General features: G+C 42.5%; 115 protein-coding genes and 2 pseudogenes (1 of these 117 running past the window's edge). 114 read left to right on the plus strand and 3 right to left on the minus strand.

The window, feature by feature from the left end:
- Positions 1 to 79: 79 nt before the first annotated feature.
- Entirely contained in the window at positions 80 to 565 is a 486-nt protein-coding gene (locus Q5C82_RS03815; protein WP_003220807.1) for an Ig-like domain-containing protein, read from the minus strand.
- A 178-nt stretch (positions 566 to 743) separates the two neighbouring features.
- Here Q5C82_RS03815 and Q5C82_RS03820 point away from each other — a divergent pair, with 178 nt between their 5' ends.
- The 109 genes and pseudogenes from Q5C82_RS03820 (at position 744) to Q5C82_RS04360 (ending at position 110402) form a co-directional block, all read left to right on the plus strand.
- A complete protein-coding gene (locus Q5C82_RS03820; protein WP_003220809.1) occupies positions 744 to 1076 on the plus strand; it encodes a putative DNA-binding protein in 333 nt (110 codons plus the stop codon).
- 13 nt (positions 1077 to 1089) lie between these two features.
- A complete protein-coding gene (gene ffh / locus Q5C82_RS03825) occupies positions 1090 to 2430 on the plus strand; it encodes a signal recognition particle protein (RefSeq protein ID WP_003220811.1) in 1341 nt (446 codons plus the stop codon).
- Positions 2431 to 2535: 105 nt separating this feature from the next.
- Positions 2536 to 2808, plus strand: coding sequence for a 30S ribosomal protein S16 (rpsP, locus tag Q5C82_RS03830; RefSeq protein ID WP_003220815.1), 273 nt, complete (start codon positions 2536 to 2538; stop codon positions 2806 to 2808).
- Positions 2808 to 3053 carry a KH domain-containing protein gene (locus Q5C82_RS03835; protein ID WP_003220817.1) on the plus strand — a complete coding sequence of 82 codons (246 nt, stop codon included), beginning with the start codon at positions 2808 to 2810 and terminating at the stop codon, positions 3051 to 3053. The genes rpsP and Q5C82_RS03835 overlap by 1 nt, the downstream gene beginning before the upstream one ends.
- A 121-nt stretch (positions 3054 to 3174) precedes the next feature.
- Positions 3175 to 3561, plus strand: coding sequence for a YlqD family protein (locus Q5C82_RS03840; RefSeq protein WP_003220819.1), 387 nt, complete (start codon positions 3175 to 3177; stop codon positions 3559 to 3561).
- Positions 3562 to 3565: 4 nt separating this feature from the next.
- Positions 3566 to 4090, plus strand: coding sequence for a ribosome maturation factor RimM (gene rimM, locus Q5C82_RS03845; protein ID WP_003220821.1), 525 nt, complete (start codon positions 3566 to 3568; stop codon positions 4088 to 4090).
- Positions 4087 to 4818 carry a tRNA (guanosine(37)-N1)-methyltransferase TrmD gene (trmD, locus tag Q5C82_RS03850; protein WP_003220823.1) on the plus strand — a complete coding sequence of 244 codons (732 nt, stop codon included), beginning with the start codon at positions 4087 to 4089 and terminating at the stop codon, positions 4816 to 4818. Before rimM ends, trmD begins: the two co-directional genes overlap by 4 nt.
- Before the next feature lie 139 nt (positions 4819 to 4957).
- Positions 4958 to 5305, plus strand: a complete 348-nt coding sequence (gene rplS, locus Q5C82_RS03855; RefSeq protein ID WP_003220825.1) for a 50S ribosomal protein L19 — start codon at positions 4958 to 4960, stop codon at positions 5303 to 5305.
- 144 nt (positions 5306 to 5449) lie between these two features.
- Positions 5450 to 6298, plus strand: coding sequence for a ribosome biogenesis GTPase YlqF (ylqF, locus tag Q5C82_RS03860; RefSeq protein ID WP_003220827.1), 849 nt, complete (start codon positions 5450 to 5452; stop codon positions 6296 to 6298).
- A 70-nt stretch (positions 6299 to 6368) separates the two neighbouring features.
- On the plus strand, positions 6369 to 7136 hold the full coding sequence (gene rnhB / locus Q5C82_RS03865; protein WP_003220829.1) for a ribonuclease HII: 768 nt from the start codon (positions 6369 to 6371) through the stop codon (positions 7134 to 7136).
- Positions 7137 to 7164: 28 nt separating this feature from the next.
- Positions 7165 to 8895 (plus strand): hypothetical protein, encoded by a 1731-nt coding sequence (locus Q5C82_RS03870; protein ID WP_003220832.1) that lies wholly within the window; start codon positions 7165 to 7167, stop codon positions 8893 to 8895.
- The gene (locus Q5C82_RS03875; protein ID WP_003220834.1) at positions 8892 to 9173 is read left to right on the plus strand and encodes a FlhB-like flagellar biosynthesis protein; all 282 of its coding nucleotides are present in this window, start codon (positions 8892 to 8894) and stop codon (positions 9171 to 9173) included. Before Q5C82_RS03870 ends, Q5C82_RS03875 begins: the two co-directional genes overlap by 4 nt.
- A gap of 173 nt (positions 9174 to 9346) precedes the next feature.
- The gene (gene sucC / locus Q5C82_RS03880) at positions 9347 to 10504 is read left to right on the plus strand and encodes an ADP-forming succinate--CoA ligase subunit beta (RefSeq protein ID WP_003220835.1); all 1158 of its coding nucleotides are present in this window, start codon (positions 9347 to 9349) and stop codon (positions 10502 to 10504) included.
- A gap of 28 nt (positions 10505 to 10532) precedes the next feature.
- Positions 10533 to 11435, plus strand: a complete 903-nt coding sequence (sucD, locus tag Q5C82_RS03885) for a succinate--CoA ligase subunit alpha (protein ID WP_003220837.1) — start codon at positions 10533 to 10535, stop codon at positions 11433 to 11435.
- A gap of 60 nt (positions 11436 to 11495) precedes the next feature.
- Entirely contained in the window at positions 11496 to 12389 is an 894-nt protein-coding gene (gene dprA, locus Q5C82_RS03890; RefSeq protein ID WP_003220839.1) for a DNA-processing protein DprA, read from the plus strand.
- A 186-nt stretch (positions 12390 to 12575) separates the two neighbouring features.
- Positions 12576 to 14651, plus strand: a complete 2076-nt coding sequence (gene topA, locus Q5C82_RS03895; RefSeq protein ID WP_003220843.1) for a type I DNA topoisomerase — start codon at positions 12576 to 12578, stop codon at positions 14649 to 14651.
- 75 nt (positions 14652 to 14726) lie between these two features.
- On the plus strand, positions 14727 to 16034 hold the full coding sequence (gene trmFO, locus Q5C82_RS03900) for an FADH(2)-oxidizing methylenetetrahydrofolate--tRNA-(uracil(54)-C(5))-methyltransferase TrmFO (RefSeq protein ID WP_003220844.1): 1308 nt from the start codon (positions 14727 to 14729) through the stop codon (positions 16032 to 16034).
- A gap of 67 nt (positions 16035 to 16101) precedes the next feature.
- Positions 16102 to 17016 (plus strand): tyrosine recombinase XerC, encoded by a 915-nt coding sequence (gene xerC / locus Q5C82_RS03905; RefSeq protein WP_003220846.1) that lies wholly within the window; start codon positions 16102 to 16104, stop codon positions 17014 to 17016.
- A gap of 12 nt (positions 17017 to 17028) precedes the next feature.
- Positions 17029 to 17574 carry an ATP-dependent protease subunit ClpQ gene (gene clpQ, locus Q5C82_RS03910; protein ID WP_003220848.1) on the plus strand — a complete coding sequence of 182 codons (546 nt, stop codon included), beginning with the start codon at positions 17029 to 17031 and terminating at the stop codon, positions 17572 to 17574.
- A gap of 16 nt (positions 17575 to 17590) precedes the next feature.
- A pseudogene (gene hslU / locus Q5C82_RS03915) lies at positions 17591 to 18983 on the plus strand (HslU--HslV peptidase ATPase subunit).
- 39 nt (positions 18984 to 19022) lie between these two features.
- Positions 19023 to 19802, plus strand: coding sequence for a GTP-sensing pleiotropic transcriptional regulator CodY (gene codY / locus Q5C82_RS03920; protein ID WP_003220850.1), 780 nt, complete (start codon positions 19023 to 19025; stop codon positions 19800 to 19802).
- A gap of 380 nt (positions 19803 to 20182) precedes the next feature.
- A complete protein-coding gene (gene flgB / locus Q5C82_RS03925) occupies positions 20183 to 20572 on the plus strand; it encodes a flagellar basal body rod protein FlgB (RefSeq protein ID WP_003220852.1) in 390 nt (129 codons plus the stop codon).
- Positions 20572 to 21024, plus strand: a complete 453-nt coding sequence (gene flgC, locus Q5C82_RS03930; RefSeq protein WP_003220854.1) for a flagellar basal body rod protein FlgC — start codon at positions 20572 to 20574, stop codon at positions 21022 to 21024. The genes flgB and flgC overlap by 1 nt, the downstream gene beginning before the upstream one ends.
- Positions 21025 to 21035: 11 nt before the next feature.
- On the plus strand, positions 21036 to 21356 hold the full coding sequence (fliE, locus tag Q5C82_RS03935) for a flagellar hook-basal body complex protein FliE (protein WP_003238544.1): 321 nt from the start codon (positions 21036 to 21038) through the stop codon (positions 21354 to 21356).
- A gap of 45 nt (positions 21357 to 21401) precedes the next feature.
- Positions 21402 to 23012 (plus strand): flagellar basal-body MS-ring/collar protein FliF, encoded by a 1611-nt coding sequence (fliF, locus tag Q5C82_RS03940; RefSeq protein WP_079996358.1) that lies wholly within the window; start codon positions 21402 to 21404, stop codon positions 23010 to 23012.
- 12 nt (positions 23013 to 23024) lie between these two features.
- Complete coding sequence (fliG, locus tag Q5C82_RS03945; RefSeq protein ID WP_003220860.1) at positions 23025 to 24041, plus strand: flagellar motor switch protein FliG; 1017 nt, start codon at positions 23025 to 23027, stop codon at positions 24039 to 24041.
- Positions 24034 to 24786 (plus strand): flagellar assembly protein FliH, encoded by a 753-nt coding sequence (fliH, locus tag Q5C82_RS03950; RefSeq protein WP_003220862.1) that lies wholly within the window; start codon positions 24034 to 24036, stop codon positions 24784 to 24786. The genes fliG and fliH overlap by 8 nt, the downstream gene beginning before the upstream one ends.
- Entirely contained in the window at positions 24783 to 26099 is a 1317-nt protein-coding gene (gene fliI, locus Q5C82_RS03955; protein WP_003220864.1) for a flagellar protein export ATPase FliI, read from the plus strand. The genes fliH and fliI overlap by 4 nt, the downstream gene beginning before the upstream one ends.
- A 2-nt stretch (positions 26100 to 26101) precedes the next feature.
- Positions 26102 to 26545 (plus strand): flagellar export protein FliJ, encoded by a 444-nt coding sequence (fliJ, locus tag Q5C82_RS03960; protein WP_003220866.1) that lies wholly within the window; start codon positions 26102 to 26104, stop codon positions 26543 to 26545.
- A gap of 11 nt (positions 26546 to 26556) precedes the next feature.
- Complete coding sequence (locus Q5C82_RS03965) at positions 26557 to 27171, plus strand: MotE family protein (protein WP_003220869.1); 615 nt, start codon at positions 26557 to 26559, stop codon at positions 27169 to 27171.
- A gap of 11 nt (positions 27172 to 27182) precedes the next feature.
- Complete coding sequence (locus Q5C82_RS03970; protein ID WP_003220871.1) at positions 27183 to 28646, plus strand: flagellar hook-length control protein FliK; 1464 nt, start codon at positions 27183 to 27185, stop codon at positions 28644 to 28646.
- Positions 28643 to 29065 carry a flagellar hook assembly protein FlgD gene (gene flgD / locus Q5C82_RS03975; protein ID WP_003220873.1) on the plus strand — a complete coding sequence of 141 codons (423 nt, stop codon included), beginning with the start codon at positions 28643 to 28645 and terminating at the stop codon, positions 29063 to 29065. The genes Q5C82_RS03970 and flgD overlap by 4 nt, the downstream gene beginning before the upstream one ends.
- 21 nt (positions 29066 to 29086) lie before the next feature.
- The gene (gene flgG, locus Q5C82_RS03980; RefSeq protein ID WP_003220874.1) at positions 29087 to 29881 is read left to right on the plus strand and encodes a flagellar basal body rod protein FlgG; all 795 of its coding nucleotides are present in this window, start codon (positions 29087 to 29089) and stop codon (positions 29879 to 29881) included.
- Between the two features lie 39 nt (positions 29882 to 29920).
- A complete protein-coding gene (gene swrD / locus Q5C82_RS03985) occupies positions 29921 to 30136 on the plus strand; it encodes a swarming motility protein SwrD (RefSeq protein WP_003220876.1) in 216 nt (71 codons plus the stop codon).
- Positions 30133 to 30558: a flagellar basal body-associated protein FliL gene (fliL, locus tag Q5C82_RS03990; RefSeq protein ID WP_003220878.1), complete on the plus strand. Its 426-nt coding sequence runs from the start codon at positions 30133 to 30135 to the stop codon at positions 30556 to 30558. The genes swrD and fliL overlap by 4 nt, the downstream gene beginning before the upstream one ends.
- 33 nt (positions 30559 to 30591) lie before the next feature.
- Positions 30592 to 31590: a flagellar motor switch protein FliM gene (gene fliM, locus Q5C82_RS03995; RefSeq protein ID WP_003220879.1), complete on the plus strand. Its 999-nt coding sequence runs from the start codon at positions 30592 to 30594 to the stop codon at positions 31588 to 31590.
- Positions 31580 to 32719 (plus strand): flagellar motor switch phosphatase FliY, encoded by a 1140-nt coding sequence (fliY, locus tag Q5C82_RS04000; protein WP_003220881.1) that lies wholly within the window; start codon positions 31580 to 31582, stop codon positions 32717 to 32719. The genes fliM and fliY overlap by 11 nt, the downstream gene beginning before the upstream one ends.
- 25 nt (positions 32720 to 32744) lie before the next feature.
- Positions 32745 to 33107 (plus strand): chemotaxis protein CheY, encoded by a 363-nt coding sequence (gene cheY, locus Q5C82_RS04005; RefSeq protein WP_003220882.1) that lies wholly within the window; start codon positions 32745 to 32747, stop codon positions 33105 to 33107.
- Positions 33108 to 33121: 14 nt separating this feature from the next.
- A complete protein-coding gene (gene fliZ / locus Q5C82_RS04010) occupies positions 33122 to 33781 on the plus strand; it encodes a flagella biosynthesis regulatory protein FliZ (RefSeq protein ID WP_003220884.1) in 660 nt (219 codons plus the stop codon).
- Entirely contained in the window at positions 33774 to 34439 is a 666-nt protein-coding gene (fliP, locus tag Q5C82_RS04015) for a flagellar type III secretion system pore protein FliP (protein ID WP_003220886.1), read from the plus strand. Before fliZ ends, fliP begins: the two co-directional genes overlap by 8 nt.
- A 14-nt stretch (positions 34440 to 34453) precedes the next feature.
- Positions 34454 to 34723: a flagellar biosynthesis protein FliQ gene (fliQ, locus tag Q5C82_RS04020; RefSeq protein WP_003220888.1), complete on the plus strand. Its 270-nt coding sequence runs from the start codon at positions 34454 to 34456 to the stop codon at positions 34721 to 34723.
- Between the two features lie 7 nt (positions 34724 to 34730).
- On the plus strand, positions 34731 to 35510 hold the full coding sequence (gene fliR, locus Q5C82_RS04025; protein WP_003220890.1) for a flagellar biosynthetic protein FliR: 780 nt from the start codon (positions 34731 to 34733) through the stop codon (positions 35508 to 35510).
- Positions 35510 to 36592: a flagellar biosynthesis protein FlhB gene (gene flhB / locus Q5C82_RS04030; RefSeq protein ID WP_003220892.1), complete on the plus strand. Its 1083-nt coding sequence runs from the start codon at positions 35510 to 35512 to the stop codon at positions 36590 to 36592. Before fliR ends, flhB begins: the two co-directional genes overlap by 1 nt.
- Before the next feature lie 32 nt (positions 36593 to 36624).
- Positions 36625 to 38658 (plus strand): flagellar biosynthesis protein FlhA, encoded by a 2034-nt coding sequence (gene flhA / locus Q5C82_RS04035; RefSeq protein ID WP_003220895.1) that lies wholly within the window; start codon positions 36625 to 36627, stop codon positions 38656 to 38658.
- Complete coding sequence (flhF, locus tag Q5C82_RS04040) at positions 38658 to 39758, plus strand: flagellar biosynthesis protein FlhF (RefSeq protein WP_003220897.1); 1101 nt, start codon at positions 38658 to 38660, stop codon at positions 39756 to 39758. Before flhA ends, flhF begins: the two co-directional genes overlap by 1 nt.
- Positions 39749 to 40645, plus strand: a complete 897-nt coding sequence (flhG, locus tag Q5C82_RS04045) for a flagellum location/number ATPase FlhG (protein ID WP_079996359.1) — start codon at positions 39749 to 39751, stop codon at positions 40643 to 40645. Before flhF ends, flhG begins: the two co-directional genes overlap by 10 nt.
- Before the next feature lies 1 nt (position 40646).
- Complete coding sequence (gene cheB / locus Q5C82_RS04050; protein WP_003220901.1) at positions 40647 to 41717, plus strand: protein-glutamate O-methylesterase CheB; 1071 nt, start codon at positions 40647 to 40649, stop codon at positions 41715 to 41717.
- A 5-nt stretch (positions 41718 to 41722) separates the two neighbouring features.
- Positions 41723 to 43738, plus strand: a complete 2016-nt coding sequence (gene cheA / locus Q5C82_RS04055) for a chemotaxis protein CheA (RefSeq protein ID WP_003220903.1) — start codon at positions 41723 to 41725, stop codon at positions 43736 to 43738.
- Between the two features lie 21 nt (positions 43739 to 43759).
- Complete coding sequence (gene cheW / locus Q5C82_RS04060) at positions 43760 to 44230, plus strand: chemotaxis protein CheW (protein WP_003220905.1); 471 nt, start codon at positions 43760 to 43762, stop codon at positions 44228 to 44230.
- A gap of 18 nt (positions 44231 to 44248) precedes the next feature.
- Positions 44249 to 44878, plus strand: a complete 630-nt coding sequence (gene cheC / locus Q5C82_RS04065; protein ID WP_003220907.1) for a CheY-P phosphatase CheC — start codon at positions 44249 to 44251, stop codon at positions 44876 to 44878.
- Positions 44875 to 45375 carry a chemoreceptor glutamine deamidase CheD gene (cheD, locus tag Q5C82_RS04070; RefSeq protein ID WP_003220909.1) on the plus strand — a complete coding sequence of 167 codons (501 nt, stop codon included), beginning with the start codon at positions 44875 to 44877 and terminating at the stop codon, positions 45373 to 45375. The genes cheC and cheD overlap by 4 nt, the downstream gene beginning before the upstream one ends.
- Positions 45376 to 45397: 22 nt before the next feature.
- The gene (gene sigD, locus Q5C82_RS04075) at positions 45398 to 46162 is read left to right on the plus strand and encodes an RNA polymerase sigma-28 factor SigD (RefSeq protein ID WP_003220911.1); all 765 of its coding nucleotides are present in this window, start codon (positions 45398 to 45400) and stop codon (positions 46160 to 46162) included.
- A gap of 28 nt (positions 46163 to 46190) precedes the next feature.
- Positions 46191 to 46694, plus strand: coding sequence for a hypothetical protein (locus tag Q5C82_RS04080; protein WP_003220913.1), 504 nt, complete (start codon positions 46191 to 46193; stop codon positions 46692 to 46694).
- A gap of 143 nt (positions 46695 to 46837) precedes the next feature.
- Positions 46838 to 47578, plus strand: a complete 741-nt coding sequence (gene rpsB / locus Q5C82_RS04085) for a 30S ribosomal protein S2 (protein WP_003220918.1) — start codon at positions 46838 to 46840, stop codon at positions 47576 to 47578.
- 101 nt (positions 47579 to 47679) lie between these two features.
- Positions 47680 to 48561, plus strand: a complete 882-nt coding sequence (gene tsf / locus Q5C82_RS04090) for a translation elongation factor Ts (RefSeq protein ID WP_003220921.1) — start codon at positions 47680 to 47682, stop codon at positions 48559 to 48561.
- Positions 48562 to 48706: 145 nt separating this feature from the next.
- Positions 48707 to 49429 carry a UMP kinase gene (pyrH, locus tag Q5C82_RS04095; protein ID WP_003220923.1) on the plus strand — a complete coding sequence of 241 codons (723 nt, stop codon included), beginning with the start codon at positions 48707 to 48709 and terminating at the stop codon, positions 49427 to 49429.
- A 1-nt stretch (position 49430) separates the two neighbouring features.
- Positions 49431 to 49988 carry a ribosome recycling factor gene (gene frr, locus Q5C82_RS04100; RefSeq protein WP_003220926.1) on the plus strand — a complete coding sequence of 186 codons (558 nt, stop codon included), beginning with the start codon at positions 49431 to 49433 and terminating at the stop codon, positions 49986 to 49988.
- A 130-nt stretch (positions 49989 to 50118) separates the two neighbouring features.
- Positions 50119 to 50901, plus strand: a complete 783-nt coding sequence (locus Q5C82_RS04105) for an isoprenyl transferase (RefSeq protein WP_003220927.1) — start codon at positions 50119 to 50121, stop codon at positions 50899 to 50901.
- 3 nt (positions 50902 to 50904) lie between these two features.
- On the plus strand, positions 50905 to 51714 hold the full coding sequence (cdsA, locus tag Q5C82_RS04110) for a phosphatidate cytidylyltransferase (RefSeq protein WP_079996360.1): 810 nt from the start codon (positions 50905 to 50907) through the stop codon (positions 51712 to 51714).
- Between the two features lie 61 nt (positions 51715 to 51775).
- Positions 51776 to 52927 carry a 1-deoxy-D-xylulose-5-phosphate reductoisomerase gene (dxr, locus tag Q5C82_RS04115; protein ID WP_003220931.1) on the plus strand — a complete coding sequence of 384 codons (1152 nt, stop codon included), beginning with the start codon at positions 51776 to 51778 and terminating at the stop codon, positions 52925 to 52927.
- A 6-nt stretch (positions 52928 to 52933) separates the two neighbouring features.
- Positions 52934 to 54202, plus strand: coding sequence for an RIP metalloprotease RseP (gene rseP, locus Q5C82_RS04120; RefSeq protein ID WP_079996361.1), 1269 nt, complete (start codon positions 52934 to 52936; stop codon positions 54200 to 54202).
- A gap of 32 nt (positions 54203 to 54234) precedes the next feature.
- Positions 54235 to 55929, plus strand: a complete 1695-nt coding sequence (proS, locus tag Q5C82_RS04125; RefSeq protein ID WP_003220935.1) for a proline--tRNA ligase — start codon at positions 54235 to 54237, stop codon at positions 55927 to 55929.
- 108 nt (positions 55930 to 56037) lie between these two features.
- Positions 56038 to 60351 carry a PolC-type DNA polymerase III gene (locus tag Q5C82_RS04130; protein WP_003220937.1) on the plus strand — a complete coding sequence of 1438 codons (4314 nt, stop codon included), beginning with the start codon at positions 56038 to 56040 and terminating at the stop codon, positions 60349 to 60351.
- Positions 60352 to 60680: 329 nt separating this feature from the next.
- Positions 60681 to 61151 (plus strand): ribosome maturation factor RimP, encoded by a 471-nt coding sequence (rimP, locus tag Q5C82_RS04135; RefSeq protein WP_003220940.1) that lies wholly within the window; start codon positions 60681 to 60683, stop codon positions 61149 to 61151.
- Between the two features lie 34 nt (positions 61152 to 61185).
- Positions 61186 to 62304 carry a transcription termination factor NusA gene (nusA, locus tag Q5C82_RS04140; RefSeq protein ID WP_003220941.1) on the plus strand — a complete coding sequence of 373 codons (1119 nt, stop codon included), beginning with the start codon at positions 61186 to 61188 and terminating at the stop codon, positions 62302 to 62304.
- A 13-nt stretch (positions 62305 to 62317) separates the two neighbouring features.
- Positions 62318 to 62593: a glucose-induced regulator RulR gene (gene rulR, locus Q5C82_RS04145; RefSeq protein WP_003220944.1), complete on the plus strand. Its 276-nt coding sequence runs from the start codon at positions 62318 to 62320 to the stop codon at positions 62591 to 62593.
- Between the two features lies 1 nt (position 62594).
- The gene (locus Q5C82_RS04150; RefSeq protein ID WP_003220946.1) at positions 62595 to 62897 is read left to right on the plus strand and encodes a YlxQ family RNA-binding protein; all 303 of its coding nucleotides are present in this window, start codon (positions 62595 to 62597) and stop codon (positions 62895 to 62897) included.
- Positions 62898 to 62916: 19 nt separating this feature from the next.
- Entirely contained in the window at positions 62917 to 65064 is a 2148-nt protein-coding gene (infB, locus tag Q5C82_RS04155) for a translation initiation factor IF-2 (protein WP_003220948.1), read from the plus strand.
- Positions 65061 to 65339 carry a DUF503 domain-containing protein gene (locus Q5C82_RS04160; protein ID WP_003220950.1) on the plus strand — a complete coding sequence of 93 codons (279 nt, stop codon included), beginning with the start codon at positions 65061 to 65063 and terminating at the stop codon, positions 65337 to 65339. Before infB ends, Q5C82_RS04160 begins: the two co-directional genes overlap by 4 nt.
- Positions 65340 to 65355: 16 nt before the next feature.
- The gene (gene rbfA, locus Q5C82_RS04165; protein ID WP_003220952.1) at positions 65356 to 65709 is read left to right on the plus strand and encodes a 30S ribosome-binding factor RbfA; all 354 of its coding nucleotides are present in this window, start codon (positions 65356 to 65358) and stop codon (positions 65707 to 65709) included.
- A gap of 82 nt (positions 65710 to 65791) precedes the next feature.
- Entirely contained in the window at positions 65792 to 66721 is a 930-nt protein-coding gene (gene truB / locus Q5C82_RS04170; protein WP_003220954.1) for a tRNA pseudouridine(55) synthase TruB, read from the plus strand.
- A gap of 18 nt (positions 66722 to 66739) precedes the next feature.
- Positions 66740 to 67690 (plus strand): bifunctional riboflavin kinase/FAD synthetase, encoded by a 951-nt coding sequence (gene ribF / locus Q5C82_RS04175; protein WP_003220956.1) that lies wholly within the window; start codon positions 66740 to 66742, stop codon positions 67688 to 67690.
- Positions 67691 to 67846: 156 nt separating this feature from the next.
- Entirely contained in the window at positions 67847 to 68116 is a 270-nt protein-coding gene (rpsO, locus tag Q5C82_RS04180) for a 30S ribosomal protein S15 (protein ID WP_003220957.1), read from the plus strand.
- Positions 68117 to 68288: 172 nt separating this feature from the next.
- Positions 68289 to 70406, plus strand: coding sequence for a polyribonucleotide nucleotidyltransferase (gene pnp, locus Q5C82_RS04185; RefSeq protein ID WP_003220961.1), 2118 nt, complete (start codon positions 68289 to 68291; stop codon positions 70404 to 70406).
- Positions 70407 to 70523: 117 nt separating this feature from the next.
- The gene (locus tag Q5C82_RS04190) at positions 70524 to 71483 is read left to right on the plus strand and encodes a polysaccharide deacetylase family protein (protein ID WP_003220962.1); all 960 of its coding nucleotides are present in this window, start codon (positions 70524 to 70526) and stop codon (positions 71481 to 71483) included.
- Between the two features lie 39 nt (positions 71484 to 71522).
- Positions 71523 to 72752, plus strand: a complete 1230-nt coding sequence (locus Q5C82_RS04195) for a pitrilysin family protein (RefSeq protein ID WP_003220964.1) — start codon at positions 71523 to 71525, stop codon at positions 72750 to 72752.
- Positions 72753 to 72830: 78 nt separating this feature from the next.
- Positions 72831 to 73088, plus strand: coding sequence for a YlmC/YmxH family sporulation protein (locus Q5C82_RS04200; RefSeq protein ID WP_003220966.1), 258 nt, complete (start codon positions 72831 to 72833; stop codon positions 73086 to 73088).
- 192 nt (positions 73089 to 73280) lie between these two features.
- Positions 73281 to 74174, plus strand: a complete 894-nt coding sequence (gene dpaA / locus Q5C82_RS04205) for a dipicolinic acid synthetase subunit A (protein ID WP_003220968.1) — start codon at positions 73281 to 73283, stop codon at positions 74172 to 74174.
- Positions 74175 to 74176: 2 nt separating this feature from the next.
- Positions 74177 to 74779, plus strand: coding sequence for a dipicolinate synthase subunit B (gene dpaB / locus Q5C82_RS04210; protein ID WP_003220970.1), 603 nt, complete (start codon positions 74177 to 74179; stop codon positions 74777 to 74779).
- Between the two features lie 125 nt (positions 74780 to 74904).
- Positions 74905 to 75945 (plus strand): aspartate-semialdehyde dehydrogenase, encoded by a 1041-nt coding sequence (gene asd, locus Q5C82_RS04215; RefSeq protein ID WP_003220972.1) that lies wholly within the window; start codon positions 74905 to 74907, stop codon positions 75943 to 75945.
- 91 nt (positions 75946 to 76036) lie between these two features.
- Positions 76037 to 77251: an aspartate kinase gene (gene dapG, locus Q5C82_RS04220; protein WP_003220974.1), complete on the plus strand. Its 1215-nt coding sequence runs from the start codon at positions 76037 to 76039 to the stop codon at positions 77249 to 77251.
- A 30-nt stretch (positions 77252 to 77281) separates the two neighbouring features.
- The gene (gene dapA, locus Q5C82_RS04225) at positions 77282 to 78154 is read left to right on the plus strand and encodes a 4-hydroxy-tetrahydrodipicolinate synthase (protein ID WP_003220976.1); all 873 of its coding nucleotides are present in this window, start codon (positions 77282 to 77284) and stop codon (positions 78152 to 78154) included.
- A gap of 178 nt (positions 78155 to 78332) precedes the next feature.
- The gene (gene rnjB / locus Q5C82_RS04230; RefSeq protein ID WP_003220978.1) at positions 78333 to 80000 is read left to right on the plus strand and encodes a ribonuclease J2; all 1668 of its coding nucleotides are present in this window, start codon (positions 78333 to 78335) and stop codon (positions 79998 to 80000) included.
- Between the two features lie 116 nt (positions 80001 to 80116).
- Positions 80117 to 80854, plus strand: coding sequence for a translocation-enhancing protein TepA (gene tepA, locus Q5C82_RS04235; protein WP_003220980.1), 738 nt, complete (start codon positions 80117 to 80119; stop codon positions 80852 to 80854).
- The gene (tepJ, locus tag Q5C82_RS04240) at positions 80851 to 81063 is read left to right on the plus strand and encodes a TepA modulator TepJ (RefSeq protein ID WP_003220982.1); all 213 of its coding nucleotides are present in this window, start codon (positions 80851 to 80853) and stop codon (positions 81061 to 81063) included. Before tepA ends, tepJ begins: the two co-directional genes overlap by 4 nt.
- A 129-nt stretch (positions 81064 to 81192) precedes the next feature.
- On the plus strand, positions 81193 to 83556 hold the full coding sequence (gene spoIIIE, locus Q5C82_RS04245) for a DNA translocase SpoIIIE (RefSeq protein ID WP_003220984.1): 2364 nt from the start codon (positions 81193 to 81195) through the stop codon (positions 83554 to 83556).
- Positions 83557 to 83699: 143 nt separating this feature from the next.
- Positions 83700 to 84425, plus strand: a complete 726-nt coding sequence (locus tag Q5C82_RS04250; RefSeq protein WP_003220986.1) for a GntR family transcriptional regulator — start codon at positions 83700 to 83702, stop codon at positions 84423 to 84425.
- A 137-nt stretch (positions 84426 to 84562) separates the two neighbouring features.
- A complete protein-coding gene (gene bcbE, locus Q5C82_RS04255) occupies positions 84563 to 85774 on the plus strand; it encodes a bacillibactin exporter BcbE (protein WP_003220989.1) in 1212 nt (403 codons plus the stop codon).
- Between the two features lie 251 nt (positions 85775 to 86025).
- Positions 86026 to 87306, plus strand: a complete 1281-nt coding sequence (locus Q5C82_RS04260; protein ID WP_003220991.1) for a pitrilysin family protein — start codon at positions 86026 to 86028, stop codon at positions 87304 to 87306.
- On the plus strand, positions 87303 to 88589 hold the full coding sequence (locus Q5C82_RS04265; protein ID WP_003220993.1) for a pitrilysin family protein: 1287 nt from the start codon (positions 87303 to 87305) through the stop codon (positions 88587 to 88589). The genes Q5C82_RS04260 and Q5C82_RS04265 overlap by 4 nt, the downstream gene beginning before the upstream one ends.
- Before the next feature lie 52 nt (positions 88590 to 88641).
- On the plus strand, positions 88642 to 89370 hold the full coding sequence (gene efpI, locus Q5C82_RS04270) for an EF-P-5 aminopentanone reductase (RefSeq protein ID WP_003220995.1): 729 nt from the start codon (positions 88642 to 88644) through the stop codon (positions 89368 to 89370).
- An 80-nt stretch (positions 89371 to 89450) separates the two neighbouring features.
- Positions 89451 to 89708, plus strand: a complete 258-nt coding sequence (locus Q5C82_RS04275; RefSeq protein WP_003220996.1) for a DUF3243 domain-containing protein — start codon at positions 89451 to 89453, stop codon at positions 89706 to 89708.
- A gap of 129 nt (positions 89709 to 89837) precedes the next feature.
- A complete protein-coding gene (locus Q5C82_RS04280) occupies positions 89838 to 90629 on the plus strand; it encodes a YmfK family protein (RefSeq protein ID WP_003220998.1) in 792 nt (263 codons plus the stop codon).
- Between the two features lie 66 nt (positions 90630 to 90695).
- Positions 90696 to 91562, plus strand: a complete 867-nt coding sequence (gene rodZ / locus Q5C82_RS04285; RefSeq protein ID WP_202892724.1) for a cell shape determination protein RodZ — start codon at positions 90696 to 90698, stop codon at positions 91560 to 91562.
- 50 nt (positions 91563 to 91612) lie between these two features.
- Positions 91613 to 92194, plus strand: a complete 582-nt coding sequence (gene pgsA / locus Q5C82_RS04290; protein WP_003221002.1) for a CDP-diacylglycerol--glycerol-3-phosphate 3-phosphatidyltransferase — start codon at positions 91613 to 91615, stop codon at positions 92192 to 92194.
- A 17-nt stretch (positions 92195 to 92211) separates the two neighbouring features.
- Positions 92212 to 93462, plus strand: coding sequence for a competence/damage-inducible protein A (locus Q5C82_RS04295; protein WP_003221005.1), 1251 nt, complete (start codon positions 92212 to 92214; stop codon positions 93460 to 93462).
- Positions 93463 to 93634: 172 nt separating this feature from the next.
- Positions 93635 to 94681 carry a recombinase RecA gene (recA, locus tag Q5C82_RS04300; protein ID WP_003221008.1) on the plus strand — a complete coding sequence of 349 codons (1047 nt, stop codon included), beginning with the start codon at positions 93635 to 93637 and terminating at the stop codon, positions 94679 to 94681.
- A 169-nt stretch (positions 94682 to 94850) separates the two neighbouring features.
- Positions 94851 to 96026 (plus strand): serine hydrolase, encoded by a 1176-nt coding sequence (locus tag Q5C82_RS04305; protein WP_003221009.1) that lies wholly within the window; start codon positions 94851 to 94853, stop codon positions 96024 to 96026.
- 275 nt (positions 96027 to 96301) lie between these two features.
- Positions 96302 to 97864 (plus strand): ribonuclease Y, encoded by a 1563-nt coding sequence (rny, locus tag Q5C82_RS04310; protein ID WP_003221010.1) that lies wholly within the window; start codon positions 96302 to 96304, stop codon positions 97862 to 97864.
- Between the two features lie 69 nt (positions 97865 to 97933).
- On the plus strand, positions 97934 to 98728 hold the full coding sequence (gene ymdB / locus Q5C82_RS04315) for a 2',3'-cyclic-nucleotide 2'-phosphodiesterase (RefSeq protein WP_003221012.1): 795 nt from the start codon (positions 97934 to 97936) through the stop codon (positions 98726 to 98728).
- 198 nt (positions 98729 to 98926) lie between these two features.
- Entirely contained in the window at positions 98927 to 99187 is a 261-nt protein-coding gene (gene spoVS / locus Q5C82_RS04320) for a stage V sporulation protein SpoVS (protein ID WP_003154135.1), read from the plus strand.
- 265 nt (positions 99188 to 99452) lie between these two features.
- A complete protein-coding gene (gene tdh / locus Q5C82_RS04325) occupies positions 99453 to 100496 on the plus strand; it encodes an L-threonine 3-dehydrogenase (RefSeq protein WP_003221014.1) in 1044 nt (347 codons plus the stop codon).
- 13 nt (positions 100497 to 100509) lie between these two features.
- On the plus strand, positions 100510 to 101688 hold the full coding sequence (locus Q5C82_RS04330; protein ID WP_003221016.1) for a glycine C-acetyltransferase: 1179 nt from the start codon (positions 100510 to 100512) through the stop codon (positions 101686 to 101688).
- Positions 101689 to 101832: 144 nt separating this feature from the next.
- Entirely contained in the window at positions 101833 to 103362 is a 1530-nt protein-coding gene (miaB, locus tag Q5C82_RS04335; protein ID WP_003221018.1) for a tRNA (N6-isopentenyl adenosine(37)-C2)-methylthiotransferase MiaB, read from the plus strand.
- Between the two features lies 1 nt (position 103363).
- The gene (ricA, locus tag Q5C82_RS04340) at positions 103364 to 103795 is read left to right on the plus strand and encodes a regulatory iron-sulfur-containing complex subunit RicA (protein WP_003221020.1); all 432 of its coding nucleotides are present in this window, start codon (positions 103364 to 103366) and stop codon (positions 103793 to 103795) included.
- A 259-nt stretch (positions 103796 to 104054) separates the two neighbouring features.
- Positions 104055 to 104600 carry an outer spore coat protein CotE gene (cotE, locus tag Q5C82_RS04345; protein ID WP_003221022.1) on the plus strand — a complete coding sequence of 182 codons (546 nt, stop codon included), beginning with the start codon at positions 104055 to 104057 and terminating at the stop codon, positions 104598 to 104600.
- 132 nt (positions 104601 to 104732) lie between these two features.
- Positions 104733 to 107309: a DNA mismatch repair protein MutS gene (gene mutS, locus Q5C82_RS04350; RefSeq protein WP_003221024.1), complete on the plus strand. Its 2577-nt coding sequence runs from the start codon at positions 104733 to 104735 to the stop codon at positions 107307 to 107309.
- 16 nt (positions 107310 to 107325) lie between these two features.
- Positions 107326 to 109212, plus strand: coding sequence for a DNA mismatch repair endonuclease MutL (gene mutL, locus Q5C82_RS04355; protein WP_003221026.1), 1887 nt, complete (start codon positions 107326 to 107328; stop codon positions 109210 to 109212).
- Positions 109213 to 109649: 437 nt separating this feature from the next.
- The gene (locus Q5C82_RS04360) at positions 109650 to 110402 is read left to right on the plus strand and encodes a CPBP family intramembrane glutamic endopeptidase (protein WP_003221028.1); all 753 of its coding nucleotides are present in this window, start codon (positions 109650 to 109652) and stop codon (positions 110400 to 110402) included.
- A gap of 16 nt (positions 110403 to 110418) precedes the next feature.
- Here the strand turns inward: Q5C82_RS04360 and Q5C82_RS04365 are convergent, their stop codons facing one another.
- Both Q5C82_RS04365 and Q5C82_RS04370 read right to left on the minus strand, forming a co-directional pair.
- Positions 110419 to 110874, minus strand: coding sequence for a regulatory YrvL family protein (locus Q5C82_RS04365; protein ID WP_003221031.1), 456 nt, complete (start codon positions 110872 to 110874; stop codon positions 110419 to 110421).
- Between the two features lie 145 nt (positions 110875 to 111019).
- The gene (locus Q5C82_RS04370) at positions 111020 to 111577 is read right to left on the minus strand and encodes a hypothetical protein (protein WP_003221032.1); all 558 of its coding nucleotides are present in this window, start codon (positions 111575 to 111577) and stop codon (positions 111020 to 111022) included.
- 120 nt (positions 111578 to 111697) lie between these two features.
- On the opposite strand from Q5C82_RS04370, the gene Q5C82_RS04375 reads away from it, so the two are divergent.
- The 5 genes and pseudogenes from Q5C82_RS04375 to Q5C82_RS04395 all read left to right on the plus strand — a co-directional run.
- Complete coding sequence (locus Q5C82_RS04375; protein ID WP_003221034.1) at positions 111698 to 112315, plus strand: TetR/AcrR family transcriptional regulator; 618 nt, start codon at positions 111698 to 111700, stop codon at positions 112313 to 112315.
- Positions 112316 to 112503: 188 nt separating this feature from the next.
- Positions 112504 to 113181 (plus strand): MBL fold metallo-hydrolase, encoded by a 678-nt coding sequence (locus tag Q5C82_RS04380; protein WP_003221036.1) that lies wholly within the window; start codon positions 112504 to 112506, stop codon positions 113179 to 113181.
- Positions 113182 to 113287: 106 nt separating this feature from the next.
- Positions 113288 to 113562 (plus strand): annotated as a pseudogene (locus tag Q5C82_RS04385) (hypothetical protein).
- On the plus strand, positions 113559 to 114425 hold the full coding sequence (fabD, locus tag Q5C82_RS04390; RefSeq protein WP_003221038.1) for an ACP S-malonyltransferase: 867 nt from the start codon (positions 113559 to 113561) through the stop codon (positions 114423 to 114425). The pseudogene Q5C82_RS04385 and the gene fabD overlap by 4 nt, the downstream one beginning before the upstream one ends.
- A gap of 504 nt (positions 114426 to 114929) precedes the next feature.
- Positions 114930 to 115343: the start of an acyltransferase domain-containing protein gene (locus Q5C82_RS04395; RefSeq protein WP_003221041.1), read on the plus strand. Its footprint extends 561 nt past the window's final position; the window shows 414 of its 975 coding nt (coding positions 1–414); it begins with the start codon at positions 114930 to 114932; the stop codon falls past the right edge of the window.

Genomic DNA, 115343 nt, shown 5'->3' on the forward strand with positions numbered 1-115343 from the left:
GCAATTGGCTGTTTAAAAGGTGTTTTGATCCCTGTCTCGAAAACGGGGGTCAGTCTCTATTTTGGGGCCTTTTTCTTTTTTATCTTCTCACTTGATAGGCGAAATGATAAAGGCTGTTATCTGTGGATACCAATCTCGAATCTTCTGAATAAACTCTGAACGGGATGATGTCATAGTAATGAACGGAAACTGATGTGTAATACGTGTAATACCCTGCAGCTGGCCCCAAATACATTGGAACCTCAAATGTTCCATGTGCATCGGTTATTCCTGAAGCTGTTTTTGTTGTATTTCCGACCTTCGTATCTGCTTCAAACCTTACTGGCGCGTTTGGCACCGGCTGTCCGTTTTGGTCGAGTAATTTGCCGTTTATTGTAATATTGTACTTGACTCGCCAAAATTGACCTTGTCCGTAATTGATTTTACCGTAAACTCCTCCATCTGTGCTGATATTTGTGATTGAAGCCTTATAAGGCACCTCAGCAGCGTCTGCCTGCTGTGCCGGGAAAATGATTGTAAATATGGTTGCCAAACACAGCATAAACAATAAACCGATTTTTTTCATAAGATATCCTCCTTTAAAATAGGGTCCATATACAATATCGGAATAAAATGGATGGTATTTAGCGTATTTTGGAAAAGGCAATCGATCCTTTGACAAGATAAAAACTTGACAGTCTCGATAAAACCGTGTAAACTAAGTTATCGTAAAGGGATTTGACTTAACAAAGGGGAGAGCTCAAATGTCACTCGAAAAGACAACGAGAATGAACTATCTGTTTGATTTTTATCAGTCGTTGTTGACGTCAAAACAGAAGAGCTATATGTCGCTTTATTATTTGGACGATTTCTCCCTAGGCGAAATAGCCGAAGAATATGAGGTTTCAAGACAAGCTGTTTATGATAACATCAAACGAACAGAAGCGATGCTTGAACAATATGAAGAAAAGCTGCTCCTTTTGAAAAAGTTTCAGGAGCGTAAAGAGATGTTTAATAAGCTGAAGGAGCTTGCTTCCGGATCAAAAGAAGAGGAAGAAATTACAGCTCTGATTGAAACGCTTGAGAAATTAGATTAGGAGGCGGCAAACTATGGCATTTGAAGGATTAGCCGACCGACTGCAGCAGACGATTTCTAAAATCCGCGGAAAAGGGAAAGTCAGCGAACAAGATGTAAAAGATATGATGCGTGAGGTTCGTCTTGCGCTCCTTGAGGCTGACGTTAACTTTAAAGTAGTCAAGGATTTTGTCAAAAAAGTAAGTGAACGCGCTGTAGGCCAAGACGTCATGAAAAGTCTGACGCCCGGCCAGCAGGTCATTAAAGTTGTTAAAGAGGAACTGACTGAGCTGATGGGCGGCGAAGAGAGCAAAATCGCCGTCGCAAAAAAGCCGCCGACTGTTATTATGATGGTCGGTCTCCAAGGTGCCGGTAAAACGACAACAAGCGGTAAGCTGGCGAATCTGCTGCGCAAAAAGCATAATCGCAAACCGATGCTTGTTGCTGCCGATATTTACCGTCCAGCCGCTATTAAGCAGCTGGAAACGCTCGGCAAACAGCTTGACATGCCTGTTTTCTCTCTTGGTGATCAGGTTAGTCCTGTAGAAATAGCGAAACAAGCTATTGAAAAAGCCAAGGAAGAACATTATGACTATGTCATTTTGGATACGGCTGGCCGTTTGCATATTGACCATGAACTGATGGATGAACTGACTAACGTGAAAGAAATCGCGAATCCGGAAGAAATCTTCCTGGTCGTCGATTCAATGACCGGTCAGGACGCTGTGAATGTTGCCAAAAGCTTTAATGAACAGCTCGGTTTAACCGGTGTTGTGTTAACTAAGCTTGATGGAGACACACGCGGCGGTGCTGCGCTTTCTATTCGTGCGGTCACAAACACGCCGATTAAGTTCGCTGGTTTAGGCGAAAAGCTTGATGCATTAGAACCGTTCCATCCTGAACGCATGGCATCTAGGATTCTCGGTATGGGCGACGTGCTGACATTGATTGAAAAAGCACAGGCCAGCGTCGATGAAGACAAAGCCAAAGAGCTGGAACAAAAAATGAGAACGATGAGCTTCACATTGGACGATTTTCTGGAGCAGCTCGGGCAGGTCAGAAACATGGGGCCGCTTGATGAGCTTCTGCAAATGATGCCGGGTGCAGGTAAAATGAAAGGCCTAAAAAACATCCAAGTTGATGAAAAGCAGCTGAATCATGTGGAAGCGATCATCAAATCAATGACTGTTCTTGAAAAAGAACAGCCGGATATCATCAATGCCAGCCGGAGGAAGCGGATTGCGAAAGGAAGCGGGACATCCGTACAGGAGGTCAACCGTCTGCTTAAGCAGTTTGACGAAATGAAAAAAATGATGAAGCAGATGACAAACATGTCTAAAGGTAAGAAAAAAGGGTTTAAGCTACCTTTTATGTAATCGGTTATACATGATAAAACCGTTGTTAAGAAAAAACACTTTACAAACACTTTTATCATTGTTAATATACTATCTTGTTGAAATATTTTCGGAGGTGCTAGTAAAATGGCAGTAAAAATTCGTTTAAAACGTATGGGAGCAAAAAAATCTCCTTTCTATCGTATTGTTGTAGCAGATTCTCGTTCACCGCGTGACGGCCGTTTCATCGAAACAGTCGGAACTTACAACCCGGTTGCAAAACCAGCGGAAGTAAAAATCGACGAAGAGCTTGCTCTTAAATGGCTTCAAACTGGAGCGAAACCATCTGATACAGTTCGCAACTTGTTCTCTAGCCAAGGAATCATGGAAAAATTCCACAACGCTAAACAAGGCAAGTAATGACTGATCAACACTTGGAAGATTTGATTGTCCGAATTGTGACGCCGCTTGTTGATCATCCAGATGACATTCGCGTCATAAGAGAAGAAACCGATCAAAAGATTGCGCTGCGCTTATCTGTCCATAAGTCAGATACCGGTAAAGTTATCGGAAAGCAAGGCCGGACTGCAAAAGCGATTCGAACAGCTGTATTTGCAGCTGGCGCACAGTCTTCTAAGAAAGTTCAATTTGAGATATTTGACTAAAAGGGAGAGGGCCGGCACCTCCCCTTTTTTTACACGCAAAAAAAGGGTAAACTGATAGAAGCTTAGGCAAAATAGAAAAAGCCTGAGCCAAAAAAGTTTTAAAAGCGGGGAGCTTGGTGCGATGCAAATTATTCACCGTGTAGCCGTTATGCAAGTCTTAACCGAGCGCAGCAAGGAAAAGCTTTTAGCTTCTTTTGCCGAAAAGAAACAAATGCTTGAACGAGAATGCAGCCAGCTCTATTTTCAGCTTAGAAAACATGAGAAAGAACAGCAAAACCCAGAAATGATTGAACAATTTAAAAAGGCAATAGAAAAGCGAAAAGATAATATAAAAATAATCGATTTTCAAATTGCTCAAGTACATACGTTGCCGCTTGGCAGTGAAATGAAAGAAAAGGAAGTCGATGCGCTGCTGACGATTGAAGCCGGGGATGACTGGCATGAGAAAACAGCAGCAAATACCATCGTCATAAAAGACGGAAAAGTAATTGAAATTCGCCAGAGGTGATCATATGACAAAGCGATGGTTTAATGTAGGTAAAATCGTAAACACCCACGGAATCAAAGGCGAAGTGCGGGTGATTTCGAAAACAGATTTTGCCGAAGAACGGTATAAGCCGGGCAACACGCTGTATTTGTTTATGGACGGCAGTAACGAACCAGTGGAAGTAACAGTAAACACGCACAGGCTGCATAAGCAATTTCATCTGCTGCAGTTTAAAGAAAGACAAAGCCTGAATGAAGTAGAGAAACTGAAAAACGCAATCATTAAAGTGCCTGAAGAAGATTTAGGAGAGCTGAATGAGGGAGAATTTTATTTCCATGAAATCATTGGGTGCGAAGTATTTACCGAAGACGGTGAACTCATCGGAAAGGTCAAAGAAATTTTGACGCCTGGAGCTAATGACGTTTGGGTTATCGGGCGAAAAGGGAAAAAAGACGCACTCATTCCTTACATTGAATCAGTGGTCAAATATATCGATGTCAGCGAAAAGAAAATTGAGATTGAACTCATGGAAGGATTAATAGACGAATGAGAATCGACTTTTTGACGCTGTTTCCCGAAATGTTTGAAGGTGTGCTTGGCTCATCAATTCTTCAAAAAGCCCAAGACAAAGATGCGGTGCAGTTTCAGGTCGTGAATTTCCGGGAGTATTCTGATAACAAGCACAATACTGTTGATGATTATCCTTATGGCGGCGGCGCAGGCATGGTTCTGAAGCCTCAGCCTGTTTTTGACGCGGTCGAGGATCTGACATCAAAGGCAGCTGCTGCTCCGCGTATTATTCTCGTCTGTCCGCAAGGTGAGCGTTTTACCCAAAAAAAAGCCGAGCAGTTAGCAAAGGAAGAGCATTTGCTGTTTATTTGCGGCCACTATGAAGGCTATGATGAACGCATTCGCGAACATCTGGTGACAGATGAAATATCCATTGGCGATTTTGTTCTGACGGGCGGTGAGCTTCCCGCAATGATGATTGCAGACAGTGTGGTCAGACTGCTCCCGGGTGTGCTGGGCAAAGAGGCTTCCCATATTGAGGATTCATTCAGCACCGGCCTTTTAGAACACCCGCATTATACAAGACCGGCAGATTACAAAGGTTTAAAAGTGCCTGAAACACTTCTATCAGGAAACCATGCAAAAATCAAAGAATGGCGGAATAAAGAGTCGATCAGAAGGACCTATGTAAGACGTCCGGATCTTTTGAAAGACTACCCGCTTACAGAACAGCAAAGAAAATGGATTTCTGAATGGGAAAAAGAATAGATTTTATTGCATAGGCTATGAAATTGTGATAAGATACTACTTGTGGCTTAAGCGGGCTCATCCGCTGCAAGCTTGAAAACGATGTTCCGCTGTGCCGGGTTTTGTGGCCAAGAGCATCTGTTGGAAGGAGTTGAAAACGATGCAAAAACTAATTGAAGATATCACAAAAGAACAGCTTCGTACTGATCTTCCTGCGTTCCGTCCTGGTGACACTTTACGTGTACACGTTAAAGTTGTTGAGGGTAACCGTGAGCGTATCCAGATCTTTGAAGGTGTTGTGATTAAGCGTCGTGGTGGTGGAATCAGCGAAACGTTCACAGTTCGTAAGATTTCTTACGGTGTTGGCGTTGAACGTACTTTCCCTGTACACACACCAAAAATCGCGAAAATCGAAGTTGTACGTTACGGTAAAGTACGCCGTGCTAAGCTTTACTACCTGCGTGAACTTCGCGGAAAAGCGGCTCGTATTAAAGAGATCAGACGATAATGATAACGAACGAAAAGAGCTTGTTACCTGTAACAAGCTCTTTTTTTATACAGAATTTGAAAATGCCGGACAGGCATCGTAAAATACATAAAGGACAACAAAGAATTATACATACTGAAGAGATAAAGGCGGTGTTCGTTTCACATGACAATTCAATGGTTCCCGGGCCATATGGCAAAAGCAAGAAGGGAAGTAACCGAAAAATTAAAATTAATCGATATAGTATACGAATTGGTAGATGCCAGAATTCCAATGTCATCAAGAAACCCAATGATTGAAGATATTCTAAAAAATAAACCGCGAATTATGCTGTTAAACAAGGCTGACAAAGCGGATGCGGCAGTTACACAGCAGTGGAAAGAGCACTTTGAGAACCAGGGGATCCGCTCCTTGTCCATTAATTCTGTAAACGGACAAGGCTTAAATCAAATTGTCCCGGCATCAAAAGAGATCCTTCAAGAAAAATTTGACCGGATGAGGGCAAAAGGTGTGAAGCCGAGAGCAATTCGCGCTTTGATTATCGGCATTCCAAACGTTGGGAAATCAACGCTTATCAACCGGCTGGCAAAGAAAAATATAGCAAAAACGGGAGACAGACCTGGTATTACGACATCTCAGCAGTGGGTCAAAGTCGGGAAAGAATTAGAGCTATTGGATACACCGGGGATTTTATGGCCTAAATTTGAGGATGAGCTTGTCGGCTTGAGGCTGGCTGTCACCGGGGCTATTAAAGACTCGATTATCAATCTGCAGGACGTGGCTGTGTTTGGTCTTCGTTTTCTCGAAGAACACTATCCTGAACGGCTAAAAGAGCGTTACGCCCTTGATGAGATCCCAGAGGACATTGCAGAGCTATTTGATGCAATAGGTGAAAAGCGCGGCTGTCTCATGAGCGGAGGGCTCATTAACTACGATAAGACGACTGAAGTCATTATTCGCGATATCCGCACTGAAAAGTTCGGCCGGCTGTCATTTGAACAGCCGACTATGTAAAGGCGCGCAGAAATGCGGGTCTTTATTTTTTCGTGACCGAACCGATACATACAGTAAGGGAGAAGAGAAAGTGAATACATTAACCGTAAAGGACATTAAAGACCGTTTGCAGGAAGTGAAGGATGAGCAAGACCCATTTCTTGCCCAATGCGAAAACGACCCGAGAAAAAGCGTTCAAACGCTTGTAGAGCAATGGATTAAAAAGCAGGCGAAAGAAAAAGCGCTGAAAGAACAATGGGTGAATATGACTTCCTATGAAAGACTGGCAAGAAACAAAGGATTTCGCTTGATTGCAGGTGTAGATGAGGTCGGCCGGGGGCCATTGGCAGGACCCGTTGTCGCCAGCGCAGTCATCCTTCCAGAGGAATGTGAAATACTTGGGCTGACAGACTCCAAAAAGCTCTCAGAAAAAAAGCGTGACGAATATTACGAGCTTATTATGAAAGAAGCACTGGCAGTCGGAATAGGAATTGTAGAAGCCTCTGTCATTGATGAAGTCAATATATATGAAGCTTCAAAGATGGCAATGGTGAAAGCGATACACGATTTGTCAGATACACCTGATTATTTGCTTGTTGACGCAATGACGCTACCGGTCGGCATAGACCAGTCGTCAATTATAAAAGGCGATGCTAAAAGCGTGTCTATTGCAGCAGGTGCGTGTATCGCGAAAGTGACGAGAGACCGGATGATGAGCGCTTATGCCGAAACATACCCTATATACGGCTTTGAAAAAAATAAAGGCTATGGGACAAAAGAGCATCTCGAAGCTCTCGCAGCACACGGCCCAACTGAATTGCACCGCAAAACTTTCGCTCCTGTTCAATCTTTCAGATAAACCGATGGACAAGGAGGCACCTCTTTAAATGAATATACGAAATGATGTGCAAAAGGCGCTGCAGCACCTTTTTGGAAATACAGCAGTCCCACAGGAAACATCAAATGTTAGCGAAGCGCTAAACGGGGAGAAGCGTCTCCTTTTAGGAAAAGTGCTTCGTTTATTAGGAGATCAGCATGCGCTGATTCAAGTCGGCAACCAAACTGTCCAGGGAAAACTTGAAACTCAGCTTCGTCCTCAGGCGTACTATTGGTTTTCCTACGAAAAAACAACAGCAGAACAGACAGGCCGTCTTCAGGTCGTTCAAAGCTTTGACCAAAATCCCAAATCCATTCAGGATGCAGCTGGCAAACTTTTAAATGCCATTTCAGTAAAACCTTCAAACGCCGCTCTCATGATGACTGGAGCGATGCTGAAGAGCAAAACACCTGTAACAGAAAATGATATCAAAACAGCTGTCCGCTGGATGGAGACGCTGCCTGCGCCAGATACAAAAAAAGCGATTGAAACTGTTCTATTCGCTTTAAAGCGTGAGCTTCCCATTCACCCCGAGGTTTTGAGCGGTGTTCACGCTGTGAAATCGCCTGTTCCGCTGCATCAGCATGTATCCCGTCTGCTTCAGGCAATCAACCAAAACCCTCAGCAGAGCCAAATGACGGCAAAGCTAAAAGAAGCAGTTACAGCACTTTTTAATAGTGAAATTGATGTCCATGCAGAACGTCTGATTGATAAGCTTATCTCGCTAACGGACAATACCAAAGCACCTTCTCCAGGCAACACAGCTGGAAACAGGGAGCTTAGCGCACTATCTGGTTCCTCCGGTAAGGCTGGCTTATCGCTCGTAAACGACATAGCGGAACAGAGTAGCATACAAGGAGAGTCTGGCAAAACAGCAGCAGACATTCCAATCAAAGAAGCCCGTCAGCTGCTGACAAAGCTGACGGAATCTGCTGAAAAAAACAGTCTTCACATTGTGAAAGAAGCAGCAAATTGGATTAAAGCGGCTGCTTCATCGGGTGATAGTAACTCACCTGCAGCTTCAGCTGTTTTTCAGGCGGCACAAGTCACAGATCGGGAAGCCGAAGTCTTTTTAAAGGCTGTTCAGCAGGCGGCACCTAATTTGGCGGACAAGGCAGATGTTCTTTCTTTCTTATCCAAAGTGAAAACGGCAATCGGCGCAAGGGACGAGCTTGCATTCATTAAAGCGTTAGAACAAGGAAGCGCAGTCACACCTGACGAAATACAATCCATCAAGCTGGCTCTTCATGCCGCAAGAGCGTCGCATGAGGTATCTGAACCTGTCAAACAGGAAGCCGATCAGCTTTTTCATAAATTAAACGGCCAGCTTTTCATGCAGCAGGACCATCCGTCATACAGCCAAATTGTAATGTCATTTCCGCTGTTTTCGAAGTCAGGGGTTCAGGACATGACGGTTCTGTTTAAAGGAAAGAAGGAAGCGGATGGAAAGCTTGATCCTTCTCATTGCCGCCTTTTGTTTTTGCTGCAGCTGGATACGTTAAAAGAAACCGTCGTTGATTGTTTGGTACAGCAAAAAGTTATGACTATTACAATTGAGACTGATTTCGAGCTTCAGGCTGCGATCGATCCGATGGTGCCTGCGCTGAAACAGAATCTGAAGGAAATGGGATACAGCCTTTCAGGTGTCAACGCTAAAAAAAGGATTCACTTCGAAAAGAAGGCTGCAATCGATCAATATATAACAAGCATCAGTGATCAGGAAGTGGATGTGAAAGTATGAAAGAGCAGACGCCGATCAGAAAAGCTGTGGCTCTCCATTATGACGAACAAAAAGACAAGGCGCCAAAAGTGATTGCGACAGGAAAGGGCCATGTAGCCGACAACATTATCAAAGAAGCGAAAAAGGCAGGGGTCCCGATTCAAGAAGATCGGACTCTTGTCGAATTAATGCGCCATTTGACTGTAGATGATCAAATCCCGGAAGCTCTTTATGAAACAGTAGCCGAGATTTTTTCGTTCATTTACAGATTGGACGAAAGCGTAAAAAATAAAAAGTAGCTAAAATATTCCCCATCCTCCGTTTGAAATTTATGTTTTTAATAAAATAAAAGTTTGAATGTTTAGAAGGATTTTAAGATTTTGCATCGAACTCTAGACAATTCTTCCAGTATTATTATAGAATGAAAGCGCAGTCTATTTTAGTTTTGTTACATAAGTTAGGAGGATGGGAAATGAATATCCATGAGTACCAGGGAAAAGAAGTCCTCAGAAAATATGGGGTATCTGTTCCTGAAGGTAAAGTGGCTTTTACAGCAGAAGAAGCAGTTGAGAAAGCAAAGAACTTATCCAGCTCGGTTTATGTCGTAAAGGCTCAAATTCATGCTGGCGGTCGAGGCAAAGCTGGTGGGGTAAAAATAGCAAAATCATTAGATGAAGTGAAAGCGTATGCCGAAGAACTATTAGGGAAGACCCTAGTTACACATCAAACGGGTCCGGACGGCCAAGTAATAAAACGCTTACTTATTGAAGAAGGCTGCGATATTAAAAAAGAATACTACGTGGGGCTTGTGCTTGATCGCGCCACTTCTAGAATCGTTCTGATGGCTTCTGAAGAAGGCGGAACGGAAATCGAAGAAGTAGCGGAGAAAACACCGGAAAAAATCAAGAAAGTTGTCATTGATCCGGCTGTCGGCCTCCAAGGCTATCAAGCTAGAGAAATCGCATTCGCTATTAATATTCCAAAGGAGCTTGTGGGAAAAGCTGCTAAATTTATGCTTGGACTATATAAAGCGTTTGTTGAGAAAGACTGCTCAATCGCCGAAATCAATCCGCTCGTTGTTACTGGCGATGGAAATGTGATGGCGCTTGATGCGAAATTGAATTTCGACAGCAACGCGTTGTACAGACAAAAGGACATTATGGAATACAGAGATTTGGATGAAGAAGATCCGAAAGAAATCGAAGCGTCCAAATATGACTTAAGCTACATTTCTCTTGATGGAAATATTGGCTGTATGGTAAACGGCGCGGGACTTGCAATGTCCACAATGGATATTATCAAGCATTATGGAGGAGAACCGGCCAACTTCCTTGATGTGGGCGGCGGTGCAACTGCAGAAAAAGTCACGGAAGCATTTAAAATCATTCTTTCTGATCAAAACGTTAAAGGGATTTTTGTCAACATTTTCGGCGGCATTATGAAATGTGATGTCATCGCAGAAGGGGTTGTTGAAGCGACAAGACAAGTCGGTTTAACATTGCCGCTTGTCGTCCGTCTTGAAGGTACAAACGTGGATCTAGGGAAGAAAATCCTTAGTGAATCAGGATTAAATATTACATCTGCGGAATCAATGGCTGACGGCGCGCAGAAAATCGTATCCTTAGTTTAGGAAAGAATGAAAGGCAGGGGACCAGATAATGAGTGTTTTTATTAATAAAGATACAAGAGTTATTGTACAAGGGATTACAGGTTCTACCGCTTTATTTCATACGAAGCAGATGCTCGAATACGGCACAAATATCGTAGGCGGTGTAACACCTGGAAAAGGCGGAACTGAAGCGGAAGGTGTTCCTGTATTTAATACAGTGGCTGAAGCAGTTCAAACGACTGGTGCTAACGCGTCTGTTATATATGTGCCGGCACCGTTCGCAGCTGATGCCATTATGGAAGCGGTAGATGCGGAGCTTGATCTCGTGATTTGTATCACAGAGCATATTCCGGTTTTAGATATGGTGAAGGTCAAACGCTTCATGGAAGGCAAGAAAACGAGACTGATAGGGCCCAACTGCCCTGGTGTCATCACGCCTGAAGAATGTAAAATCGGCATTATGCCTGGATATATCCATAAAAAGGGTCATGTAGGCGTTGTATCACGTTCAGGAACATTAACATACGAAGCGGTGCACCAGCTGTCAGAAGCAGGTGTAGGACAATCTACAGCTGTTGGAATCGGCGGCGACCCTGTAAATGGAACAAACTTTATTGATGCTTTAAAAGCGTTTAACGAAGATCCTGACACACACGCTGTCATCATGATTGGCGAAATCGGCGGTACTGCCGAAGAGGAAGCGGCAGAGTGGGTAAAAGCCAACATGACAAAACCGGTAGTCGGTTTTATCGGCGGGAAAACAGCACCTCCAGGGAAGCGCATGGGGCATGCAGGCGCCATTATTTCCGGTGGAAAAGGGACAGCTGATGAAAAAATCAAAACGCTTAATGCATGCGGAATCGAAGTTGCAGAGACACCTTCTGTAATGGGCGAAACCTTAATTAAGGTGCTGAAAGAGAAGAACTTGTTCGAAACTTGCAAAACGCATTAATAAAGAAGGGGCAGCCGTCAAGGCTGTTCCTGCTTTTTCTGTCAAAAGGAGGTCAATATATTGGATCAGGCCGCTGCCTGTTTAATGATTTGCAGAATCAATCAATTATTATCCCCATCCCTTCTATTAAAATGGTGGAAAGCTGATCCGTCTATGTCGCTGACTTCACCCGTGTTAGAAACTGTTACTCGAGGTAAAATAAAGGCAGCTGCATTAAAAAATAAAATAGAAGAACAATATCCAAAGCTTCAGCGTGTACTTGCTGCTTACCATGAGCAAGGAATTAACCCCATCCCGATTTCTTCAAAGCAATATCCTTTCTGGCTGAAAACCATTTATGATCCCCCCGCCGTCCTGTTTGCAAAGGGTGATTTGACCCTTCTTTCTAAAGGGAGGAAAATTGGAATTGTAGGGACAAGAAATCCAACAGCTTATGGGATACAAATTGTCAATCATCTTACAAAAGAGCTTTGCCGTAAAAATTGGGTGATTGTCAGCGGACTGGCGTCTGGGATAGACGGAATGTCCCATGCTGCAAGTATTAAGGCGAAGGGGCGGACAATCGGCGTCATTGCGGGCGGATTTCAACACATATATCCCCGGGAAAACCTTCAGTTAGCAGATCATATGGCTAAACACCATATCCTTCTGTCAGAGCACCCACCTGAAACCAAACCCCAAAAATGGCATTTCCCTATGAGAAACCGTATCATTAGCGGATTAAGTGAAGGCGTTATTGTCGTGCAGGGCAAAGAAAAAAGTGGTTCGCTGATTACTGCATATCAAGCACTGGAACAAGGAAGAGAAGTATTTGCCGTACCCGGCTCATTATTTGATCCGTACGCAGGAGGTCCTATAAAACTGATCCAGCAGGGGGCTAAAGCCATATGGTCAGCAGAGGATATTTTCGAGGAGCTTCCTGAGAGAAACGTTCAATATACGGAACCCTTTTGAATTATCGTTTGACAAACGGCATTGTAATATTTAATAATAGTGAGGATTTAAAGTTGCATATTGTTTTCTATTTAAATAATGACGTTCATCATTAAGAATGGAAATGTTGAAAGCCAAATAAAGACAGCTGCAAAACAAAATTGAAATACTTGAAAAGAGAGAGAACACCTCTTGAGGGGGATGAAAATGTCTGATTATCTAGTCATCGTGGAATCGCCCGCTAAGGCGAAAACGATTGAACGTTACTTAGGTAAAAAATATAAAGTAAAAGCATCAATGGGACATGTCCGGGATCTTCCAAAAAGTCAAATGGGAGTTGACATAGAACAGAATTTTGAACCGAAATATATTACCATTCGAGGTAAAGGACCGGTGTTGAAAGAGCTGAAAACAGCTGCGAAAAAAGCCAAAAAAGTGTATCTCGCAGCCGACCCCGATAGAGAAGGGGAAGCGATTGCATGGCACTTGGCACACAGCCTTGAGTTAGATCTCAATTCTGATTGCCGTGTGGTGTTTAATGAAATTACAAAAGATGCCATTAAGGAATCGTTTAAGCATCCTCGCATGATCAATATGGATTTAGTGGATGCACAGCAGGCGAGACGTATTTTAGACCGGCTTGTCGGATATAAAATCAGTCCTATCCTATGGAAGAAAGTCAAGAAAGGGCTTAGCGCAGGCCGTGTTCAATCCGTTGCCCTCCGTTTGATTATTGACCGCGAAAAAGAAATTAACGACTTTAAGCCGGAGGAATATTGGACAATTGACGGTACGTTCTTGAAAGGACAGGAAACGTTCGAAGCGAGCTTTTTCGGAAAAAACGGCAAAAAACTTCCTTTAAAAAGTGAAGCCGATGTAAAAGACATTCTTTCTCAGCTCAAAGGCAATAAATACACAGTTGAAAAAGTAACGAAAAAGGAACGCAAACGTAATCCGGCCTTGCCTTTTACCACTTCCACCCTGCAGCAGGAAGCGGCTCGCAAGCTCAATTTCAGAGCGAAGAAAACGATGATGATTGCACAGCAATTATATGAAGGAATTGATCTTGGAAGAGAAGGAACGGTCGGTCTGATCACGTATATGAGAACGGATTCAACCCGTATTTCAAATACGGCGGTGGATGAAGCCGCTGCATTTATTGATCAGGCATACGGCAAAGAGTTCTTAGGCGGCAAACGAAAGCCTGCGAAAAAGAATGAAAATGCTCAGGACGCTCACGAAGCGATTCGCCCGACATCAGTTCTCAGAAAACCAAGTGAATTAAAAGCAGTACTTGGCAGAGATCAAATGAGATTGTATAAATTAATTTGGGAGCGCTTTGTTGCCAGCCAAATGGCACCTGCTGTTCTCGATACAATGAGTGTCGACCTGACAAACAACGGTTTGACTTTTCGTGCAAATGGAAGTAAAGTCAAGTTTTCCGGGTTTATGAAGGTGTATGTTGAAGGAAAAGACGATCAAATGGAAGAAAAAGACCGGATGCTGCCTGACTTACAGGAAGGCGATACGGTATTATCAAAAGATATAGAACCGGAGCAGCATTTTACCCAGCCGCCTCCGCGCTATACTGAGGCCCGTTTGGTTAAAACGCTTGAAGAACTCGGGATCGGCCGTCCGTCCACTTATGCTCCGACCCTTGATACGATTCAGCGGCGCGGGTACGTTGGACTGGATAATAAACGGTTTGTTCCCACAGAATTAGGGCAGATCGTGCTTGAGCTGATCATGGAATTTTTCCCCGAAATCATTAACGTTGAGTTTACGGCAAAAATGGAAAAAGACCTTGATAATGTTGAGGAAGGCAATATAGAATGGGTACAGATTATTGATAACTTCTATACCGATTTTGAAAAGCGTGTGAAAAAAGCCGAATCAGAAATGAAGGAAGTTGAAATTGAACCAGAATATGCCGGAGAAGATTGTGAATTGTGCAGTTCTCCTATGGTGTATAAAATGGGCCGATACGGTAAATTCTTAGCTTGCTCCAATTTCCCCGATTGCCGAAATACAAAGCCGATTGTCAAACAAATCGGTGTGAAGTGTCCGAGCTGCGGTGAAGGAAATATTGTTGAACGAAAATCGAAAAAGAAACGGGTATTTTACGGCTGTGACCGTTATCCGGACTGTGAATTCGTTTCCTGGGACAAACCAATTGAACGAAAATGCCCGAAATGCGGAAAAATGCTCGTCGAGAAAAAACTCAAAAAAGGCATACAAGTCCAATGTGTGGAATGCGATTATAAGGAAGAACCACAGAAGTAGCGGTGAGCAGGGTCTTGCTCACCTTCTTTGTGTGTTAAAAGAAGGCCTTGAATAATAAACTAGGAGATGTGAAAGATGAACCAACAAACAGTGAATGTAATCGGAGCCGGACTCGCAGGAAGTGAAGCGGCGTGGCAGCTTGCCAAACGAGGGATTCAAGTCAATCTATTTGAAATGCGCCCTGTTAAACAAACGCCTGCGCACCATACAGATAAATTTGCCGAGCTTGTGTGCAGCAACTCTCTGCGTTCCAATACGCTTGCTAACGCTGTCGGTGTATTAAAGGAAGAAATGCGGGCGCTTGATTCAGCCATCATCGCGGCTGCTGACGAATGTTCGGTGCCTGCCGGCGGCGCTCTCGCAGTAGACCGTCATGAATTTGCCGCAAGTGTGACAAATCGGGTGAAAAATCATCCAAACGTAACTGTTATTAATGAAGAAGTGACTGGAATTCCTGAAGGTCCTACCATTATCGCAACGGGTCCGTTAACATCTGAATCGCTGTCTGCACAGCTGAAGGAGCTGACTGGCGAGGACTATTTGTATTTTTATGACGCAGCGGCGCCAATTGTAGAAAAAGACAGCCTTGATATGGATAAAGTGTACTTGAAATCTCGTTATGATAAAGGTGAAGCGGCATATTTAAACTGCCCGATGACAGAAGAAGAGTTTGACCGTTTTCATGAAGCATTAACATCAGCAGAAACAGTCCCATTAAAAGAATTTGAAAAAGAAATTTTCTTTGAAGGTTGCATGCCGATTGAAGTCATGGCAAAACGGGGAAAGAAAACAATGCTTTTCGGACCGATGAAACCGGTTGGTTTAGAGCATCCTGTTACAGGAAAACGTCCACATGCTGTCGTTCAGCTCAGACAGGATGATGCAGCGGGAACACTCTATAATATTGTAGGGTTCCAGACTCATTTAAAATGGGGAGACCAAAAGGAAGTTCTCAAATTGATTCCAGGACTTGAAAACGTAGAAATCGTCAGATACGGCGTGATGCACAGAAATACTTTCATTAACTCTCCAAGCCTGTTAAAACCGACATATCAATTTAAAAACCGCAGTGATCTATTCTTTGCAGGCCAAATGACGGGAGTAGAAGGATATGTGGAATCCGCTGCCTCAGGACTGGTAGCAGGTATTAACGCGGCTAAACTTGTTTTAGGAGAAGAGCTTGTCACTTTCCCTCAGGAAACAGCAATAGGCAGCATGGCTCACTATATTACAACAACAAACCAGAAGAACTTCCAGCCGATGAATGCAAACTTTGGGCTTTTAAAAGAATTGCCTGTTAAAATTAAAAATAAAAAAGAGCGTAATGAACAATACGCGAACCGTGCGATCGAGACAATTCAAACAATTTCGAAAACAATATAGGTATTGATTGCAACCTGAACGCGATTTGTGATACCATTTAAAAGCCCTTCCTGGGGAGGTATTAGGCATGGAGAATGTTAAGAATTTCGTAAAGTTATTCGTTGAATATTTACAAATTGAAAAAAATTATTCACAATATACTATTGTGAATTATGTGGATTCAATTGAAGAATTCGAGACTTTCCTGCGCGTTCAAGGTATAAATGGATTTGAAAAAGCTGTATATCAAGATACTAGGATTTTTTTGACAGAAGCCTATGAAAAAGGTTTATCGAGAAGAACAATAAGCAAAAAGATATCTGCATTAAGAAGCTTTTATAAGTTTCTGATGCGGGAAAAACTTGTTGAAGAAAATCCGTTTCAGCTTGTTCATCTGCCGAAACAAGAGAAACGGATACCAAAGTTTTTATATCAAAAAGAGCTTGAAGAGCTGTTTGAAGTTTCAGATATAAGCCAGCCGACCGGAATGAGGGATCAAGCGCTGTTAGAGCTTCTCTATGCCACCGGAATGAGGGTCAGTGAATGCTGTTCCATAACTGTTAACGATGTTGACTTATTTATGGACACTGTGCTTGTTCACGGTAAAGGCAAGAAGCAGCGCTATATCCCCTTTGGGTCTTACGCCCGCGAAGCGTTGAAGGTATATATGAATAGCGGGAGACAGTGCTTGCTGATGAAAGCAAAAGAACCTCATGATCTATTATTCGTAAATCAAAGAGGCGGACCGCTTACAGCCCGAGGCATCAGGCATATTTTAAGCGGGCTTGTTCAAAAAGCGTCTGGCACTTTACATATCCATCCGCATATGCTTCGACATACGTTCGCCACTCATCTGTTAAACGAAGGAGCAGATTTAAGAAGCGTTCAGGAACTGCTTGGGCATTCCAATCTGTCTTCGACACAGATATACACGCACGTTTCGAAGGAAATGTTGAGAAACACATATATGTCTCACCATCCAAGAGCTTTTAAGAAAAATTAAAGGAGGCCCTTTATGTCATCTTTTCATGCGACCACAATATTTGCCGTACAGCATAAGGGAAGAAGCGCTATGTCCGGAGACGGCCAAGTGACATTTGGTCAGGCTGTTGTCATGAAACACACTGCAAGAAAAGTGAGAAAACTGTTTAACGGCAAGGTTCTTGCCGGGTTTGCAGGATCTGTTGCAGACGCTTTCACATTATTCGAAAAGTTTGAAGCTAAGCTTGAAGAATATAACGGCAACTTAAAACGGGCAGCTGTTGAGCTTGCGAAGGAATGGCGTAGCGATAAAGTGCTTAGAAAGCTTGAAGCCATGCTGATAGTTATGAATCAGGATACTTTGCTTCTCGTATCGGGAACAGGCGAGGTGATCGAACCAGATGACGGCATTCTCGCGATTGGATCAGGAGGCAATTACGCTCTGGCAGCCGGAAGAGCTCTGAAAAAGCATGCCGGTGACAGCATGTCTGCAAGTGAGATTGCTAGAGCCGCGTTAGAAACAGCAGGCGAAATCTGTGTTTACACGAACGATCAAATCATACTGGAAGAGCTTGAATAGAAAGGACTTGAGGCGCATGGAAAAACAACCGTTAACACCAAGACAGATTGTAGATCGGTTAGACCAATATATTGTCGGTCAGCAAAACGCGAAAAAAGCTGTCGCCGTGGCATTAAGAAACCGCTATAGAAGAAGTCTTCTGGATGAAAAGCTGAAGGACGAGGTCGTTCCGAAAAACATTTTAATGATGGGGCCTACTGGCGTTGGGAAAACTGAAATTGCAAGACGAATTGCCAAGCTTTCAGGTGCGCCATTTATCAAAATTGAAGCAACAAAATTTACTGAAGTCGGCTATGTAGGCAGAGATGTTGAATCAATGGTCAGAGACCTTGTGGAAACTTCTGTTCGGCTTATCAAAGAAGAGAAAATGAATGAAGTAAAGGAGCAGGCAGAAGAAAATGCAAACAAACGCATTGTTCGTCTGTTAGTTCCTGGGAAGAAAAAACAATCAGGCGTTAAAAATCCGTTTGAGATGTTTTTTGGCGGCAGCCAGCCGAACGGCGAAGATGAGGCGGAGAGCCAGGAAGAAGCAAACATTGAAGAAAAAAGAAAACGCATGGCGCATCAGCTGGCTTTAGGAGAGCTCGAAGACTACTATGTAACAGTAGAAGTCGAAGAACAACAGCCTTCTATGTTTGACATGCTGCAGGGCTCGGGTATGGAGCAGATGGGCATGAATATGCAGGATGCGCTGAGCGGATTAATGCCAAAGAAAAAGAAACGACGCAAAATGACAGTCAGAGAAGCCAGAAAAGTCCTGACGAATGAAGAAGCAAGCAAACTCATCGATATGGATGAAGTCAGCCAGGAAGCTGTTCAGAGAGCAGAAGAGAGCGGAATTATCTTTATCGACGAGATTGATAAAATTGCAAAAAACGGCGGCGCGTCATCTTCTGCCGATGTATCTAGAGAAGGCGTTCAGCGCGACATCCTCCCAATCGTTGAGGGTTCTACCGTTGTTACTAAATATGGTTCGGTAAAAACTGACCATGTGTTATTTATTGCAGCAGGAGCGTTTCATATGGCCAAACCATCTGATTTGATTCCTGAACTGCAGGGGCGTTTCCCGATTCGTGTAGAATTGAGCAAACTCACGGTAGACGACTTCGTGAGAATTTTGGTTGAGCCGGATAATGCACTGCTGAAACAATTTGCAGACAGAAGGTATATCTCTTGAATTTTCTGACGAAGCTATTCATAAGATTGCTGAAGTTGCTTATCATGTGAACCAGGACACAGATAATATCGGTGCGAGACGCCTTCATACAATACTTGAACGCTTATTAGAAGATCTGTCGTTTGAAGCTCCTGATGTAACAATGGAGAAAATAACGATTACACCACAGTATGTCGAAGAAAAGCTCGGAACGATAGCAAAAAACAAAGATTTAAGTCAATTTATTTTGTGAAAAATTTAATAAGAGGAACGTTTAGGAGGATTATTTATCATGGCTTTATTACAAAAAACACGAATTATTAACTCCATGCTGCAAGCTGCGGCAGGGAAACCGGTAAACTTCAAGGAAATGGCGGAGACGCTGCGGGATGTAATTGATTCCAATATTTTCGTTGTAAGCCGCAGAGGCAAACTCCTTGGATATTCTATTAACCAGCAAATTGAAAATGATCGTATGAAAAAAATGCTTGAGGATCGTCAATTCCCTGAAGAATATACGAAAAATCTATTTAACGTCCCTGAAACATCTTCTAACTTGGACATTAATAGTGAATATACTGCTTTTCCTGTTGAGAACAGAGACTTGTTTCAAGCTGGTTTAACAACAATTGTACCGATCATCGGAGGCGGAGAAAGATTAGGAACACTCATTCTTTCACGTTTACAGGATCAATTTAATGACGATGACTTAATTCTCGCTGAATACGGCGCTACAGTTGTCGGTATGGAGATCCTGAGAGAAAAAGCAGAAGAAATCGAAGAGGAAGCAAGAAGCAAAGCTGTCGTTCAAATGGCTATCAGTTCTCTTTCTTACAGTGAGCTTGAAGCAATTGAGCACATTTTTGAAGAGCTTGACGGAAACGAAGGTCTTCTCGTTGCAAGTAAAATCGCTGACCGCGTCGGGATTACCCGTTCTGTTATTGTGAATGCACTCAGAAAGCTGGAAAGCGCGGGTGTTATCGAGTCAAGATCATTAGGAATGAAAGGTACTTATATCAAAGTCCTAAACAATAAATTCCTAATCGAATTAGAAAATCTAAAATCTCATTAATCACGCAAAGAACCCCCTCTTAAGGGGTTCTTTTTTGTTTCAAATAAAGGAAATCAATAAGCTTTATTTCCTGGGTTGAAAGTCTTTCTTTGTAATAATTTTAATAAATCTCATAAATGTCTTTAAAAAGGCTCAAAAATGACGAAAAGATTATAGAAAAAACAGAAATTCTGCTATTTTCAGGCTTATATTAAGGAGGAAAATGTAGTTCTAACAATCTAGGACTATATACCTAGTTATAAAATAGATAATTGTGAGGACATTTTTTTACACGATCTTCATAGACTTTATGCCTGTTATTTCTTACAATAAGCATATAGTTTTACAATTCTCGACAAGGATATTGAGGGTGAAAAAAACTGAAATGGAGGTAAGTGGATTTGAGCTTATTTTCTGGAACGATACAAAATCTTGAAAATGCCTTGGGCAGAGCGGATATTAAGCAAAAAGTCATAACTAATAATATCGCCAATATAGATACACCGAACTATAAGGCGAAAAAAGTCTCTTTCCAAAATTTATTAGATCAAGAATCCTCTCGTCTTGAAGCGATAAAAACAGACTATCGTCATATTGATTTTTCTGGAACTGATTCGAATTATTCAATTGTAACGAGCGGAGATACATCGTATCAGCAAAATGGAAACAATGTTGACGTTGACAAAGAGATGACAGAATTGGCACAAAATCAAATCAACTATCAAGCATTAGTTGAGAGAATGAACGGTAAATTTAATTCGCTGAAGACCGTATTAACAGGAGGAAAATGATGACAGCTTTTCATAGCTTAAATGTTTCAGCATCTGCTTTAACAGCTCAGCGAGTCAGAATGGACGTTGTATCGTCTAACTTGGCAAATATGGATACGACAAGAGCTAAGCAGGTGAACGGAGAGTGGATGCCTTACAGAAGAAAAATGGTTTCCCTTCAGTCAAAAGGTGAATCGTTCTCTTCCATTCTCAATTCTCAAATGAGCGGAAGCGGCAATGCTGGAAACGGTGTAAAAGTTTCTAAAATTACGGAAGATGATTCAGAATTTAATCTTGTCTATGATCCGACAGACCCTGATGCAAACGCTGAAGGATATGTACAAAAGCCTAATGTTGATCCGTTGAAAGAAATGGTTGACCTTGTCAGCAGCACAAGATCATATGAGGCGAATGTCACAGCGATGAATGCCACAAAGGGAATGCTGATGAAGGCGTTAGAAATCGGAAAGTAAGGTGAATGAATGTGATTAATGCAATTTCTCCTTTTCAGGTTCAAAATACTCAAAACACTCAAAATGCAACAAATCAAGTAAACAATAGCCAAAAAACAGATTCTTCAAATCAAACAAGCTTTTCGGAGCTTTTAAAAAACTCTATTAGTTCGTTAAATGAGTCCCAAGTAGCTTCTGACAACATGACTAATGCCTTGGCTGCAGGAAAAGATGTAAATCTTGATGAGGTCATGATCGCCGCTCAAAAAGCAAGCATCTCTCTAACTGCAGCAACAGAGTTCCGCAATAAAGCTGTGGAAGCTTATCAGGAGATTATGAGAATGCAAATGTAGGGGGTCTGACGATTAAGAGAAAGAGTGGAATGACCGGGGGTTAACATGAATCGTACTCTAATGCAAATGAAAAACAAAACGAGTGAGTTTTGGAAAAATAGATCTAAATTACAAAAGATTTTAATGATTAGTGCTTTAGCGGCAATTATTATTATTGGAATTATTATTAGTGTTTTTGCTTCAAGTTCTAAAATGGCACCGCTGTACAAGGATTTGTCTGCCGAAGAAGCAGGGCAAATCAAAGAAGAACTGGATGCAAAAAAAGTGCCAAACGAACTTTCGAATGGCGGTACAGTAATTAGTGTTCCAGAAGATCAGGTTGATTCTTTAAAAGTGCAGATGGCTGCAGAAGGACTCCCCAAAACTGGATCAATTGATTATTCATTTTTTGGGCAGAATGCCGGCTTTGGTTTGACAGATAATGAGTTTGATATGGTGAAAGTGAAAGCCACACAGACAGAACTGTCAAATTTGATCAATGAAATGGACGGTATCAAAAATTCAAAAGTAATGATTAACCTCCCGAAAGACGCAGTGTTTGTCGGTGAGGAGCAATCTGCAGCATCTGCATCAATCGTTCTGCAGATTCAGCCGGGCTACACACTTGAACAAAGCCAGATCAACGGATTGTATCATCTGGTATCGAAAAGTGTACCGAACCTAAAAGAAGATAACATCGTCATCATGGACCAAAATTCTACATACTACGACAAATCAGACAGCGATGCAGGGTCCTACGCGGATAGTTATTCTTCTCAGCAGGGAATTAAGTCCCAAGTTGAAAAAGACATTCAAAAACATGTTCAGTCACTGCTTGGAACGATGATGGGACAAGATAAAGTCGTTGTCTCCGTTACAGCAGACATTGATTTCACTAAAGAAAATCGCACAGAAGACATTGTCGAGCCTGTTGATAAAGAAAACATGGAAGGCATTGCAGTCAGCGCTGAAAAGGTATCTGAAACATACCAGGGTGACGGTGCTGCCAACGGTGGAACTGCCGGAACCGGCGACGAAGATGTAACAAATTATGAAGCTGACGGTGAAAATACCGAAAGTGGGAACTACGAAAAAAGCAGCAATAAAATCAATTACGAGGTTAACCGAATCCATAAAGAAATCGCTGAAAGTCCTTATAAGGTCAGAGATTTAGGGATTCAAGTAATGGTAGAGCCGCCTGATGCCAAAAATACAGCGTCGCTATCAACTGAAAGACAGGATGATATACAAAAAATCCTCTCAACTGTAGTCAGAACATCACTAGATAAGGATGCAACACAAAACCAGAACCTTTCTGATGAAGATATTAATAATAAAATTGTGGTCTCCGTTCAGCCATTTGACGGGAAAGTCAACTTGGATACAAATACAGAAAAATCTTCAGGTATCCCGCTGTGGGCATATATCGTAGGCGGTGTTTTAATCGCAGCGATCATTGTTCTGATCATTATGCTTGTCAGAAAGAAACGGGCGCAAGAGGATGAATTTGAGGAATATGAGTATGAAGTTCCTCAAGAACCAATCAATTTGCCTGATATCAATGAAGAGGAAAATGAAACAGCGGAAACAGTCAGACGAAAACAGCTTGAAAAGATGGCGAAAGACAAGCCGGAAGATTTTGCAAAACTGCTGAGAAGCTGGCTGGCCGAGGATTAGGAGGAATTAGAAATGGCGAGACGTGATCAAGATAAGCTTACAGGAAAACAAAAAGCAGCCATTCTCATGATTTCCTTGGGGTTAGATGTGTCAGCTTCTGTATATAAGCACTTAACCGATGAAGAAATTGAAAGGCTTACCCTGGAAATATCAGGTGTTCGAAGTGTCGATCATCAAAAAAAGGATGAAATTATAGAAGAATTTCATAATATAGCCATTGCGCAAGATTATATTTCTCAAGGCGGCCTAAGCTATGCGAGACAAGTTCTTGAGAAGGCGCTTGGAGAGAATAAGGCGGAAAACATTCTAAACAGGCTGACTTCTTCTTTACAGGTTAAACCATTTGATTTTGCCAGAAAAGCGGAGCCCGAACAAATTTTGAATTTTATACAGCAAGAGCATCCGCAGACGATGGCTTTAATCTTGTCTTATTTAGATCCTGTGCAAGCTGGGCAAATTTTATCCGAGCTGAATCCTGAAGTGCAGGCTGAGGTTGCGAGAAGAATCGCGGTCATGGACAGAACGTCACCTGAAATTATTAATGAGGTAGAACGGATTCTGGAACAAAAATTATCTTCTGCCTTTACTCAAGATTATACACAAACAGGCGGAATTGAAGCTGTTGTTGAAGTGTTAAACGGGGTAGACAGAGGAACAGAGAAGACGATCTTGGATTCATTGGAAATTCAGGATCCCGATCTGGCTGAAGAAATTAAAAAGCGGATGTTTGTCTTCGAAGATATTGTTACACTTGATAACCGCGCAATTCAGAGAGTCATTCGCGATGTTGAAAACGACGATCTGCTCCTTTCATTAAAGGTTGCAAGCGAAGAAGTCAAAGAAATTGTATTCAACAATATGTCACAGCGTATGGTTGAAACCTTTAAAGAAGAAATGGAATTTATGGGCCCTGTACGCTTGAAAGATGTAGAAGAAGCTCAATCAAGAATTGTAAGCATCGTCAGAAAGCTTGAAGAAGCCGGTGAAATTGTGATAGCAAGAGGCGGAGGGGACGATATTATTGTCTAATATCATTAAACAAGAATCATCTTTTTCTCCACAAAAGGAAAGAAGAAAACTCTCTGTCCAAGAGGTGCGTATTGATCATTCTCACCTTTTGCAGGCTGAAGAGAACCCAGAAGCGCTTATGGCCCGGGTGAAAGAGGAAGCTGACCGGATTTCTGAGCAGGCAAACAGCCATATAGAAAATATTCGCCGTCAAATTGAGCAGGAAAAAAATGATTGGGCGGCTGAAAAACAGAAGCTGATTGAGGAAGCAAAAGCCGAGGGCTTTGAACAAGGTGTGGCATTAGGAAAAGCTGAGACGCTTCAACAGTATGGCGAGCTGATCGATCAAGCAAACAGCATAATTGAAATGTCCAGAAAAGCTGTTGAGGATAAGCTTGAAAACGCTAATGAAGAAATCGTTGAGCTTGCCGTTGCACTAGCTAAAAAAGTTTGGCAGCAAAAATCTGATGATAAAGAGGCTTTTCTCCTGCTAGTGAAACAGGTCATAAACGAAGTAAAGGAATATGACGATATATCAATATATGTGGATCCATATTACTATGAGACAGTCTTTCAGCAAAAAGATGAAATCCAGCAGCTGCTTTATAAAGAATGCCGGCTTGGCATATATGCTGATGAAAAAGCTCCAAAAGGATCCTGTTATATTGAAACTCCTTTTGGCAGGGTAGATGCGAGTGTTGACACACAATTGATGCAATTGAAAGATAAACTTCTGACAGCGCTGGAAGCGGGGGCAGCTGAATGAAGACACAGAGTCTGATAGATTGTATAGAAATGACGGACTCGTATAAACGGTACGGAAAAGTCAAGCGGGTGATCGGCCTGATGATTGAATCAAAAGGGCCTGCAAGCTCAATTGGCGACGTGTGCCTGATTTATGCAAAAGGGCAATCTGGGAACGTCATTAAAGCTGAGGTTGTCGGCTTCCAGGAAGAAAGTATTCTCCTTATGCCTTATTTAGAGGCTGCAAGCATTGCACCCGGCAGCATTGTAGAAGCCACTGGTGAATCTCTTCGGGTTAAAGTCGGAGCCGGACTGATCGGACAAGTCATAGATGCTTTTGGAGAGCCGCTTGACGGCAAGCTTTTGCCGAAAGGGCTTTCGCCTGTATCGACGGAGCAATCACCGCCTAATCCGATGAAACGGCCGCCTATCCGTGAAAAGATGGGAGTCGGAGTCAGATCAATTGACAGCTTGCTGACAGTCGGTAAAGGCCAGAGGATTGGCATTTTTGCAGGAAGCGGTGTCGGAAAAAGCACATTAATGGGGATGATCGCCAAGCAGACAGAGGCAGACTTAAACGTCATTGCACTGGTGGGGGAACGCGGGCGAGAGGTTAGGGAGTTTATTGAAAAAGATCTTGGGGATGAGGGGCTGAAACGATCGATTGTAGTCGTTGCCACCTCAGATCAGCCAGCATTAATGAGATTGAAAGCGGCATATACAGCAACGGCAATTGCTGAGTATTTCCGCGATAAAGGCCAAAATGTCATGTTTATGATGGATTCTGTTACAAGGGTGGCAATGGCGCAGCGAGAGATTGGACTGGCCGCCGGAGAGCCTCCGACGACAAAAGGCTATACACCTTCTGTGTTCGCTATTTTACCTCGTTTATTAGAACGAACTGGTGCAAATGAACACGGAACCATTACCGCGTTTTATACAGTATTGGTAGACGGGGATGACATGAATGAGCCGATTGCTGACACTGTTCGCGGAATTTTAGACGGACATATTGTATTGGACAGGGCTCTTGCCAATAAAGGCCAGTTTCCTGCAGTTAATATACTAAAAAGCATCAGTAGGGTGATGTCAAACATATCGACAAGGCAACACCTAGATGCAGCAAATAAATTCCGTGAACTTTTATCGACATATCAAAATTCAGAAGATCTCATTAATATCGGAGCTTACAAAAGAGGATCCTCAAGAGAAATTGATGAAGCGATACAATTTTATCCGCAACTTATTCAATTTTTAAAACAGGGAACAGACGAATCAGCACTATTGGAAGAAAGTATTGCTGCATTAACTAGTTTGACAGGAAATGAGGAATAAACGTGGCTTATCAATTTAGATTCCAGAAGCTGCTGGAACTAAAAGAAAATGAGAAAGATCAATCCTTATCCGAGTATCAGCAATCCGTTTCTGAATTTGAAAACGTTGCTGAAAAATTATATGAGAATATGAGCAAAAAGGAATTGCTTGAACAAGATAAGGAAAAGAAATTGAAAAGCGGCATGAGTGTACAAGAAATGAGGCATTACCAGCAATTTGTCTCGAATCTTGAAAATACGATTTATCACTATCAAAAGCTTGTGATTATGAAAAGAAATCAAATGAATCAAAAACAAGAAATTTTGACAGAGAAAAATATTGAAGTGAAAAAGTTTGAAAAAATGCGTGAAAAACAGTTTAAAATGTTTGCTATTGAAGACAAAGCTGCTGAGATGAAAGAAATGGATGATATTTCGATTAAGCAGTTTATGATTCAAGGCCATTAGGAGCGAATGTAATGTCCGGCAAAAAGAAAGAATCAGGTAAGTTCCGTTCGGTTTTGCTTATCATTATCCTTCCGCTGATGTTTCTACTAATCGCAGGGGGGATTGTTCTTTGGGCTGCTGGTGTCAATGTTTTAAAGCCGATACAGGAAGCTGCGGCAAAAACGCCGGTTCTAAAAGAATTGGTTCCTGAAACCGAAAATAAAAAAGACACAGCATCAAATAAGGATAGCAGTAATACGGCAGCTCTGGAAAAGACCATTAAGGATCAAAAAAGTGAAATCAGTATATTGAATAAAGATTTAGAAACGAGTAAATCTGAAATCGACAGACTCAATCAAAAGATCCGTTCACTTGAAAAGACGGCGGAGGATCAAAAAAAGTCATCAGAAGATAATACTGAAAATGCATCAGGCTCGAATTCTTCTTCTGAAAATGACAAAGTGATCAGTGTATATAAAAGTATGGACAGCGGAAAGGCTGCTAAAATTATTGCCCAATTAAAGGAGCAAGAAGCGCTAAAAATATTGAATGGCCTAAGCAAAAAGCAGCTTGCTGACATATTGGCGAAAATGACTCCTGAGCAAGCAGCAACTTATACAGAAAAAATTGCTGCCAGCCAAGAATAGGGGGATTTAAGGTGAAGCTGCTTGAATTTGCGGGACCTTTGCTGCAAACTACAGCGGGGACTGTGGCTAAAACCATGAAAAGCAACCAGGGAGTTTTTCAAAACTGGCTTATGTCTGAGACCGGATTGAAGGAACTCTCAGAACAAGGAAAGGGAACTCCTGATTCCAGTGATCAGCTTTTAGCAGATGCGCTTAAAAAAATCAGTGATTGGCTAAATGCAAGTCCTGAAGATCAAGACAAACAAAAAGCGGAACTTCTGCAAACATTAAGCAAACTAACAGGGAAGCAGTTGGATGAAACCGCTCAGCAAATGCTGCAGAATCTGTTGCAAGCAGTTGAATCAAAAATGTCCGAAGGGACGGATCAATTACTCGCAGAAGTGAAGAAAACCATTTCAGAAGGTAAAACGGCTCTGGTTGCCAATGGTTCTGCTGCTGACATTAATGGAGAACTGAAGTTTGATACAGAGCGACCAAATCAGGAGAATGAAGTATCTGAGGGTGATAAAGAACTTGTCCTTATCCAGATGTTCATTAGTCAGCTGCTAGAAGGGAGTAAGCTGTCTGACCGCGGGAATGGCAATGAAGCTCATGTCATTTATCAGAATGGAGATCAATTTCTTTCTGCATTAGAAAAAAAGGGCGTATCTCAACAGCTGATTCAGGATCTTAAACAGCAAATATTCACTAAAGATGAGTCAAGTTCAAAACTTTATTTGATGACAGCGTCAGAGCTGAAAAGCTTTCAAAGCTTAATGGAACAAATGTCTATGCTTCCTCAAAAAGGGACTAAAGAATGGAATTTAGCTGAAAGTCAGCTGAAAGCTTTCTTGTTATCGAAATCATCCGAATCATCGCAAGACTTTGAAAAGCGTGCCCTCGCACCGCTCTCGCAAAGTTCATCCAGTAAAATTGCACCGGACGCATCTGGAAGTAATCAGCCTGTAGATAGTAAATCAGGACTCCAAATGCTGTTTTCAGGGTACCGGAGCATAGGAGGAATTCAAGCACTTGATCTGCAGCAAATGTCATCTGATTTACCGGCTGCCGAAACAAAAACGGTGGCTGATCAAGTGATCAATGCATGGAAGCAGATGAAATATACGCCATTCGGCAGATCGACGGGAAGTTTCACCATTCGGCTGAACCCTGAACATTTAGGATTTGTCACAATCAAGCTGACAAATGAAAATGGGATGTTTCAGAGTAAGATCATTGCATCGAGCCAATCAGCAAAAGAACTGCTTGAACAGCATCTTCCTCAGCTGAAGCAATCATTGCCGAATATGGCCGTCCAAATTGACCGTTTTACTCTCCCGGTTCAAAGCGGAGATCAGCCGATATACGGCCAGCTTTCTGATGAACAGAAACAGCAGCAGGAGGGGCAGAGACAGCAAAGACAGAAAAAGCAATCAAATGATTTCGGCGATCTCCTCGATGAAGTGTCGATGGTTGAAATGGAGGAAGAAGAATGACTTCTATAAGTTCAGAATATAAACTGCCTGAAAAAACAAGCACTGTGACGACTAGCAATAGCAGCTTGGGGAAAGATGAGTTTTTAAAAATATTAATGACCCAAGTCCAAAACCAAGATCCGCTCAACCCGGTTGATGACAAAGAATTTATCAGTCAGATGGCGACTTTTTCAAGCTTAGAGCAAATGATGAACATGAATAAGACCATGACTCAATTCGTTGAAAATCAAGATCCGTTTACTTCGTATGTTGATTGGTTGGGAAAAGAAGTATCTTGGACTGATGGTCAAAGTACAACAGATAAAACTGGCACTGTAAGCTCTGTTAAACATTCTAAAGGGAGCTATTATCTCATTCTTGATGATGGGACCGAGATCAATCCGTGGAATGTAATGTCTGTAGCACAGTCTTCTAAATAAAAAAATCTGGGGGAATTTATTATGTTACGTTCACTTTATTCTGGAATCAGCGGTATGAAAAACTTTCAAACAAAGCTTGACGTTATCGGCAACAACATTGCCAACGTGAATACAGTAGGATTCAAAAAGAGCCGTGTTACCTTTAAAGATATGGTAAGCCAAACGATTGCCGGCGGTTCTGCAGCTGGTGCAACTATAGGCGGTACGAACTCTAAGCAGATCGGTTTAGGTTCATCTTCTGGCACAATTGATACAATTCATTCAACAAGCGCAACACAAAGCACAGGAAGAACACTTGATTTAGCGATTGACGGCGATGGTTACTTTAGAATTGATACAGGCGACGGAATAGCTTATACAAGAGCAGGAAACTTCTATTTAGATAATACTGGAACGTTGGTTACAGGTGATGGCTACCATGTATTAAATATGAATGGGGGAACAATTCAAATTCCTACTGATGCGCAAAGCTTTAGTATTGGTTCTGATGGAAAGGTGTCAATTGTTGATGCGGGCGGTCAAACGCAAGACGGCGGACAAATCGGGATTGTCACTTTTGCAAACAGTGACGGTTTGGATAAAGTCGGAAGTAACTTATACCGTGAGTCTTTAAACTCTGGGACTGCCAGTGCAGCCAACCAGCCTGGTGATGGAGGTACAGGTTCACTTAAATCAGGATTTCTCGAAATGTCTAACGTTGATTTAACTGACGAATTTACTGAAATGATTGTTGCCCAGCGCGGATTCCAATCAAACTCAAAAATTATTACAACATCTGATGAAATCCTTCAAGAACTGGTTAACCTTAAACGTTAAGGAGGGAGGGGAGGCGAGTAACCGCTTCTCCGCTGTTTTATGATTAAAGTAACCCGTTTGAATGGGCAGCCCTTTACACTGAATGCGCTATTTATTGAACAGATTGAATGCTTTCCGGATACTACAATCACTCTTTCAAACGGTAAGAAGTTTGTAGTAAAAGAAGATGAAGAAGCTGTTCTGGAAAAGATCGCATCTTTCTACCGAAAAATACAAATATTTTCAATGGATCAAGGAATAGAGGAACCGGAATGAAGAAAAAATTAATGATCATTTTACTAATTATTCTTATCGTAATTGGTGCTCTCGGGGCGGCGGCTTATTTTGTTTTAGGCGGAAAGTCCGAAGAAAAAAGTGAAGCGAAAAAAAGTATTGATGAAATCGTTGCATCTTCTGTTGATGTAGAAGAGATCACAACAAATTTAAAGTCTGATAACATTATCCGGCTTGCTATTAAACTTGAAACTGACTCTGATAAATCAAAAGAAGAACTTGAAAAACGTGATTTTCAAGTGAAGGACGCTGTCATATCACTGCTTGCTGATACGAATGCTAATGAGATTGAGGGAGACAAGGGAAAAGAAACCTTTAAGAAGGAACTAAAAGAAAAATTAAATAGCTACCTCCAAGAAGGAAAAGTAGAAAAAGTGTATATTACCTCCTTTAATCTGCAATAAACAATAATTTGACAGAATACGGAGGTGAGGAAAATGTCAGGAGAAGTTCTCTCCCAAAATGAAATAGATGCGCTGCTTTCTGCAATATCAACCGGTGAAATGGACGCTGAAGAGCTGAAAAAAGAAGAAAAAGAGAAGAAAGTGAAAGTTTATGATTTCAAACGTGCGCTGCGGTTTTCCAAGGATCAGATCCGCAGTCTAACGAGAATTCATGACAATTTTGCAAGACTTCTTACTACTCACTTTTCTGCTCAGCTCAGGACCTATATTCACATATCTGTCAGCTCTGTTGACCAGGTCCCTTATGAGGAATTTATCAGATCCATCCCGAACATGACGATTTTGAATCTGTTTGACGTCCATCCGATGGAAGGTAGGATTATGATGGAGGTTAACCCGACAATTGCATATACGATGATGGATCGGGTAATGGGCGGAATTGGAATCAGTCATAATAAGGTAGACAGCTTGACAGAAATTGAAACAAAAATCATTTCTAATTTATTTGAAAATGCACTGGGAAATTATAAAGAAGCTTGGCAGTCAATTGCTGATATTGAACCGGAAATGACTGAGTTTGAAGTGAATCCGCAATTCGTTCAGATGGTATCTCCTAATGAAACAGTCGTGGTGATCTCACTCAATACCCAAATCGGTGAAATCAGCGGTGTCATAAATCTCTGTATCCCGCATATCGTCCTCGAGCCGCTCATACCGAAGCTTTCAGTCCACTATTGGATGCAATCAGATAGAAATGAGCCAAAGCCTGAGGAAACAAAGTCGCTTGAAAAACGTATCATGACAGCACAAATACCTGTCGTGGCCGAGCTCGGCACATCTGAACTGACAATAGAAGAGTTTTTAAGTTTAGAAGTCGGAGACTGCATAACTTTGGACAAATCAGTCACGGATCCTCTTACTGTATTGGTCGGAGATAAGCCGAAATTTTTAGGACAAGCCGGCCGGGTGAATCGAAAACAGGCAGTGCAAATTTTAGATCACGACATAAGAGGTGAACAAGATGGAGAATAATAGATTATCTCAAGATGAGATTGACGCGCTTCTTAACGGCACAGGCAGCACGCTGGATGAGCCAGAGGTTCCGGAAGTACATGACTTATCGGAAATGGAGCGTGATGCGATCGGTGAAATCGGAAATATTTCATTCGGCAGTTCTGCGACAGCACTATCAACGCTTTTAAATCAAAAGGTCGATATTACGACTCCGAGCGTAACTGTCATTCCTAAAAGTAAAATCAGCGATGCGTTTCCTGAACCGTATGTAGCGATTGAAGTAAATTATACGGAGGGCTTCAGCGGCAGCAACCTGCTGGTCGTGGAACAAAATGACGCGGCCATCATTGCTGACTTAATGATCGGGGGAGACGGAAAAGGCGCCGACCCTTCACTGGGTGAAATCCATTTAAGTGCGGTTCAAGAAGCGATGAACCAAATGATGGGATCGGCAGCTACATCAATGTCTACTGTATTCAGCAAAAAAATTGATATTTCACCGCCTCGGGTTGAATTGCTCGATGTCACTGAAAAAAAGGGAACTGACCGTATTCCTGATGATGAAATGCTGGTGAAAGTTTCTTTCAACTTAAAGGTGGGAGAATTAATAGACTCCAGCATTATGCAGCTTTACCCGCTGACATTTGCGAAAGATTTAATTTCAAGCCTTATGAATACAGGAAATGCAGAGGAAGAAACAACGCCGCAGCCTGATGTTACATATGAGCAGCCGAAAGAGCCTGTGACGCCAGAGCCGCGTATTGAACCACAGCAGCAACAGCAGCAGCCGCCAAAAAGGCAGGGAACACCGAAAAAAGCAGCGCCAGTTCAGGTTTCACCGGTTGAATTTTCCGCGTTTGATCCAAACGAGGCTTCACAAGCCCCTATTCACAATCTGGATATGCTTTTGGATATCCCGCTTTCGATCACTGTTGAGCTTGGCAGAACGAAGAGAAGTGTAAAAGAAATTTTGGAGCTTTCTGCCGGAAGTATTATTGAGCTTGATAAATTAGCCGGGGAGCCGGTAGATATTTTAGTTAATCAGCGTATCGTTGCCAAAGGCGAGGTCGTTGTCATTGAAGAAAACTTCGGAGTAAGAGTCACTGACATTTTAAGCCAGGCAGAGCGCATTAATAATTTAAAATAACGAAACACAAGGAGAGAGATAGATTATGGCACACAGAATTTTAATTGTAGATGACGCAGCATTTATGCGAATGATGATTAAAGATATTTTGGTAAAAAACGGTTTTGAAGTAGTGGCGGAAGCTGAAAATGGAGCACAGGCAGTAGAAAAATATAAAGAGCATTCTCCTGACCTCGTTACTATGGATATTACGATGCCAGAAATGGATGGTATTTCAGCATTAAAAGAAATTAAACAAATTGATGCACAGGCAAGAATCATTATGTGTTCTGCTATGGGACAGCAATCAATGGTTATCGATGCTATTCAGGCAGGCGCCAAGGATTTTATCGTAAAACCTTTCCAGGCAGACCGTGTGCTTGAAGCAATCAACAAAACATTAAGTTAAAGGGTGTACGACTGTTGAAAAAGAGTCAATATTTCATTGTTTTTATTTGTTTTTTCGTTTTATTCAGTGTACATCCGATTGCTGCTGCGGCGGCAGACTCTGATAATTCAACTGTAAACGAATGGTTTCAAAAGAAAGATGAAAAAACTGCAGATAAATCAGAGCAAAAGGAAGAAAAAACAACACAAACTGCTGATGAGACGGAGGGAGCGGCTGCTCCTTCTGTCTCAGCTTTTGATTTTGTGAAGATGATTTTCGCTTTATTGTTTGTTATCGTGCTGATTTACGGGCTGGTTAAGCTCATGAACAAAAGAAATCGGCTCCTAAAGCCTTTTCAATATGTTGAAAATATTGGCGGCACATCGGTCGGCCAAAACAGATCCATCCAATTGATCAAAGTCGGAAAAAGTGTGCTCGTCGTCGGTGTAGGAGAGACGATCCAGCTGTTAAAAGAAATTGAGGATGAAACAGAGATTGAAGTGATTCTCAGCCAGCATGAAGAGGCAATGTCAAGCAAAATAGAGTGGCAAAAGTTTGTGAAGCCGCTGAAGGGTTCTGAACATCAGCCGCAGCAAAAACTGCCTTCATTTTCAAAAGCATTAAAAGAGCAGCTTGAAGAGTTAAAACAAAACCGTTCTGAAGGAAAGAAGAAAGGCCCACGTCATCATGAATGAGTTTATAAATATTTTCAGTTCAAGCGATCCGGAAAACGTAAGTTCAACTGTTAAATTACTATTATTGTTAACTGTATTTTCAGTGGCGCCTGGAATATTGATTCTTATGACTTGTTTTACTCGCATCGTCATTGTTCTGTCATTTGTCAGGACTTCACTGGCGACGCAATCTATGCCGCCAAACCAGGTTCTTATCGGACTTGCGCTGTTTTTAACATTCTTTATTATGGCTCCTACTTTTTCAGAGATTAATAAAGAAGCGCTGACCCCATTGATGGACAACAAAATCAGCTTGGACGAAGCGTATTCGAAAGCTGAGGAACCGATTAAAGAATTTATGAGTAAACACACAAGGCAGAAGGATCTGGCGCTGTTTATGAATTACGCGAAAATGGATAAACCCGAATCATTAAAAGATATTCCGCTAACAACAATGGTTCCCGCTTTTGCCATATCGGAGCTCAAAACAGCGTTTCAAATAGGTTTTATGATTTTTATCCCATTTTTAATTATAGATATGGTAGTGGCGAGCGTCTTAATGTCTATGGGAATGATGATGCTCCCTCCAGTTATGATTTCTCTGCCCTTTAAAATATTACTTTTTGTTTTAGTAGACGGCTGGTATTTAATTGTGAAATCTTTGCTTCAGAGCTTTTAGGGTAGGTGCTAAACGTGAGTTCAGAATTTGTAATTTCTATGGCGGAAAAAGCCGTATACGTAACGCTGATGATCAGCGGGCCATTATTGGCTATCGCTTTACTGGTCGGTTTAATCGTCAGCATATTTCAGGCGACAACTCAAATCCAGGAACAGACTTTGGCGTTTATTCCGAAAATCGTGGCGGTTCTTCTGGCCCTGATTTTTTTTGGTCCATGGATGCTGTCCACCATTCTTTCATTTACAACAGAGCTGTTTTCTAATTTAAACCGTTTTGCAGGGTAATGTAGAGATGAATTCAATTATTGACTTATTTCCTGCTTTTTTATTGGTTTTTATTAGAATCTCTGCTTTTTTTGTAACGATTCCGCTATTCGGACACCGAAATGTTCCAGCAGTTCATCGTATTGGATTTGCTTTTTTTCTCGCGGTCATTTGTTTCAGCACCATTGATAAACCTCCCTCTTTGGAGATAGATGGGCAATATATGCTCTTGACGTTTAAAGAAGCTTTGGTTGGCCTCTGTCTAGGCTTAATTGCTTATATGATGATTGCTGCAGTACAGATTGCCGGCTCGTTTATTGATTTTCAAATGGGTTTTTCAATTGCGAACGTTATTGATCCCCAGACAGGTGCACAAAGTCCGTTAATCGGCCAGTTTATCTATACGATGGCACTTTTGTTTATGCTGAGTGTCAATGCCCATCATTTACTACTGGACGGTATTTTCTACAGCTTTCAGTATATTTCAGTTGATCAGGCATTTCCGAATTTCGGCGATGAAAAGTTTGCTTATTTTATCGCGAAAAGCTTTAATGCGATGTTTATTATCGCTTTTCAAATGTCAGCGCCGGTTGTGGCTAGTTTGTTTCTTGTTGATTTAGCATTAGGTATCGTGGCTCGAACTGTTCCGCAATTAAATGTATTTGTGGTCGGTCTGCCTTTAAAGATCGCTATCAGTTTCATCATGCTCATTGTGTGTATGTCCGTTATGTTCGTCGTTGTGCGGAATGTCTTCAGTTTAACGATTGAAACGATGCGGAATCTTTTAGCATTGGTCGGTGTTTCTTAATGAAGCTTAGAATTGACCTGCAGTTTTTTGCGGGAGAGAAGACAGAGAAAGCTACTCCGAAAAAACGGAAGGATACGCGAAAAAAAGGACAGGTTGCCAAAAGCGCAGATGTTAATACTGCCGTTTCTTTATTAGTGATATTCCTTTCGCTCATTGCGATTGGGCCGTTTATGAGGGACAGGCTGCTGTCATTTTTAGAAACATTTTATACCGAGTCGCTCACAATGAAGCTCTCAGAAGCAAATGTTCATACACTGTTTATCAGCTTATTAAAGGATACTGCCTTTGTGCTTGCACCGATTATGCTTGTCGCTCTTGTCGCTGGGGTCGTCAGCAACTATATGCAGGTTGGGTTCTTGTTTTCTGCTGAAGTGATACAGCCTAAGCTTGAAAAGCTGGACCCGATCAAAGGCTTTAAACGAATATACAGTATGAGGGCGATTGTAGAGCTAATTAAATCCATATTGAAAATCACCGTTGTCGGTTTTGCGGCTTTCGCTGTGCTTTGGCTGCATTATGGAGAAATTCTCCGGCTCCCGCTCCTGACACCTGAAGAGGCACTTTCTTTTGTTTCAAAACTCACCTTGTGGATGGGGCTGAGCGGTGCAGGGGCTTTGTTGTTACTTGCTGGTCTCGACTATTTATATCAGAGATTTGACTATGAGAAAAATATCAAAATGTCAAAGCAGGATATAAAAGATGAGTACAAAAAATCTGAAGGAGACCCGATTATCAAGTCTAAAATTAAACAAAGACAGCGGGAAATGGCGATGAGGCGGATGATGCAAGAAGTTCCCAAAGCAGATGTCATTATCACAAACCCGACCCACTATGCGATTGCCTTGAAATATGATGAAGAAAAAATGGACGCTCCTTATATTGTTGCAAAAGGTGTCGACCACCTGGCGTTAAAAATCAGGAAAATTGCTAAAGAGCATGATGTCATGATGGTAGAAAACAGACCGCTTGCCCGTGCGTTATATGATCAGGTAGAAATCGACCAGGCAGTGCCGGAAGAATTTTTTAAAGTCTTGGCAGAAATTCTGGCTTACGTATATAAAACAAAACAAAAAGTATATTGAATTTTTCGATTTAAAAGGAGAGAAAAAACAGCATGTCAACAAGAGATTTATCCGTTTTAATAAGTGTTGTCCTCATTGTGGCGATGCTGGTGATTCCATTTCCTCCATGGCTGTTAAGTATTTTGATCATTATTAATATTTCTCTTGCATTGATCGTGCTTCTTACCACAATGAATATGCAGGAAGCGCTTCAGTTTTCGATTTTCCCGTCACTGTTGCTGCTTTTAACCTTATTTCGTTTGGGCTTGAACGTCTCAACTACCCGTTCTATTCTTTCACATGGTGAAGGAGGAAAAGTCGTCGAGACTTTCGGAAATTTCGTTGTCGGCGGAAATGTATTAGTTGGACTCGTTGTATTTATCATCCTTATTATTATTCAGTTTATCGTCATTACGAAAGGTGCTGAACGTGTTTCCGAGGTTGCAGCAAGGTTTACGCTGGATGCAATGCCAGGGAAGCAGATGAGTATTGATGCTGACTTAAACGCAGGGATGATTACCGAACAGGAAGCGAAGCACCGCCGCGAAAAAGTGGCAAGAGAAGCAGACTTTTATGGAGCAATGGACGGTGCCAGTAAATTTGTAAAAGGCGACGCGATTGCCGGAATCATCATTGTGATGATCAATATTATTTTTGGTATCGTGATCGGAATGCTTCAGCAGGGGATGTCCATTCAAGAGGCCGCTTCACAATTTACGATGCTGACTGTAGGGGATGGAATTGTTTCGCAAATTCCGGCGCTGTTAATTTCTACAGCTACGGGTATTGTCGTGACAAGGGCTGCATCTGAAGGAAACTTAGGGCATGACATTACAGGTCAGCTGTTTGCTTATCCAAAGCTTTTATACGTCGCAGCATCTACGATTTTGCTTCTTGGTATTTTCACTCCGATTGGCATTTTTCTGACGGGGCCGCTTGCAGGACTGCTTGCTTTCGGCGCTTATATGCTATCTAAATCAGGTAAGGAAAAAGAAGAAGTGGAAGAGATTCTCGAGGAAGAGGCTGAGGTTGACGATCTTAAAAGCCCTGAAAGCGTTGTTCAGCTTCTGCACATCGATCCAATAGAGTTTGAGTTTGGGTATGGTTTGATACCGCTTGCTGATGCCAATCAAGGCGGTGATTTATTAGACCGAATTGTCATGATACGCCGTCAGTTGGCTCTGGAACTCGGGCTTGTCATTCCTGTCGTGCGCATCAGAGACAATATAGCGTTGCAGCCTAATGAATACCGATTGAAAATTAAAGGTAACGAAGTAGCAAAAGGCGAGCTGTTGCTTGATCATTATTTAGCGATGTCGCCTACACCTGAAGACGATCTCATTGAAGGGATTGAAACAGTGGAACCGTCATTCGGACTGCCGGCAAAATGGATTAGCGAATCGGTAAAAGATGAAGCTGACATGCTTGGTTATACAGTTGTCGATCCTGCTTCAGTCGTTTCGACCCATATTACGGAGAAAATTAAGCAGTATGCCCACGAATTGATCGGAAGGCAGGAGACGAAACAACTGATCGACCACTTGAAAGAAACGTATCCAGTCCTTGTGGAAGAGGTTACGCCAAATCCGTTGTCTGTCGGTGATATTCAAAAGGTGCTGGCTAAGCTTTTAAAAGAAAAAGTTTCAATCCGAAACTTAGTAACGATTTTTGAAACGCTTGCCGACTATGGAAAATTAACAACAGATTCTGATCTTTTGACCGAGTATACAAGACAGGCATTGGCTAAACAAATTACAGCCCAGTTTGCCAAAGAAAATGAAGTGTTGAAGGTTGTTACCTGTTCGGGTCGTGTAGAAAAGGCAATTGCAGATGGTGTACAGCAAACGGAACACGGGAATTATTTGTCGCTTGAACCAGATGTTTCAGAAAGTATTGTGCGCTCGGTTGCTAAAGAAGCCGAACAGCTCTCATTACGTCAGGAAACTGCGATTCTTCTCTGCTCGCCGCCTGTCAGAATGTATGTGAAACAGCTTCTTGAACGATACTTCCCTGATCTTCCGGTACTTTCTTATAACGAACTTGAGGCGAATGTTGAGGTACAAAGCATTGGAGTGGTGGATATTTAATGAAAATAAAAAAATTTACTGCTGCTTCAATGCAAGAAGCGGCACTTCTCATTAGAAAAGAGTTAGGTAATGAAGCGGTCATATTAAATTCGAAAAAAATTAAAAAGCGAAAATGGTTCGGACTCATCAACAAGCCTGCTGTTGAAGTAATTGCCGTATTGGATCAGGACTTTCTTGAGAATAAAACGCCTCAGAAAGCAGCTGAGCCGAAACAAACATTAAAAACTCCAGTCAGCAGTCCGAAAATAGAGGAGAGGATATATCCCCCTCAAATTCCGGCGCAACATGAGCCCGCTGATTTTTCAGCTTATCAATCTGTACTTCCTGAACCGCTGCGAAAAGCAGAAAAGCTTCTGCAAGAAACGGGGATTAAAGAGTCAACCAAGACGAGCGCGCTGAAAAAATTGCTTCGATGCTCTGTGGAAGCGGGCGGTCTGACGGAAGAAAACGTGGCCGGCAAACTTCAGGATATACTATGCGATACGCTGCCCTCAGCAGACAAGTGGCAGGAGCCTATTCACTCAAAGTATATCGTGCTGTTTGGTTCAACAGGGGCGGGAAAAACAACAACGCTGGCTAAGCTCGCAGCCATATCTATGCTTGAAAAACAGAAAAAAATCGCTTTTATTACAACAGATACGTATCGGATAGCAGCTGTTGAACAGTTGAAAACATACGCTGAACTGCTGCAGGCTCCTCTGGAAGTTTGCTATACAAAAGAAGAATTCCAGCAGGCGAAGGAGTTATTTTCTGAGTATGATCATGTGTTTATTGATACAGCCGGAAGAAACTTCAAGGAGCAGCAATACATTGATGAATTGAAAGAAACGATTCCTTTTGAGAGCAGCATTCAGTCATTTCTCGTTTTATCCGCGACTGCAAAATATGAAGATATGAAGCATATTGTCAAACGATTTTCATCCGTCCCTGTCAATCAGTTTATTTTTACGAAAATAGATGAGACTACTTCCTTAGGTTCTGTATTTAATATACTGGCAGAATCAAAAATAGGGGCCGGGTTTATCACGAATGGCCAGAATGTGCCGGAGGATATACAGACTGTATCTCCACTTGATTTTGTAAGGATGCTGTGCAGATGAACAGATTTGACCAAGCAGCAACCTTACGGGCGAAAATGGAAAAGCGTCAGCGTGTTCTGCCAATGGTTTATTCACAAAAAGCGAAGACACTTGCTGTCATCAGCGGCAAGGGCGGTGTCGGCAAATCCAATATTACTTTAAACATGGCCCTTGCACTGCAGGATAAAGGTAAGAAGGTACTGCTTATTGATCTTGATATTGGGATGGGGAACATTGATATATTAATGGGAAACTCATCGTCCGCCACGATTATCGATGTATTAACCGATCGCAAGCCTTTGATGCAGTCATTATCCACTGGGCCAAAGGGTTTGCGGTATATAGCAGGGGGAACCGGCCTGAATGTAATGTTTCAGCTGGACCAGAGAATATGGGCGTTTTTTGCTAATGAGCTTTCTCATGCGTTAAGCCAGTTCGATTACGTGCTGTTTGACATGGGAGCGGGCTTATCAAAAGATCAGCTGCCTTTTATTTTATCGGCAGAAGATATTTTGATCATAACAACTCCCGAACCGACGGCCATTATGGACGCTTACAGCGCTGTCAAGCACTTGGTATTGACAGAAAATAAACTTTCGATGAAGGTGGCTGTCAATCGGTGCCGTGATCAAAAGGAAGGGCTAGACGCTTTTACCCGCCTTTCCCGCACGATTCATATGTTTTTGGATGCTCAGGTTCAGTTTGCCGGTTCCGTTTCTGACGATGCGATCGTGAGCAAAGCAGTTGTCGAACAGGTTCCTTTTTTCATAAAAAGTCCTCAGGCAAAAGCCAGCCGGTCAGTCCGTCTGTTAGCGGACGCCTTGTTTGAAAGAGAAGAAACAAGACACAAAGAAGACAAACAGACATTTATTGAGAAATTATCTTCTTTTTTAATGAGGAGGGCTTAATTTGATTCGTGTGCTTGTAGTTGATGATTCAGCTTTCATGAGAAAAATGATAAGTGATTTTTTAACCGAGGAAAAGCAGATAGAAGTAATCGGAACTGCGAGAAACGGAGAAGAAGCGCTTAAGAAGATTGAATTAATAAAGCCGGATGTTATTACTCTTGATGTTGAAATGCCGGTCATGAACGGGACAGACACACTGCGCAAAATCATTGAGATTTATAACTTGCCGGTCATCATGGTGTCAAGCCAGACAGAGAAAGGTAAAGAGTGCACTATTAATTGTTTAGAGATCGGCGCCTTTGACTTTATCACAAAACCATCAGGCTCCATATCTCTGGATTTGTACAAAATTAAAGAACAATTAGTTGAGCGTGTCATCGCGGCTGGGCTTTCCGGCAAGCGGAAACCCCCTGTTTCACAGGCAGTTCGGCCTGAACCTATAGTGCGTGCTGTAAAGCCTGAATTAAGCAAGCCAAAACCCGGCACGGGCAGACAAATTGTATGTATCGGCACATCAACAGGCGGTCCAAGGGCGTTACAAAAGGTGATACCGAAGCTCCCTAAGGATTTGAACGCACCAGTGGTTGTTGTTCAGCACATGCCTGAAGGTTTTACTGCTTCTTTGGCTGAGCGGCTGAATCATTTATCCGACATTCAAGTAAAAGAAGCAAAAGATGGTGAAGCAGCTCTTAACGGCTGTGTTTACATAGCACCGGGAGGAAAAAACATATCCGTTATCAAAAACAGCGGAGGACTCCAGATCGTGCTTGATAATCTCGATACGCCAAGCCGTCATAAACCATCAGCTGATTATTTATTCCGTTCTGTCGGTAAACTGGCAGACTATGAAAAAGTAGCGGTTATCATGACCGGAATGGGAAGTGACGGCACTGCCGGCTTAAAGGACATGCTTACGGCCGGCAATGTGAAAGCCATTGCGGAGTCTGAAGAATCTTGTGTCGTATATGGGATGCCGAAAGCAGCTGTTAAAGCGGGCCTCATCCATGAGATTAAACATGTGGAAGATATCGCAGCATCCATCACAAGCTGTGTGAAAAAAGAGAGGGTGTGATTCAAATGGATATGAATCAGTATTTAGATGTCTTTATTGATGAGAGTAAAGAACATTTACAAACATGTAATGAAAAGCTTCTCCTTTTAGAGAAAGACCCGACTGACCTTCAGCTCGTTCATGATATATTCAGGGCTGCCCATACATTAAAAGGAATGAGCGCAACGATGGGCTATACCGACTTAGCACATCTAACCCACCTGCTTGAGAACGTGCTGGATGCAATCCGAAACGGAGACATGGCAGTTACCCCAGACTGGCTGGATATTTTGTTTGAAGCCTTGGATCACCTGGAAGCTATGGTTCAGTCTATTATTGATGGCGGGGATGGTAAAAGAGATATCTCAGAAGTGAGTGCCAAGCTTGATGTGAATGGTACACACGCTGAAACAGCTGCCACTGCGGAACTTGCAGAAGCGCAGAATTCAGCATCTGATTGGGAATATGACGAATTTGAGCGGACTGTCATACAAGAAGCGGAGGAGCAAGGTTTCAAACGATATGAAGTCAAGATTTCTCTGAACGAAAACTGTATGTTAAAAGCAGTTCGTGTCTATATGGTGTTTGAAAAGCTTAATGAAATCGGAGAAGTAGCCAAAACAATTCCAAGTGCGGAAGTGCTTGAAACAGAAGATTTCGGCACTGACTTTCAAGTTTGTTTCTTAACACATCAATCAGTGGAAGAGATTGAACAATTAATCAATGGCGTTTCAGAAATTGAGCATGTTGAAGTCATTCAAGGGGCTCCTTTAACATCAGCTGAAAAGCCTGAAGAATCTAAGCCGGCAGATTTGCCAGCACCTGTGCCTGTGAAGCAGGAGAAACAAAAACAGCCTGCTAAAAACGAAGAACAGGCGAAGCATACAGCCGGCGGATCTAAAACAATTCGTGTCAACATTGAAAGACTTGATTCTTTAATGAACTTATTTGAAGAGCTTGTCATTGACCGCGGGCGTCTCGAGCAGATTGCAAAAGAGCTTGAGCACAATGAACTGACTGAAACGGTTGAACGAATGACGAGAATTTCCGGAGATTTGCAATCGATTATTCTTAATATGAGAATGGTTCCGGTTGAAACTGTTTTTAACCGGTTCCCGAGAATGATTCGCCAGCTCCAAAAAGAGCTGAATAAAAAAATCGAACTTTCGATCATCGGTGCGGAAACTGAACTGGATCGAACAGTAATTGATGAAATCGGAGATCCTCTCGTTCACTTGATCAGAAACAGTATTGATCATGGTATCGAGTCGCCGGAAACACGTTTGCAAAAAGGAAAACCGGAATCAGGGAAAGTTGTGCTTAAAGCCTATCACAGCGGCAACCATGTCTTTATCGAAGTAGAGGATGACGGTGCAGGCCTTAATCGCAAAAAAATTCTCGAAAAAGCGCTTGAGCGCGGGGTCATTACGGAGAAAGAAGCTGAAACCTTGGAAGACAATGAAATTTACGAATTGATATTTGCTCCAGGGTTCTCTACTGCTGATCAAATTTCTGATATTTCCGGCCGCGGTGTCGGACTTGATGTTGTAAAAAACAAACTGGAGTCTCTGGGCGGTTCAGTCAGTGTGAAATCTGCAGAAGGTCAAGGCTCTCTATTCAGCATCCAGCTTCCGCTTACCTTGTCCATTATTTCAGTTCTACTGATCAAATTGGAAGAAGAGACCTTTGCCATTCCGATTTCTTCAATCATTGAAACGGCAGTTATTGACAGAAAAGACATATTGCAAACGCATGACCGTGAAGTGATTGACTTTAGAGGGCATATTGTCCCTGTCGTTTATTTAAAAGAAGAGTTTAAAATAGAAGATTCAAGACAAGATGCGGAACAGCTCCATATCATTATCGTGAAAAAAGGCGACAAACCTACTGCATTTGTGGTGGACTCTTTTATTGGCCAGCAGGAAGTTGTGCTGAAATCACTCGGAGATTATTTAACAAACGTCTTTGCAATTTCCGGAGCTACTATTTTAGGAGACGGAGAAGTAGCGCTCATTATTGATTGTAACGCACTGATTATTTAACCATTCGAGGAGGTGTCTCACATGACTGCAGAAATTAAAACGGGCGAAAAAATGATTGTCTTTATGGTAAATGGCAAAGAATATGCCATTTCCGTCACTCAGGTGAAATCAATTGAAAAATGGCAAAAGCCAACGAGAGTGCCTGGCGTCGAACCATATATTTGCGGGGTAATCAATTTGCGCGGGGTAGTGACTCCGGTTATTGATTTAAGAAAGCGCCTGAATTTGCCAGAGTATGAAATTACCGATGAAACACGAATTATTATTATTGCTTATCGTGATACTGAAATCGGCTGGATCGTGGATGAAGCTAATGATGTGATTACCGTACAAGAAAGTGAAATCGAATCCGCTCCAGAAAGCATCCAGAAAGATACGGATGTGTCAATCGAACAGATTGTGAAACAAGAGAACAGACTCTTAAATATTATTGATGCGAACGCGGTTTTGGATAAAGAATCATCTCAGTCCGCTGTGCCCGATCAAGCTTAATCTTAAAGGGGTTATGACATGAGTATTTTTAATGGAATCAAAGAAGAGCAGATGGACATTTTGCGGGAAGTCGGCAATATAGGCGCCGGCCACTCCGCCTCTGCAATGGCCCAGCTGTTAAATAGAAAGATAGATATGGAAGTCCCGTTTGCAAAGCTGTTGTCTTTCGATGAGCTTGTCGATTTTTTCGGCGGCGCCGATATCCCGGTTGCCAGCATCTTTTTAAGAATGGAAGGCGATTTAACGGGTTCGATGTTCTTTATAATGCCTTTTTATCAGGCGGAGCAGTTTATCAGAGAGCTGATTGGAAACCCCGATTTTGATATAGAGGACTTAGGTGAAGATCATATGAGCTCATCCGCTTTGCATGAACTGGGCAATATTTTAGCAGGATCATATTTAACAGCCTTGGCGGATTTGACGAAACTCCAGCTTTATCCAAGTGTTCCTGAAGTTTCTTTGGACATGTTCGGTGCTGTAATTAGCGAAGGGCTGATGGAACTCAGTCAAGTTGGAGAACACGCTATTGTTGTGGACACGTCAATTTTTGACCAAAGCCATCAGCAGGAGCTGAAAGCGCATATGTTTATGCTGCCGGACTATGATTCATTTGAAAAGCTCTTTGTCGCCTTGGGTGCATCATTATGAGTACAACTGAGGCTGTTGTTGTAAAGGTTGGAATTGCTGACGTGAAGATCGCCCGCTTCCCGGACACCATCAGGACCTCTGGGTTGGGATCATGTGTGGGACTGGTGCTTTATGATAAAGAAAAGCAGACGGCGGGGCTTGTTCATGTCATGCTTCCGGATTCGACGTTATCGAAAACTGCCGAACTCAATCGGGCTAAGTATGCTGACACAGCCGTAAAGACCACGATTGATATGTTGATAGAAGCGGGATGCCGGAAATTTGCATTAAAAGCAAAACTGGCCGGCGGATCAGAGATGTTTAAATTTAAATCGACAAATGATTTGATGAAGATAGGACCGAGAAATGTATTAGCGATAAAAGAACAGCTGTCTTTATATAACATTCCTATAATTAGTGAAGATACGGGCGGCTCAAGCGGCCGGACGATAGAATTCGAACCGAAGTCCTGCATGCTGCATATTCGAACTGTTAAACAAGGTGAAAAAACGATTTAATTAAGGTATTAGGGGGATAACAATGCAATCCTTGAATTATGAAGATCAGGTGCTTTGGACGCGCTGGAAAGAGTGGAAAGATCCTAAAGCCGGTGACGATTTAATGCGCCGTTACATGCCGCTTGTCACATATCATGTAGGCAGAATTTCTGTCGGACTGCCGAAATCAGTGCATAAAGACGATCTTATGAGCCTTGGTATGCTTGGTTTATATGATGCCCTTGAAAAATTTGACCCCAGCCGGGACTTAAAATTTGATACCTACGCCTCGTTTAGAATTCGCGGCGCAATTATAGACGGGCTTCGTAAAGAAGATTGGCTTCCCAGAACCTCACGTGAAAAAACAAAGAAGGTTGAAGCAGCAATTGAAAAGCTTGAACAGCGCTATCTTCGGAACGTATCGCCCGCAGAAATTGCAGAGGAACTCGGAATGACGGTACAGGATGTAGTGTCAACAATGAATGAAGGTTTTTTTGCAAATCTGCTGTCAATTGATGAAAAACTCCATGATCAAGATGATGGTGAAAACATTCAGGTCATGATCAGAGATGACAAGAATGTTCCGCCTGAAGAAAAGATTATGAAGGATGAACTGATTGCACAGCTTGCTGAAAAAATTCACGAACTCTCTGAAAAAGAACAGCTTGTTGTCAGTTTGTTCTACAAAGAGGAGCTGACATTGACAGAAATCGGACAAGTATTAAATCTTTCTACGTCCCGCATATCACAGATCCATTCAAAGGCATTATTTAAATTAAAGAATCTGCTGGAAAAAGTGATTCAATAAAGAATTTCATGGTTAGCGAGTGAAAAACATGTCAACACTATTATGGCTTTTAAGCTTTACGCTCCACGGCGTTCTTCTGTACGCTGTCATTATCTTGTATATGAGGCTCGCGGCTGTGAAGGAAACAGAAAAACAGCAAAAGAAGATACTTGAAGAGACGGAAAACACTTTGGCGGCATTTCTTCTTGAATTAAAAGAAGAAAATGAGAAACTGATAGAAAATACCGGTTCACCTTCAAGTCATACGGAAGAAGAAACCCAAAAGCCAGCCCTTCGGCACCCTGAAAAAGATTCAGAGCAGGATGCAGTTCAAGAAGAAGAGAATCGTCTTGAACATATTGAAGGTCTGATTACTGAGGTTGAGCGTCAGGAAGAGAGCGTAAACAGCATTGCCCAATCATTTGAAGACCGGGTCATAGAATTATATGAGCAGGGGTATTCGGCCAGTCAAATTGCTCAGAAACTGAAGAGCGGAAAGACAGAAATCGAGCTATTTTTAAAATTTCGCTCCAAAGGTGTAAAGGATTCTTGATTGTCGGATAAAGCTGTGTTATATTATGTCTTGGTGTTAAATACACACGCTTAACGATTTATGCAGAGGGTGCTGCAGGCGGCAGTTCTGCACAAAAATGACCTAAGCGGAGGAAAAAAACCATTATATTAGGAGGAAATAACATGTCAGTCATTTCTATGAAGCAATTGCTTGAAGCTGGTGTTCACTTCGGTCACCAAACACGCCGTTGGAACCCAAAAATGAAGCGTTATATTTTCACGGAGCGTAACGGAATCTACATCATTGACCTTCAAAAAACAGTCAAAAAAGTAGAGGAAGCTTACAACTTCACTAAAAATCTTGCTGCTGAAGGCGGAAAAATCCTTTTCGTTGGAACAAAAAAACAAGCTCAAGATTCTGTTAAAGAAGAAGCTCAACGCTCTGGCATGTACTATGTCAACCAACGCTGGTTGGGCGGTACATTAACAAACTTTGAAACAATCCAAAAACGTATTAAACGTCTTAAAGACATTGAAAAAATGCAAGAAAACGGTACGTTTGATGTACTTCCTAAAAAAGAAGTCGTTCAATTGAAAAAAGAATTAGAGCGTCTTGAAAAATTCCTGGGCGGAATTAAAGATATGAAGGATCTTCCTGATGCATTATTCATCATCGATCCTCGTAAAGAGCGCATCGCTGTTGCGGAAGCTCGTAAATTAAACATCCCTATCATCGGTATCGTAGATACTAACTGTGATCCAGATGAAATCGATGTTGTAATCCCAGCGAACGATGACGCTATCCGCGCTGTTAAACTTCTAACTTCTAAAATGGCAGATGCAATCTTAGAAGCGAAGCAAGGCGAAGAAGAAGCGGAAGTTGCTGAAGAAACTGCACCAGAAACAGAAACAACAACTGCGTAACCTATTCAAAAGGTGATAAGAGGGACTGCCTTTTATCACCTTTTTTCAAGAAAAATGTGTAATATACATACTCTTGTTTTAACATATAAGGAGGAATACAAATGGCAATTACTGCACAGCAAGTAAAAGAACTGCGTGAAAAAACTGGCGCGGGCATGATGGATTGTAAAAAAGCGTTAACTGAAACTGACGGAGATATGGACAAAGCAATTGACCTTTTAAGAGAAAAAGGGATTGCGAAAGCAGCGAAAAAAGCTGACCGTATCGCGGCAGAAGGTTCTACTCTTATTAAAACTGACGGCAACAAAGGCGTTATCTTAGAAGTAAACTCTGAAACTGACTTCGTTGCGAAAAACGAAGGTTTCAAAGAGCTTCTTAACACTTTAGCTGACCACCTTCTTGCAAACGCTCCAGCAGATGTTGAAGAAGCAATGGCTCAAAAAATGGAAAATGGCTCTACTGTTGAAGAGTACATCACAAGTGCAGTTGCTAAAATTGGTGAGAAAATCACTCTTCGCCGCTTTACAGTTCTTACAAAAGACGACAACTCTGCATTCGGTGCTTACCTACACATGGGCGGCCGCATCGGCGTATTAACTGTTCTAAACGGTACAACTGACGAAGAAACTGCGAAAGATATCGCAATGCACGTTGCTGCGGTTAACCCTCGTTACATTTCTCGTGATCAAGTATCTGAAGAAGAAAGAAATCATGAGCGTCAAATCTTAACTCAGCAAGCCCTACAAGAAGGTAAACCTGAAAACATCGTAGCGAAAATGGTTGAAGGCCGTCTGAACAAATTCTTCGAAGAAATTTGTCTTTTAGACCAAGCGTTCGTTAAAAACCCAGATGAAAAAGTGAAACAAGTGGTTGCAGCGAAAAACGCAACTGTTCAAACTTATGTACGCTATGAAGTTGGAGAAGGCATCGAAAAACGTCAAGAAAACTTTGCTGAAGAAGTAATGAACCAAGTGAAAAAATAATGGCGAAAAGATTTCGCGGCCAAGTCGCGTCTTTTCAGGCAGTATAGGGGACACACTTTGTGTTCCCTATTTTTAAAACTATATTTACAAACCTTTTTTTCTCTTGCATAATAGAAAACGGCAATGTTTACACTTGGAGGTTATCATGGAAAAACCAAAATACAAACGTATCGTATTAAAGCTTAGCGGGGAAGCATTGGCAGGGGAACAGGGAAACGGAATTAACCCAACTGTCATTCAATCCATTGCAAAGCAAGTGAAAGAAATCGCTGAGCTTGAAGTCGAAGTGGCTGTTGTAGTAGGCGGCGGCAACTTATGGCGCGGAAAAACAGGAAGTGACCTGGGCATGGACCGTGCAACTGCTGACTATATGGGAATGCTGGCGACAGTTATGAATTCGCTTGCTCTTCAAGACAGCTTGGAAACACTCGGAATCCAGTCCAGAGTGCAAACATCCATTGAAATGAGACAAGTTGCTGAACCGTACATTAGAAGAAAAGCGATACGCCACTTAGAGAAAAAACGTGTCGTTATTTTCGCTGCGGGCACAGGAAACCCATATTTCTCAACTGATACGACAGCTGCACTGCGCGCTGCTGAAATTGAAGCAGACGTCATTTTAATGGCTAAAAATAATGTTGACGGTGTGTATAATGCTGATCCTAGAAAAGATGAATCAGCTGTTAAGTATGAATCACTTTCTTATCTTGACGTTCTTAAAGACGGCTTGGAAGTCATGGATTCAACAGCATCATCTTTATGCATGGATAATGACATTCCGCTTATCGTCTTTTCTATTATGGAAGAAGGAAACATCAAACGTGCCGTTATCGGTGAATCAATCGGAACGATCGTGAGGGGGAAATAACGTGTCAAAAGAAGTACTAACTCAAACAAAAGAAAAAATGGAAAAAGCAATTGCTGCTTATCAACGGGAATTGGCTACTGTACGCGCAGGCCGTGCAAATCCATCTCTATTAGATAAAGTAACGGTTGAATATTACGGGGCACAGACACCTTTAAATCAGCTGTCTTCTATTAACGTGCCTGAAGCTCGTATGCTCGTTGTAACGCCATACGACAAATCAGCAATCGGCGATATCGAAAAAGCAATTTTAAAAGCTGATTTAGGTATTACACCAACAAGTGACGGCAATATGATTCGAATTGCGATTCCGGCGTTAACGGAAGAAAGACGGAAAGAATTAGTGAAAGTTGTAAAAAAATATGCTGAAGACGCGAAAGTAGCTGTCCGTAACGTTCGCCGTGATGCTAACGATGATCTCAAAAAACTTGAGAAAAACGGAGACATTACTGAGGATGAACTGCGTGCTTCAACTGAAGACGTTCAAAAACTGACAGATGAATATGTGTCAAAAATTGACAGTGTCACAAAAGACAAAGAAAAAGAAATCATGGAAGTTTAATGAAAAACTATGTACAATAGATAATAGTGAAAAGACCCTCTCATGTTTACAGGGGGTTTTTTTGTTAATACTGTTGATTACATTGATTATCAGCAGGGAATGCAACCTTTTTGGGTGACGGAGGAATCTCATGCTCAACATACTCAAAAATTGGAAGAACCAGCAAACTGCGGCTTCCAACTTAGAACGTTATACAAAAGAAGACATACTTAAGGGAGAAATTCCCGAACACATCGCCATTATCATGGATGGAAATGGCCGTTGGGCAAAAAAACGCTCTCTTCCCCGAATTGCAGGCCACCATGAAGGGATGAAGGTGGTAAAAAGGACAACGAAGCTTGCAAACGAATTAGGTGTAAAAGTACTGACATTGTATGCATTTTCAACAGAAAACTGGAAGAGGCCGAAAATGGAAGTCGATTTTTTGATGAAACTTCCGGAAGAATTTTTGAATACGTATCTTCCAGAGCTTGTTGAGGAAAATGTACAGGTTCGGATCATTGGAGATAAAACGGCTTTGCCGGCACACACATTACGTGCGATTGAAAAGGCAGTAGAGGATACGGCACAAAACGACGGAATGATTCTTAATTTTGCTCTCAATTATGGAGGCCGTACTGAAATTGTCACTGCTGCAAAAACACTTGCGGAAAAAGTGAAGGATGGCTCTTTGAATATTGAAGACATTGATGAATCGCTTTTTTCTAATTATTTAATGACTGAATCTTTGCAGGATCCTGAACTTTTAATTCGAACGAGCGGCGAGATTAGACTGAGCAATTTTATGCTATGGCAGGTTGCCTACAGTGAATTTGTCTTTACTGACGTCTTGTGGCCTGACTTTAAAGAAGATCACTTCTTACAGGCGTTAGGAGAATATCAGCAGAGAGGCCGGAGGTTTGGCGGAATTTAGAGGATGGTGGACATGAAACAAAGAATTTTGACAGGTGTTCTGGCAGCAATTGTATTTTTATTTTTGGTTATTGTCGGGAAATTGCCGTTCACCATATTAATTTATGCTATGGGCAGTGTGGCGCTTTTTGAACTTTTACGGATGAAAAAGCTGAAGCTGGTTTCACTGCCGGGTTTGATCGGTCTTTTATTATTGTGGATGTTCTTATTGCCAAGCCAGTATTCGTTTTTTGAAGCGGACGGTATTTCAAAAATGGAAATCGCTTTGTTTGCGGTACTGCTTTTGCTGACTTACACAGTGTTGGTGAAAAACACCTTTACTTTTGATGAAGTCGGTTTTATTACGCTTGCAGCAATTTACATCGGAATGTGTTTTCATTATTTTATAGAAATCAGAAATCTTGACCAATACGGGTTAACATACATTTTTTACGCGTGTGTTGTCATTTGGTCCACTGATTCCGGTGCATATTTTGTCGGGAAAGCGCTTGGTAAGCGAAAACTGTGGCCTGAAATCAGTCCGAATAAAACAGTGGAAGGATTTGTAGGTGGAATTGTTATTGCACTTGTATTGGCGACGATTTTTCAGCTTGTTGCACATCTTCCGGTCCCGTATATCTATCTGTTATTGATCACGCTGTTTTTGTCTGTTTTCGGACAACTTGGAGATTTAGTGGAATCCGCCTTAAAAAGACATTACGATGTAAAGGATTCTGGGAAGATTCTTCCCGGGCATGGCGGTATCTTAGACCGTTTTGACAGTTTCTTGTTTGTCATGCCTTTCTTGTACTTTCTGCTTGCCCTTTTTTCATAAAAAAGTCTAATATGAATATGAGACTGATCATGCAGCAAAAAGAATAGGAGTAGTGGCAACTTTGAAAAATATTTGTCTTTTAGGAGCAACAGGATCAATCGGCGAACAGACACTAGATGTACTTCGTACACATCAAGATCAATTTCAGCTGGTATCTATGTCGTTTGGCAGAAATATCGATAAGGCCGTTCAAATGATAGAGGCCTTTCAGCCGAAGTTTGTCTCTGTCGGTGATCTGGATACATATCATAAATTAAAACAAATGTCTTTTTCTTTTGAATGCCAAATCGGGCTGGGAGAAGAGGGACTGATAGAAGCAGCAGTGATGGAGGAGGTTGACACCGTTGTCAACGCCTTGCTCGGAAGTGTCGGTCTTATCCCGACGTTAAAGGCAATTGAACAGAAAAAAACAATTGCGCTTGCAAATAAGGAAACTCTTGTCACTGCAGGGCATATAGTAAAAGAACACGCTAAGAAATACGATGTTCCGCTGCTGCCTGTTGACAGTGAGCATTCGGCCATTTTTCAAGCGCTACAAGGCGAACAAGCTAAAAACATTGAACGCCTCATCATTACGGCATCCGGCGGAAGTTTTCGGGACAAGACGCGGGAGGAGCTCGAATCAGTAACGGTTGAGGACGCATTAAAACATCCGAATTGGTCAATGGGTGCAAAAATTACGATTGATTCGGCTACAATGATGAATAAGGGGTTAGAGGTGATCGAGGCGCATTGGCTTTTCGATATACCATATGAACAAATTGATGTGGTTTTACATAAGGAGAGCATCATCCATTCAATGGTTGAGTTCCATGACAAAAGTGTGATCGCACAGCTCGGAACTCCGGATATGAGGGTTCCAATTCAATATGCGCTCACTTATCCTGACCGGTTGCCATTACCAGATGCGAAAAGGCTTGAATTATGGGAAATCGGCAGCCTCCATTTTGAGAAAGCTGATTTTGACAGGTTCCGCTGCTTACAATTTGCTTTTGAATCAGGTAAAATAGGAGGAACAATGCCAACAGTGCTAAATGCGGCAAATGAAGTAGCTGTCGCTGCCTTTTTAGCCGGCAAGATACCGTTTTTGGCTATTGAAGACTGTATCGAAAAGGCACTATCCCGCCATCAGTTAGTTAAAAAACCGAGCCTGGCGGACATTCAAGAAGTGGACAAAGATACCCGGGGATACGTCAATTCAATACTCACATAAGGTGGTATGTTCGTGAATACAGTTATAGCGTTTATCATTATTTTCGGAACGCTCGTTTTCTTCCATGAACTGGGCCATTTATTGCTAGCCCAAAGAGCGGGAATTCTCTGCCGTGAATTTGCGATCGGCTTCGGTCCAAAGATTTTTTCTTTCAAAAAAAATGAAACAGTTTATACGATCAGGCTCCTTCCAGTCGGCGGATTTGTCCGTATGGCTGGCGAAGATCCGGAAATGATTGAGGTGAAACCCGGTTACACGGTCGGGCTTCTGTTTAATAAAGAAGATCAAGTTGAGAAAGTCATCATCAATCAAAAGGAAAAATACCCGGATGCTTTAGTCATCGAAGTGGAAACAGCGGATTTAGAGCATGACATGAAGATCACAGGCTATGAACAGGGGAAAGAGGATGAGCTTTCCAGCTTTACTGTCAGCCAAACATCCTTTTTCATTGTAGACGGAGAAGAAGTGCAGATTGCGCCGTATAATCGCCAATTTGGTTCCAAACCTGTGTGGCAGCGGATTAAAGCGATTGCTGCAGGGCCGATTATGAACTTTATTTTAGCTTACGTCATTTTAGTGATGCTTGGGCTGATTCAAGGCGTGCCGTCAAATGAGCCTGTGCTCGGGCAGCTGACTGACAATGGCCGGGCGGCCGAAGCGGGGCTAAAAGAAGGGGATTACATCCAAAGCATTAACGGAGAGAAAATGAGGTCTTGGACTGACATTGTCTCCGCTGTAAAAGAAAATCCGGAAAAAGAAATGGATGTTGCCGTAAAAAGAAATAACAAAACGCTTCATATTGCAGTGACTCCGGAAGCTGTGAAGGATGAGAACAAAAAAACAATCGGACGTTTCGGTTCCTATGCGCCGACTGAAAAAGGTGTTCTCTCAGCGGTTGCTTACGGCGCGACATCAACAGTTGATGTCACCAAAGCCATTTTAACCAACTTAAGCAAATTAGTAACAGGCCAATTTAAACTTGATATGCTGTCAGGTCCTGTCGGCATATATGACATGACAGACCAAGTGGCGAAAACAGGGTTAGTGAACTTATTCCAGTTTGCTGCGTTTTTAAGCATTAACCTTGGGATTGTCAACTTGCTTCCGATCCCGGCACTTGACGGAGGAAGACTGTTATTCCTATTTATTGAAGCGATTCGGGGCAAACCGATTAACAGGGAAAAAGAAGCATTTGTTGTGTTTATCGGGGTAGCTTTCTTAATGCTTCTTATGCTGGTCGTCACATGGAATGATATCCAGCGGCTGTTCTTGTAAACGAAAAGTAAAACAATCAGAGGTGCGAAGAAATGAGACAAAGCTTGACGCTTATTCCTACGCTCCGTGAAGTTCCAGCTGATGCCGAAGCAAAAAGTCATCAGCTTCTTCTGAGAGCAGGATTTATCAGACAGAATACGAGCGGGGTATACAGCTATATGCCTCTTGCGTATAAGGTGATTCAAAACATTCAGCAGATTGTTCGTGAAGAAATGGAGAAAATTGATGCCGTAGAAATGCTTATGCCCGCATTGCAGCAGGCTGAGACATGGCAGGAATCAGGCAGATGGTATACGTATGGTCCTGAACTGATGAGACTAAAAGACCGTCATGGCCGTGAATTTGCTTTAGGGGCAACGCATGAAGAAGTTATCACTTCACTTGTTCGCGATGAGGTTAAATCTTATAAGCGTCTCCCTCTGACTCTGTATCAAATTCAGTCTAAGTTCAGAGATGAAAAACGTCCTCGCTTCGGTTTGTTAAGAGGCCGCGAATTTATTATGAAGGATGCGTATTCTTTCCATGCAACTGAAGAGAGTCTGGATGAAACGTATCAAAAAATGTACGAGGCCTATTCTAATATTTTTGCCCGCTGCGGCATTAATGTAAGACCTGTCATCGCCGATTCAGGCGCTATGGGAGGAAAGGATACGCACGAGTTTATGGCGCTTTCTGCAATCGGTGAGGATACAATTGCGTATTCTGATGAATCACAATATGCGGCTAATATCGAAATGGCTGAAGTTCTTTATCAAGAAGTCCCTTCTGATGAAGAGCCTAAAGCTTTAGAGAAAGTCCACACGCCTAACGTGAAAACAATTGAAGAACTGACTGCGTTTTTACAAGTTTCCGCTGAAACCTGCATTAAATCGGTTTTGTTTAAAGCAGATGACCGTTTTGTCTTAGTGCTTGTAAGAGGCGACCATGAAGTCAACGATATTAAAGTGAAAAACCTGCTTCATGCAGAAGTTGTGGAGCTTGCCACATCTGAAGAGGTCATTCAGCAGCTCGGAACAGAGCCAGGCTTTGTCGGCCCTGTCGGTGTCAATCAAGATGTTGAAGTATATGCCGATCAGGCTGTGAAAGCAATGGTCAATGCTGTTGCCGGTGCGAATGAAGGAGATCATCATTATAAAAATGTCAACGTGAACCGTGACGCGCAAATTAAAGAATTCGCTGATCTTCGTTTTATTAAGGAAGGTGATCCTTCACCAGATGGTAAGGGCACGATCCGTTTTGCAGAAGGAATCGAGGTCGGACAAGTCTTTAAACTCGGAACACGCTACTCAGAAGCGATGAATGCGACATACTTAGACGAAAACGGACGCGCGCAGCCAATGCTGATGGGCTGTTACGGAGTAGGTGTGTCAAGAACGCTTTCTGCTATTGCTGAACAGCATCACGACGATAAAGGATTAATATGGCCAAAAAGCGTTGCGCCGTACGATCTTCATATTCTTGCTTTGAACATGAAAAACGATTCACAAAGAGAGCTTGCTGAAAAGCTGTATGCCAATTTAAAAGCAGAAGGCTATGAAGTGCTCTATGATGATCGTGCTGAACGCGCCGGCGTAAAATTCGCTGATTCAGATCTAATCGGCCTTCCAATCCGCATCACTGTCGGAAAACGTGCGGACGAAGGAATTGTCGAAGTGAAAATCCGTCAAACGGGTGAGTCAACTGAGGTTTCAGTAGATGAATTAACTGCTTTTATCAGCAAGCAGTAATCACCATAACGATTTATCAAAAAACATGTTAAAATAGAAATAATAGAAGGTACCTCATTGCCTGAGGTACCTTCACTTATGATGTTTTTAGGGAGGGATACTGTCTTAATGGAACAGTTATCAGTAAACAGAAGGCAGTTTCAAATTCTTCTGCAGCAGATTAATATGACAGATGATACCTTCATGACATACTTTGAAGATGGCGAGATTAAAAAGCTGACAATACACAAAGCTTCTAAGTCTTGGCATTTTCATTTTCAATTTAAATCTTTGCTGCCTTTTCAAATATATGACACATTAACAACGAGGCTGACGCAATCGTTTGCCCACATAGCAAAAGTGACATCTTCAATTGAAGTGCAGGATGCCGAGGTCAGTGAAAGTATCGTTCAAGACTACTGGTCACGATGCATTGAAGAATTGCAAGGCATTTCGCCGCCGATTATCAGTCTCTTAAACCAGCAAAAACCGAAGCTAAAGGGAAATAAACTGATTGTCAAAACAAAAACGGACACAGAAGCGGCTGCTCTTAAGAACAAATACAGTTCCATGATTCAAGCCGGCTACCGTCAATTTGGTTTCCCAGACCTTCAGCTTGATGCTGAAATATTTGTATCCGAGCAAGAAGTTCAAAAGTTTCGGGAGCAAAAACTTGCAGAAGACCAAGAGAGGGCCATGCAGGCGCTGATTGAAATGGAGAAGAAAGATAAAGAAAGTGATGAAGATCAAGTGCCATCTGGGCCTCTTGTCATCGGTTACCAAATTAAAGATAGCGAAGAAATCCGGACGCTTGACAGCATCATGGACGAAGAACGGAGAATTACAGTCCAAGGTTACGTGTTTGATGTGGAGACCCGCGAGCTGAAAAGCGGGCGTACGCTGTGTATCTTCAAAATTACAGACTACACAAATAGTATTTTAATCAAAATGTTTGCACGTGAAAAAGAAGATGCGGCACTAATGAAGTCTCTGAAAAAAGGAATGTGGGTAAAAGCACGCGGAAGCATTCAAAATGACACTTTCGTCAGAGATCTCGTCATGATCGCAAATGATGTAAACGAAATAAAAGCAAAAACCCGGGAAGATTCGGCTCCTGAAGGAGAAAAAAGAGTGGAATTGCACTTGCATTCCCCAATGAGCCAAATGGATGCTGTTACGGGTATTGGAAAGCTTGTCGAACAGGCGAAAAAATGGGGGCATGAGGCCATTGCTTTGACGGACCATGCTGTCGTTCAATCATTCCCTGATGCGTATTCTGCCGCCAAAAAGCATGGAATTAAAATGATTTACGGGATGGAAGCGAATCTCGTTGATGATGGCGTGCCAATTGCTTATAACGCTGCACACCGTCTGCTTGAGGAAGAAACATATGTTGTTTTTGACGTCGAGACGACGGGACTGTCTGCTGTATACGATACCATTATTGAGCTGGCTGCAGTAAAAGTAAAAGGCGGAGAAATTATTGATAAATTTGAGGCGTTTGCGAACCCGCACCGTCCGCTTTCAGCCACAATCATAGAGCTGACTGGCATCACCGATGATATGCTTCGCGATGCTCCGGATGTCGTAGATGTGATAAGAGATTTCAGAGAATGGATTGGCGATGATATCCTTGTCGCTCATAATGCGAGCTTTGATATGGGATTCTTAAACGTAGCTTATAAAAAGCTTCTTGAAGTCGAAAAAGCTAAAAACCCAGTCATTGATACGCTTGAGCTTGGGCGTTTTCTTTATCCGGAATTTAAGAACCACCGTTTGAACACACTTTGTAAAAAGTTTGATATCGAACTCACACAGCATCACCGTGCGATCTATGATACTGAGGCGACTGCTTATTTGCTTCTGAAAATGCTGAAGGACGCAGCTGAAAAAGGCATTCAATACCATGATGAGCTAAATGAAAATATGGGTCAGTCCAACGCTTATCAAAGATCTAGACCGTATCATGCAACATTACTCGCTGTGAACAGCACGGGGCTTAAAAATTTATTTAAGCTTGTGTCACTTTCTCATATTCATTATTTTTACAGAGTGCCTCGTATCCCGAGATCTCAGCTTGAGAAATATAGGGAAGGGCTTCTGATCGGTTCGGCTTGTGACAGGGGAGAGGTTTTTGAAGGGATGATGCAAAAATCGCCTGAAGAGGTTGAAGATGTCGCGTCATTCTATGATTATCTTGAGGTTCAGCCGCCTGAAGTGTACCGTCACTTGCTAGAGCTTGAACTGGTCCGCGATGAAAAATCGCTGAAAGAAATTATTGCGAATATCACGAAATTGGGTGAAAAGCTTAATAAACCGGTTGTTGCTACGGGAAATGTTCATTACTTGAATGATGAGGATAAAATTTACAGAAAGATTTTAATATCTTCTCAAGGCGGGGCCAATCCGCTGAACAGACATGAATTGCCGAAAGTGCATTTCAGAACGACAGACGAAATGCTTGAAGCATTTTCTTTCTTAGGCGAAGAAAAAGCGAAGGAAATTGTTGTTACCAATACCCAAAAGGTTGCTTCTTTAATCGATGATATCAAGCCGATTAAAGATGATTTGTATACACCGAAAATCGAAGGCGCCGATGAAGAAATCAGAGAAATGAGCTACCAGCGTGCAAGAAGCATTTACGGCGAACAGCTGCCTGAAATTGTCGAAGCGCGGATTGAAAAAGAATTAAAGAGTATCATTGGCCACGGCTTCGCTGTTATTTACTTGATCTCTCACAAACTTGTAAAACGTTCACTAGATGACGGGTATCTCGTAGGTTCCCGTGGTTCTGTAGGATCTTCATTAGTTGCGACGCTTACTGAGATTACTGAGGTCAACCCGCTGCCGCCGCACTATGTCTGCTCTGAGTGCCAGCATTCTGAGTTCTTTAATGACGGTTCTGTCGGTTCCGGTTTTGACTTGCCCGACAAGATATGTCCTCATTGCGGAACACCTTTGAAAAAAGACGGCCATGATATTCCGTTTGAAACATTCTTAGGATTTAAAGGGGACAAAGTACCTGATATCGATTTGAACTTCTCAGGGGAATATCAACCGCAAGCACACAATTACACAAAAGTATTGTTCGGAGAAGACAATGTATATCGAGCGGGAACAATAGGCACAGTTGCAGAAAAAACAGCCTACGGTTATGTAAAAGGCTATGCCGGAGACCATAACCTCCACATGCGCGGGGCTGAAGTAGATCGGCTCGTACAGGGATGTACAGGTGTAAAACGTACAACTGGACAGCACCCTGGGGGGATTATCGTAGTTCCGGATTATATGGATATTTATGATTTTTCACCGATTCAGTTCCCGGCAGATGCCACAGGTTCAGAGTGGAAAACGACTCATTTTGATTTCCACTCCATCCATGATAACCTGTTAAAACTGGATATTCTCGGACACGATGACCCGACCGTCATTCGGATGCTTCAAGACTTAAGCGGAATTGATCCGAAAACAATTCCAACCGATGATCCTGAAGTGATGAAGATTTTCCAGGGAACCGAATCACTCGGTGTTACAGAAGAACAGATCGGCTGTAAAACAGGAACTCTTGGAATCCCTGAATTCGGAACACGATTTGTCCGGCAGATGCTTGAAGATACAAAGCCGACAACTTTTTCCGAGCTCGTTCAGATTTCAGGCCTATCTCACGGAACTGATGTATGGCTCGGTAATGCGCAAGAGCTCATCCACAATAATATTTGTGAGCTGAGTGAGGTTATCGGCTGCCGTGACGACATTATGGTTTATTTAATCTATCAAGGTCTTGAGCCGTCCCTTGCCTTTAAAATCATGGAATTTGTGCGTAAAGGAAAAGGATTAACGCCTGAATGGGAAGAAGAAATGAAAAATAACAATGTCCCAGACTGGTACATTGATTCTTGTAAAAAGATTAAATACATGTTCCCGAAAGCCCACGCCGCGGCTTATGTATTAATGGCAGTCCGCATTGCTTACTTTAAAGTGCATCATGCGCTTCTGTATTATGCGGCTTATTTTACCGTTCGTGCAGACGACTTTGATATCGATACAATGATCAAGGGCTCTACAGCAATCAAGGCGGTAATGGAGGATATTAATTCTAAAGGACTTGATGCTTCACCGAAGGAAAAAAACCTTCTGACTGTTTTAGAATTAGCACTTGAAATGTGTGAGAGAGGCTATTCATTCCAAAAAGTCGATTTATATCGCTCCAGCGCTACAGAGTTTATTATTGACGGCAACAGTCTTATCCCGCCGTTTAACTCCATTCCTGGATTAGGGACGAACGCCGCTCTAAACATTGTAAAGGCTCGTGAAGAAGGCGAATTCCTCTCAAAAGAAGATTTGCAAAAGAGAGGGAAAGTGTCAAAAACGATTCTAGAGTATTTAGATCGTCATGGCTGTCTTGAATCACTGCCTGATCAAAACCAATTGTCATTGTTCTAATATAGAAGCAGAATTTCTCTCGAAATTCTGCTTCTATGCATATATATCCGCAAAAAGTGCCATCGTAACATTAGAGTTTCTGTCATTTGCTTAGGTATGAAGGTAAGCGTATATCCATTTGCAATAAAAATATGGTTATGGTATAGTTTTATTGGAAATGCTAACGATTACCGAGGCAAAGAGTGGGGAAACCCGCTCTTTTGTATTGAACAAGAGAATTTTGTCTCGACATGTTCATCGTTTACTTTTTAGCCCCTGCTCTCTTGAAGCAGGGTTTTTATGCAGAGTGACGAGACGAATATGATATCGACAGCACAAGGAGGAAGAACATGAGCAAAAAAGTGACTGACACCGTTCAAGAAATGGCTCAGCCAATCGTAGACAGCCTTCAGCTGGAACTCGTTGACATTGAATTTGTCAAAGAGGGTCAAAGCTGGTTCCTTCGCGTGTTTATTGATTCCGATGACGGTGTGGATATTGAGGAATGTGCCAAAGTAAGCGAAGCTTTAAGCGAAAAGCTTGATGAGGCAGATCCAATCAGCCAAAATTACTTTCTTGAAGTCTCATCTCCGGGAGCTGAGCGTCCGCTAAAGAAAAAAGCCGATTTCGAAAAATCACTTGGAAAAAATGTGTATATTAAGACCTATGAGCCTATTGAGGGCGTAAAAGTGTTTGAAGGTGAACTGGCTGAATTTGATGGACAAACAGTGACAGTTGAGATCACGATCAAAACAAGAAAGAAACGAATCAATATTCCGTATGAAAAGATAGCTAATGCAAGATTAGCTGTTACATTCTAATGAATACAAATGTTTTAAGGGGGGAGACCGTTAAATGAGCAGTGAATTATTAGATGCTCTCACGATTCTTGAAAAAGAAAAAGGCATCAGCAAAGAAATTATCATTGAAGCAATCGAAGCTGCGTTAATTTCTGCTTATAAGCGGAATTTTAATCAAGCGCAAAATGTACGGGTGGATTTAAACCGTGAAACAGGCTCCATCCGTGTATTTGCAAGAAAAGATGTCGTTGACGAAGTATACGACCAAAGGCTGGAGATCTCTATTGAAGAGGCGCAGGGCATCCATCCGGAATATATGGTCGGCGATGTCGTTGAAATCGAAGTAACGCCTAAGGATTTCGGGCGCATAGCTGCTCAAACAGCGAAGCAGGTCGTCACACAGCGTGTGCGCGAAGCTGAGCGCGGTGTGATATATTCTGAATTTATCGACCGTGAAGAAGACATCATGACAGGTATCGTTCAGCGCCTGGACAATAAGTTTATCTACGTGTCTTTAGGCAAAATTGAAGCCTTGCTGCCGGTTAATGAGCAAATGCCGAATGAAAGCTACAAGCCTCATGATCGCATTAAGGTATATATCACAAAAGTAGAAAAAACGACGAAGGGCCCGCAGATTTATGTGTCAAGAACACATCCAGGCCTGTTAAAGCGTTTGTTTGAAATCGAAGTGCCTGAAATTTATGATGGAACTGTCGAGCTGAAATCTGTTGCCAGAGAAGCTGGCGACCGTTCAAAAATTTCTGTTCGCACAGACGATCCTGACGTGGATCCTGTCGGCTCATGCGTAGGCCCTAAAGGCCAGCGTGTTCAGGCGATCGTCAATGAATTAAAAGGTGAAAAAATTGACATTGTCAACTGGTCCAGTGATCCTGTAGAATTTGTCGCGAATGCGCTCAGCCCTTCGAAAGTGCTGGATGTCATCGTTAATGAAGAAGAAAAAGCGACAACTGTGATTGTTCCTGATTACCAGCTGTCTCTGGCGATTGGCAAAAGAGGACAAAACGCACGCTTAGCTGCTAAACTGACAGGCTGGAAGATTGATATTAAGAGCGAAACGGACGCAAGAGAACTTGGAATCTATCCGAGAGAACTTGAAGAAGAAGACGATGAGCCGCTCTTTACGGAGCCTGAAACTGCTGAATCGGATGAATAAGAGGTGACCTTAGGTGAATAAACACAAAAAGATCCCGTTACGCAAATGTGTAGTGACTGGTGAAATGAAGCCTAAAAAGGAACTGATCCGAGTTGTACGTTCGAAAGAAGGCGAAGTCTCAGTAGACCCGACCGGAAAAAAGAACGGGCGGGGTGCTTATTTAACGCTCGATAAAGAGTGCATCTTAACAGCAAAAAAGAAAAACACTTTGCAAAATCAATTTCAATCACAAATCGATGACCAGATTTTCGAAGAATTGCTGGAACTGGCGGAAAAGGTGAAAAAATAAAATGTCTGGAATGGAATGGTTTCCCTTGCTGGGTCTGGCCAATCGAGCTCGTAAGGTCGTGTCAGGCGAAGACTTGGTAATAAAAGAAATCAGGAATGCGCGTGCAAAGCTTGTCCTGCTTACAGAGGATGCATCATCTAACACAGCGAAAAAAGTAACCGACAAGTGCAATTATTATAAAGTCCCTTATAAAAAAGTCGAGAGTCGCGCGGTTCTTGGACGTTCTATCGGTAAAGAAGCCCGTGTCGTTGTCGCCGTCACTGACCAAGGTTTTGCGAATAAGCTGATCAGCTTGCTCGATTAATATTTTTGGGGGTGAACGAATGGCTAAAATGAGAGTATACGAATATGCAAAAGCGTTAAATGTTTCAAGTAAGGAAATTTTGACCGCACTGAAAAACATGGATTTAGAAGTGAATAATCATATGGCCATGCTTGAGGAAAAGGCCATTAAACAGCTTGATGCCAAATATAAAAAAGGCGGCGCAGCCGCTAAATCTCAAAAGCCAGCAGAAACGAACAAAAACAAACAGCCGCAAGGGATCAATCAGCAATCAGCTGGAAATCAACCAAATAAAATTCGAGACGGAAAGAAGAATGACGTGCAGAATAATCAATTTAACAAAAACAAGAAGAATAACAACAACAAAAAAAATAAACGCAACCACAACAATAAAAACCAACATCAGCAAAAGCCTGTAAAGCCGAAAAAAGAGCTTCCTGAGAAAATTACATTCTCTGGCACATTAACAGTCGGCGCACTGGCAGAAGAGCTTGGCAAAGAGCCTTCAGAAATCATTAAAAAGCTGATGCTTCTTGGCGTAATGGCAACCATTAACCAAGAGCTTGATAAAGACACAATTGAACTCATTGCATCAGAATATGGTGTTGAAACAGAAGAAGTTATTGTGCTTGAAGAAACAGAGCTGGAAAAATACGAAGAGCCTGATAATGAAGAGGATCTTGAAATTCGTCCTCCTGTCGTTACGATCATGGGTCACGTTGACCACGGGAAAACGACGCTTCTTGACAGCATCCGTAAAACGAAGGTTGTTGAAGGAGAAGCAGGCGGAATCACTCAGCATATTGGTGCTTACCAAATTGAAGAGAACGGCAAGAAAATTACGTTCTTGGATACTCCGGGCCACGCCGCATTTACAACGATGCGTGCACGCGGTGCAGAAGTAACTGATATTACAATTCTCGTTGTTGCTGCTGATGACGGCGTAATGCCGCAAACAGTAGAAGCGATTAACCATGCAAAAGCTGCTGAGGTTCCAATTATCGTTGCTGTGAATAAAGTCGATAAAGAATCTGCAAATCCTGACCGTGTGATGCAAGAACTGACGGAATACGGACTTGTCCCTGAAGCTTGGGGTGGGGAAACCATTTTTGTTCCGCTTTCCGCTTTAACTGGAAAAGGCATTGATGAACTCGTTGAAATGATTTTGCTTGTAAGTGAAGTAGAAGAATTGAAAGCGAATCCGAATCGCCAGGCAAAAGGAACGGTTATTGAAGCAGAACTCGATAAAGGCAGAGGGTCAGTTGCGACATTGCTCGTACAGACTGGAACACTGCATGTCGGTGATCCGATCGTAGTCGGCAATACATTTGGCCGTGTCCGTGCAATGGTTAACGACATTGGACGCCGTGTGAAAACTGCCGGCCCGTCAACTCCGGTTGAAATTACCGGTTTAAATGATGTCCCTCAAGCGGGAGACCAATTCCTTGTCTTTAAAGATGAAAAAACAGCTCGTTCTGTTGGGGAAGCCCGTGCTTCGAAACAGCTTGAAGAGCAGCGCAGCGATAAAGCGAAGCTTAGTCTTGATGACTTATTCGAGCAAATTAAACAGGGTGATGTAAAAGACATCAACATCATCGTAAAAGCTGACGTTCAAGGATCTGCTGAAGCTTTAACAGCCGCACTTCAAAAAATTGAAGTAGAGGGCGTTAAAGTAAAAATCATCCATACAGGCGTTGGTGCAATTACCGAATCTGACATTATCTTGGCATCTGCTTCCAATGCGATTGTTATCGGGTTTAATGTGAGACCGGACGGAAATGCTAAGAGTACGGCTGAAGCTGAAAATGTAGATATTCGCCTTCACCGTATCATCTACAAAGTAATCGACGAGATTGAAGCTGCCATGAAAGGTATGCTTGATCCTGAATATGAAGAAAAAGTAATTGGTCAAGTAGAAGTACGCCAAACATTCAAAGTATCTAAAATCGGTACAATTGCCGGCGGATATGTTACTGAAGGAACCATTACGCGCGACAGCGGCCTCCGTTTAATTCGTGACGGCGTCGTCATCTTCGAAGGCGAAGTAGACGTTCTGAAACGTTTTAAAGACGATGTGAAAGAAGTTTCACAAGGCTATGAATGTGGTATTACAATTAAGAAATACAATGACATTCGCGAAGGTGACATTCTTGAAGCGTTTGTCATGCAAGAAATTGAAAGAACGTGATCGGATTTGCGGAGTGTGAATGCATCATTTATGATGCAGGATCGCTAAAAGAAAAGCGTGCCGTTCTGAAGCGGATTCTAACCAGGGTTCAAAACAAGTTCAATGTTTCGATTTCGGAGATTGGCTATCAGGACACATGGCAAAGGACCAGCTTCGGAATCGCCGCTGTTTCTTCCTCTCGCGTTCAAACAGAAAAAGAGCTGCAGCGCGTCCTAGCGTTTATCGATTCTTTTCCTGAAATTGAACGGACGATCACTAGGACAGAATGGTTTTAACTTAGAGGTGATTGAATTGAGTATGAGAGCAAACCGTGTCGGCGAGCAAATGAAAAAAGAACTCGGTGATATTATCAGCCGCAAGCTGAAAGATCCGAGAATTGGTTTTCTGACAGTAACGGATGTACGTGTATCAGGTGATTTGCAAATTGCAAAGGTGTATATCTCGGTTCTCGGTGACGAGAAAAAACGGGAGGAAGCGCTGAAAGGGCTTGAAAAGGCAAAAGGATTTATCCGATCCGAAATCGGCAGCCGCATCAGACTTCGAAAAACACCTGAAATTGAATTTGAGTTCGATGAATCAATCGATTACGGAAATCGTATCGAAACACTGATTCACGAAATACATTCAGAGAAACCATCTGAATAAAAATGGAGAGGATAGGCGTATATCGTCTGTCCTCTTTTCTGCGTTTTAAAGAGAAAAGCTCAAAAGAAGGAGTGAAAGACAAATGGTTAACGGAGTTCTCCTTTTACATAAACCAGTTGGCATGACATCACATGACTGTGTCATGAAGATCCGCAAACTGTTAAAAACGAAAAAAGTAGGACATACGGGGACGCTCGATCCAGAAGTGTCAGGCGTGCTTCCGATTTGTGTGGGAAGAGCGACAAAAATTGTCGAATACTTAACTGAAAAGTCTAAAACGTATGATGCGGAAATAACGCTTGGCTTTTCAACGACAACTGAGGATCAAACGGGCGAAACGGTTGAAACAAAGCCTGTCAATCAAGACATTGATAAAGCGGTAGTAGAAAAGGTGTTAAACAGTTTAAAGGGTAAACAAGAACAAATTCCTCCCATGTATTCCGCTGTAAAAGTAAACGGCAAAAAATTATACGAGTACGCAAGAGCAGGGATTGAAGTAGAACGTTCGAAACGCATGATTACCATTGAAGACATCGCCCTGACGACAGAGATTAAACTTAACGGAGAAACCGCAAGCTTTCGATTTACAGTGACATGCTCCAAAGGGACCTATGTAAGGACGCTGGCGGTCATGATCGGCGAAAAACTCGGATATCCGGCTCATATGTCTCATCTAATTCGTACGGCATCCGGAGATTTTTCTCTCGACGAATGCTTTACCTTTGAAGAACTGGAAGCACAGGTCCAGTCCGGAACCGTAGGAGAGCATACAGTTCCTATTGAACGTGCGCTCAATCATTTGCCGAAATGGATCATAAGTGATACATTAGCTAAGAAAGTAGAAAATGGGGCCTTGCTTGAGACGCCCGAGCAGTTTTCTGAAATGACAAGCGAAGACCGCATAGCCGTTTTTACTGAATGCGGAAACTGTTTGGCGATCTATTTCCCCCATCCTGCAAAAAAAGGGCTGTTAAAGCCGGCAAAAGTATTGATGCAAAAAAGCGAACAATAGAAAAAAGGTGACCGTTCTGTGAAGACGATACATATTACACATCCTCATCATTTAATCAAAGAGGAGCAGGCAAAGTCTGTGATGGCGTTAGGTTATTTTGACGGCGTTCATCTTGGGCATCAAAAGGTAATCGGCACAGCGAAGCAAATAGCCGAAGAAAAGGGTCTGGCATTAGCTGTGATGACCTTTCATCCTCATCCTTCTCATGTATTGGGCAGGGATCAGGAGCCAAAGGATCTGATTACGCCTCTGGAAGACAAAATAAACCAAATAGAACAATTAGGCACAGAGATTCTGTACGTCGTTAAATTTAATGAAGTATTTGCTTCTCTTTCTCCTAAGCAGTTTGCAGATCAGTATATTATCGGCCTTAATGTACAGCACGCAGTGGCGGGCTTTGACTTTACGTATGGCAAATATGGCAAGGGAACAATGGAAACTATGCCGCATGATTTAGACGGAAAAGCAGAGTGCACAATGGTAGAAAAATTAACGGAGCAGGATAAAAAAATTAGCTCCTCTTATATCCGTACCGCGCTTCAAAACGGAGACGTTGAATTGGCGAGTATCTTGCTCGGACAGCCTTATTTTATAAAAGGAATTGTCATTCACGGTGATAAAAGAGGGCGGACCATCGGGTTTCCGACAGCAAATGTCGGTTTAAATAACAGCTATATCGTTCCGCCGACGGGTGTATATGCCGTAAAAGCGGAAATGAACGGCGAAGTTTACAATGGCGTTTGCAATATCGGCTATAAGCCGACGTTTTATGAAAAACGTCCGGAGCAGCCTTCAATCGAGGTCAATCTGTTTGATTTCGATCAGGAAGTATACGGAGCCGCTATAAAAATTGAATGGTATAAACGGATTCGGAGCGAGCGAAAATTCAATGGCATCAAAGAATTAACAGAGCAAATTGAGAAGGATAAGCAGGAAGCCATCCGGTATTTCAGCAATTTGCGGAAATAACATGCAACGCACACAAATTTTATTCTAAAATATTTGCATATGGGCACGATTTTTAGTATGATAGTTTTCGTAGTCTTAAAACCATTGCTTGGCAATCCGAAGTCACCGACGGTTGCTAGGTAACTGGGGCTAAATATGATTTGGAGGTGAAACAGGATGGCAATTACTCAAGAGCGTAAAAACCAACTCATCAATGAGTTCAAAACACACGAATCTGATACTGGATCTCCAGAAGTTCAGATCGCTATCCTAACTGACTCAATTAACAACTTGAACGAGCATTTACGTACTCATAAGAAAGACCACCACTCACGTCGCGGTCTTCTTAAAATGGTAGGTAAGCGTCGTAATCTTCTTACGTATCTACGTAATAAAGACGTAACTCGTTACCGTGAGTTAATTAACAAACTAGGCTTACGTCGATAATCGTAAAAAGCGGGAGGATTCCCGCTTTTTTATCGTATTAAAGCGAAATTTCTTATAACAAATCATTGAAATCCTTTTACATACTACTTTGACATTGATATGTTCAATTCATTTCGTTCATAATAGGAGTAATTGATTATTTCACACAACGAAGAGAGGAGTTCGTAATCGTATGGGACAAGAAAAACATGTCTTTACCATAGATTGGGCCGGAAGAACGCTTACCGTTGAAACCGGCCAGCTTGCCAAACAGGCAAACGGTGCTGTGATGATCCGCTACGGTGATACCGCAGTACTTAGTACAGCAACCGCTTCAAAAGAACCAAAACCGCTTGATTTCTTCCCGCTTACTGTAAACTATGAGGAAAGATTATATGCGGTAGGAAAAATTCCGGGCGGATTTATTAAAAGAGAAGGACGTCCAAGTGAAAAAGCGGTTCTTGCCAGCCGTTTAATCGACCGTCCGATCCGTCCTTTGTTTGCAGATGGATTCCGTAATGAAGTTCAAGTTATCAGCATTGTCATGAGTGTTGACCAAGACTGCTCTTCTGAAATGGCTGCCATGTTCGGTTCATCTCTTGCTCTATCTGTATCGGATATTCCGTTTGAAGGACCAATTGCAGGGGTTACTGTCGGACGCATTGATGATCAATTTATCATTAACCCGACAGTCGATCAGCTTGAGAAAAGCGATATCAATCTTGTCGTTGCCGGCACGAAAGATGCCATTAACATGGTAGAAGCGGGAGCGGACGAGGTTCCTGAGGAAACTATGCTTGAAGCCATTATGTTTGGCCATGAAGAGATTAAACGCCTGATTGCATTCCAAGAAGAAATTGTAGCAGCAGTCGGCAAAGAGAAATCAGAAATTGCGCTTTATGAAATTGATGAAGAGCTTAGTGATAAAGTAAAAGCTTTAGCAGAAGAAGATCTGTTGAAGGCTATCCAAGTTCATGAAAAGCATGCTCGCGAAGATGCCATTAATGAAGTGAAAAACACAGTTGTGGCAAAATTCGAGGATGAAGAGCATGATGAAGACACAATCAAGCAAGTGAAGCAGATTTTATCCAAGCTGGTGAAAAATGAAGTGCGCCGCCTGATAACTGAAGAGAAAGTAAGACCGGACGGCCGCGGTGTCGATCAAATCCGCCCGCTTTCTTCTGAGGTCGGCCTCTTGCCAAGAACGCACGGGTCAGGTCTGTTTACAAGGGGACAAACACAGGCCCTAAGCGTATGTACGTTAGGTGCTCTAGGAGATGTGCAAATTCTTGACGGCTTAGGTGTTGAAGAGTCAAAACGGTTTATGCATCACTATAACTTCCCGCAATTCAGCGTTGGGGAAACAGGACCAATGCGTGGGCCGGGACGCCGTGAAATCGGACACGGAGCACTGGGTGAGCGTGCGCTTGAGCCAGTTATTCCGTCTGAAAAAGACTTCCCTTACACTGTCCGTCTTGTATCAGAAGTGCTTGAATCAAACGGTTCTACGTCTCAAGCAAGTATTTGCGCAAGCACACTTGCAATGATGGATGCCGGTGTACCAATCAAAGCCCCAGTTGCGGGAATTGCGATGGGTCTTGTCAAATCAGGCGAACATTATACTGTTCTGACTGACATTCAAGGCATGGAAGACGCGCTTGGAGATATGGACTTTAAAGTAGCCGGAACGGATAAAGGCGTAACAGCGCTGCAAATGGACATTAAAATCGAAGGCCTTTCCAGAGAGATTCTTGAAGAAGCACTTCAGCAGGCAAAAAAAGGGAGAATGGAAATTCTCAACAGCATGCTAGCGACATTAAGCGAATCAAGAAAAGAGCTTTCTCAATATGCGCCTAAGATTTTAACAATGGCCATTAATCCTGATAAAATCCGCGATGTCATCGGGCCGAGCGGAAAACAAATCAATAAGATCATCGAAGAAACCGGTGTTAAAATTGATATTGAGCAGGACGGCACAATCTTTATTTCTTCAACAGATGAAAGCAGCAACCAAAAAGCGCAAAAAATCATCGAAGACCTTGTCAGAGAGGTTGAAGTCGGCCAGCTTTACCTAGGTAAAGTGAAACGAATCGAAAAATTCGGGGCTTTCGTTGAAATTTTCAGCGGAAAAGACGGTTTGGTGCACATTTCAGAGCTTGCGCTTGAACGCGTAGGAAAAGTTGAAGATGTTGTGAAAATCGGAGACGAGATTCTTGTCAAGGTCACTGAAATTGATAAACAAGGACGAGTCAATTTGTCCCGTAAAGCGGTGCTCCGTGAAGAGAAAGAAAAAGAAGAACAACAATCTTAAATGAAAACATAAAAAGGAGCCTGGGAGACCCGGCTTCTTTATTTTGAAGCTTTTAAAAAGCAGACGGGTTCTACCTTGTCCTTCTCCTTCATAATGTGAGGTGAGGGGGGACAGAACATGTACAAAAAATTTGTGCCGTTTGCCGTTTTTCTATTTCTTTTTTTTGTCTCATTTGAGATGATGAAAAATCCGCACACACTTGATTATATAGGGGCAATGAAAAAAGATACGGTGACTGTCACGGCGTCCAAAGACCCGTTATATGAAGAATTGCTTCAAAAAGCGCCTGAGTACGAAGTCAAGCCCCAGGATGCCAGAATCGATAAAGTGTGGAAAAGTATTCCCGGCTACAATGGATTGAAGGTCAATATTGAACAATCATATAAAAAAATGAAAAAGCACGGCGAGTTTCGAGAAAACGACCTGGTATACAGCCAAGTAAAACCAAGCGTTCATCTCGAGTCTCTTCAGCCTGAGCCTATTTATAAAGGAAATCCTGACAAACCGATGGTGGCTTTATTAATTAATGTGGCATGGGGAAATGAGTATTTGGAAAAAATGCTCCCTATCCTGGAAAAGCACCAAGTCAAGGCTACGTTCTTTTTAGAAGGCAATTGGGTGAGAAACAATGAACAGCTCGCTAAGAAGATTGCGGAAGACGGACATGAAATCGGAAATCATTCATACAATCATCCAGATATGAGCAAACTGACTACAGGAAGAATTTCCGAGCAGCTCGACAAGACAAATGAGCAAATAGAACAAACGATCGGCGTTAAGCCGAAGTGGTTCGCTCCGCCGAGCGGAAGTTTCCGAAAAGCGGTTGTCGATATTGCAGCTGAGAAACAGATGGGAACAGTCATGTGGACAGTTGATACGGTCGATTGGCAAAAGCCGGCTCCGTCTGTACTTCAAACGAGAGTGTTAAGCAAGATACATAATGGTGCCATGATTTTAATGCATCCGACTGACTCCACGGCGGAAAGTCTTGAAGTGCTGATTACAAAGATAAAAGATAAAGGATACGCGCTTGGAACAGTCACTGAACTAATGGATGAAACAAGACTGTTGAAGTAACAGATGCAGGCAGCTTGTCTTTGAATAGGAGGAACAAATTTGATTAAACGATATACGTGTCAAAATGGTGTAAGAGTTGTGCTGGAAAATAACCCGACAGTCCGTTCTGTTGCGATCGGCGTATGGATCGGTACAGGTTCGCGGCACGAAACGCCGGAGATAAACGGGATTTCTCACTTTTTAGAGCATATGTTCTTTAAAGGGACGAGCACAAGATCTGCACGCGAGATAGCAGAATCTTTTGATCGTATTGGCGGTCAGGTCAATGCGTTTACTTCAAAGGAATATACCTGCTACTATGCAAAGGTGCTTGACGAGCATGCGAATTACGCGCTGGACGTATTAGCAGATATGTTCTTTCATTCAACGTTTGATGAAAACGAGCTGAAAAAAGAAAAAAATGTAGTATATGAAGAAATTAAAATGTATGAAGATGCGCCAGACGACATTGTACATGATTTACTGAGCAAAGCCACTTACGGCAATCATTCTTTAGGCTACCCAATTCTAGGCACAGAAGAAACGCTTGCTTCCTTCAACGGTGACTCTCTCAGACAATACATGCATGATTATTATACGCCGGACCGAGTGGTCATTTCGGTAGCGGGCAATATATCTGACAGTTTTATCAAAGATGTAGAAAAATGGTTCGGGTCATACGAGGCGAAAGGCAAAGCGACAGGCCTTGAGAAACCGGAGTTCTACACGGAAAAACTGACGAGAAAAAAAGAAACAGAGCAGGCTCATTTGTGCCTTGGATTTAAGGGCCTTCAGGTTGGCCATGAACGCATTTATGATTTAATCGTCCTGAATAATGTGCTCGGAGGCAGCATGAGCAGCCGGCTGTTCCAAGATGTACGAGAAGATAAAGGCCTCGCTTATTCTGTTTACAGCTATCACAGCTCTTATGAGGACAGCGGAATGCTTACCATTTACGGAGGAACGGGTGCAAATCAGCTTCAGCAGCTGTCAGAAACCATTCAAGAAACCCTTGCCACATTAAAACGCGACGGCATTACCTCAAAAGAGCTGGAAAACAGCAAAGAGCAAATGAAGGGAAGCTTGATGCTGAGCTTAGAAAGCACAAACAGCAAAATGAGCCGAAATGGGAAAAATGAACTGCTGCTCGGCAAACATAAAACTTTAGATGAGATCATCAATGAATTAAACGCGGTGAACTTAGAGCGTGTCAACGGCCTTGCCAGACAATTGTTTACTGATGATTATGCACTGGCACTCATCAGCCCTTCCGGCAATATGCCGTCTTAAATAGGAAAAGCCTGCCCCTTAACGGAGCAGGCATTTTTTTATCCCTTTGATCATACATAGTACAAGGGGGTGACAGACATGCGGCTCAGTGAATTATCAGGAAAGGAAATTGTAGACATCAAAAGAGCTGAACGGCTGGGAGTGCTTGGCCAGACCGATTTAGAAATCAATGAACAGGATGGCCAGATTACAGCACTCCTCATTCCGACAGTTAAGTGGTTTGGTTTGAGAAAACATGGTCATGACATTCGTGTCCCCTGGCATCATATTCAAAAGATCGGATCAGATATGATCATATTAGACGTACCTGAGGAAATGTCTCCTCGACAAGAGTAAATGAAAAAAGCCCATTATGACTGTGATGCGGGCTCTAAAGTAAACATCTGAAACATCGGCTTTTGGCAGCCGATGTTTTTTTATATGAAAAAAGCGCATGTTTTAATTCACCGGTATTTCCTTTTGATCATAAGATGAAGGGGAGCTTAACAACTAGAGATCCAGTATATACAAAGAAGGTGAACGTTTAGAATGTTAACCGGATTGAAAATTGCAGTTATCGGCGGTGACGCAAGACAGCTCGAAATTATAAGAAAGCTCACTGAACAGCAGGCTGACATCTATCTTGTCGGTTTTGACCAATTGGATCACGGTTTTACCGGAGCAGTAAAATGCAACATTGATGAAATTCCTTTTCAGCAAATAGACAGCATTATTCTTCCAGTGTCTGCGACAACAGGAGAAGGTGTCGTATCGACGGTATTTTCGAATGAAGAGGTTGTGTTAAAACAGGACCACCTCGACAAAACGCCTGGACACTGTGTCATTTTCTCAGGAATTTCTAACGCTTATTTAGAAAACATTGCAGCTCAAGCAAACAGAAAACTTGTTAAGCTGTTTGAGCGGGATGACATTGCGATATACAATTCTATTCCAACAGTAGAAGGAACGATCATGCTGGCTATTCAGCACACGGATTATACGATACACGGATCTCAGGTGGCCGTTCTTGGTCTAGGACGCACCGGGATGACGATTGCCCGTACATTTGCCGCGCTTGGGGCGAATGTAAAAGTGGGGGCAAGAAGTTCAGCGCATCTGGCACGCATCACTGAAATGGGGCTCGTTCCTTTTCACACCGATGAGCTGAAAGAGCATGTAAAAGATATAGATATTTGTATTAATACCATACCGAGTATGATTTTAAATCAAGCGGTTCTTTCTAGCATGACACCAAAAACCTTAATATTGGATCTGGCCTCACGTCCCGGGGGAACGGATTTTAAATATGCCGAAAAACAGGGGATTAAAGCACTTCTTGCCCCTGGCCTTCCAGGGATTGTCGCACCTAAAACAGCCGGGCAAATCCTCGCAAACGTCTTGAGCAAGCTTTTGGCTGAAATACAAGCTGAGGAGGGAAAATAAGGATGTCGTCATTAAAAGGGAAAAGAATCGGGTTTGGACTGACCGGATCGCATTGCACATATGAAGCGGTTTTCCCGCAAATTGAGGCGCTGGTCAACGAAGGAGCGGAAGTGCGTCCGGTTGTCACATTTAACGTGAAATCCACAAATACCCGATTTGGAGAGGGAGCAGAATGGGTTAAAAAAATTGAGGATCTGACTGGATATGAGGCCATTGATTCAATTGTAAAGGCAGAGCCCCTTGGGCCGAAGCTGCCCCTTGACTGCATGGTCATTGCTCCTTTAACCGGCAATTCAATGAGCAAGCTTGCAAATGCCATGACAGACAGTCCGGTGCTGATGGCGGCAAAAGCGACAATCCGAAACAATCGGCCGGTCGTTCTTGGCATCTCGACAAATGATGCTCTCGGTTTAAACGGAACAAATTTAATGAGGCTCATGTCAACAAAAAATATCTTTTTTATTCCATTCGGGCAAGACGATCCATTTAAAAAACCGAATTCAATGGTAGCCAAAATGGATCTGCTTCCGCAAACCATTGAAAAGGCACTAATGCATCAGCAGCTTCAGCCGGTTCTAGTTGAGAATTATCAGGGAAATGACTAAATTTACAGAAAATCTTTCCCAAACTAAAAATTTCGGTCATCACCCGCATATTCTATGGTAAAATAAAACGTAAAATCATAGTCAAATCAATTCAATGAGGCTGATTGGCGGAAGGAGTTTTACAGATGGGAAGAGGTTTACACGTAGCTGTTGTCGGAGCGACAGGAGCTGTAGGGCAACAAATGCTTAAAACACTTGAAGACAGAAACTTTGAAATGGACACACTTACATTGCTATCTTCAAAACGCTCTGCGGGGACAAAAGTCACGTTTAAAGGCGAAGAGCTGACAGTTCAGGAAGCTTCTCCTGAGAGCTTTGAAGGGGTAAATATTGCTTTGTTCAGCGCCGGCGGAAGCGTATCACAAGCATTGGCACCAGAAGCTGTAAAACGCGGCGCTATTGTTATAGATAATACGAGTGCGTTCCGTATGGACGAAAATACACCGCTTGTTGTGCCTGAAGTGAATGAGGCAGACTTGCATGAACACAACGGCATCATTGCCAATCCTAACTGCTCTACAATCCAAATGGTTGCGGCTCTTGAACCGATCCGCAAAGCATACGGCTTAAACAAAGTGATCGTATCAACTTACCAGGCGGTATCAGGAGCGGGAAATGAAGCTGTAAAAGAGCTTTACAGCCAAACACAGGCGATTTTAAATCAAGAAGAAATTGAGCCTGCGATCATGCCTGTAAAAGGTGACAAAAAACACTATCAAATCGCCTTCAACGCGATTCCGCAAATTGATAAATTCCAAGATAACGGCTATACGTTTGAGGAAATGAAAATGATAAATGAAACGAAAAAAATTATGCACATGCCAGACCTTCAAGTAGCGGCTACATGTGTGAGACTGCCAATTCAAACTGGGCACTCCGAGTCAGTCTACATTGAGGTGGACCGTGATGACGCTACAGTTGAAGATATTAAAAATCTATTAAAAGAAGCTCCGGGCGTGACACTTCAGGATGACCCAAGCCAACAGCTTTATCCGATGCCTGCTGATGCCGTCGGCAAAAACGATGTGTTTGTGGGCCGCATCCGCAAAGACTTGGACAGAGCAAACGGTTTTCATTTATGGGTTGTTTCTGATAACCTATTAAAAGGCGCGGCATGGAACTCTGTTCAAATTGCAGAAAGCCTGAAAAAACTAAACCTCGTATAATAGAGAGAATTTCCTAAAGACGAATAGAAGAGAGTAAGGCACTATCAGCCTGCTCTCTTCTGTTACGTCCGAATAATTTGGAGTGAAAACAGTGAAGATAATTGTTCAAAAGTTCGGCGGAACATCTGTAAAAGATGATAAAGGCCGCAAACTGGCTTTAGAGCATATTAAAGAAGCAATCAGTGAAGGATATAAGGTTGTCGTTGTCGTTTCAGCGATGGGCCGGAAAGGAGACCCGTACGCTACAGATTCTTTACTGGGGCTGCTTTACGGCGATCAGTCAGCGATTTCTCCACGGGAGCAGGATTTGCTTTTATCTTGCGGAGAGACTATTTCCTCTGTCGTCTTTACAAGCATGCTGCTTGATAACGGTGTGAAAGCAGCTGCGCTGACAGGGGCTCAGGCTGGCTTTTTAACGAATGATCAGCATACCAATGCGAAAATCATTGAAATGAGACCGGAGCGTTTATTCGGTGTGCTCGCGAATCATGACGCTGTAGTCGTCGCAGGATTCCAGGGAGCAACTGAAAAGGGTGATACAACAACGATCGGCAGAGGGGGCAGCGACACGTCCGCAGCCGCACTCGGAGCAGCTGTTGACGCGGAATACATCGATATTTTCACCGATGTAGAAGGTGTGATGACTGCTGACCCGAGAGTGGTGGAAAATGCGAAACCGCTTCCTGTCGTGACATATACAGAAATTTGCAACCTGGCGTATCAAGGGGCGAAGGTCATTCATCCGCGGGCTGTGGAAATTGCGATGCAGGCCAAGGTTCCGATCCGCGTCCGTTCGACTTATTCGAAAGATAAAGGCACATTGGTGACATCGCATCACTCTTCCAAAGTCGGAAGCGATGTTTTTGAAAGGCTGATTACGGGAATTGCCCATGTCAAAGATGTCACGCAGTTCAAAGTGCCTGCCAAAATTGGCCAGTATAACGTTCAGACTGAAGTGTTCAAAGCGATGGCGAATGCGGGAATCAGTGTTGATTTCTTTAACATTACACCTAGTGAAATTGTATATACGGTGGCCGGGAATAAAACAGAAACAGCTCAGCGTATTTTAATGGATATGGGCTATGATCCGATGGTAACCAGAAATTGCGCGAAGGTATCGGCGGTCGGAGCAGGCATTATGGGTGTTCCTGGTGTCACGTCAAAAATTGTTTCAGCTCTTTCGGAAAAAGAAATTCCGATCCTTCAGTCGGCTGACAGCCATACGACGATATGGGTGCTTGTCCATGAAGCGGATATGGGACCTGCTGTAAACGCTTTGCATGAAGTGTTTGAACTTTCCAAGTAAATGTGATTGAATCATGATGAGGTGAATAAAATGAATTTCGGAAATGTGTCTACAGCGATGATTACACCCTTTGACAATAAAGGGAACGTAGACTTTCAAAAACTGTCTACACTGATTGATTACTTGTTGAAAAACGGAACGGATTCTTTAGTAGTAGCGGGAACAACTGGAGAATCTCCGACCCTTTCCACTGAAGAAAAAATTGCGCTTTTTGAATATACGGTAAAAGAAGTGAACGGCCGGGTGCCGGTTATAGCGGGTACTGGAAGCAACAACACGAAGGATTCCATTAAGCTGACAAAAAAAGCTGAGGAAGCGGGCGTAGACGCAGTCATGCTTGTTACGCCTTATTACAATAAACCTTCTCAAGAAGGAATGTACCAGCATTTTAAAGCAATTGCGGCTGAAACGTCTCTACCGGTTATGCTTTATAATGTGCCGGGCCGTACGGTTGCTTCTCTTGCACCTGAAACGACGATCCGTTTGGCGGCAGACATTCCGAATGTTGTTGCGATTAAAGAAGCAAGCGGAGACCTCGAAGCAATTACAAAAATTGTTGCAGAAACGCCGGAAGACTTCTATGTCTATTCAGGGGATGACGCCCTGACGCTTCCTATTCTCTCAGTCGGAGGAAGAGGAGTTGTGTCAGTTGCGAGCCATATTGCAGGCTCTGATATGCAGCAAATGATCAAAAATTATACGAATGGGCAAACAGCTAATGCGGCACTGATTCATCAGAAACTGCTGCCGATTATGAAGGAACTGTTTAAAGCGCCTAATCCTGCTCCTGTCAAAACAGCGCTTCAGCTGAGAGGCCTTGATGTCGGTTCAGTGCGTCTTCCTCTTGTTCCGTTAACCGAGGATGAACGTCTGAGCTTAAGCAGCACGATCAGCGAACTGTAAGAAAAATTTCATACAGTGAAACAAACGCGGTCATTCTCATATTCAGCTGAGTATGACCGTTTCTTATACATATTGGTTTTCCCTAAACCTTCTGCTTTATCTTGTTTTCTAAATTTACTTTCAGTTATAATAGGAACAAGTGATGATGGACGGGTATGAGACTAGGAGGATATAGATTTTGAAAAAGAAAAATACAGAAAACGTTAGAATTATCGCCCTTGGCGGTGTCGGAGAAATTGGGAAGAACCTTTATGTCATCGAAATTGACTCAGACATATTTGTTGTAGATGCCGGCCTTATGCATCCAGAAAACGAAATGCTCGGTATTGATGTGGTGATTCCTGACATATCATATTTGATTGAACGGGCTGACCGCGTCAAGGCAATCTTTTTAACGCACGGGCACGATGAAAATATCGGCGGCGTTTTTTACTTATTGAACAAGCTGTCCGTTCCAGTGTACGGAACAAAGCTGACGCTTGCGCTATTAAGAGAAAAATTAAAACAATACGGACATAACCGAAAAACTGATTTAAGAGAAATTCACTCCAAATCTGTCATTACATTTGAATCGACAAAAGTATCGTTCTTTAGAACGATTCACAGCATCCCTGATTCTGTAGGTGTGAGTCTTAAAACATCACTTGGATCTATTGTATGCACGGGAGACTTCAAATTTGACCAAACGCCTGCACTTAACCAAACGTGCGACATTGGGGAGATCGCCAAGATCGGCAATAGCGGCGTACTTGCCCTGCTTTCCGACAGTGCAAATGCGGAGCGCCCGGGCTATACACCTTCAGAAGCTGCTGTCAGCGGAGAAATTTCGGACGCGCTGTATAATTCAGTGAACCGAGTGATTATTGCTGTTTTCGCATCCAATATTAACCGGATCCAGCAAGTCATTCATGCAGCGGCTCAAAATGGCAGAAAGATTGCCGTTGCCGGAAAAAATCTTCAGTCTGTCCTGCAGCTGGCAAGAAAGCTCGGATATATTGAAGCAGATGATGAATTGTTTATTTCTGTACAGGATGTCAAGAAATATCCGAAGCGCGAAGTGGCCATTATTACAGCAGGCAGCCAAGGTGAACCGTTAGCTGCACTGACAAGAATGGCAAACAAAGCGCACAAACAGCTGAACATTGAAGAAGGGGATACGGTTGTCATTGCGTCAACTCCAATCCCTGGGCAGGAACTCATTTATTCTAAAACAGTAGATCTTCTTGCGAGAGCCGGTGCACAAGTCATCTTTGCACAAAAGCGTGTCCATGTATCTGGCCATGGTTCACAAGAAGAGTTAAAGCTGATGATCAATCTGCTTAAACCAAAATATTTAATTCCTGTAAACGGCGAATACAGAATGCAAAAAGCTCATTCGAGAATCGCTGAAGAAATCGGCATGAAGCGCAGTGATATCTTCTTAATTGAAAAAGGAGACGTCGTTGAATTCCGCGGCCAAAACGTAAAAATTGGGGATAAAGTTCCGTACGGCAATATTTTAATTGATGGTTTGGGTGTCGGTGATATCGGCAATATCGTATTGAGAGACCGCCGCTTGCTTTCACAGGACGGGATTTTAATTGTTGTCATTACACTTGATAAACAAAAGAAACATCTTGTATCAGGACCAGAAATTATCACTCGCGGTTTTGTTTATGTAAGAGAGTCTGAAGGCCTTATCGTACAGGCTACTGAGCTTGTCCGTTCCATCGTGACAGAAGCGACTGAAACATCAAATGTTGAATGGTCAACGCTGAAGCAGGCAATGCGAGATGCTCTGAACCAATTCCTATATGAAAAAACGAAACGTAAACCGATGATCATCCCAATTATTATGGAAGTATAATGTCTGACTAAAGACCGGAGCTGCTCCGGTCTTTATTTTTTTGCCTTTCAAGCCGGGATTGAATTGAGTATCTTTGTTCATAATACAAAGAGAAATTCGGAAAGGGTGAAAGCGAAATGGATCATCGTATGGAAAACGCAGAAGAAGAGCGTCCTGAAAAAAATGACGCGAAAGACAGCATTATGAATAAAATACAGCAGCTTGGTGAAACGACGCTTCCGCAGCTGCCCCAAGATACAAATATTCATTGTCTGACCATTATCGGACAAATAGAAGGCCATGTTCAGCTTCCTCCGCAAAACAAAACAACAAAATATGAGCATGTCATCCCGCAGATCGTGGCGATTGAACAGAATCCCAAAATTGAAGGCCTGCTGATTATATTAAATACTGTCGGAGGAGATGTTGAGGCGGGTCTTGCAATAGCGGAAATGCTGGCATCATTATCAAAACCGACCGTTTCCATCGTGCTTGGCGGAGGTCATTCCATCGGCGTTCCGATTGCGGTATCCTGTGATTACAGCTATATTGCTGAAACAGCAACGATGACGATTCATCCCGTTCGGCTGACCGGGCTGGTAATTGGTGTGCCGCAAACGTTTGAATACCTGGATAAGATGCAAGAAAGAGTTGTTAAATTTGTGACAAGCCACTCAAATGTAAACGAAGATAAGTTCAAAGAGCTGATGTTTTCAAAAGGAAACTTAACACGCGACATCGGAACAAATGTCGTCGGTAAGGATGCTGTCGAGTACGGATTGATCGATCACGTCGGAGGAGTCGGACAAGCGATCAATAAACTGAATGAGCTGATCGAGGAAGCAAGAGCAGAAGAAGGACGGATGATTCAATGATTCTGTATACTACGATGCCACAGGAAATTGTTTTTGCTGAACAGAACCAACAGACAAGCGCACATGAGCAAATTGAATATAGAGGTGTGCCGCTTCTTGTTGAGATGAAAGGCAATGAAGCGGAAGTTATTCAAATCATGAGCACCAATCCAATGCATTTTCTGCACCCGGACATTACACCGGGACAAAAGCTGAAATTAAACGTATAAGATCCACCCCTTTTTTAAGGGCAAAATATGCTATAATAGGGGAATCCTACAGAAAAAACGCAGCCTGTAAACGGCTGCTTTCTTCATTATGTATGAACTTACATTTTTTAACGCAGTAAGGTGATGAGTGTGGCAAAGAAAAAACGAAAATCAAGAAAAAAACAGGCGAAACAGCTCAATATAAAATACGAACTCAACGGATTGCTGTGTATTGCCATTTCAATTATTGCTATTCTGCAGCTGGGGGTAGTCGGGCAAACCTTTATTTACTTGTTCCGCTTTTTTGCTGGAGAGTGGTTTATTTTATGCTTATTAGGTTTATTGGTGTTAGGAGTCTCGCTGTTTTGGAAGAAGAAAACGCCAAGCTTATTAACGAGACGAAAGGCCGGGTTGTACTGTATTATCGCAAGCATATTGCTGCTTTCTCACGTGCAGCTGTTTAAAAATTTGACGCACAAAGGGTCTATTGAGTCCGCAAGCGTGGTGCGTAACACATGGGAATTGTTTTTGATGGACATGAATGGCAGCTCCGCTTCACCTGATTTAGGCGGAGGGATGATCGGTGCGCTGCTATTTGCGGCTTCACACTTTTTATTTGCGTCAACTGGTTCTCAGATCATGGCGATTGTTATGATTTTGATCGGAATGATTTTAGTCACAGGGCGCTCTCTTCAAGAAACGCTGAAAAAGTGGATGAGCCCGATTGGCCGCTTTATAAAAGAACAATGGTTTGCATTTATTGATGATATGAAATCCGTCAAAACCAATATGAAGTCATCGAAAAAAACGAAAGCGCCGAGCAAAAAACAAAAAACGGCCCGCAAAAAACAGCAAATGGAACCGGAGCCTTCTGCTGAAGAGGGGGATTTGGAAACGGTATCGCCTCTTATTCATTCAGAGCCGATTATCTCAAGCTTTTCAGATCGTAATGAAGATGAAGAGTCCCCAGTCATAGAAAAACGCGCTGAACCTGTACCAGAGCCGATTCAGGACATCCAGAATGAGACAGGTGATCAGGAAACTGTTTCTGCTCCGCCTATGACCTTTACGGAGCTTGAAAATAAGGATTATGAGATGCCGTCACTTGATTTACTGGCAGATCCGAAGCATACTGGCCAGCAGGCAGATAAAAAGAATATTTATGAAAATGCGAGAAAGCTCGAACGCACCTTCCAAAGCTTTGGCGTAAAGGCGAAAGTCACACAGGTTCATCTCGGGCCGGCCGTAACAAAATATGAAGTGTATCCTGATGTCGGAGTGAAGGTTAGCAAAATTGTCAATTTAAGCGATGATTTAGCGCTTGCACTTGCTGCAAAGGATATCAGGATCGAAGCGCCAATACCAGGAAAATCAGCAATCGGAATTGAGGTTCCGAACGCAGAAGTGGCGATGGTATCGCTGAAGGAAGTGCTGGATTCTAAATTAAATGACAGACCGGACGCAAAGCTGCTAATTGGACTCGGCCGCAATATTTCAGGTGAAGCTGTGCTGGCTGAGTTAAATAAGATGCCCCATCTATTAGTTGCAGGTGCAACCGGAAGCGGGAAAAGCGTCTGTGTCAATGGCATTATTACAAGTATTTTGATGCGCGCGAAACCGCATGAAGTGAAAATGATGATGATCGATCCTAAAATGGTAGAGCTGAATGTCTACAACGGGATTCCGCATTTGCTAGCTCCGGTTGTAACTGATCCGAAAAAAGCGTCACAGGCTTTGAAAAAGGTTGTCAATGAAATGGAGCGTCGGTACGAATTATTTTCTCATACGGGTACAAGAAATATTGAAGGATACAATGATTATATAAAACGTGCCAACAATGAAGAAGGAGCGAAACAGCCGGAGCTGCCGTATATCGTTGTGATAGTGGACGAGCTTGCCGATCTCATGATGGTCGCTTCATCTGATGTGGAGGATTCGATTACGAGATTGTCCCAAATGGCGCGGGCTGCCGGCATCCATCTCATTATTGCGACACAGCGGCCGTCGGTTGACGTTATTACAGGGGTCATCAAAGCGAATATTCCGTCACGAATCGCGTTCAGTGTATCTTCACAGACGGATTCAAGGACGATTCTTGACATGGGTGGCGCTGAGAAGCTGCTCGGACGCGGCGATATGCTGTTTTTGCCTGTCGGGGCTAATAAACCTGTCCGTGTGCAGGGAGCATTTTTGTCGGATGACGAAGTGGAGAAGGTCGTCGACCATGTGATTACGCAGCAGAAAGCGCAATATCAGGAAGAAATGATTCCTGAGGAGACAACGGAAACTCATTCCGAAGTTACCGATGATCTTTATGATGAAGCTGTTGCATTAATCGTCGGCATGCAGACGGCATCTGTTTCAATGCTGCAAAGAAGATTCAGAATCGGTTATACGAGAGCGGCGCGCCTGATTGACGCCATGGAGGAACGGGGGGTTGTCGGGCCGTATGAAGGCAGCAAACCTAGGGAAGTCTTATTATCAAAAGAGAAATATGATGAGCTCTCTTCTTAATGAAGGGAGTTCAGCTTCCTTCAGTTACTTATAATAACATTATGTAAACTGACAACCTTTCTATTTATTTTTTCGACAAAACATGATATAGTTGTCCCAATTGTTCAATAATTTTTATCGAAAGTGGTTTACGGAGGGGAAACATGTCTACAAAAGCTGATAATCGGCACTTGTATTTGAAAGTAATTGAACGAATTAAAGAGGATATTAAAAATGGCATCTACACTGAGAAGGAAAAGCTGCCTTCTGAATTTGAGCTTTCCAAAAAGCTTGGTGTCAGCAGAGCGACGCTTAGAGAAGCCTTGCGGATACTGGAAGAAGAGCATGTCATTATCAGAAGGCATGGTGTAGGCACTTTTGTCCATTCTAAGCCGTTATTTCTTTCGGGCATTGAACAGCTGAACAGTGTAACGAAGATGATAGAACAGGCAAATATGACGCCTGGTACGATTTTTCTATCATCCCAAGTGCTTATGCCGTCTGAAGATGATAGTAAGAGATTTCATTTGGAAGATGGGCAAGAACTTTTTTACCTCGAACGAGTCAGAACAGCTAACGGACAGCCGATTGTATATTGTATAGACAAAATTCCGATGGATATTTTGCCGAATTCTTTCTCTCATCAGCAGGAATCTATGTTTGACCTGCTTGAGAAAAATTCAGGCTCCGTGATCAGCTATGCCGTGACTGATATTGAACCGATCGGCTATCATGATACCATTTCTCCAGTGCTGGAATGCGATCCGGAAACAGCTCTTTTGCTGTTAAAACAAACCCATTACGATCAGCACGATAAACCCGTGCTTTACTCATTAAATTATTTTAGAGCGGACAAATTCAGATTTCATGTTTTGCGTAAACGATTCTAAAACGGGCGCTATGATGTGTCTGTTTTTTTATTTGCACTGATTCATGTTTCTTTGTACATACTTTCACTCCGGTTAACGCAAGATATAAGGGATGACAAGAAAGTGAATGGGTGAAAATGTTGAGAGAGAAAAATGGAATGAAAAATATTATTGCATTGTCTTCCGTACCGCTTGTGATGACACTAGGGAACTCCATGTTGATTCCTGTTCTTCCAATGATGGAGAAAAAGCTGTCAGTGACTTCATTTCAAGTGTCTTTAATCATTACTGTATATTCAGTAGTAGCGATTATTTGCATTCCGATTGCCGGATATTTGTCGGATCGATTCGGGAGAAAAAAAATATTGCTTCCATGCCTCCTCATTGCAGGATTAGGTGGGTTGGTGGCTGCTGTTGCCTCAACCTTTATGAAAAATCCTTATGCTATGATTTTGGCGGGGCGGGTTCTTCAAGGTATCGGCTCTGCAGGGGCAGCTCCTATCGTTATGCCGTTTATCGGCGATTTGTTTCAAGGAGATGATGAAAAGGTCAGCGCCGGCCTTGGTGATATTGAAACTGCCAACACGTCAGGGAAGGTGTTGAGTCCCATACTCGGCGCCTTACTGGCTTCCTGGTACTGGTTTGTCCCATTTTGGTTTATTCCGTTTTTCTGTTTGATCAGCTTTTTGCTCGTGTTGTTTCTGGTGGCCAAGCCTGAAGAAGATGAAGATGCGCCAGCGGTTTCTGAATTTATCAAGAGTGTGCGGAAAATCTTTAAACAGGATGGGCGCTGGCTTTATACGGTCTTTATTATCGGGTGTGTGATTATGTTTTTGTTATTTGGCGTATTATTTTATTTGTCCGATACGCTGGAGAACAAGTATGCCATTGACGGAGTGGCTAAAGGCGGATTACTGGCAATCCCACTTTTATTTTTGTCAACCAGTTCATTTATAGCAGGCAAAAAGATTGGCAAAGATAAAGGGCGAATGAAATTTTGCGTTGTTACGGGAATGATTCTGTTAACCCTATCGTTTATTGCCTTGTGGTGGAACCACAGTTTTTATTTTTTATTTATCTTTTTAAGCTTTGGCGGGATAGGGATTGGAATGGCGCTTCCTGCTTTAGATGCACTGATAACCGAAGGAATTGAAAGTGAGCAATGCGGAACCATTTCCTCCTTTTACAATAGCATGCGCTTTATAGGAGTAGCTCTCGGTCCACCTGTGTTTGCGGCATTAATGTCTAATGCAAACTGGCTGATTTTCATTCTATCGGCGTTTTGCAGCATCATTGCTTTATTCTTAGTGCTTTTTACTGTGGATGCTAAAAAAAGTGAAGAGGAAGATAAAAACTTAGGGACGGTCTAGCTAACCGTCTTTTTTTGCTGTGAAGCGAAAAATCTTTCTCTTGCAGTTTACAACTGTCATTCTGCAGGCGCCAAACAGCGGTCTTTCAGATTGAAAATGGATTAACCAATACAGCCTCCTTCCTGTCGGGCGGAGGTTATTGTTTCCTTATAAATCCTACAGTTGCTATAATTACATGAAAGAGTGTTTCTGCGGATGCTGAAAATTGGTCATAATACATACTAATAAGAAATGAACGAAGGAGGTTCCATATGTCATATGTAAATGAAATCAAAACAAAGCACGGCGGTTTAACCGCACACATTGTAAAAACAGAAAAATTCAAAACCGTCTCGCTTATTTTTAAAATGCTTGCGCCGCTGACAAAGGATCAAGTCACCAAAAGAGCGCTGCTTCCGCATGTGCTTCTTCGTGGAACAAAAAGCCATCCGAAAACCGCAGAGTTGCGTTCTTATTTGGATGAACTATACGGCACGTCCGTTTCTGCGGATCTTTCGAAAAAAGGAGAGCGGCACGTCATTACGTTCAGGCTTGAAGTCCCGAATGAAAAATATTTAAAAGATCAAACGCCGCTTCTTGAAAAAGGACTGCAGCTTCTCGCAGAAATCGTCTTTTCACCTGCTTTAAAGGGAGACGCTTTTCAATCACAATATGTGGCTCAGGAAAAACGGACGCTCAAGCAAAGAATTCAAGCCGTCTATGACGATAAAATGCGCTACTCGAATTTAAGGCTGATACAGGAAATGTGCAAAAATGAGCCTTACGCGCTCCATGTCAATGGGGAAATCGACGATGTCGATGCCATTACGGCCGATCAATTATATGAAACATATCAAAGCGCTATCCAAAAAGACCAGCTCGATCTTTATGTCGTTGGCGATGTGGACGATAACCAAGTGCAAGCGGCAATTGATAAGTATTTCCAAACAAAAGAGCGCACCCTCGGCACGATTGAAAACAATCACGATGAGCAAAAAGCCCAGCCTAAAGAAGTAATTGATGAAGAAGATGTCAAACAAGGAAAGCTGAATATCGGCTACCGCACCAGCATCACTTATACGGATCAGGATTATCCTGCTTTGCAAGTGTTTAACGGATTGTTCGGCGGATTCTCTCATTCCAAGCTTTTCATCAATGTTCGGGAAAAAGCCAGTCTTGCTTACTATGCCGCTTCGCGTATAGAAAGTTTTAAAGGCTTGTTAATGGTAATGTCGGGCATTGAAGTGAACAATTACGAACAGGCTGTTTCGATTATTGCTGAGCAATTTCAGGCAATGAAAAACGGTGACTTCAGTGAGCAGGACATCGCTCAGACAAAGGCCGTCATTCGAAATCAAGTGCTGGAAACCATTGATACAGCATACGGTTTATCTGAATTTTTATATCAGCAGGCCGCTGCACAAGTCGATATTCCTATCGAAGACTTTCTTGCCAATATTGAGCAGGTCACAAAAGAGGATATCGTAAAAGCCGGCGAAAAGATTCAGCTTGATACGACTTATTTCTTAAAAGGGACGGAGGGTGCATCTTGATCAAACCAATCGAATACGAACAGCTTCAGGAGACGCTGTACCATGAAAAAATGCCAAACGGCCTTGACGTTTACGTTTTGCCGAAAAAAGGCTTCAACAAAACATATGCGGTTTTTACAACAAAGTACGGCTCTATAGATAACCGGTTTGTCCCTTTAGGTAAAAATGAGATGGTTCACGTGCCGGACGGCATCGCCCATTTTCTTGAGCACAAGCTATTTGAAAAAGCGGACGGAGACGTTTTTCAAGATTTCAGCAAACAGGGCGCTTCTGCCAATGCGTTTACGTCATTTACAAGAACGGCTTATCTTTTCTCAAGCACATCAAATGTTGAACGCAATTTAGAGACGCTCGTCGATTTCGTACAGGACCCGTATTTTACTGAAAAAACGGTTGAAAAAGAAAAAGGGATTATCGGGCAGGAGATTAACATGTACGACGACAACCCCGATTGGAGGCTTTACTTCGGGGTCATTGAAAACATGTACAAAGAACATCCTGTCAGAATTGACATAGCGGGAACAGTGGAAAGTATCTCACATATTACAAAAGACCTTCTTTATGAATGCTATGAAACGTTTTATCACCCGAGCAACATGCTTCTCTTTATTGTCGGACCTGTAGATCCTGAAGCGATCATTTCTCAGGTAAGAGAAAATCAGGAGAGAAAGCCGTATACTGACCAGCCGGAGATCAAACGGGAAGAAGTGAAAGAGCAAGAAGCTGTTTTCCGAAAAGAAAAAGAGATCAAAATGAATGTGCAGGGCCCGAAATGCCTTGTCGGGCTGAAATCAAAGAATCCGTTTAAATTAGGCAAAGAGCTGTTAAAGCATGAACTTTCAATGAACTTATTGCTTGAATCTCTTTTCGGCAAAAGCTCCGCCCAGTACGAATCACTTTATGAAAAAGGGTATATTGACGAAACGTTCAGCTTTGATTTTACTGCTGAATATGGGTTCGGTTTTGCGGCGATCGGCGGCGATACACCGGAGCCTGATCAATTGGCTGAAGACATTTCAAGCATGCTTCTGCGCGCCAATGAACTGATTACTGCTGAAAAGATTGAACTTGCCAGAAAGAAAAAGATCGGTACATTTTTAAAAGCGCTGAATTCACCTGAATACATTGCCAATCAATTTACCCGTTATGCTTTCTTGGATATGAGCCTGTTTGACGTCGTAACGGTTCTCGAGCAAATTACTCTCGAGGATGTCCAGAAAGTCATACAAGAGGAAATTGCTGCAGACAGACTGACTGTCTGCAAGGTTGTCCCTAAATCATAAACAAACATCCCTCCAGTGTGAGGGGTGTTTTTTGCGGAAAGAAGGAAAGAGGATGAACAAAACAGCACTAATCACCGGAGCAAGCGGCGGCATCGGCAAGAGCATAAGTGAAACCCTTGCGGCAGAGGGATACAATCTGCTGCTGCATTATCATACAAATCAAAACGCGGCAGCGGAGCTTGCTGAAAAATTAAGAGAGACGTTTGGCGTGCATGCTGAAATTTTGCAAGCCGATCTGTCCGCGCCAGAAGGAGCAGATAAGCTGACAAGTTCAATTGATCAGCCAGTTGATGCGATAGTTTTAAATAGCGGAAGAAGCCATTTTGGACTGATTACGGATGTGGATAATGCAACGGTTCAGGAAATGGTTCAGCTCCATGTGGCGAGTCCATATATGCTGACAAGAAACCTTCTTCCAGGCATGATCCGGAATAAAGCAGGAGCGATTGTGGCTGTCAGCTCTATTTGGGGCGAGACTGGAGCATCTTGTGAAGTGCTGTACAGCATGGCAAAGGGAGCCCAGCACTCGTTTGTAAAAGGACTGGCTAAGGAGCTGGCGCCAAGCGGAATCAGAGTAAACGCTGTAGCGCCGGGCGCGGTTGATACAAATATGATGAATCAATTTACCCCTTCTGAAAAAGAAGAGATTGCGGATGAGATCCCGATTGGCCGGCTGGCCCGGCCGCAAGAAATTGCCGATGCAACAGCGTTTCTCCTGTCTGAAAAAGCGTCATATGTTACCGGCCAAATTCTGTCGGTGAATGGCGGCTGGCACTGCTGATTCGAAAATATTCGGTGTATAGTTTCTTTTGCGAAGGACACAATAATCTTGTAACTTCACATGAAATGGAGGAAACGAGCATGTCAGTATTAGAAAACTGGGATAACTGGAAAAACTTCCTTGGCGACCGTCTGAACTATGCGCAAGATAAAGGTATGAGCCAGGATACGATTACAGATCTTGCGACAGAAATCGGCAGTTACTTGGCTAATGAAGTGGAATCTAAGAACGAGCAGGAAAAAGTGCTGGCAGATCTTTGGAGCGTAGCATCAAAAGATGAACAGCACGCCATTGCCAATATGATGGTTAAGCTTGTTGAAAATAACAGCACTCACTAAGAAGAGAGGAGATTTTTCCTCTCTTTTTTATGTTTTCCTCATCACAGCAACATTCTTCTTTCTAATTAGAGAAAAATGCTTTATGATAAAGGAAGGTAAAATTTTGCCACAATGAAGGGGGTATATCATTTGGCAAAGCTCGAATGGTATTTTGAATATGAAATTCAAGTGAACCGCCCCGGACTGCTCGGGGATATTTCATCTCTTCTTGGGATGCTTTCTATTAACATCGTAACGATAAACGGCGTCGATCTTTCCAGAAGGGGAATGCTTCTCAGGTGCCGCCATATAGATCAAATTAAACGATTAGAATCAATCTTAAAAACGATGGAAACAATTAAAGTAACGAAGCTGAGAGAACCGAGGCTTCGCGACCGTCTTGCCGTACGTCACGGCCGTTACATTCAAAGGGATGCCGATGACAAGAAAACGTTCCGCTTTGAACGGGACGAGCTAGGCTTATTAGTCGATTTTATGGCTGAACTGTTCAAAAAAGAAGGCCATAAATTAATCGGGATCAGGGGGATGCCGCGTGTCGGAAAAACGGAATCGATTGTGGCCTCCAGCGTGTGTGCAAGCAAAAGGTGGCTGTTTGTGTCATCAACCTTGCTGAAGCAGACGATAAGAAGCCAGCTGATTGCCGATGAATACAGCACTGAAAATGTCTTTATCGTTGACGGAATTGTGTCTACACGAAGAGGATCAGAACGTCATCTCCAGCTGGTCAGAGAAATCATGAGGCTGCCTGCAACAAAAGTGGTGGAGCATCCGGACATATTCGTTCAAAATACAGAGTATACACTAGATGACTTTGATTATATTATTGAACTTAGAAATGACCCTGATGAGGTTATTACATATGAACATGCCGAAGAACCCCAAATGTTTGATCAATCCGGGTTTTCAAGCTTTGATTTTTAAAATTGGAAGGTGTTTGTTGTGACTGAACTAGGAATCCGGCTCAAAGAAGCCAGAGAGGAAAAAGCAATGTCATTGGATGATCTCCAAGCGGCAACAAAGATTCAAAAAAGGTATTTAACCGCCTTGGAGGAAGGAAACTATGACATTATTCCGGGGAAGTTTTATGTTCGGGCATTCATCAAGCAATATGCGGAAGCTGTCGGGCTTGATGCGGATCAGCTGTTTGAGGAGCATAAAAAAGATATCCCAAATACGTATCATGACGATGTGTCTGAAAAGATCTCCGGCATGAATCTTCAAAAGGAAATGCCAAAGCCAGCATCTAAGGCGCTGGAGCTGCTGCCAACGATACTTGTCATTCTCGGCGTGATTGTCGTAATTGCGATTGTCTACGCGATCATTCAATTTGCGAATCATAAAAACAGCGATGGTAACAATGCCGCATCTGAAAAATCAATTACGCAAAGTGAAAGCAAGTACGAAATCCCAAAAGATTCAACGCTAAAAGAGAATCAAAGCAACAGCTCTGAAAAAGAGGCAGACACTAAAAAAGAAACGAAAGAAAAAGAAGATAAAAAAGAAGAAAGCGACAGTGATAAACTGGAGATTAAAGCAACTGGCACTGAAGGGTCATTAACGACTTATGAAGTGTCCGGCGCTGAGAAATTCGAGCTCGAACTGAAGGCATCAGACAGTTCTTGGATTCGAGTACGCGATGAAAACAGCAGCTCGTTAAAAGAGGGAACGCTGAAAAAAGACGAAACCTATAAAAAAGACATAACTGATCAGAAACAAGTTGAAATCCGCACCGGATATGCACCTAATCTGAAAATAAAAATCAACGGTAAGGTTCTTTCATATGAACTTGATCCGAAAAAAGTGATGGCACAAACCATAAAGATTGTAAATAAAAAGGAAGAAAAGTCATCTTAATTTACCAGATGACTTTTCTTCACGTCCGAGTATGAAATTGGAGGGGCTTTATGTTTAACTTACCAAATAAAATCACACTAGCTAGAATCGCATTAATCCCAATCTTCATGATTATCATGCTGACGCCATTTGACTGGGGCATGCTCGAATTTGGAGACGAATTGATTCCGGTCGCACACTTGGCAGGGGCTATCCTATTTATTATTGCATCCACAACAGACTGGATAGATGGATATTATGCCCGAAAACTGAATCTCGTCACAAACTTCGGAAAATTTCTAGATCCGCTTGCGGACAAACTGCTTGTATCGGCAGCGTTAATTATCCTTGTTCAATTTGATCTTGCTCCGGCCTGGATGGTTATTGTGATTATCAGCCGGGAGTTTGCCGTGACAGGTTTAAGGCTTGTCTTAGCCGGAACAGGAGAAGTCGTAGCTGCTAACATGCTTGGTAAAATTAAAACCTGGGCACAAATCATTGCGGTTTCCGCATTGCTTCTTCATAATCTTCCGTTTGAACTTGTGTCATTCCCGTTTGCTGATTTAGCACTGTGGGTAGCTGTCTTCTTTACTGTCGTATCAGGCTGGGAATATTTCGCTAAAAACTGGGAAGCGTTAAAAACATCTAACTAAGAAAGAAGGACTTCGTCATGGAATTTCCAAAAAAAGCAGAAATTATTGCAGTCGGTTCAGAGCTGCTGCTTGGCCAGATCGCTAATACAAATGCTCAATTTATCAGCAAACAGCTCGCTGAAATCGGGGTGAACGTATTTTATCATACAGCAGTCGGAGATAACCCGGAGCGGCTGAAGCAGGTCATCCGCATTGCTGAAGAACGTTCTGACTTCATTATCTTTTCAGGAGGTCTCGGACCGACAAAAGATGATTTGACGAAAGAAACGATTGCAAATGCGCTGGGACGTCCGCTTGTGTTAAATGAAGAGGCGTTCCAATCCATTGAGGACTATTTCAAACGAACAAAACGCACGATGTCACCTAATAACCGAAAACAGGCGCTTGTGATCGAAGGATCTGACGTACTGGCAAATCACTTTGGAATGGCACCGGGAATGCTCACAGAGCATGAATCGCGCTTTTATATGCTTCTTCCTGGGCCGCCAAGCGAATTGCGTCCCATGTTTGAAAACGAGGCAAAGCCTCTTCTGCTGAAAAAAATGGGTTCAAATGAAAAAATTGTGTCAACCGTTCTTCGCTTTTTCGGTATCGGTGAATCTCAGCTTGAAGCCGATTTGGAAGATATTATTGATGCACAAACCAACCCGACAATCGCTCCATTGGCGGCAGATGGAGAGGTGACGCTGCGTCTGACAGCCAAGCATGCTGACGAAAAGGAAACAGAGCGTCTGTTAAAAGAAACAGAGGCTGTTATTTTAGAACGTGTCGGTGAATTTTTCTATGGTTACGATGATACTTCCCTTGTAAAAGAGCTTTCTAAAGCATGTAAGGAAAAAGGCCTTACGATTTCCGCGGCGGAAAGCTTTACCGGCGGGCTGTTTTCTGAATGGCTGACGGATCTTAGCGGTGCTTCAAAACGATTTGCCGGCGGCGTTGTTTGCTATACAAACGACGTGAAACAGAATGTGCTTGGCGTCAAGAAGGAGACATTAGATCAATTTGGCGCGGTCAGCAAGGAGTGCGCATCAGAGCTGGCAAAGGGTGTTCAAAAGCTCACTGGCAGCGACATCGGCATCAGCTTTACCGGTGTAGCAGGACCTGATACTCAAGAAGGGCATGAGCCTGGACATGTGTTTATCGGTATTTCAGCAAATGGAAAAGAAGAGGTTCACGAGTTTCACTTTGCGGGTTCCAGAACGGGAATCAGAAAACGCGGTGCTAAATACGGCTGTCATTTAATCTTGAAGCTTTTAGAGCAAAAATAATATTTTCAGCACCTTATCCTCCTAAGAAAACATGATTTCTCTGATACATTATGATATTTTGATAGAAATCACGCCAAGAAAAAATCCGAATATGCGTTCGCTTTTTTCTTGGCAAATCCCTTCAAACAGGGTATAGTATATGTAGTGGTAACATAAAGGAGGAAAAAATAGAATGAGTGATCGTCAGGCAGCCTTAGATATGGCTCTTAAACAAATAGAAAAACAGTTCGGCAAAGGTTCTATTATGAAACTGGGAGAAAAGACAGATACAAGAATTTCTACTGTCCCAAGCGGCTCCCTCGCTCTTGATACAGCACTAGGAATTGGCGGATATCCGCGCGGACGGATTATTGAAGTATATGGTCCTGAAAGCTCAGGTAAAACAACTGTGGCGCTTCATGCGATTGCTGAGGTTCAGCAGCAGGGCGGACAAGCCGCGTTTATCGATGCGGAGCATGCGTTAGATCCGGTATACGCGCAAAAGCTTGGAGTCAATATCGAAGAGCTTTTACTGTCTCAGCCTGACACAGGTGAGCAGGCGCTTGAAATTGCGGAAGCGCTGGTTCGAAGCGGTGCAGTTGACATTGTTGTTGTCGACTCTGTGGCGGCTCTCGTTCCGAAAGCGGAAATTGAAGGCGACATGGGAGATTCGCATGTCGGTTTACAAGCTCGCTTAATGTCTCAAGCGCTTCGTAAGCTTTCAGGGGCCATTAACAAATCGAAGACAATCGCGATTTTCATTAACCAAATTCGTGAAAAAGTCGGCGTTATGTTCGGGAACCCGGAAACAACTCCTGGCGGCCGCGCGCTGAAATTCTACTCTTCCGTGCGTCTTGAAGTGCGCCGTGCTGAACAGCTGAAACAAGGCAACGACGTAATGGGGAACAAAACGAAAATCAAAGTCGTGAAAAACAAGGTAGCTCCGCCGTTCCGTACAGCCGAGGTTGACATTATGTACGGAGAAGGCATCTCAAAAGAAGGCGAAATCATTGATCTTGGAACTGAACTTGATATCGTGCAAAAAAGCGGTTCATGGTATTCTTATGAAGAAGAGCGTCTTGGCCAAGGCCGTGAAAATGCAAAACAATTCTTGAAAGAAAATAAAGATATCATGCTGATGATCCAGGAGCAAATTCGCGAACATTACGGCTTGGATAATCACGGAGCAGCGCAGCAGCAAGCTGGAGAGACACAAGAAGAACTCGAATTTGAAGAATAAAAATAAAATAAGTTTGAAATGATACAAAAGGCTGAGTAAAAAACTCAGCCTTTTTGTATTTTTGAAAAAAAAATGATAAGAATATTGCTTTTTTTGACAACTTTTTCAGTGCTTTATTCGTCTAACAAAACGTGTGCAAAATGGAATTTATTTTGGGAGGAAAAAATGAATGACAAGCCCAACCCGCAGAAGAACTGCGAAACGCAGACGGAGAAAACTAAATAAAAGAGGCAAACTTTTGCTCGGTCTTTTAGCAGTGATGATTTGCTTTACGATTTGGAATGCGCTTCATCGAAATAGTGAAGAGAACGAGCCATCTCAAGAAACTGCAGCAGTTTCAGATAACGGCCAGAAAAAAGAAGTCAAAAAGAAAACCGCCAAAAAAACAGAGGAACAAATCAAAACAGTCGACCGTAATCAAAAAATCAGCAATTATTTAAAAGAGATCGGTTTCAGCGGTACAGCCATGATTGTCAGAAATGGAGAAATCGTAACAAATAAAGGTTTTGGTTATGCAGACCGTAAACATCACATTCAAAATAATCCATTGACATCTTTTTATGTCGGTTCATCACAAAAAGCATTGATTGCAACCGCTATCTTGCAGCTTGAGGAAAAAGGGAAACTTCAAACAAGTGATCCGGTAAGTGCGTATTTACCAAATTTCCCTAACGGACAAACAATTACTTTGAAGAATCTGCTTACACATACATCGGGAATAAACGGTCATATTGAAGGAAACGGCGCAATCACTCCGGACGATTTAATAAAAGACGTAGAACATCAAGGAATCAAACGTCAGCCGGGTGTATGGGACTATAAGGATTCCAATTATTCTGTTCTCGCTTATATTGTAGCTGAAGTAAGCGGTGAGTCTTATGAACAATACATAACGAATCATATTTTTAAACCGGCGGGAATGACGCATGCAGGCTTTTATAAAACATATAATAAAGAACCTTATCCTGCTGTCGGGTATAAGCTGAAGGGCAGCAGAATGGTTACACCGTATATGCCCGATCTATCTCAGTTGTATGGAGCCGGTGATATTTATATGAGTGCTATAGATATGTACAAATTTGACCAAGCGCTGATAGACGGCAAACTGTATTCGCAAAAAAGCTACGAAAAGATGTTTACGCCAGGGAGCAGTTCCACATATGGTATGGGATTTTATGTTGCTCCCGGAAGCTATTCAAACCATGGTGTCATGCCGGGCTTCAATATCTTGAACAGCTTTAGCAAATCTGGGCAAACCATTGTTGTTTTGTTGTCAAACATTCAAAATAACGCTAAATTAGGCCAAGTGAACAATAAAATATACCAGCTTCTGAATCAAGAATGATTTATGATCTTCTTTGGAAGGATTGCATTCGGCACGTTAAAAAAAGGCAGGTCGGCAAACGTTAAGATGGCAAGCTTGACAAGTATTTCCGACACATTTACAATGAAGTTGTAACATTGTTTTTTTAACATGATTGTTAAACCATTTTAAACTTGACAAGGGCGATGAAAATACTCATTCCCTGTGAAGGTTCTGTATGTTGAGAAAACTAGACAATGTACATGCCGACACTTATTTAAGCAACAACCAAGTTCATAGCAAGAGGAGGTGAAAGTATGACCCCAATTATGATGGTTCTCATCTCCATTTTGCTGATTCTACTCGGTTTAGTTGTTGGCTACTTTGTTCGTAAAACCATTGCCGAAGCGAAAATTGCGGGCGCACGCGGTGCAGCCGAGCAAATTCTTGAAGATGCAAAGCGTGATGCTGAAGCACTGAAAAAAGAAGCTCTGCTTGAAGCAAAGGATGAAATCCACAAACTTCGAATAGATGCTGAACAGGAAGTTCGTGAAAGACGAAATGAGCTTCAAAAACAAGAAAACCGTTTACTCCAAAAGGAGGAAAACCTTGATCGCAAACATGAGGGAATTGATAAACGGGAAGCGATGTTGGAGAAGAAAGATCATTCTCTGAATGAACGACAACAACATATTGAAGAGATGGAAAGCAAAGTGGATGAGATGATTCGTATGCAGCAGTCAGAGTTGGAACGAATTTCGAGTCTGACTCGTGATGAAGCAAAACAAATCATTCTTGAGCGGGTTGAAAACGAGCTTTCACATGACATCGCCATCATGACAAAAGAAACTGAAAACCGCGCGAAAGAAGAGGCGGATAAGAAAGCGAAAAACATTCTTTCACTTGCCTTACAGCGCTGCGCAGCGGACCACGTTGCCGAAACAACGGTATCAGTTGTCAATCTTCCAAATGATGAGATGAAAGGACGTATCATCGGACGGGAAGGGCGTAACATTCGTACGCTTGAAACGCTGACAGGAATTGACCTGATTATTGATGATACCCCTGAAGCTGTCATTCTTTCCGGATTTGATCCGATCAGACGTGAGACAGCAAGGATTGCTCTTGATAAACTCGTTCAGGATGGCCGTATTCATCCGGCACGGATTGAAGAAATGGTTGAAAAATCTCGCCGCGAGGTCGATGACTATATTCGTGAGATGGGTGAGCAAACGACATTTGAGGTTGGCGTTCACGGCCTCCACCCAGATCTCATCAAGATCCTCGGCCGCTTAAAGTTCCGTACAAGCTACGGTCAAAATGTGCTTAAGCATTCCATGGAAGTCGCATTCTTGGCCGGTCTAATGGCATCGGAGCTTGGAGAAGACGCAAAGCTTGCTAAACGTGCGGGCCTTCTTCACGACATCGGGAAAGCAATTGACCATGAAGTAGAAGGAAGCCACGTTGAAATCGGGGTAGAGCTTGCGACCAAATATAAAGAGCACCCAGTCGTGATTAACAGTATTGCATCACACCACGGGGATGAGGAGCCGACTTCCATTATTGCTGTGCTGGTAGCTGCAGCAGATGCGCTTTCCGCTGCAAGACCTGGCGCGCGAAGTGAGACGCTCGAGAATTATATTCGAAGACTTGAAAAGCTCGAAGAAATTTCTGAGTCCTACGAAGGTGTTGAAAAGTCATTTGCCATTCAGGCTGGACGCGAAGTGCGTATTATGGTGAAGCCGGATTCAATTAATGATCTTGAAGCTCATCGATTAGCGCGAGATATCCGTAAGCGAATTGAGGACGAGCTCGATTATCCAGGTCATATTAAAGTGACAGTAATCAGAGAAACTCGAGCCGTAGAGTATGCAAAATAAAGTGATGCGCTAAGCATCACTTTATTTTTTTGACGGTCAAGGAATTTTTAAGAAGAAAGGATTTACAAAATGAGAATTTTATTTATCGGAGATGTTGTCGGTTCACCGGGCCGTGACATGGTAAAAGAATATGTACCAAAACTAAAAACAAAATATAAGCCGCACTTTACCATTATTAATGGTGAAAACGCCGCACATGGAAAAGGCCTGACGGAAAAAATTTATCACAGCTTAATCCAGTCCGGTGCAGATGCAATCACCATGGGGAACCACACATGGGATAAAAAAGAAATTTTCGATTTTATAGATGACGTTCCGAACTTGGTTCGCCCCGCAAACTTTCCTGAAGGAACACCGGGAAAAGGGATCACATATGTGAAAGCAAACGGCAAAGAGCTTGCCGTCATTAATTTGCAAGGACGTACGTTTTTACCGCCGCTTGATGATCCGTTTTTAAAAGCGGATGAATTGATTGCTGAAGCTTCGAAAAGAACACCGTACATTTTTATCGACTTCCATGCCGAAGCGACAAGTGAAAAGCTTGCACTCGGCTGGTACACAGACGGTCGGGCATCAGCTGTCGTCGGAACTCATACACACGTGCAAACAGCGGATAACCGCATTTTGCCGAAGGGGACGGCATATATTACTGATGTAGGAATGACTGGCCCATATGACGGTATACTGGGGATGGACAGAGAGACGATTATTAAGCGATTCAAAACGAATCTTCCAGTCCGCTTTACTGTCGCTGAAGGAAAAACAACGCTGAGTGGAGTTGTCATTGACATCGACGATCAAACGAAAAAGGCTGTCAAAATTGAACGTATTCTGATCAATGATGATCACATGTTCTTTGAATGATTAACATAGGGTTATTTTATAAAAATATTAAAAAGAAAAGCAGGAATATAGCAACTTCTTAGTGAATATAGTAAAAATGGAAGGTAGCCCGCTATTTTTGAAAAGCATTGTGGGGATGGCTTTTTGGATAGCAACATCTAATAATGATTGTTCTAATGAACACTCACTTATCCATTGTAAAACTAAGGGGGAGCAGAAATGGAAATCTTAAAAGTTTCAGCAAAATCGAGTCCAAATTCAGTGGCAGGTGCGCTTGCAGGTGTGTTAAGAGAGCGAGGGGCCGCCGAGATTCAAGCGATTGGTGCGGGTGCATTAAACCAGGCTGTAAAAGCTGTGGCGATTGCCAGGGGATTTGTGGCGCCAAGCGGCGTTGATTTGATTTGTATTCCGGCTTTTACTGATATTCAGATCGATGGGGAAGAAAGAACGGCGATTAAATTAATCGTAGAGCCTCGCTAAAAACAAATAAAGCATTCTCAACCTGTTTGCTTCACGCAAACAGGTTGTTTTTCATTTGTTGTGATATTTTCTTCCGATAGTATTTTTAGCATATAAATGACGGATATACAAAAGCCAGAAATGATTTAGAACGTTTCAGAAAAAAATTCCGCCCATTTTTCAAGACAGATACTTTTGTCTTCCTCAGAAAGACAGTGCTGTTTACGCTTATTCCATATCATGGTACAATCCGAATGTAATAAGAATTTTTCAAGGAGGATTGTACATGCGGAGTGGAAAGATGAAAGCTCTAATGAAAAAGGAGGGGGCGTTCGGTGCTGTACTGACTGAAGTTCCCATTCCTGAGATCGATAAACATGAAGTCCTTATAAAAGTGCAAGCTGCTTCCATATGCGGCACGGATGTGCACATTTATAATTGGGATCAATGGGCACGCCAGAGAATCAAAACTCCCTATGTTTTCGGCCACGAGTTCAGCGGCATTGTTGAAGCTGTAGGAGAGAATGCCGGCAATGTAAAAGTAGGGGAATATGTGTCTGCGGAAACGCATATTGTCTGCGGTAAATGTGTCCCTTGCTTAGCCGGGAAATCTCATGTTTGCACCAATACAGCTATTATCGGGGTGGATACGGCAGGCTGTTTTGCGGAGTATGTGAAAGTCCCCGCTGATAACGTTTGGAAGAATCCCGCCGATATGGACCCGGCGATTGCTTCTATTCAAGAACCTTTAGGAAATGCGGTTCACACAGTACTCGAGAGCCAGCCAGCAGGAGGAACAACTGCAGTCATCGGATGCGGACCGATTGGTCTTATGGCTGTTGCGGTTGCAAAAGCAGCAGGTGCTTCTCAGGTGATAGCGATTGATAAAAATGAATACAGATTGGCGCTTGCCAAACAAATGGGAGCTACACGTACTGTTTCTATTGAAGAAGAAGATCCGCTCAAAATTGTAAGCGCTTTAACGAGTGGGGAAGGAGTGGATCTCGTTTGTGAGATGTCGGGGCATCCCTCAGCGATTGCCCAAGGTCTTGCGATGGCTGCGAATGGCGGCAGGTTTCATATTCTCAGTTTGCCGGAACATCCGGTGACAATTGATTTGACGAATAAAGTGGTATTTAAAGGACTTACGATTCAAGGAATCACAGGAAGAAAAATGTTTTCGACATGGCGGCAGGTGTCGCAATTGCTCAGTTCAAACGTGCTCGATCTCTTACCTGTTATTACCCATCAGTTTCCGTTAGAGGAGTTTGAGAAAGGATTCGAACTGATGAGAAGCGGCCAGTGCGGAAAAGTGATTTTAATTCCATAAAAGGGGGATAAACATGACGAAGGAATTTGAGTTTTTAAAAACAGAGCTTGATAAAATGAAAGAAAACCATACATGGCAAGAGATAAAACAGCTTGAATCAATGCAGGGCCCATCTGTCACAGTGAATCACAAAAACGTCATTCAGCTTTCTTCTAATAATTACCTCGGATTTACTTCACACCCAAGACTCATCAAAGCCGCGCAGGAGGCCGTTCAGCAATTTGGAGCAGGCACCGGATCAGTGAGAACGATTGCCGGTACATTTACAATGCATCAAGAGCTTGAGAAAAAGCTGGCAGCCTTTAAAAAAACGGAGGCGGCACTTGTATTCCAATCAGGCTTCACAACAAACCAAGGCGTACTGTCAAGTATTCTTTCAAAAGAGGATATTGTCATCTCAGATGAATTGAACCATGCCTCTATTATTGATGGAATTCGACTGACAAAGGCGGATAAAAAGGTGTATCAGCATGTCGATATGAGTGATTTAGAGAGGGTGCTGAGAAAGTCAATGAATTATCGGATGCGTCTGATTGTGACAGATGGCGTATTTTCCATGGATGGCAACATAGCTCCTTTGCCTGATATTGTCGAACTCGCTGAGAAATATGACGCATTTGTGATGGTGGATGACGCCCATGCATCCGGAGTGCTTGGCGAAAACGGCAGGGGGACGGTGAATCACTTCGGTCTGGACGGCAGAGTCCATATTCAGGTCGGAACGCTAAGCAAGGCAATCGGAGTGCTCGGCGGCTATGCTGCAGGTTCAAAGGTGCTGATCGATTATTTGCGACATAAAGGCCGTCCGTTTTTATTCAGCACGTCTCATCCGCCGGCAGTCACTGCAGCTTGTATGGAAGCGATTGATGTCTTGCTGGAAGAGCCGGAGCATATGGAGCGCTTGTGGGAGAATACAGCCTATTTTAAATCAATGCTTGTGAAAATGGGTCTGACTCTCACGCAGAGTGAGACGCCAATTCTTCCTATTTTAATAGGTGACGAAGGTGTGGCAAAGCAATTTTCTGATCAGCTCCTTTCTCACGGCGTTTTTGCCCAAAGCATCGTTTTCCCTACAGTAGCAAAGGGAAAAGCTCGAATTCGCACGATTATTACTGCCGAGCACACTAAAGAAGAACTGGATGAGGCGCTTGACGTCATCGAAAAGACGGCTAAGGAGCTTCAGCTATTGTAAGAGGAAGAGTATACTCTTCCTCTTTTGATTCCTTATTGATTATTATTCTCAATGAGTGTACAATGATAGGTTGCCAGTTGTGCAGAACTTCAATAACCTTTATACTGAAGGGTGGAAGTTTGGTTTGAAAGGAGAAATCATGACATGAATGAAAAGCAAAAATTAGAGAGCGGACAAGTTAATCCATCGGACAAAAAATCCGAGAAGGATTACAGCAAGTACTTTGAAGCTGTGTATATTCCGCCTTCCTTAAAAGATGCGAAAAAACGAGGCAAGGAAGCCGTTACTTATCATAATGACTTTAAAATTTCTGAACAATTTAAAGGATTGGGAGACGGAAGAAAGTTCTATATCCGTACGTACGGCTGTCAAATGAATGAACACGATACAGAGGTTATGGCAGGGATCTTTATGGCGCTCGGTTACGAAGCGACAAATTCTGTTGATGATGCCAATGTCATTTTGTTAAACACATGTGCGATCCGTGAAAATGCCGAGAACAAGGTGTTTGGTGAGCTAGGGCATTTAAAAGCGCTGAAAAAAAATAATCCCGACCTGATTTTAGGCGTGTGCGGCTGTATGTCCCAAGAGGAATCAGTCGTGAACCGGATTTTGAAAAAGCATCCGTTTGTCGATATGATTTTCGGAACGCATAACATCCATCGCCTGCCAGAGCTTTTGTCAGAAGCATATCTTTCAAAAGAAATGGTCATAGAAGTTTGGTCCAAGGAAGGGGACGTTATTGAAAACCTTCCGAAAGTCCGGAACGGAAAAATTAAGGGCTGGGTCAATATCATGTACGGCTGTGACAAATTCTGTACGTATTGCATTGTGCCTTACACACGCGGAAAAGAAAGAAGCCGCCGCCCTGAAGAGATCATTCAGGAAGTGAGAAGGCTCGCAAGTGAAGGCTATAAGGAAATTACACTATTAGGCCAAAACGTAAACGCGTACGGAAAAGATTTTGAAGATATGACGTACGGACTTGGTGATTTGATGGATGAACTGAGAAAAATCGATATCCCGAGAATCCGTTTTACAACGAGTCATCCGCGTGACTTTGACGACCGTCTCATTGAAGTGCTGGCAAAAGGCGGCAATCTGCTTGATCACATTCATCTTCCGGTTCAATCAGGAAGCTCAGAGGTTCTGAAGCTGATGGCCCGCAAATATGACAGAGAGCGTTACATGGAGCTCGTGCGAAAAATTAAGGCAGCAATGCCGAACGCATCATTGACAACGGACATTATCGTCGGATTCCCGAACGAGACGGACGAACAGTTTGAAGAAACGCTTTCTCTATACCGTGAAGTAGAGTTTGACAGCGCTTATACGTTCATTTATTCTCCGCGTGAGGGCACTCCAGCTGCCAAAATGAAAGATAATGTACCGATGCGCGTGAAAAAAGAACGTCTGCAGCGTCTGAACGCACTGGTGAATGAAATTTCTGCTAAAAAAATGAAGGAATACGAAGGCAAGGTTGTCGAAGTATTAGTTGAAGGTGAAAGCAAAAATAACCCTGATATTCTTGCCGGCTATACTGAAAAAAGCAAGCTTGTCAATTTCAAAGGGCCGAAGGAAGCCATCGGCAAAATCGTCCGCGTGAAAATCCAGCAAGCGAAAACATGGTCGCTTGACGGAGAAATGGTAGGAGAAGCAATCGAGGTGAAATAAGATGACGCTCTACTCAAAAAAAGACATTGTGCAGCAGGCACGAAACCTTGCCAAAATGATCTCTGAAACAGAAGAGGTTGATTTTTTCAAACGGGCTGAAGCGCAAATCAATGAGAATGACAAAGTGTCTACAATTGTTAATCAGATTAAAGCCCTGCAAAAGCAAGCTGTCAATCTGAAGCATTATGAAAAGCATGAAGCACTCAAACAAGTAGAAGCAAAAATTGACGCGCTGCAAGAAGAGCTTGAAGAGATTCCTGTCATCCAGGAATTCAGAGACTCGCAGATGGAAGTAAATGACCTTCTGCAGCTCGTTGCGCACACCATTTCCAATCAAGTCACAAATGAAATCATCACGTCAACCGGAGGCGACCTCCTGAAAGGGGAAACCGGTTCGAAGGTGAAGCATTCAAATAACAGCTGTTCTTTCTAAACACGGTGCCTTTACAGGCCCGTGTTTTTTTATATTCAAATGGATAAAAATGAACTAAATAATCTATGTACCAAATGTTCAATTTGTTTTTCTCTGCTCAGCCGCGAGTAACTTTATCGCACTTAAAAGTAAAGTTTCTAGGCACGCCTGCATACAATGGAACAGAAACTTTGTATTTTTATATTTTATTTATAAAAATGCACACTAGACAAATGCCCAGCATAAGATAACACGAAGAAGAACAAGGAGGCATGCCGGAATGTCTGAATACAGGGAAATTATTACGAAGGCGGTAGTAGCGAAAGGCAGAAAATTCACCCAATGCACCAATACCATCTCCCCTGAGAAAAAACCGAGCAGCATTTTGGGCGGTTGGATCATTAACCACAAGTATGATGCTGAAAAAATCGGGAAAACGGTAGAAATTGAAGGGTATTATGATATAAACGTATGGTACTCTTACGCGGACAACACAAAAACAGAGGTTGTCACAGAACGGGTGAAATACGTAGATGTCATTAAACTCAGATACAGAGACAACAATTACTTAGATGATGAGCATGAAGTGATTGCAAAAGTTCTTCAGCAGCCTAACTGTCTAGAAGTGACCATTTCACCGAATGGAAATAAAATTGTTGTTCAGGCAGAAAGGGAGTTTTTAGCGGAAGTGGTAGGAGAAACAAAGGTAGTGGTTGAGGTCAATCCTGATTGGGAAGAGGAAGACGAAGAAGATTGGGAAGATGAGCTTGATGAAGAGCTGGAAGACATCAACCCGGAATTTTTAGTAGGAGATCCTGAAGAATAAAAAAGGGACTAGGGGAGACAGTACCCCCAAGTCTCTTTTTTATATTGATATATCATTCTTTTATCACTTTTTGTTTATGTTATAATGAAGGTTGGAAAATAGAAACGTTGATACATAGTGAGGGATTAAACAATGGCCGGTTATACGCCTATGATACAGCAATATTTAAAAATAAAGGCAGAGCACCAGGATGCCTTTTTATTTTTTCGCCTTGGTGATTTTTACGAAATGTTTTTTGAGGACGCCAAAAAAGCGTCACAAGAGCTGGAAATTACGTTAACAAGCAGAGACGGCGGTGCGGCTGAAAAAATACCGATGTGCGGTGTGCCGTATCATTCTGCTTCCGCGTATATCGAGCAGCTGATTAAAAAAGGGTATAAAGTGGCTATCTGTGAACAGACGGAAGATCCGAAAGCCGCAAAGGGCGTTGTGAAACGTGAAGTGGTTCAGCTTATTACACCCGGAACTGTAATGGACGGCAAAGGCATCCATGAATCAGAAAACAACTTTATCGCATCTGTTTCCGCCTGCTCGAACGGATACGGGCTGGCACTGTCTGATTTAACAACGGGAGAGAATTTGGCTGTCTTGATTGAACGGCTCGAAGATGTCATATCAGAAATTTATTCAGTCGGCGCACGGGAAATCGTCGTTTCAGGCAGCCTGGATGCTGATACGGTCGCACAGCTGAAAGAGCGGTGCGGTGCAACGATCTCAATTGAAGACGGTGAAACAGACGAACACGTAATGATCATTGAGCATTTAGATAATGAAGATGTAACAAAAACATTTTTGCGCTTGTATACGTATCTAAAAAGAACCCAAAAGCGCAGCCTGGATCATCTTCAGCCCGTACAGGTGTATGAGCTTGAGGAAGCGATGAAAATTGATTTGTACTCAAAGCGAAATCTGGAGCTGACTGAAACGATCCGTTCGAAAAATAAAAAAGGCTCTCTTTTGTGGCTGCTGGATGAAACAAAAACTGCAATGGGAGGCCGGCTGCTTAAACAGTGGATTGACCGGCCGCTTATCAGAGTCAATCAAATCGAAGAGCGCCAAGAAATGGTGGAAACATTGATGTCCCATTTCTTTGAACGGGAAGATCTGCGTGAACGGTTAAAAGAAGTATATGACTTAGAACGACTTGCAGGCCGCGTCGCATTTGGAAATGTCAATGCACGGGATTTGATTCAGCTGAAGGAATCGTTAAAGCAAGTGCCTGGCATCAAACAGCTGGTTGCTTCACTGGCTCATGACAAGGCCAAGGAACGTGCAGAGCGCATTGATCCTTGCGGGGATGTGCTTGAACTGCTGGAAGAAGCGCTGTACGCAAACCCTCCTTTATCGTTAAAAGAAGGGAACCTGATTAAAGACGGATATAATCAAAAGCTTGATGAATACCGTGATGCAAGCAGAAACGGAAAAGACTGGATTGCCCGCCTGGAACAGCAGGAGCGAGAATACACAGGCATTCGCTCTTTAAAGGTCGGCTTCAATAAAGTTTTCGGTTATTATATTGAAGTGACAAGAGCGAATTTGCATTTGCTTGAGGAAGGGCGCTATGAGCGGAAGCAGACGTTAACGAATGCAGAGCGCTACATTACACCTGAATTAAAAGAAAAAGAAGCGCTCATTTTAGAAGCGGAAAATAATATCTGCGAGCTGGAATACGAGCTGTTCACCGAGCTGCGTGAGAAAGTGAAACTGTATATTCCGCGGCTGCAGCAGCTTGCCAAACAGATGAGCGAGCTTGACGCACTGCAGTGCTTTGCGACAATCAGTGAAAATCGTCACTATACGAAACCGGAGTTCTCTAAAGATGAAGTCGAAGTGGTAGAAGGCAGACACCCGGTTGTGGAAAAAGTCATGGACAGCCAGGAATACGTCCCGAACAATTGTATGATGGGCGATAACAGACAAATGCTTCTCATTACCGGTCCAAACATGTCAGGGAAGAGCACGTATATGAGACAAATTGCGCTCATTTCCATCATGGCGCAAATCGGCTGCTTTGTACCCGCGAAGAAAGCGGTGCTTCCGATTTTCGATCAAATTTTCACGCGAATCGGCGCTGCGGATGATTTGATTTCCGGACAAAGTACATTTATGGTGGAAATGCTTGAAGCTAAAAATGCGATTGTAAATGCGACGAAAAACAGCCTGATTCTGTTTGACGAAATCGGGCGGGGAACGTCCACTTATGACGGCATGGCGCTGGCACAAGCCATTATCGAATATGTTCACGATCATATCGGCGCCAAGACGCTGTTCAGCACGCACTATCACGAGCTGACTGTTCTTGAGGACAAGCTGCCGCAGCTGAAAAACGTTCATGTCCGCGCTGAAGAATATAACGGAACGGTTGTCTTTCTTCATCAAATTAAAGAAGGGGCCGCTGACAAAAGCTACGGTATCCATGTAGCCCAGCTTGCCGAGCTGCCGGAAGATCTTATTTCGCGCGCTCAAGATATTTTAAAAGAGCTTGAGCATTCTGGGAACAAACCGGAAGTGCCGGTGCAGAAACCTCAGGTAAAAGAAGAACCGGCACAGCTGTCCTTTTTTGACGAAGCAGAAAAGCCGGCTGAAGCGCCAAAGCTTTCAAAAAAAGAAAAGCAAGTGCTCGATGCTTTCAAATCACTTAATATATTGGATATGACACCGCTTGAAGCGATGAATGAAATGTATAAGCTGCAAAAGAAATTACATTAAAACGGGGTGATGAATTGTGGCAAAAGTCATCCAGCTGTCAGATGAGCTTTCAAATAAAATAGCGGCGGGCGAGGTTGTGGAGCGGCCCGCCTCAGTCGTCAAGGAATTGGTGGAAAATGCGATTGACGCTGACAGCACAGTCATTGAAATCGATATTGAGGAAGCAGGTCTTGCATCCATTCGGGTACTGGATAACGGCGAAGGAATGGAAAATGAAGATTGTAAGCGTGCTTTCCGCCGCCACGCAACGAGTAAAATAAAAGATGAAAATGATTTATTCAGGGTGAGAACGCTTGGTTTTAGGGGAGAAGCACTGCCGAGTATCGCGTCAGTCTCTCATCTAGAGATTACGACCAGCACCGGTGAAGGAGCAGGGACGAAGCTCGTACTCCAAGGAGGAAACATCATTTCCGAATCGCGTTCCTCAAGCAGGAAGGGAACCGAGATTGTCGTTTCCAATCTGTTTTTTAACACACCGGCCCGCTTGAAATATATGAAAACCGTTCATACAGAGCTTGGGAACATTACAGATGTGGTCAACCGTATTGCACTTGCCCATCCGGAAGTATCGATCCGCCTGCGCCATCATGGGAAAAATCTTCTTCAAACGAACGGGAACGGAGATGTGCGCCATGTACTGGCAGCGATTTATGGCACAGCTGTCGCCAAAAAAATGCTTCCGCTGCATGTGAGCTCTTTGGATTTTGAAGTAAAGGGATATATCGCCCTCCCAGAGATTACACGGGCATCGAGAAACTATATGTCGTCTGTGGTCAATGGCCGTTACATTAAAAATTTCCCGCTCGTCAAAGCGGTTCATGAAGGATATCATACGCTTCTGCCGATCGGACGCCATCCAATTACTTTTATAGAAATTACGATGGACCCGATTTTAGTTGATGTCAACGTGCATCCATCGAAGCTTGAGGTCCGTCTCAGCAAGGAAACAGAGCTTCATGACTTAATTCGTGACGGAATTAAAGATGTGTTTAAACAGCAGCAGCTGATTCCAAGTGCCCAGCTCCCGAAAAGATCAGCACCTGCCATCAAAAATGAGCAGCAGTTTATAACCTTTGATGAAAAGCCTGCTGAAAGAAAAGTTCCGGAAAAAGCGCCTGCACCATCTTATTCACCAATGAAGCTCAGCTCAGTTGTGAAAGAGCCGGTTAATACGGAGGAAGAATTGCCCTCTGCTCAATTTGATGCGCCACCTATTGTTGATCAGGATCAAAGCATTGAAGCGCCTGATGTTTCAGAGGATCAGCCTGGGGCACTTGAGCAGGAACACCATCAAGAAGAACAGCCTGAGCCAACGTCTGAGCGGGTTCCGATTATGTACCCGATCGGCCAGATGCATGGGACTTATATATTGGCACAAAACGAAAACGGCCTGTATATTATTGACCAGCACGCCGCCCAAGAGCGTATTAAATACGAATATTTCCGTGAAAAGGTCGGAGAGGTTGAGCCTGAGGTGCAGGATATGATCGTGCCGCTGACGTTCCACTACTCCACGAACGAGGCGCTGATTATTGAACAGCACAAACAAGAACTCGAAAGCGTCGGTGTCTTTTTAGAGTCATTCGGCTCAAACAGCTACATCGTCCGGTGCCACCCGGCCTGGTTTCCAAAGGGGGAGGAAGCTGAGCTGATTGAAGAAATCATTCAGCAGGTGCTCGACTCCAAAAATATAGATATTAAAAAACTGCGCGAGGAAGCTGCGATTATGATGAGCTGCAAGGGCTCGATCAAAGCAAACCGCCACCTCAGAAATGACGAAATCAAAGCGCTTCTGGATGACCTCCGAAGCACATCAGACCCATTTACATGCCCGCACGGCCGTCCGATCATCATTCACCACTCGACATATGAGATGGAAAAGATGTTTAAACGCGTGATGTAGCGGGATTGGCGAAGGGGAAAATTTATAGGCATTGATCCATTCTTTGAATGGACCAATGCTTTTTTTGTACTCATTTGGTGTAATACATTAAGAATCAGTTGGAAACGTGTAAAACAGTGTTAAGCGTTATACTTTGTAATGGGTTTATGGACATATCTCTTACTACAATAAAAGGTTTACAAATAATTCAAACAAATGTATATTTTAGGTTAAGGAGGTGGGAACATGACATTCGATCCGAATAGAATCATCCTTTTGGATGAGCTTGAGCATGAGATTGAAGGAATTATTTTTGAATGCAGAATTTAAATCAAACCTTCATTGTTTTGCTTCCTGTTTTTTATGAACAGGGAGTTTTGTTTTTCGTTGAGAGAGTTTGGGGCTGTTGTCCGATTTTATAAATGAATAATCTCAAAGTAAAAGGAGGGTGTTTAGTGATGGAGGTGTATTTTTGGGCGTTCATTCTATTTTTATTGATCTACGAACCGATATATGGATACATTGATTTTCAAAAGTTTAAAAGAAACATTAAGGCTGGCGAAAATGGAAATGAGAGAGTGAAGTATTATGTTCGTATAATGATCGGATTATGGGTTCCTACTTTGTTTATTTTAGCTTTAGTGGCTTTTACCGATCTCTCATTCAAACAAATTGGATTCACTATGCCGACAATACATACAGATCCTCTTGGTCCGCTTGCATCCTATCTTTTGCTGGGATTAGGTGTTTTATATGTAATCCTTGTGATGTATTGTATCATCGGTTTCAAGTTTAGTCCGAAGATAAGGAAAGATATAATAAATAAAAAAGCGGAAGAGTTAAAGACTTCGGCTGCCGCGCCCATCCTGCCTGTTTCATTGAATGAGAAAAAGGTTTGGAATTATGTATCCTTAACAGCCGGTGTAACGGAGGAAATCATTTATAGAGGGTTTTTAATATTTGTTCTCGTGTTTTTGTTCCCGCAAGTTTCAATCTGGGTCATCATCCTGCTTGCATCACTTCTTTTTGGAGTAGCTCATACATATCAGGGGCTGTGGCAGGGAGTGATCAGAACTTCACTGGTTGGGGCTTTGTTTTCTGCTTTATATATCATCATTGATTCTATTATTCTACTAATGATTTTACATTTTCTTGTTGATTATTTAGCAAAATTAGACGATGAGAATGATATAAAAGCAAAAACCGCTTGAATCATCATAGGCGGTTTTAAGCAGCTTTCCCAGTTGACCGGTCATCAAAAGCAAGTTCAATGAAAGCCATCAATGCTGATATCACAACAAGAAAGACATCTGGAATATATATAGACTGCATAAAGTAATCTGCAAAACAGATCGTTATGAAATTGCTCACAAAGTACAGTATAAAAGCAAAAAGTGCAGTCTTTTTCAAAGAGAGTGATCTTGCCAAAATCATAGAGACAACCTTTGTGAGTGGGTCTATGATCAAGCCTACAGCAAAACAGACTAAAATAAATAAAACTAATGTTTGATTTGAATCATATGTGAGGCCCAGTATAGAGAATAATCCTTTTAACCCAAAGAAATAGCCGCCTAAGATCACTACAAGTGCAATGGCAACGATGAAAGCGATAGATACAATTTCGATTAATTTTGATCTCAGGCTAAAATCTTTAGAGTGCTCGTTCTGTTCTTTTTGGCTCATGTATGACACTCCCTTCACCTGCTTACTCATACCCTTGAAGGAGCCCAAAAGATCTATAAGTCTGTTTTCTAATGAAAATAGTATAACATATTTTTACAAAACCGAAAAAGGTCCTTTCCACTGGGGAAGGACCTTTTCCATCATGTTAACTCCTGAGATTCGCCGAAGCTTTCTCTTTTTTTGGCCAAATAAAATAGCTGGCTGTAATGAGAAAATCAATGCCTATGATGACAGTCCACAGTTTAAGAATGCCGCTCAATGCCTCGGTTCGGGCAGAATCATTGATAAAATAGATCATCCCTGCTAATAGTCCCGCACCAATAAGGTAGGCTAGCACATGTTTGATCCAGCCTTTCGCATAGTGCTTGGCATGATCCATTCCAAAACGTTTCAGCGGTTTGGCGGCTTTTTTTGTCACATAATATTGAAATTTTTCATCCGCCCATTGAATCATTTGTTTCCCATAGGCGATCGATATCCCGATGTAAACAGCAGCAATCCCGTGGGCAGCAGTCGCTGAGGCTCCGCGGTAAAGGTCCACACCAGTTGCCGCTAATAAGATCAAATCGATAACTGGAGTTAAGGAAAGGAATAGCAGTCCTAATGTATGCTGTTTGAATAGGTAGCGTACAGCAAGCCCTAAAACAATCACAACCCAAAACGCAATTTCACAGAAGACAATCATCCATGCGATACCGTTCAATCCATTCCCCTCTTTTCAATACAGTTGTATTATTTAAATAATATGTTACCACCTTTGTTTTTGCAACACAACTGTATTATAAAAATTGCTCTCTTATTTTTTTCTTGTTACAATAAAGCTATGCCAAAACAAATTGACCATGAGAAAAGAAGAAAAGAAATTGCAGAAGCAACGTGGCGGGTGATTTTAGAACGGGGGATGGAGGGAGCCTCAGCCAGAAACATTGCAAAGGAAGCAGGATTGTCATTAGGTGCGCTGCGCCATTATTTTTCTACTCAGGATGAACTGCTTGTTTTTGCAATGAAACTCGTTCAAGAAAAGGTGATGGCCCGAATTAAGGACATTACAATGAGAGATGTGCCCCCTAAGGAAAAAGTGTTACATATTTTGCTTGAAATTGTCCCAACGAATGAAGAAACGGTTAGAGAGATGGAGGTGTGGTTTGCTTTTACGGTTTACGCCAGACATAAAAAGGATATGTTTGATGCAAATCATGATGGGATTTACAGCGGCATGCGGAATCTGATTGCCTATTTAGATGAATTCGATTTACTGAGGCAGGATGCTGATAAAGATATTGAAGCTGAGAGACTTTACGCGCTTATTGATGGCTTGGCTTTACATGCGATGCTTGACCCTGTGAGAGTGAATAAAGACAGAATCAAACGTGTCATTATGCAGCATGTAGAATCAATTTGCGTAAAAGAAACATATAAGACAGAAGAAAGAAATCCCTAAGATATAGTGCGAAAAAGCTATTCTCGTTGGACATGTTTCCAAAAGAATAGCTTTTATATATAGAAGGAACAAGGATCTCTGATAAAAATGGAAAACAATCATGCTGTTTGGTAAAGTGGAGTGAAAGACGGACTGAGGGTTGAACTTTGCCCATCATTTAAGAACTTTACATGATAGGAATGGTGTAAATGAATCTTACTTATAAGGTACATCCAATTAAAACAAGGTATCAGGGCTGGACGAATTATTGCTATATCATTGAAGATATTGTAAGCAGATCTGCAATTGTCGTTGACCCCTCATGGGAACTGAGTAAAATAACAACTAAACTTTCCGAACTGGAAGTTGAATTAACAGCAATCGCATTGACACACTCGCATTATGATCACGTTAACCTGGTAGAGCCGCTGACGAAGATGTTTAACGTTCAAGTATATATGTCGAAAAAAGAAATTGATTATTATCAATTCAGCTGCCGAAATTTAATTGGCTTGCATGATCATCAAACGATCAGCATAGGCAACACAAGAGCACAATGCCTTCTCACACCGGGGCATACAGCCGGCGGAATGTGTTATTTGTTTTCAGAAAGTATGTTTACTGGAGATACAGTATTTACAGAGGGATGCGGCATATGTGAGGATGATGGCAGTTCTGCTGAAGAGATGTTCAGAAGCATTCAAAGGATTAAGTCGGAGGTTTCTCCTTATGTACGGGTTTATCCTGGTCACTCATTTGGCAAAGCACCTGGCCATACGATAGAGGATCTTTTTCAGTATAATATTTACTTTCAAATTGATAAGAAAGAATATTTTGTGAAATTTCGCACTCGTAAAAACCAAAAAGGTATTTTTGATTTTAAATAAGCCTTATGAATCTATTATCCTATTTTCCTTCGAATATCTAAATGATTGGTCATTTTTAAAATGATTATATAGAACGATTTTATTTATTTCGAACAAGGCTCAGGAGATAAGAAGAAGCGTATTCTCATCATATTCGCGCCCTATACGTGATACAGGTCATTTTTCTTATGTTCTGCTATACCCCCTGATCCTTTATGCCTCAATTGAAAAAAACAGGAAAACAATCGAGTAAAGTGTAGGAAAAATTAACTTGACGGATAATATTTACAGAGGTTACCATCAACATGAACATGCTACTATTTATCCGGTCGTCACTATTTTTTAAAATCATATAGAAGTGAAACACATCTACTAATCGGAAGGGTGGCTTTGAGAGAATGATCACATATGTTTTTCCGGGCCAGGGTTCACAGAAACAGGGAATGGGCAGCGATCTATTCGACGAATTTAAAGAACTGACGGCTCAGGCAGATGAGATCTTAGGATATTCAATCAAACGACTTTGCTTGGAAAATCCTTATTCCAATTTAAACAAAACGCAATTTACCCAGCCGGCGTTATATGTGGTAAACGCATTAAGCTATCTGAAAAAAATCAGGGAAGCAGAAGCTAAGCCTGACTTTGTTGCCGGGCACAGTTTGGGTGAGTACAATGCGTTAATTGCAGCTGGAGCCTTTGATTTTGAGACAGGTTTAAAGCTTGTCAGAAAAAGAGGCGAGCTGATGAGTATGGTGAGCAACGGCGGTATGGCCGCTATTATGGGATTAAATGAAGAGCAGGTTGCAAAGGCTCTGAAAGAATATCATTTACACGATGTTGATATCGCCAATGTGAACGCCCCATATCAAATTGTGATTTCAGGAAAAAAAGATGAGATTGAAAAAGCCGCATCTCTCTTTGAAATGATGACTGAAGTTACAATGGCACTCCCCTTAAACGTAAGCGGCGCGTTTCATTCCAGATACATGAATAAAGCGAAGGAAGAATTCGAGCAGTTCCTTCATACCTTTCATTTTTCGCCTCCGTCTATCCCGGTTATTTCTAATGTGTATGCCAAACCGTATACATACGAATTCATGAAGCAGACGCTGGCTGATCAAATCAATCATTCAGTGAAATGGACTGAGAGCATAAGCTACTTACTGAAAAAAGGCCAAATGGAATTTGAGGAAATAGGACCTGGAAATGTTTTAACAGGGTTAATTCATCGCATAAAGAAAGATGCGGAGCCAATGCCCCGCTAAAACGAATTGTTCCTGAGATCCATGTACCGCATAAACAGGCTAAGGACAGATTTCCTTTTATTAAAGTATAAAGTTTTGGAGATGTAATCGTTCTAAAGACACTGTTTCTGAATGAATAAGTTTATATACTGTTACATAAAGAGGCTGATAAAACATGTCCACACGATATTTGAACTATGTCAGTCAGCCGGCATATCATGATAGACCATCGCTCTCAACTCAAGATGGCCTTCTATTTAACCGCACCCAAATCTTAGAGTCGATGTTCTTTGTTGATCCTGTCATTATGTTATATCAATTTTGAGATATCAACATACACCTAGACCACTTCATAATAGAGCCGCATCCAGAGCACCAAAAGCAATCCTCCTATTAGTTGATTCTTCTTATTTTTTACATTATGTCTTTTCAATTAAATATCACATTTCACTCGCTGCTGTGTATTGTATACATTGAGAGAAATCTAAATAGCTGTCATAAATATAAAAAAAGTAGGTTATGCATATGAATGAACCGCTCGTTTTTATGTTTTCCGGACAAGGTTCCCAGTACTATCATATGGGAAAGGAATTATTTAAGGAAAATATCGTGTTTCGTCAATCGATGCATGAAATGGATGCCATGGCAGCGCGGCGAATCGGAACATCCATTGTTGAAGAAATTTATCATCCGGCTAAACGTGTGTCGGATCCGTTTGACAGCATTCTTTTTTCCCACCCTGCAATCTTTATGGTGGAGTATTCTTTATACAAAGTTTTGGAAGACAGGGGGATCTATCCTGACTACGTATTAGGATCAAGTCTGGGAGAATTCGCATCGGCCGCTGTTTCAGGTGTGTCAGACGCAGAGAATATACTGGATTGCATACTTGAACAGGCTATAGTCATCCAAAAATCTTGCGATAAAGGGAAAATGCTT

Origin of the sequence: uncultured Bacillus sp. (genome assembly GCF_958411575.1) — a bacterium.
Taxonomy (GTDB): domain Bacteria; phylum Bacillota; class Bacilli; order Bacillales; family Bacillaceae; genus Bacillus; species Bacillus spizizenii.

Coding starts and splice junctions, on each gene's coding strand:
- ylqF (WP_003220827.1), top strand. CDS start 5,450: ATGACAATTCAATGGTTCCCGGGCCATATGGCAAAAGCAAGAAGGGAA.
- ymdB (WP_003221012.1), top strand. CDS start 97,934: ATGAGAATTTTATTTATCGGAGATGTTGTCGGTTCACCGGGCCGTGAC.
- cdsA (WP_079996360.1), top strand. CDS start 50,905: ATGGTGGACATGAAACAAAGAATTTTGACAGGTGTTCTGGCAGCAATT.
- Q5C82_RS04365 (WP_003221031.1), bottom strand. CDS start 110,874: ATGAGCCAAAAAGAACAGAACGAGCACTCTAAAGATTTTAGCCTGAGA.
- Q5C82_RS04150 (WP_003220946.1), top strand. CDS start 62,595: ATGTCTGGAATGGAATGGTTTCCCTTGCTGGGTCTGGCCAATCGAGCT.
- pgsA (WP_003221002.1), top strand. CDS start 91,613: ATGTTTAACTTACCAAATAAAATCACACTAGCTAGAATCGCATTAATC.
- sigD (WP_003220911.1), top strand. CDS start 45,398: ATGCAATCCTTGAATTATGAAGATCAGGTGCTTTGGACGCGCTGGAAA.
- fabD (WP_003221038.1), top strand. CDS start 113,559: ATGATCACATATGTTTTTCCGGGCCAGGGTTCACAGAAACAGGGAATG.
- topA (WP_003220843.1), top strand. CDS start 12,576: ATGTCTGATTATCTAGTCATCGTGGAATCGCCCGCTAAGGCGAAAACG.
- xerC (WP_003220846.1), top strand. CDS start 16,102: ATGGAGAATGTTAAGAATTTCGTAAAGTTATTCGTTGAATATTTACAA.
- rimM (WP_003220821.1), top strand. CDS start 3,566: ATGACAAAGCGATGGTTTAATGTAGGTAAAATCGTAAACACCCACGGA.
- Q5C82_RS04380 (WP_003221036.1), top strand. CDS start 112,504: ATGAATCTTACTTATAAGGTACATCCAATTAAAACAAGGTATCAGGGC.
- asd (WP_003220972.1), top strand. CDS start 74,905: ATGGGAAGAGGTTTACACGTAGCTGTTGTCGGAGCGACAGGAGCTGTA.
- fliP (WP_003220886.1), top strand. CDS start 33,774: ATGAATGAGTTTATAAATATTTTCAGTTCAAGCGATCCGGAAAACGTA.
- fliY (WP_003220881.1), top strand. CDS start 31,580: ATGGAGAATAATAGATTATCTCAAGATGAGATTGACGCGCTTCTTAAC.
- Q5C82_RS03875 (WP_003220834.1), top strand. CDS start 8,892: ATGAAAGAGCAGACGCCGATCAGAAAAGCTGTGGCTCTCCATTATGAC.
- fliR (WP_003220890.1), top strand. CDS start 34,731: ATGAATTCAATTATTGACTTATTTCCTGCTTTTTTATTGGTTTTTATT.
- cheY (WP_003220882.1), top strand. CDS start 32,745: ATGGCACACAGAATTTTAATTGTAGATGACGCAGCATTTATGCGAATG.
- tsf (WP_003220921.1), top strand. CDS start 47,680: ATGGCAATTACTGCACAGCAAGTAAAAGAACTGCGTGAAAAAACTGGC.
- truB (WP_003220954.1), top strand. CDS start 65,792: ATGGTTAACGGAGTTCTCCTTTTACATAAACCAGTTGGCATGACATCA.
- Q5C82_RS04360 (WP_003221028.1), top strand. CDS start 109,650: ATGGAGGTGTATTTTTGGGCGTTCATTCTATTTTTATTGATCTACGAA.
- Q5C82_RS04295 (WP_003221005.1), top strand. CDS start 92,212: ATGGAATTTCCAAAAAAAGCAGAAATTATTGCAGTCGGTTCAGAGCTG.
- recA (WP_003221008.1), top strand. CDS start 93,635: ATGAGTGATCGTCAGGCAGCCTTAGATATGGCTCTTAAACAAATAGAA.
- rpsB (WP_003220918.1), top strand. CDS start 46,838: ATGTCAGTCATTTCTATGAAGCAATTGCTTGAAGCTGGTGTTCACTTC.
- Q5C82_RS04250 (WP_003220986.1), top strand. CDS start 83,700: ATGTCTACAAAAGCTGATAATCGGCACTTGTATTTGAAAGTAATTGAA.
- swrD (WP_003220876.1), top strand. CDS start 29,921: ATGATTAAAGTAACCCGTTTGAATGGGCAGCCCTTTACACTGAATGCG.
- mutS (WP_003221024.1), top strand. CDS start 104,733: ATGGCCGGTTATACGCCTATGATACAGCAATATTTAAAAATAAAGGCA.
- Q5C82_RS03815 (WP_003220807.1), bottom strand. CDS start 565: ATGAAAAAAATCGGTTTATTGTTTATGCTGTGTTTGGCAACCATATTT.
- rpsO (WP_003220957.1), top strand. CDS start 67,847: ATGGCAATTACTCAAGAGCGTAAAAACCAACTCATCAATGAGTTCAAA.
- Q5C82_RS04105 (WP_003220927.1), top strand. CDS start 50,119: ATGCTCAACATACTCAAAAATTGGAAGAACCAGCAAACTGCGGCTTCC.
- trmFO (WP_003220844.1), top strand. CDS start 14,727: ATGAACCAACAAACAGTGAATGTAATCGGAGCCGGACTCGCAGGAAGT.
- Q5C82_RS04330 (WP_003221016.1), top strand. CDS start 100,510: ATGACGAAGGAATTTGAGTTTTTAAAAACAGAGCTTGATAAAATGAAA.
- Q5C82_RS04305 (WP_003221009.1), top strand. CDS start 94,851: ATGACAAGCCCAACCCGCAGAAGAACTGCGAAACGCAGACGGAGAAAA.
- rodZ (WP_202892724.1), top strand. CDS start 90,696: ATGTCATTGGATGATCTCCAAGCGGCAACAAAGATTCAAAAAAGGTAT.
- flhF (WP_003220897.1), top strand. CDS start 38,658: ATGAAAATAAAAAAATTTACTGCTGCTTCAATGCAAGAAGCGGCACTT.
- rimP (WP_003220940.1), top strand. CDS start 60,681: ATGAGCAAAAAAGTGACTGACACCGTTCAAGAAATGGCTCAGCCAATC.
- dpaB (WP_003220970.1), top strand. CDS start 74,177: ATGTCGTCATTAAAAGGGAAAAGAATCGGGTTTGGACTGACCGGATCG.
- nusA (WP_003220941.1), top strand. CDS start 61,186: ATGAGCAGTGAATTATTAGATGCTCTCACGATTCTTGAAAAAGAAAAA.
- fliL (WP_003220878.1), top strand. CDS start 30,133: ATGAAGAAAAAATTAATGATCATTTTACTAATTATTCTTATCGTAATT.
- efpI (WP_003220995.1), top strand. CDS start 88,642: ATGAACAAAACAGCACTAATCACCGGAGCAAGCGGCGGCATCGGCAAG.
- sucD (WP_003220837.1), top strand. CDS start 10,533: ATGAGTGTTTTTATTAATAAAGATACAAGAGTTATTGTACAAGGGATT.
- fliM (WP_003220879.1), top strand. CDS start 30,592: ATGTCAGGAGAAGTTCTCTCCCAAAATGAAATAGATGCGCTGCTTTCT.
- Q5C82_RS04190 (WP_003220962.1), top strand. CDS start 70,524: ATGTACAAAAAATTTGTGCCGTTTGCCGTTTTTCTATTTCTTTTTTTT.
- fliF (WP_079996358.1), top strand. CDS start 21,402: ATGAATCGTACTCTAATGCAAATGAAAAACAAAACGAGTGAGTTTTGG.
- spoVS (WP_003154135.1), top strand. CDS start 98,927: ATGGAAATCTTAAAAGTTTCAGCAAAATCGAGTCCAAATTCAGTGGCA.
- Q5C82_RS04080 (WP_003220913.1), top strand. CDS start 46,191: ATGTCAACACTATTATGGCTTTTAAGCTTTACGCTCCACGGCGTTCTT.
- rny (WP_003221010.1), top strand. CDS start 96,302: ATGACCCCAATTATGATGGTTCTCATCTCCATTTTGCTGATTCTACTC.
- flgC (WP_003220854.1), top strand. CDS start 20,572: ATGACAGCTTTTCATAGCTTAAATGTTTCAGCATCTGCTTTAACAGCT.
- infB (WP_003220948.1), top strand. CDS start 62,917: ATGGCTAAAATGAGAGTATACGAATATGCAAAAGCGTTAAATGTTTCA.
- cheD (WP_003220909.1), top strand. CDS start 44,875: ATGAGTACAACTGAGGCTGTTGTTGTAAAGGTTGGAATTGCTGACGTG.
- Q5C82_RS03835 (WP_003220817.1), top strand. CDS start 2,808: ATGACTGATCAACACTTGGAAGATTTGATTGTCCGAATTGTGACGCCG.
- cheA (WP_003220903.1), top strand. CDS start 41,723: ATGGATATGAATCAGTATTTAGATGTCTTTATTGATGAGAGTAAAGAA.
- rplS (WP_003220825.1), top strand. CDS start 4,958: ATGCAAAAACTAATTGAAGATATCACAAAAGAACAGCTTCGTACTGAT.
- fliG (WP_003220860.1), top strand. CDS start 23,025: ATGGCGAGACGTGATCAAGATAAGCTTACAGGAAAACAAAAAGCAGCC.
- flhB (WP_003220892.1), top strand. CDS start 35,510: ATGAAGCTTAGAATTGACCTGCAGTTTTTTGCGGGAGAGAAGACAGAG.
- dpaA (WP_003220968.1), top strand. CDS start 73,281: ATGTTAACCGGATTGAAAATTGCAGTTATCGGCGGTGACGCAAGACAG.
- pyrH (WP_003220923.1), top strand. CDS start 48,707: ATGGAAAAACCAAAATACAAACGTATCGTATTAAAGCTTAGCGGGGAA.
- Q5C82_RS04200 (WP_003220966.1), top strand. CDS start 72,831: ATGCGGCTCAGTGAATTATCAGGAAAGGAAATTGTAGACATCAAAAGA.
- ricA (WP_003221020.1), top strand. CDS start 103,364: ATGACGCTCTACTCAAAAAAAGACATTGTGCAGCAGGCACGAAACCTT.
- ffh (WP_003220811.1), top strand. CDS start 1,090: ATGGCATTTGAAGGATTAGCCGACCGACTGCAGCAGACGATTTCTAAA.
- tepJ (WP_003220982.1), top strand. CDS start 80,851: ATGATTCTGTATACTACGATGCCACAGGAAATTGTTTTTGCTGAACAG.
- Q5C82_RS03820 (WP_003220809.1), top strand. CDS start 744: ATGTCACTCGAAAAGACAACGAGAATGAACTATCTGTTTGATTTTTAT.
- rseP (WP_079996361.1), top strand. CDS start 52,934: ATGTTCGTGAATACAGTTATAGCGTTTATCATTATTTTCGGAACGCTC.
- clpQ (WP_003220848.1), top strand. CDS start 17,029: ATGTCATCTTTTCATGCGACCACAATATTTGCCGTACAGCATAAGGGA.
- cotE (WP_003221022.1), top strand. CDS start 104,055: ATGTCTGAATACAGGGAAATTATTACGAAGGCGGTAGTAGCGAAAGGC.
- Q5C82_RS04130 (WP_003220937.1), top strand. CDS start 56,038: ATGGAACAGTTATCAGTAAACAGAAGGCAGTTTCAAATTCTTCTGCAG.
- dapA (WP_003220976.1), top strand. CDS start 77,282: ATGAATTTCGGAAATGTGTCTACAGCGATGATTACACCCTTTGACAAT.
- tdh (WP_003221014.1), top strand. CDS start 99,453: ATGCGGAGTGGAAAGATGAAAGCTCTAATGAAAAAGGAGGGGGCGTTC.
- pnp (WP_003220961.1), top strand. CDS start 68,289: ATGGGACAAGAAAAACATGTCTTTACCATAGATTGGGCCGGAAGAACG.
- Q5C82_RS03965 (WP_003220869.1), top strand. CDS start 26,557: ATGTCCGGCAAAAAGAAAGAATCAGGTAAGTTCCGTTCGGTTTTGCTT.
- Q5C82_RS03870 (WP_003220832.1), top strand. CDS start 7,165: ATGAATATACGAAATGATGTGCAAAAGGCGCTGCAGCACCTTTTTGGA.
- fliI (WP_003220864.1), top strand. CDS start 24,783: ATGAAGACACAGAGTCTGATAGATTGTATAGAAATGACGGACTCGTAT.
- Q5C82_RS04375 (WP_003221034.1), top strand. CDS start 111,698: ATGCCAAAACAAATTGACCATGAGAAAAGAAGAAAAGAAATTGCAGAA.
- sucC (WP_003220835.1), top strand. CDS start 9,347: ATGAATATCCATGAGTACCAGGGAAAAGAAGTCCTCAGAAAATATGGG.
- Q5C82_RS04260 (WP_003220991.1), top strand. CDS start 86,026: ATGTCATATGTAAATGAAATCAAAACAAAGCACGGCGGTTTAACCGCA.
- rpsP (WP_003220815.1), top strand. CDS start 2,536: ATGGCAGTAAAAATTCGTTTAAAACGTATGGGAGCAAAAAAATCTCCT.
- codY (WP_003220850.1), top strand. CDS start 19,023: ATGGCTTTATTACAAAAAACACGAATTATTAACTCCATGCTGCAAGCT.
- Q5C82_RS03840 (WP_003220819.1), top strand. CDS start 3,175: ATGCAAATTATTCACCGTGTAGCCGTTATGCAAGTCTTAACCGAGCGC.
- cheW (WP_003220905.1), top strand. CDS start 43,760: ATGACTGCAGAAATTAAAACGGGCGAAAAAATGATTGTCTTTATGGTA.
- flgD (WP_003220873.1), top strand. CDS start 28,643: ATGACTTCTATAAGTTCAGAATATAAACTGCCTGAAAAAACAAGCACT.
- cheC (WP_003220907.1), top strand. CDS start 44,249: ATGAGTATTTTTAATGGAATCAAAGAAGAGCAGATGGACATTTTGCGG.
- tepA (WP_003220980.1), top strand. CDS start 80,117: ATGGATCATCGTATGGAAAACGCAGAAGAAGAGCGTCCTGAAAAAAAT.
- bcbE (WP_003220989.1), top strand. CDS start 84,563: ATGAAAAATATTATTGCATTGTCTTCCGTACCGCTTGTGATGACACTA.
- proS (WP_003220935.1), top strand. CDS start 54,235: ATGAGACAAAGCTTGACGCTTATTCCTACGCTCCGTGAAGTTCCAGCT.
- flgG (WP_003220874.1), top strand. CDS start 29,087: ATGTTACGTTCACTTTATTCTGGAATCAGCGGTATGAAAAACTTTCAA.
- Q5C82_RS04275 (WP_003220996.1), top strand. CDS start 89,451: ATGTCAGTATTAGAAAACTGGGATAACTGGAAAAACTTCCTTGGCGAC.
- flhA (WP_003220895.1), top strand. CDS start 36,625: ATGTCAACAAGAGATTTATCCGTTTTAATAAGTGTTGTCCTCATTGTG.
- miaB (WP_003221018.1), top strand. CDS start 101,833: ATGAATGAAAAGCAAAAATTAGAGAGCGGACAAGTTAATCCATCGGAC.
- trmD (WP_003220823.1), top strand. CDS start 4,087: ATGAGAATCGACTTTTTGACGCTGTTTCCCGAAATGTTTGAAGGTGTG.